Genomic DNA, 115,343 nt, shown 5'->3' on the forward strand with positions numbered 1-115,343 from the left:
CGGTCGAGCCCAAAGCTGTTTTTGTACATTTTGCCATTCTCAATAATACAGGATGGTTTACCATCAGTGATCATAAAAATTTGTTTATTGGCAAACTTTCGCCGGTGCAGGGTATGACGAGCCAGTTCCAACGCTTGCTGGGTGTTTGTATGATAGGGCCCCACTTTAAGATAGGGAAGATCTTCGATGTCAACCTTCCAGGCTTCATTACCAAAAGCAACGATATCCAACGAATCTTTTGCGTAGTTATTTAGGATAAGTTCTGAGAGTGCCATCGCTACTTTTTTAGCGGGAGTGATACGATCTTCGCCATATAGCACCATAGAGTGGCTTAAATCTATCAGCAATACCGTAGCTACCGATGTGTAGTGATCGGTGTCATGCACACGGATATCGTCTTCATGCAGCTTCATCTGGTCGATGTTGCTGTGGCGAAGCATATTCATCATCGTACCCACACTGTCGATATTGGCAATATCATCTCCCTGCTGCCACTTGCGGGTTTCGGGCTGACGTTCCAAGCCTTTGCCGGTATGATCGGTCTGATGATTTCCTGCAGCTCCCTTTTTAAGATTATTGAAAATTTCTTCCAGGGATCGTTGGCGCAAACTTCGCTCGGTTTTGCGTGTCATTACATATATTTGTTGTTTGTTATCTTGCTCTATGTAACCGCGTTCTTTCAGTTCATCGACAAAATCACCGATATTATAATCATCAAACCGATCGGTTAGGTCATAATCATTATCAAGTTCCGTAAGCCAGCGCAGGGCTTGTTGAACGTCCCCGCTGGAAATAGTCAGGAGCTCTTGAAAGGTATCCCATAGGGTATCAAAAGGGGATTGTCCCTTAGATTTGGCGAATCGTTCATCCCATCGCTGATACTTGAAATGCATAGTAAAAAGATTGACTTTAGCCTGAGTAATCTTAACGCTTTAAAAAAGCTTTTAATTCATTGTAATGAATAATTCGAGTAATTTAAATAACGCGGAGTCCACAGACCGTATCATGTTCGAACGTCAACTTTGGGGAGAAGAATATGAACGAGTAATGGGATTAGATGAAGTGGGACGTGGTTGTCTATCGGGACCGGTGGTAGCGGCGGGCGTTATTTTTGAGCCGGGGACTTTTGTAGAAGCAATTCGTGACAGTAAAAAGCTTACCCTTGCTGAGCGCAAGAAACTAACAAAACAGATTAAAAAAGAGGCATTGTATTGGACTATTCAATGGTGTAACCCTTCCGAGATTGATGAGCTGAATATCTTGCATGCCTCTATTAAAGCAATGACAAAATGCGCCGAAGCTGAAGATGCCAATCCGGATTACTTGTTGGTTGATGGGAATCGATTTAGCTCGGGATTATGCCCGCACAAATGTATTGTTGGGGGAGATGATCGATCAATGAGCATTGCTGCGGCCTCGATAATTGCAAAGGTATATCGTGATGAGTGGATGATTAAGCTTCATGAAGAATATCCCCATTACGGTTGGGATACAAATGTAGGATATCCAACAGCGAAGCATTTTAAAGGCTTAAAAAAGCACGGGGCTACAAAATTTCATCGGCAGAGTTTTAATTTGCGTACCGATAAGCAGTTCGAAAAGTAACAGTTACCGGTAGATGCTGAACTGTCGTTTATAGAAATCGAGATTTAAACAGATCCCCAACATCAGGGTATTGGTGATGAGAGCGGAACCTCCATAGCTGATAAAAGGCAGGGGAATGCCAATTACGGGTAATAAGCCAGTGGCTGATCCTACATTGATGAAGAAATGAGTGAAGAAAACAGTTAACACACCTACTATGACAAGCCGCGCAAAAGGGTGTTTGTGGACAGCAGCCATTCGCAGTAGTCGTAATGTAAGCGCAAGCAGTAATAGAACTGTAAATCCGGCTCCAACAAATCCGAACTCTTCTCCAATTACGCAGAAAATAAAGTCGGTCCATTGCTCGGGTAAAAAGCGCAGTTGTGTTTGTGTTCCCTCAAGAAAACCTTTGCCGTAAATTCCTCCCGAGCCTATTGCTGTTTTGGCTTGGATAACGTTCCAGCCTGCTCCTTGAGGATCAAATGAAGGATTGGTAAAAGCTTCTATCCGGGCACGTTGATGAGGTTGTAATACTTGATTGAGAGCAACCTGAATGCCAATAACAAGTAAAACTCCAGTAACAAATGAGGTAAATGTTAACCATGTTCTCCGCTGAAGCATAAAAATTGCGAGTGTAATAATTATTGCGGCAATAAGTCCCCAGTACCATGAGATAATAGTGAGGTAGCCGATGATGGCAGGAGAAATTATAAAGAGGGAGATACCGTAAGGCAGTCCCGACCAAAACAGCACCACCGGTATTAATGCAAAAAAGATAATAGCCGTCCCCATATCATTTTGCAGAATAATTAAGACAGCTGGTAGGACTATAAGGGAAACCGCAATAATTGCTGATTTTAGATTCTCTGCTGATATATTACGTCCGCTGGTTAAATAATTAGCTACAGCAAGGATGGTAGCAATTTTCATCAGTTCACTTACTTGCAGGTTGAAAGGTCCCAATACAAGCCAGCTTCTCGCACCGTTAACTTCTTTCCCGATTAAAAGCGTGAGAATCATTAACAGGATTCCAAGCCCGTAAAATATGTAAGAGCCCTCTTGAAAGGTCCGGGGATTGATAAATTGAAGTCCTATTAAAAGAAGTATAGCAATGCCAAAAGAGATCAATTGTTTATAGAAATTAAATTGAATATAGCTGGGTAAAAATTCAGCTACCGGGCCCTGCGTGGCACTGTATATAGCCACCAAACCCACGGCAATAAGGCTTGCCCAAATTGTAACGAGCGACCAGCTAAGTTCCTTGAGATTGATCATCTAGGTTTTCTTCCTCATCTTCATCGGTTATTTGTTTTCTGGGTTCAAAAGTCTTCACATAGTTATATACATACGATCGATCTATTTCTCCTGTTAAATACTGTTCAATAAGAAGTGAGGCGATCGGGGCAGCTGAGATAGATCCGTAGCCTCCATTTTCAACAAGAACGGCAAGAGCGATTTTAGGGTCATCTACCGGAGCAAAACTAATAAACCAACCGTGATCCTGGCCATGTGGATTTTGGGCGGTTCCCGTTTTTCCGGCAACTTTAACGCTATCCAAGTTGGCATAGTAGCGGCCGCTGCCATCGGTAACAACTCTGCGCATACCGTCTTTTACGACTGCTATATCTTGGGGATCAACCCAGTCAATTTTTTCCTTTTCGGGATTGGTCAACATTGTTGTACCATCATTTTGGCGAATTGTGCTAACAAAATGGGGTTGGACTTTATAGCCGCTGTTTCCAATTTGAGCTGCTACCAGTGCCATTTGTAAGGGAGATACGGCTACAAATCCCTGGCCAACGCCCAGGCTAAGCTGATCGCCAATTCCCCATTTGCCTTCGCCCAGTACACGATTAAAAAATGTACTGTCCGGAATGGTTCCTGTCACCTCGTTGGGTATATCGATATTGTTTAGCTGTCCCAATCCAAACGAAGTAGCTAATTCGTGCCATTTATCGAGTCCTTGTTGAGTGGCAATTTTATCCATCAACCAAAAGAAGAAGGTATTGCTGGACTCCTGAAGAGCTTTTCCGACATCATATTTTCCGGGGTCGGCCAAGTCGTTGTATCGGCGTCCACGGGAGTAGTAACCCGGATTGTCAATTTCGGTTTGGGGAGTAATAATTCCGAGTTCCAATCCCATCAGGGCCATAAGTGGTTTAAATGTAGAGCCGGGGGGTTGTTTCCCGGATATTGCACGATTATATAGTGGATTGGTCGTGTCCGCATTGATGCTATCCCAATATGTTCTGTCAAGACGCCCTGATAGCTTTCTGATATTATATTCAGGAGCACTTACCATGCTAAGTACTGCGCCGTTATCTGGATTTATTGCTACCACCGCCCCTTCTTTGCCTTGCATAAGATCTTCGGCCAAGAGCTGCAGTTCGGTATCGATTGTAGTATATAAATCAGATCCTTTTTTAGGGCTTTCATCTATGGCTCCATCTTGATACGATCCCATATTTTGTCCCATGGCATTAACTTTAATATAGTTGGTACCGATAGTGCCCCGCAAGTGTTCTTCGTAGGCCATTTCGAGACCACTTTTGCCCGTTCTATCACCGAGATGGTAACTTTGTGTTCTCAGATATTCTTCCTTGGATACTTCACGCAAATATCCCAAAATGTGTGATGCTTTTAGACTATCTACAGGATAATCGCGTTTGCTTTCAATTTGGTGACCTACGCCCGGGAGCTGCCAAATACTTTCTTGAATGATAGAAAAGGTTTCAAAATCGACCTCGGTAAAAATACGGGATGAACGATAATAAGAGTAGTCACGGGCCTCCTGTACTCTTTTTTTGACCTCTTCTACTGGCACATCCATAAGTTCAGCCAAGATAGGAGTGTTCTTGGGATCGTAACTGGCCGGTGTTACAGTTATGGTGTAAATTGGTTGGTTATCTACAATCAGGTTACCATTACGATCATAGATTAACCCCCGGGCAGGGTTGACAACTTCTTGGCGAAGCGAGTTTTCACGACTCAGAGGATTATAGGTATCATAGTTAAGTATCTGTAACTGGAATAATCTTCCCAAAATGATAAGTCCCAAAACAATAATACATACTTGTATTACCCGGAGGGAGGTTTGGGTACGTATTTTATTTCGGGAGTGCATTGGATTAATTTGTTCTAAATAATTGAATAAAACTTGCTAAAAAAGCAGTATACAGGCTACTGCCGATAAGGTGTCGCCAGAAATACTGTTCTCCGGTATAGCTTTCAATAGCGAAATTGAGACCAAGGAATATGAGATTATGAATTACTGCTGCAATGGCAATAGTCAAAAACACCTGTCCAATGAGCAATTGTTTTTTTGAGCCTCTTGGGATAAAGTTGTAGGTCATGAATACTAATAACGTTTTTGAGAACATATTTAGTCCCCATAAATCGAGCATAGCATCTTGTAAAAAACCCAATCCTGCAGCCATAAGTAAAGCGGCCGTCCGGTCTTTTCGAGCCATATACCATACCAAAAAAATAAGTAACAGATCGGGCTGGATTTGCATGATTTTAAGATGCCGGAAAAGCATGAATTGAATCAAAAGAAAGCCAAACCCGATGCCAAAATTTTTAAAACGTTCAGGATTCATTGTAAAAGATTTTCATAATCTTCATTCAGTTTTTGAAAGGTAGTATCTGGCTTAAATTTTACAATAAAGCCTTCGGCTATCTCAAACAGGTTCACAAAGGGTTCAATATATACGCGTTGGGTTTCTTTCCCCGCCTGTGGTTCGGTTCTTAATACTTTTCCGATGGGAATATCAGGCGGAAACTGGTTGCTGTATCCCGAGGTGACCACAACTTCCCCGGTATCAACCTCGGTAGTTTGAGGAACATAATTGAGTTGTAGTTCATTGATGTTTTCCCCATCCCAAGAAACTATGCCGTAGGCGTTGGATTGCTGAAGTTTTGCACTTACTCGAAATAGGGTGTTGAAATAGGGCATAATCTGAGAATATCCGTTTGCTGTTAAGATCACTTTACCCACGAGCCCTTCAGATGAAACCATAGGCATACCATTGGTAATCCCTTCTTCCTGTCCGGCATCTACAGTAAGAGAATTGGTAATTTGGTTAAGCTCTTTGCCCACTATCTGAACCGGATATAAGCTTAAATTGCTCTCACTACTGAATTGTAGCAGTTCTCGAAGCTTTTCATTGCGTTTTTCGGCTGCTCTGAGACGGCTTAGCTCATCTAAAAGCAAAACATTTTGTTTCCTCAGATAGGTATTCGTATTTATGGCTTGTCGGTATACCCGAACATTTGAGAGCGGCTCTTCGAGATAGCTGAATACTGTAATCGATGCTTTGCGAAGATTATTGAGTCCACCCTGATATCGTCCAATCATCAGCGCTACCGCAATAATCAGAATAAGCGCTGTTATTATATGATCTTTCGCATCAGCTATGCTGGGAAGTTTGAATCGCATTCACCTTCTCTGGGTTTAGGAAATAACCGTTCTATAATATTCAATGTCTTCAAGAATTGCTCCCGTTCCGCGTACCACAGCCGTCAGTGGATCTTCGGCAATATGAACAGGAAGATCCGTTGTTTCAATAATCAACCTATCAAGATTCTTGAGCTTTGCACCGCCACCGGTTAGCATGATACCGCGATCAAGGATATCAGCCGAAAGCTCGGGAGGCGTTTGCTCAAGTGATTTCGTTATAGATTCTACAATAGTGTTAACGGATTCGGAGATTGCTTCTCGAACGTCTTTCGATGAAACGTGACGAATTCGGGGGACACCGTTGACTAAATCACGACCTTTGGTTTCCATATCCAGCTCTTCATCCAGTGGAGCTGCAGAACCTATTTCACACTTTATTTTTTCAGCGGTACGCTCACCAATTAACAGGTTGTGATTGCGCCGAAAATAATTGATGATATCATCATTAAGTTCATCACCGCCCAAGCGTACTGACTGTGCATAAACGATACCCGAAAGTGCAATAACAGCAATTTCGGTGGTGCCACCGCCGATGTCCACAATCATATTTCCGATAGGTTCATGAACATTCAGCCCAATGCCGATAGCAGCTGCCATCGGTTCGTCTACCAAATGTACTTCTTTAGCTCCGGCATGTTCGGCACTGTCACGAACGGCACGACGCTCTACTTCGGTAATGCCGCTGGGTACACATACCACCATCTGACGAGTGCTTGAGTACCATTTCATTTTAACTTTATCAATCATGCCGCGAATCATCTGCTCAGCTACTTCAAAATCAGCAATGACGCCATCACGGAGCGGGCGCACGGTACGAATGTTCTTGTGTGTTTTTTCGTGCATCAGTCGGGCTTCGTGACCCGTTGCTACCGGCTCATTTTGAGAGTTCAGCGCTACGATAGAAGGTTCATTAAGTACGATGCCTTCGCCACGCGAGTAGATGAGCGTATTAGCGGTTCCGAGGTCAATAGCTATGTCGGTATATAACCAATCAAACCAGCCAGCATTTTGCTGGTCTTTCTTCTTTTTAGATGCGTGTTTATTCATGATTATGTTATGTAGATGAGCTAATTGTAATCAAGTTGATCGCCTGAATAAATTTCAGAGAAAGAAAATACAATTTTGTACGTCTATTTGCGAATTAATCAGGATTAAAAGTAAAAACCAAATTGTTGATTATTTTAGTGCCTAAAATGTCTGTTGCCGGTAAAGACCATAGCCAACCCCAATTTGTCAGCAGCTTCAATAACTTCTTCATCACGAATACTGCCACCGGGCTGGATTACACAGGCTGCTCCTGCTTGGGCTGCGGCTTCTACTCCATCGGCAAAGGGGAAAAAGGCATCTGAGGCGATAACAGTGTCCTCCAGTGAGAGTCCTTCTTGTTTTGCTTTGGCAATGGCAATTTCTGATGCTTCAACTCGACTCGTCTGCCCCGTACCGATGCCAATTGTCTGCCCATCCCTTGCATATACAATCGCATTTGACTTAACATGTTTCACAACTTTCCAGGAAAACAGCAGATCTTCGATCTCCTGTTCTGTAGGTTCTCTTTCGGTTACTGTTTTCAACTCTTCGCTACTGATGGTTTTACCATCTGCTTCCTGACTTAAAGCCCCTCCGAAAATTGATCTGAATTGAAGGTCTTGTACAGTATTTGGAAGCTTTTTGATGCGGATAAGTCTCCTGTTTTTCTTCTGCTGAAGAAGTTCTAACGCCTCTTTGCTGTAAGATGGAGCAATGATAATTTCCGTAAATATTTCATCAATCTTTTGGGCGGTATCAATATCCAGTTCTTTATTGACCACCACGATACCTCCAAAAGGGGACATGGTATCAGTGGCAAAAGCTTTGTCCCAAGCTTTATCCAGCTTGTCAGAAAATGCTACGCCACACGGAACGGTGTGTTTAAAGATAGCACATGTAGGTTTATCATTTTGAAAATCAGCAATGAGATTCAGGGCTGCATCTACATCAGTGAAGTTGTTATAGCTAAGTTGCTTGCCGTGGAAACAGTCAATAAACTCTTTTTGATTGCCGTATACTGCGGCTTTTTGATGAGGATTTTCGCCGTATCGAAGCGGTTGTGATTTTGGCAGTGAAATATTCAGCTGTTGTGGTAATTCTTCGTCACTTTTATGCAGATCATTAAAATAGTTGGCAATGGCAGCATCATAATGAGCGGTATGGTTAAAAGCTGTTTTGGCCCACTTTTGACGATTTTTAAATGAAATTTCGTTCTTTTCTTCGAGTTGCTGAGTAAATGCCTGGTATTGATTTGGGGATGTCAGTACACAAACATGAGCAAAATTTTTCGCTGCGGCACGAATCATTGTTGGACCGCCAATATCAATATTCTCGGTCGCAAGGGCAGGAGTGCAATCGGGGTCTGCTATTGTTTCTTCAAAAGGATATAAGTTGACGACCACGAGCTCAATGGGTTTGATATCAAGTTTATCCATCTCATCTACATCGGGTTGATGGCTGGTACGCCCGAGTATGCCGCCGTGGATAATGGGATGAAGCGTCTTTACGCGCCCGTCGAGGCACTCTTTAAATCCGGTAACGTCGCTGACATCGGTCGCGGGAATACCGGCTTCACGTATTTTCTGAGCTGTTCCACCGGTGGAGATAATTTCTACATCTGATTGATGCAGCTGCTGTGCAAGCTCTACAATGCCTGTTTTGTCCGAGACGGAGAGAAGTGCTCTTTTAATCTTTAACGGGTTCTTGGGGAGAGAGTCGAGTGGTTGTAATGACACGATGGAAAATGTAATTAAGTATTAGATTTCTCGTTAAGTTGATCAGCTAATTTCGCTATGACTTCGGGAAAAAGTTTATGCTCCTCTTTTAAAATTCGTTGTGCCAGCGATTCGGGATCGTCTGATTTTCTAACCGGCACTTTTCGCTGTCCCAATATGGGTCCCTGATCGTATTCTTCAGTCACTAAATGAACTGTACAACCCGATTCCGGCTCGTCATTGCTGATGACGGCCTGATGCACATTCATCCCATAAAATCCTTTTCCTCCATATTTAGGCAACAGGGAAGGATGGATGTTCACAATACGATTCTCATACTTGTCAATTATTTCTGATGGAACCTTGATCATGTAGCCTGCCAGGGCAATAAGCTGTGTATCCCATTCTTCAAGTTGCCTGAGCAAGGCTTTAACATAATCGGGATAAGAAGAAAAATCGGAGGGAGTTAAATACTTGTGATTAATATTGTGTTTTTGAGCGCGATCAATGGCTTGGATGTCTTTTTTATTGGTGACAAGACCAACAATACGTCCATTGATCTGGCCGCTTTCGATTGCATCAATAATGGCTTGAAAATTCGTACCCGATCCCGAGGCAAATACTACAATATTAATCAAGATAATGGAGCGAAATAGTTATCGTTTTGCTCGCAAAGATAAATAAAAAAGCAGACAGATTAAGTGTCAATTTGTGATGAGTTATTCTGCTTCGGGAGAATTGCCCGCTCGAAAAACGTAGTAATTATTAAAGCTCCAGCTAATCTGGTTAAATGTAATTTTAATGATTGTTGCTATGGGTACTGCGACTAACATTCCAAGAATACCGGCAGTTTCGGCACCAATCATAATAATAAACAGGATGGCTACCGGATGAATATCTGCAGAACGAGAGAAGATAAGTGGTTGTAGAATAACGTTATCAAGAATTTGAACGGCAAGTATGGCAAGAATACAAGGCAGAACAAGAGAAAAATCCCCAATTTCAATAATGGAAACGATAATTGATAAAATATATCCGATGATAGGTCCGAAGTAGGGAATGGTATTGGCAATTCCCACCACAATACCAACCGATAAAGAGTTATTAAGGCCAACGATAGAGAGACCTACCCAAGATGTAAAAGCAATGATCAGACTTTGCAACATCACCCCTCGAAAATAGAGTCCCAGCCGGCTTTCAATTTTGTCAATTAAACTGAGGGTCGTCTCAAAATATTTGTTGGGAACAACCTTGAGGAGATCGCGCCGAATTTTTGTACCATCCTTCAGAAAGAAAAAGGTGGCCAGTGGGATTATTAAAGTGGCATAAAAAATGTTGGTAAAAATACCAATGATATTACTCAGTGCCGAAGGAATTTCTCCAACATCAAATAGCTCTTGCAATACTGAAGCTATATTCGAGCTCAAAAATTCTTCGGGGATGAAGGTAAACTTTTGACTAAGCTGATGGTCAATTTTTTGTGTGATGCTTTGAATATTCTCCATATTTAGCTGGCTGGCCAGTTCTACCATTTGGTTTGCCACAATGGGAATAACATTGGTTGAAATCCAAACGAGAATAAGGGCCAGTGAGCTTAAGGTTAGCGTAATAGAAAAGGTTCGATTCATGCCGGCCGATTGCATCCGATTTACCAGCGGATCAAGAATATAACTAAATATCATGGCAACAATTGCATAACCCACCAAGGTACCATATCTAAATAGCAGGTAGCTAATAACAGCAATACCTGCAAGACCCAGCATCGATTTTATGACACGTTCAAGAGTAATGTTTTTCATTGCTCAATGGCTTTCATTAACTCATCGATGTGTTTATAGATACTTGAAGATCGATATCCTTTTCGGGCCAGATGATCAACGACCTTTTTCTTTCTTTTATAGAGGTCTTCTTCTCTCAAAAAGCGTCTTTTTCCCTTTAAAACCAAATGTAACAAAACCTCTTTGATATTTTTATTCTCAAATACTTTTTGGATACTCCGCTCGGCTACAGTGCCCGATATTCCCTTTTTATAGAGGTGTGCCTTTATTTTATTAGGTCCCCATTTGTTCAGATGACTTTTATCTTGAGCAAACTTTACAGCAAAGCTTTCATCATTTAGGTAGCCCTTTTCTTCTAATTCATCGAGTACCTTCTCAATAATATTTTTGGGATACTCCTTGCGAATAGCTTTTGTAAACAGCTCTTTCCGGGAATGGTCGCGACTGCCCAACCGCTTCATCATGTAAGATTTTACTGCAAATCGTCCCTCTTCGCGCTCAATTTTTCTGAGTATTGCATGCGTGATGGTATCGCCATTGGCTAAGTTGAATTTGAGGAGCGTCTGCTCGGAAACACCGATCAGAAACTCCTCGTCAACAAAGATAGAGTAGCGTTCCTTGTTCTTTTTTTGAACACTGATGGAGCTTATTACGCCGGGTAATTGTTGGTCTGATTCATCTCCCATCACTAATCGTCGCTGTCAGAATTTTCTTCCTCATTTTTTTTCTGGCCGTTTTCTTCTGCTTTTTCACTCTCCTCAGAAGGATTCATTTGTTCTCGAACCTGCTTTTCAATTTTTTCAGCAAGCTCTGGATCAGACTCGAGGAATTCGATGGCGTTATCGGTGCCCTGACCAATAGGTTCTCCATCATAGCGATACCAGCTGCCGCGTTTTTCGATGATGTCAAATTCTACCGCCATATCGAGAACTTCGGCCAGGCGCGAAATTCCCTTGCCATAAATAATATTGAACTCAACTTCTTTAAAAGGAGGAGCCACCTTGTTTTTGACCACTTTCACTTTGGTACGGTTCCCAACCATATCGTCGCCTTTTTTGAGCGAGCCGATACGTCGTATATCCAGTCGGACGGAGGAATAGAATTTAAGCGCACGACCGCCGGAAGTTGTTTCAGGGTTGCCGAACATAACCCCAATCTTCTCACGAATTTGGTTAATAAAAATCACCGATGTTCGTGTTTTATTGATAATACCGGTAATTTTACGCATCGCCTGAGACATCAACCGCGCTTGCAGACCCATGTGAGAATCTCCCATCTCTCCTTCGAGCTCAGCCCGTGGAACAAGTGCAGCTACAGAGTCAATTACGATTACATCCAAGGCAGCGGAACGGATGAGAGTTTCGGTAATTTCAAGCGCCTGTTCACCGCTGTCGGGTTGTGAGACGAGCAGTTCGTCGGTATTAATCCCCAGATTTTTAGCATACCGAGGATCAAAAGCATGTTCGGCATCGACGAAAGCGGCATAACCGCCAGCTTTTTGTGCTTCAGCAATAACATGAAGTGCAAGTGTTGTTTTACCACTGGCTTCAGGACCGTAGATCTCGGTAACACGTCCGCGGGGAACGCCGCCCACACCCAGTGCATAATCTACCATAATTGATCCGGTAGAAATACTGGGAACATCCTGGGTGGCTTCATCCCCAAGTCGCATGATGGTGCCTTTGCCGTGCTGTTTTTCGATTTGGCCGATGGCCATTTCCAGTGCCTTTTCGCGATCTTTATTGTCAGACATAAATGAAAGAGTAATTAGATTTTTGTGTTTTCACCGGTCAATATATTAAATAATAATGACAACGTATTGTCAGTCTATGTTCATAAAATATTTCAGAAAACCATTAAGTCACTAAGTCCGTTAAGATATGGATACAAAACACTCCTGTGTTCTTAGTGTCTTTATGGTAGCCTATTTAGTAAGATCGCTGAGATCGGGAATCCTTACATTAAGGATTTATTTTGGATACTACATTTTCCAGCTCATCCATTGCTTTACTTATCTGTTGAGCCGTAATATAAGGCGCTACGCCAAAGCGAAGAATGTCGCCGCGAGCATCGGTAAACACTCCCTGTTCCATTAGCTTTGCTCTGATTGTTCGTGCAAAGGGAGATTGTAAAGCTAAGAATCCGCCAATATTTTCTACAGGCTGTTGGTGGGCAAGTTGAATAACTTCAGTATCAAAGTTACGATCTAAAAAAGTATCTCGCAGCAACTTTATTTGTGCTTGGTATTGCTTATAGAGCACCTGCGGTGTCAATCCCATATTCTCAAAAAACTGAACGACTTTAGCCGCTCTGAATTGTGAGGTAGAATCGAATGTACCGCTGGCAAAACGTTGGTTAGGATCGGCGTAGGATACTTTTTCTTTCTCTTTTGATTCGTCAAGTTTGCTGAATGAGGCAAACCAGCCTGTAATAGCTGGACGCAAATCACAATTTTCGGGATAACGCAAAAAGCAGTTTCCTTCGCCCCACTGGAGATACTTATAACCACCGATTAGAACGAAACAATCCTCGAGGTTTTCATCAGAAATAGAAAGTGGTACAACGTTGGTTCCGTGATAGTCATCAATCATCAGTGGGATGTCATTAGAACGACTAAGTTGAGCAATTTCCGAGATATGCTGATTTATAATCCCACTGTTAAAATAAACGCGCGACAGCATTACGGCTGATACCCGATCATCAATTTGGTTCTCAATTTGTTTAACGATATCATCGGCATGACCATCAACAGTAACGATTTCAAGTCCTTCCTCTTTCAGTCGTTTTAACTGGCGGGACATCGAGTGGAATTCGCTGTCGGTAGTAATGATTTTAGGCTTATTTTGTAGATCAAAACTTGAAAGCCAAGACACTAACAGCTGATGTGTATTTTGTCCCAGGCAATACATCCCATCCGGATCATCGTAAAAGTTGCGCAGATAATTGCGAAGCATTTCAACTTCTTCAAACGCTGTTTCCCATTTGTTGTCCACATCCGAAGCAGCAACATCGAAGGACTCCTGCAGACCTTCTTTGGCAACATCGGGCCACGCTTGATGGGAGTGACCTGTAAAAAGCAGTCGGTTGCTTACATCAAAATGGGAATAATGCGGGGCCAGTTTATTAGCAAGTTGATCTATATCGTGTGACATTGATGTAAATTTTTGTGCTGTGATTTTAAATTTCTGATCGAATTTCCCACAGATCGGGAAAGATGCGTTGGTGCAAAGTTTTGCGCAAATATTCCACACCGCTTGACCCGCCGGTGCCCGTCTTATTACCGATGGTACGTTCCACCATTTTTACATGGCGATAGCGCCATTCCTGCATTCCCTCATCAAAATCCACAAACAACTCGCAGAGCATAGCCGTTTCCTGATCGTTTTGCATGATATCAAGTAAAATTTCTTGGTTTTTCTCTGAAGGATCGTAGAGCAGTCCATTCTTATGTTTACGCTTTGGCATTTCGGCGTCGTATCCTTTGTTCTGAAGATACTCACAAAAACATTCCCAGAGGGTAGGTTCTGCCATACGCTCTTTCATTCGATCCACGTATTGGGGCTGGTGTTCGTGGACTTTGAGTATATGCTCGGATCGATGTCCGCATATAATTTCCACCTCGCGAAACTGCACCGATTGGAATCCGCTGGCCTCATCCAAAAAACCACGGAAGCTCTCAAATTCCAGCGGAGTCATCGTTTCCAAGATGTCAATTTGGGCAACCATCGTTTTTAAAACGGTTAGAATACGTTTCATCGTTTTAATGGCCGCCCAGGTTTTGCCTGTTTTTAGATCATCACGAAGCTTCTCCATCTCGTGCAGAATCTGTTTAAACCACAGTTCGTAGGTTTGATGAATGATGATAAATAGCATTTCATCATGTTCTTCCGGATCAGACTGCAGCTGTTGCAATTCCAGGAGTTCGTCGATTTTGAGATAGTTGCTATAGGTAAGTTTCATCCCGAATAAGTATTTTTATACATTTACACAGCAGCTAATAATAGGTAGAATTTGTGATAGTCTCTATCTTGAATCACAGTTGTTTTATGGAGTTAAAATTGCTTAGATTTGGCGCGGAATTAATAAAAGAAAGGTATTCATGAGTATTTTAATTGCTGATAGTGGCGCTACAAAAACAGAATGGTGTTTAGTTGCTGAAAATGAAACTCAGACCCATTTTACAGAGGGACTTAATCCCTATTATCACACTACCGATAGTATTACAAAAGTTATACGTCAAGATCTATTGCCAGAAATTGAAGAACAAATTGACGAGGTATTCTTTTATGGGGCAGGGTGCGACAGCGATGAAAAAGATCAAGAGGTAAGAGAAGCGCTCGATGCCTGTTTTACGGATTCGGATAATTATGTGTATCACGATTTGTTAGGGGCCGCTCGCGCATGCTTTTGGAATGAATCCGGTATTGCCTGTATCCTTGGGACCGGTTCCAACTCTTGTCTTTATGACGGTGAGAAAATTGTTGAACACATTCCCTCTTTGGCCTTTATTTTGGGTGATGAGGGGAGTGCCGGTTATTTCGGTAAGAAGCTGATTAATAAATATTTTCGTTTTGAAATCCCCGATGACCTAAAGAAAGATCTCGAAGAAAATTATAATATGTCGCTCGATCATATTACAAAAGGATTGTATGACGGTGATCAAAAAAGTCGCTTCGTTGCTTCTTATGGTTCATTTTTAGGTAATCACAGTGATCATCCGTTTGTTCAAAAAATGTTACGAGAGGGTTTTGAAAGTTTTATTACGCGCATTGTTATGAATTACAGCAACGCTCAAGATTACGAAGTGCGTTTTATTGGATCGGTTGCTTTTGCGTACCAAGATTTAATTACAGGGATACTGCAGGAGCATAATTTAAAACCAGGTATCTTTGTTAAGAATCCGATGGAACGACTTGTAACCTTTCATACAGACTCAGCCTTGCAAAAATCGTGATTGATACTCATTGTCACCTGTATCTCGACCAATTTAACGATGATCTTGAAGCCGTTTTAGATCGGGCAGCCGAAACAGGAGTTTCGCATATTTTTCTGCCGGCCATCGATCTGGACTCCCTTCCTAAAATGGATCAGTTTTCCCATCCGGAGATCAGCTTCCATAAGATGGCGGGCATTCATCCAACCAGTATCAATGAAGGCAAAGGGACGGATGAAGAGACGTTGATGGAGCTTTGCAGCCGGGATGATTTTGTGGCGGTGGGCGAAACCGGACTTGATTACTACTGGAGCACCGATTACAAACAAGAACAGGAAGAGAGCTTGCGGATACATTGCAAGGTGGCTAAAGCTGTACAGAAACCGATTGTGCTTCATAATCGTGACAGTACCGCTGATCTCCTTGATATAATTGAAGATGAGCAGGATGGCAGTTTAAATGGTATATGGCATTCGTTTACCGGTAACGTTGAGGAAGGAAAGCGGGCACTGGATTTGGGCTTGGAACTCGGTATCGGCGGCATCTTTACCTTCCGCAATGCCAATGTTGATCAGGCGGTAGCCCGGCTCCCCATCGAGCACATGATGATTGAAACCGACGCCCCCTATTTGGCACCGCATCCCAAGCGCGGTAAACGCAACGAACCGGCTTTCGTGAAACATACCGCCGAGCGGTTGGCTGCAGTGATGGATATATCACTCGAAGAAGTGGAATCTGTTACCGATGAAAATGCGCTACAGTTTTTTGGGGTCAATTAATTGCTGGAAATCCCAAAGGGTTAAGTACCGAAAAGCGTTTAAAATAAGCGGCAGGAAGGTTGATATGTGTAAACTGTTGCCGTAGCGGAAACTCTGCGCGTAGTTTGTTAAAAAGCTCTCCGCGGTTTTCCGGGTTCTCCCTAATAATTGTTTCTAACTGGTTTTCATATTTATTGATGGGATGCAGTGCTGCCAATAGGGATGAAAGTGAATCAAATTGGGAAAGGTCTTTAGCAAAAGTGACTTTTTCATTTTCATGGGTATTGACAGGAAGATCTAATTCAAAGAAATTGATCAGCTTATCTGCAACAAATTTAGAGGCATTTTCTTTGGCCTGTACCGAGTACCCGGCAATATGCGGTGTTTTTAGGAAAGCAGCTCCGGCACTATCGAGATGGATTTCCGGCTCATTCTCCCAGGTGTCAATAATAGCATCTCTAACTGTTCCCTTTTTCATGGCGGCAAGCAAGGCTTTTTCCTCCACTACCCCTCCGCGTGCTGAATTTATAACCAAATGAAAAGTATTGCCTGATAGCTTTTGGTCATCCAACCAGTGAAAGGTCGGAAATTTGCTGTTGCGATTGAGCGGAGTATGAAAGGTCAAAATATCGCAATCCAATACGTTTTCCAGCGAAGACGAGGTAAAATCGGACTCACGTTCTTCTCGCGGAGGATCGTATGCTACCGTTTCCAATCCTAATTTGTTCAGAATTGCTACAACTTTTTTGCCTACATGTCCTACCCCTACAACACCCGCCGTAAGATCAGATAATTGCTTTGATCTTGTTTCCGACCAAAGTAGCAGTGCTGTTGCAATGTATTCAGCTACCGAACGGGCATTGCAGCCGGCAGCGTTGGCAAGCCGGACATTGTGTTTGCCAAGATAATCAGTATCAAGGTGGTCGGTGCCTGAGGAGCCCGTTCCAATAAATTGCAGCTGCGATGGAATATTCGGCAGGGTCTGTTTGTTTATGGGGATAACGGTGCGAATGAGCATAGCTTGTGCCTGGTCAACCTCGGCCGGTAACCCACGGGCGGGATCAAAAAGTTGTAAATTTATGCTTTCCGGTAGATAAGCCTCTATATTATACAGATATTTGTCGGCTAAAACGTTGATCATCAAATTAACAGCAAAAGATTTTTGTAAAAGTAGCAGTTTAGAAATTTAATTAAATAAAGGCATCATTTTATGACATCCAAAGGGTATAATACAGTTTCACTGATTAGAAAAAAGCGAGACGGCAAAGAACTCAATAGAGATGAGATTGCATATCTGATTGATGAGTACACTAAGGATGAGGTGCCGGATTACCAGATGAGTGCATTTTTGATGGCGTCGTATTTAAATGGACTCAATGAGGATGAGGCGGCTTCGCTCACTCATTCCATGCTGCATTCGGGTCGCGTGCTTGATCTCAGTGATATCCCCGGTAAAAAAGTAGATAAGCATTCCACGGGCGGGGTGGGAGATAAGCTCTCCCTGATATTGGCGCCTATTGTTGCCAGTTATGATGTGCCGGTACCGATGATTTCCGGTCGCGGATTGGGACACACAGGCGGTACGCTCGATAAGATGGAGTCCATACCCGGTTTCAACGTGGATATGACGCTGGATCGGTATCAAGATATTTTAGCGAAGTGTCGGATGGTGATGGCGGGACAGACCGAGGAAGTGGCTCCGGCTGATAAGCGTTTGTATGCTCTGCGCGATGTTACGGCGACGGTAGAATCCATTCCGCTGATTGCTGGAAGTATTATGAGTAAAAAACTGGCCGAGGGTATTGATGCCTTGGTATTGGATGTGAAGTTTGGATCAGGTGCCTTTATGAAAACGCGAGAAGACGCGCAGAAATTGGCAGAAACGCTGGTCGCAATTGGCGAAGATTTTGGAAAAGAAACCGTGGCTTATCTGACAAATATGAATCAGCCGCTGGGATACAAAGTGGGGAACTGGCTTGAAATTGAGGAATCGATGGAGGGCTTGCAAGGAGACGGTCCCGATGACGTGATGGAGGTTACGCATATGCTGGCCGGAACCATGATTATGCTGGGCGGAAAGGCCGATTCTGTCGGAGAAGGTATTGCAATGAGTCACAAAGCCGTGGAAAACGGTCAGGCGTTTGAAAAATGGCTGGAACTCACCGAAGAGCAGGGCGGAGATACAAGTGTCTTAAAAGATTTTTCTGCTTATGATCATGCGGAGTACTCTTTTGCTTTTAAGGCGCCCCGATCAGGTTATATAACTGAAATAGATGCCTACAGCATTGGGATGGCATCATTGGAGCTGGGGGCCGGACGTAAGAGAAAAGATGATATTATTGATCCGGCGGCGGGAATTGAGCTACATCATAAAATTGGATCGAAAGTAGAAAAAGGTCAATCCTTGGTTACAGGCTACATGAATAATGAGAACTTTGTTGAGGCCTCGAAGAATTATTTGAAAGATGCTTTTACAATCAAGGATGCAGAACCTGAAAGTACTGATATGATTACACATCGCGTAGATCGTGAGGGCATTCATCCCATCGGAGATTAATGTGGTTAGCCTCCGGGCGTAGCACCACCTCTCATCAGGTAAATACCCAGCGCTACCAATACCAGTGCTAAGGCAACTTTTAGTCTTTTTACTTGAATGCGCTGGGCAATATACCAGCCCGCTGCTGTTCAAACTAATAGTGGAACTACTAAAATTCCGGCTAACGTCCAGTCTACGGCTCCCTGCAGGGCATAACCCACGGTAGCCATTCCGGAAATGAAAATGGATTGTACTGGAGCTAAGGCAACCAAGAGTAGCATGGGCGCTCCTAAAACGATTAGCAACGGAACAGCTAATACAGGCCCCAGTAATCCGCCGGGTAACCCTGACCAACTTATAGGTAAGCCAGATGTAACTATTTTATAACTATACTATCTTATAAAAAAATATACGAGGAGAGTGGGGTGAACTGGATTTTTAAAATTTTTATAACATTTCTCTATCCTTTACGTAAGTTTACTCTGATACATTATTAGATAATATCAGGTATATTATAATATTGATATAATAGTAGGGCAGGGCAAAGTCTAACAAAAACCAATAATACTATGTTTAAAAGATTCGTTCGTGCAATTAAGTCGCTATTCGGTGGATTCGTGAGTTCAATGGAAGATCCAAAACTTATTTTGGAACAGAATATCCGGGATCTCAATGATCAGATTCCCCAGATGAATGAAAATATCGCTACGGTAAAGGCGAATAAGATTATGCTCCAGAAAGAGGTGAATAAGCTGGAGAAAAAGATTGATGATCTTACGGCGAAAATAAAATCAGCCATTCAGGCTGATCGTGATGATATCGCCGAAGGATATGCTATGCAGCTTGAGAAGGCCAAAGAGAATTTAGAGACTTCAAAAGAGCAGCTGAAATTTGCTGAACAGGCTTATGAAAAGGCATTGAAAGTGAAGAAGGCCTTTATGCGTGAGAAGGACCGCAAGATCCAAGAGGCCAAAGAGGCCATGCGTGCCAGTGAAAGAGCAGAATGGCAGGGCAGAATTGCCGATGCGTTGGAACAGTTTGAAACAGGGGGAATGGATCAAACCCATGATGAGATGGTTAACCGACTCAATGAACAGACTGCTAAGAACGAAGCTCGCATGGAGCTGGCGTTAGACAGTATCGATACTGAAACGATGGAAATTGAAGCCAATGCGGAGAAGCTACGTGCTCATGAGTTGGTAGAGCAATTTAAGTCTGAAATGGGCAAAACAACATCATCAGAAAAAGAAAAGAGTGTAGGCTCATCTGACGGTGAAGAAGAAATTGAAATTGATGAGCAGACATCTGAGAAACAACAGGATAAAACGATTGGCAATAAGGAACGATCTCAATCCTAATAAATGGTTTTGAGCCATGGATGACGACAGCAGAAGTGAGCGGGAACGTCTCAAAGAAGAATACAAGGCGCACTATCGTAAGGTGCGCGAAATAAAAGAACGCGTATCACGAGCCAAACGTACACAAAATATTGCCAGTGCGCTCAAAAGCATGGATAAAACCGAGATGCTGAACTCTTTTGATGACTTTCTTTATTCGGTGAAGCATAAGCTGGCCTCGGTCGAAGCCCGGCTTGACTTGGCCATGGATAGCCTTGCAGAGGAACATGAGGATAATGTCAGTGAACAAGAGCTGGATGAGGAGATGAGGAAATCCAAAGCGAAAGACACCTTGCGGCAAGTGAAGTTGGAAATGGGGCTCCTGTATAACGAGATCGAAGAACAGGCAAATAATATCAAGGTAAATAAAACAATTGGCAGGGATTCAACAGCACTATCTGACAGGTCTGACAATGAACTTAAAGAGGAGTAAGTGATTATGAGTGATGATAACTCCATAAATTTTACACGCGAAGCATTTTTGCATCCCATTAATTTAGGGGTGCTGTTGGTTGCAGCTATTTCTGCTTTTGCAATGAGTGGCATGGGGCTGATATCAAGCCTGATTCTTACCATGACATTCGCTGTTGAACTTATGTACCTGGGGATTGTCCCGCGACTGCCCCGATTCCGGAAAGATGTAAAGTTAAAAAAGGTACGGGAACAAAATCCTGCCGCAAAGGAGAAATCAACATTCCAGGAGCTGGATAAAAAAAGTCAGAAACGATTTTTAGTGTTAAAGCACCTTGCCAAACTAATAAAGGAGAATTTTGATAAGCTGCCGTACAGTTCTCAGGGATTGTTGGAAAATATCCGTGATAAGATTAAAGAACTTCTGTCCAATTACCTTACCTTGTTGGATCTCCATAAGCGTTATCGTTTATATATGGATACCTCGGTGGAAGAAAGTTTAAAGCGAGAGGTTCAAAAAGAAGAACGTGAGATACAAAATATGGAATCGGAGCAGTTGAAGAGAACAACAGCACGGCGCGTCGGGATTTTGAAAAAACGTCTCAAAAAATTTGAGGTGGCCAAAGAAAAGTACTTGATCTGTGAGACGCATCTTGAAACCATAGAGGATGCTATCCGATATATTTATGAGCAATCTATGACGATGAGTAATCCCGAAGAAATTGGATTCCAGCTCGATAATCTACTTGAAGAGGTTGAGGAAACATCACAGCTTATTGATGATTTAGATAAGGATATTTTACCTTATAGTTCGGATCTTGACGATATTGATTTGGATTCTGATTTTTTAGAAAATGAAGATGAACTAAAACAGAAAAAAGAACTCGATCCTAAAGTTGACACTTCAAATCGAGTTAAAGAATAAAGAGTTTATGAGTGAATCGTTCAGTACAATTACGTTGGAAATCGATGATAGCGGCATAGCCATTGTAACTATCAATCGCCCCAAAAAGCTAAATGCTTTAAATGATGAGGTATTAAATGAGCTTGCTGATGTCTTTAAGGATATTCAAATAGATGAAGAAATAAATGCTGTGATTGTAAAAGGAGCCGGGGATAAAGCATTTGTTGCTGGAGCTGATATCAAAGAGCTTCGTGAGCTGGATAACCGATCCGGACGAATGGCTTCTCAAAAAGGACAACAGATTTTTCAACTGATCGAGGACACCCGCAAGCCGGTCATTGCTGCTGTAAACGGATATGCATTAGGCGGTGGTGCGGAGCTGGCCATGGCGTGTCACTTGCGTATAGCTGGTGAAAATGCGGTATTTGGCTTGCCGGAAGTTGGATTAGGCTTAATCCCAGGATACGGCGGAACACAGCGCTTACCCGCGTTGATCGGAAAAGCTCGAGCTTTGGAAATGATTTTAACCGGCAAACAAGTAAAAGCCGAAGAAGCCCAACGGCTTGGGTTAGTTAACAAGGTAAGTGCAGATCCCGTAGAAGCATCAAAAGAACTGTTAAATGATATTTTAAAAAATGGTCCTATTGCTGTTAGGGATGCTATCAAGGCTGTTTATCATTCTGATAATCGTTCTGGCTACCAAGTAGAAGCGGATCTGTTTGGCGAACTTTGTGAAACAGAAGATTGTATGGAAGGAACGTCAGCATTTCTTGAAAAGCGAAAGCCCGAGTTTAAAGGGAAATAAGACTTCGTGAAACTTTGATCTTCTAAGAGCTGCTTTTGGTATAATTGTTACACGAAGTTGTCCTAAGAAATTAAACTATTATAAGTGACTGAATTACTCCTCATTATATTAACTATTCTTCTCAGCGGTTTCTTTTCGGGATCAGAGATTGCTTTTGTCAGTTCTAATAGACTAAAGCTGGAGATAGAGTCCCGAAAGGGTTCATGGACGGGACGTATCGTAAATGATTTTATTCATAATCCGGAGACTTTTTTAACCACTACATTAGTCGGTAATAATGTTGTCAATGTAGTGTATGCTACCCTGATGACGATATTTTTGGTGGGGCCTATCACCGAAATTTATCAAAGCTGGATGGGGACCATGCCTTCCGAAGCGTTGGTTTTGGTAATCCAAACGGTGATTGCTTCTGTTGTAATTATGCTTTTTGGTGAAATCATCCCCAAGGCCCTATTCCGTATAAATGCTGATTGGTGGATGAAGATCATTGCGATTCCTCAAAAAGTATGCAATCAGCTATTTAAGCCACTTATCTTTATAGCTGATAAATCCTCGGATTTAATTATTAAGCTCATTAACCCAGAGGTGGATCGCTCGGGCACCGTATTTCGACGAGAAGATGTAGAGCTGATATTTCAAGAATTGCGTGATACGGGGGGGCATGATCTGGATAAAGATGATTCTGAAATTCTTCACAACGTACTTGAGCTTTCGAACAAACGCGTGAAGGAATCGATGATACCACGGACTGATATAGTGGCTGTTGAAAAAAATACCAGTATCGACGAGACGTTAAAGCTTTTTATCTCTTCGGGCTTTTCAAAGCTCCCCGTTTACCAGGAATCTATTGACGATATTATCGGGGTTATTTTTGCTTACGATCTGTTTAGTAATCCCGAAAATCTTTCTGAAATAATACGTCCTATTAAGTTGGTGCCTGCTTCACAGAAATCGAAAGATCTCTTATCGGAATTCCGCAGCTCAAATATTTCGGTAGCTATTGTTATCGATGAATATGGAGGTACGGCCGGGATGATTACCATTGAAGATCTTTTAGAGGAAGTTGTTGGTGATATTCAGGATGAATACGATACCGAAGATCGAATCCTGAAAAAGTTATCCGGCAACAGTTATATTTTAAGTGGCGGAGTCGAGATCGAAGATCTGCTTCAAAAATTTCCCGAGATTGGTCTGCCAGAAGAATCTACTGAATATGAAACAATAGCTGGTTATATCATCAATGAACTGGGCCGTATTCCCAAAGTGAATGAAGAGCTTTTGATCGATGGCAAAAAAGTCATCATTAGTAAAGCAACACCAAGTCGCATCGAAACTGTTAAAGTGATTGTAATGGAGTAAGGTAGTCACAGTGTGGTAGAAGCAGCAAAAAAGAAATATAGGTTAGTAAATTTCCACGTGACTGGTATCCCAAAACTGCATCTTCTGATAACTAATAACTGAAAATTGTATGTTTGATCATTATCCCGGTTGGGCACAGGAATTTGCACAGAAATATCTCAGTCGTACCATCAATCAATTTATCCTGCATGGGAATGTGCATGATTTAGTTCCGCTTCAGCGAAAAGAGCAGTCGGATTTCGTACGGCTGAAGTCGTTCTTGTCAGAAGAGTTTTTCGGCGCGCGTGATTATGTCATTTTCTATGATCGGTCGTCAGGTATTTATTTCAGGGATGGGGAGTCAAAAAAAGATTTCAATAGAGCTCTTTCGGGACGTGATTCCTTGCTGGGAACCGATTGCGCTAATAAAATGCCCAAAGATCCGGTGCGCGTTTTTTCGCTGCTGGAACAGTATTTTCGCGTACGCATCGATGATAAAAAGAGCATTGCCCTGATTATTGATTATGCGAATACCATCGTGCCGATGAACGAAGCCGGTGCCAGTGGATCAGAAGATCGTACGTCGATGGTGTATCTTTCGCGATGGGCGCATGACCCCATGTTTTTAGCGGCGGATTTTACCACGGTGTTGCTTACCGAAAATCTGGCAGATCTGAATAAAACGCTGGTACAAAATCCCTATACAACGGATATCAAAATTAATATTCCTGATGAACAGCAGCGCCGGCAGTTTATTGATTTTGAGTCTTCAGGTGAAGAATTTCAGGCGTTTTCTGAGGTTAGTGAGAAAGTAGTAGTCCAGCAAACGGCGGGACTCAATTTTATCAATCTCCGTAGTATTCTTTCCAATGCTCGGGAGAATAAAGAGAAAATAACCCACGATCGGCTATCTGAAGCAAAAAAGGAATTGATCGAAGCCGAGGCATACGGACTGCTTGAATTTGTAGAGACAGAATATACGCTTGATGATGTTGCAGGACATACGAAAGTAAAAGAGCATCTTCGTCATGCCGTGCAGGCACTTAAAAGTGGCCGGCAGGATGTACTCCCCATGGGGTATTTGGTTTGTGGACCAGTGGGAACAGGTAAAACGTTTTTGGTGACTTGTTTTGCAAGTGAGGTAGGTATCCCAATGGTGAAATTGAAAAATTTTCGCAGTCAATGGCAGGGCGTGACCGAAGGAAACTTGGAAAAAATTCTTGGGATTCTCAAAGCGATGTCCCCCGTGGCAGTGATGATTGATGAAGCCGATGCCTATCTTGGCGATCGCGATGCCAGCGGAGACAGTGGTGTTTCCAGCCGCGTTTTTTCGCAGATTGCCACCTTTATGAGCGACACCCGAAATCGCGGTGAAATCATCTGGTTTTTAATGACTGCGCGTCCCGATTTGATGCCGGTGGATCTCAAACGCCAGGGCCGAGCCGAAGAGCACCTGGCGTTGTTCCCACCTCATACCAAAGAAGAACGGGTAGAACTTTTTAATGCGATGAAAAAGAAAACAGGTCTGCAGCTTACCGAAGAATACACACCACAGGTTATTGAGCAGGGGTTAAAAACCTTCTCGGGTGCAGATATGGAAGCAGCTCTTACTCGAGCAAAATTCCGAGCAGCTGCACAGGATCTCGACGAAGTAACGCCTGAAATTTTGGATTTGGCACTCAACGATTTTCTTCCACCCACCTATCCGGAGGAAATCGAGCTCCAAACGCTCAGTGCCGTTATTGAATGTACCTCCAAAGAATTGCTACCCGAGCGATACCAAGAAATGGATCGTGGGGAAATTCTTAGCAAGATCGAAGAATTAAAGTATCGGATCGGTTAAGCAGTACCTGTTCATCGGATCGTTAAACTTGTGATCCGATGAATAAACGTATTACGATTTCCGGCTAAACCTGATAGAATTTAGAACGCCGGCAGTTTTTTTTATTACCCTTTCTAAAGTTGTAAATCCTCCGTGTCATACTGGAACCCGATGCATCGGGATAGACTTTGTTTCAGCTTTTAATTTTAAGCTCCAATAAAATGAATAAACTAATTAATTCAACCATTTAGTTGAATTAATTAGTTGAAATCTGTAGGTTACAAATGAACTTGAAACAAATTGAATTATGTCAGAAGAATTACAGACCCAAGAACAGATATTAGAAGCGGCAAAACAGGTTTTTCAGGAACGCGGTTTTTCCGGGGCACGCATGCAGGAAATTGCCGATGAGGCAGAGATCAACAAGTCGATGCTGCACTATTATTTCCGTAGCAAGGACAAACTTTTTCAGAAGGTATTTCAGGATAGTATTCGGCAGTTTTTTCCGGAAATACTAAAAGTGCTGAATGCAGATTTGGCGCTCGTTCCCAAGATCGAAAAGCTGGTAGAAACCTATTACGAGATGTTTAAAAAGCATCCGCACTTGCCGCGCTTTGTGATTCACGAGATGAATCAACATCCCGACCGTTTCAGAGGGTTTGTTAGAAAAGAAGGTTTTGAAATTCCAGAACGATTTGTAGAACAAATTAAGACTGAAATTGCATCTGGCACTATGCGCAAGATTGACCCCCGTGAATTTATCATCAACACCATTGGACTCTGCGTGTTTCCGCTTATTGCCCGTCCTATGGTAGAGACCGTTTTTGATATGAGTGAAGATCAGTACCGGCAATTTTTAGAGCAGCGGAAGAAAGAGCTGCCGAAGTTTATTCTAAACGCTGTAAAAAGGTAAGTCAAAATGCTAACCGCACTACTGTTTTCTATCATAACATTGGTAGGCGTTCAGCCGACACCCACAGATACGCTTTCACTTGAGGATATCCAGACGCAAATTGAGGAGAACTATCCGCTGGCCCAAAAGATCGATTTACAGAACCAGATTACCGAACTCAACAAAAAGATTGCCAGTACGGCGGCTTATCCGCAGCTCAATTTTGGGGCTATCGCAACTTACCAATCCGAAGTAACTGAATTTCCGTTTCCATCCGGCGGATCGTTTACCGCAGCCCAGCTCAGTAAAGATCAGTATAAAGCCACGGTAGAGGCATCACAGACTATTTATAACAGCGGTGCAGTAGGCATCAGAGAAGAGCTTGAGGAAGCCCGTGGGCAGAGACAAAATAAAGCCACGGAAGTAGAGTTGCATCAATTTAAAGAGCAGGTGAATCAGGTTTTTTTTGGGATATTGTTAGCTCAGGAGCAGCTTCACGTTATTAGCAAGCTGATGAAAAACCTCAGAGCCCAAATTAAAGAGGTATCCTCTAAAGTAGAGCATGGGGTGCTCCTTCCGAGTCAGAAATATACGCTGGAAGCAGAGCTTATTAACGCCCGACAGGATTCCGCTGAAATTCGATCTAATATCTCCTCCGGGTATCAAATGTTAAGTAATCTTATTGGAGAGGAGATTAATCCCCATACAAAACTTCAAATGCCGGAAGTAAATTTACCTTCGGACGAGAAAATGCCAAGGCAGCGTTCCGAATTTGAGCTTTTTGAAAGTAATCGTGAAGTGTTGAGTTACCAAAAAAAATTGGCGCAGACCGAGAAATGGCCCACGCTATCAGCATTTGGCAGTGCTGCTTATGGGCGTCCGGGTTATAATGTGTTTGAGGATGAGTTTCATGCCTTTTATATGGTGGGTTTACGACTGCAATGGAACTTTTGGAATGCACAGAATGCAGTAAAAAAGAAGCAGACTTATAAGTTGCAACAGAAAACAATCACTGAAGAAGAACGGGCATTTGAGCGTCAGCTAAAAGCAAGTTTAAGTAAGATCAGGGAGCAGGTAGAATTATTTGAGGAGAAGGTAAAGCAGGATGAGCAGATTATCGAACTGCGAGAAAAAGTGGTGGATGAAAAAGCAAGTCAGATGAAAAACGGCAGTGTCACGGCAACGGAATATATCACGGAGTTGAACAAGGTTACACAGGCCTGGCTGTCGAAGATGATTCATCGAACAAAACTGGCACAGACGAAAATCGATTATCAAACAGCATTAGGTATAACTGAATATAGATAAAGACGAGATGATGAGATCTAAGAGAAATAGTTTGTATGGGATTTTTTTAGGTGTTCTCTTTTTTGTGATGATGAGTGGGTGCGCTAATAACGAAAGGTCGGATGCCTACGGACAATTTGAAGCGGTAGAAACGACCGTATCGGCGAAGGCCTCCGGGGAACTGTTGTCCTTTACCATTTCGGAGGGAGAGGCTGTTTCGGCGGGGAAACAAGTGGCAGTAATTGATACGGTACAGTCGAGTTTGAAAAGAGAGGAGCTTGCATCTCAGCGAGAAGCCGCGGAATCACAAATAGATAATATTGATGCAGAAATTGCAGTACAGCAACAAAAACTGGAAACGGCACAGAAAAATCTGGAAAGAATCCGCGCAATGAGAGAGGATGAGGCAGCTACTGTACAGCAGCTGGATGACGCAGAGGGAAAGGTACAGACAATTCAAAAACAGATTGAGGCTTTGGAAAGCCAGAAAAAATCGGCGCGTGCAGAAATTAAAACGATAGGTGCACGATTAAATCAGGTTAAACAACAGCTAAACGATACTCATGTAATGAATCCCGTAAATGGGACGGTGCTTACGACTTTTGTTGAACAGCACGAGCTTGTTGGTCAGGGACAGCCCCTTTACCAGATTGCTAATCTGGATACCCTGGATTTAAGAGTGTATATCAGTGGAGCACAATTGCCTTCAGTAAAGTTGGGACAGCAGGTAGAAGTGTTGGTTGATAAAAATGCGGATGAAAATCAGTCAATGTCCGGACATATAAGCTGGATCGCATCGGATGCTGAGTTTACGCCGAAAATGATACAGACGAAAGAAGAGCGCGTAACCCAGGTGTATGCTGTTAAGGTAAAGGTGCCCAATCCCGATGGGATTTTAAAAATTGGAATGCCCGGAGAAGTGAATTTTTAGGCAATAGCCATAATGTCATCCTGAACCCCCGATGTATCGGGACAAGCTTTGTTTCAGGATCTTAAACATCATTTATAATTGTAGATGCTGAAATAAATTCGGCATGACAAGCTTTTATTATGAAACCAATAAGTGTACATCATGCGCACAAAAGTTATGGGGCTAAAGAAGCCGTTAAGGGAATATCCTTTGAAGTGGATGAAGGATTGCTCTTTGGATTGATAGGTCCGGATGGGGCGGGAAAAACAACCATCTTTCGAATATTAACAACCTTGCTGAAGCCCGACAAAGGAGAGGCCTTAGTATTAGGATTGGATGTAGTAGATGATTATCGACAGATCCGTAAACATGTGGGATATATGCCCGGCCGCTTTTCGCTTTACCAGGATCTTTCGGTGGAAGAGAATGTAGCGTTTTTTGCCTCAGTATTTGGAACAACTATTGATGCTAATTACGATCTTATTGAGCCTATTTACAGTCAGCTGGAACCCTTCAAGGATCGATTAGCCGGGGCCTTGTCCGGGGGGATGAAACAGAAGCTGGCCTTAAGCTGTGCTCTCATCCATAAGCCGGAAGTATTGTTTTTGGATGAGCCTACCACAGGGGTAGATGCGGTATCACGCAAAGAGTTTTGGCAGATGCTACATCGTCTAAAAGAAGAAAATATTACCATTTTGGTATCAACACCTTATATGGATGAGGCCGAGCAATGCGATCGCGTTGCCCTCATGCAAGATGGGCAAATTCTTTCCATAGATACTCCTGAGCGTATCACAAAAACATTTCATAACCAGCTTTGGGCCATAAAGACAGAGAACAAATATCAGCTTATTCAACTACTTCGTTCTTATGAATATGCAGAATCGGTGCAGCCCTTTGGTGAATATGTGCATTACACCGATAAGCGCGAAGAGGTACAGGCCGAGCATATAATGGAATATTTGAAATCAAAGGGTGTGATCAATCCAACGGTTGTGGCCATTGCCCCAGATATTGAGGATACCTTTATGCGGCTAATGGAACAGGAGGAGACTTATGAATAATCCAATGATAAAGGCAGAAAAGTTAACACGAAAATTCGGTGACTTTACCGCGGTAGACCATATTTCATTTGAAGTGGGGGCGGGGGAGATCTTTGGATTCCTGGGCGCTAATGGAGCCGGTAAGACGACAGCCATGCGTATGCTCACCGGGTTGCTGGTGCCCACTGAGGGGGAGGCAACGGTTGCCGGCTATGACGTGTATGAGCAGCCTGAGCAGATTAAGAAACGTATCGGTTATATGAGTCAGAAGTTTTCGCTGTACGAGGATCTAACAGTACGTGAAAATATTCGGTTGTATGGCGGTATTTATGATTTGGGAGACCAACAGATTAAGCAGAAATCAGATGAACTTGTGAATATGCTTGGAATGAAAGAGCTTCAAAATAAAATGATCGGTTCATTACCCTTGGGGTGGAAGCAGAAGCTGGCTTTTTCGGTAGCCCTGCTTCATGAGCCGGATATCGTATTTCTTGATGAGCCCACCGGCGGTGTTGATCCTATTACGCGGCGACAGTTTTGGGAGCAGATCTACAAAGTGGCTGAAGAAGGAACCACCGTTTTTGTGACTACCCACTATATGGATGAAGCCGAGTATTGCGATCGGGTTTCAATTATGGTAGATGGCAATATTGATGCTTTAGATACCCCGGCCGGACTCAAAGAGCAATTTGATGCCGATGATATTGAAGAAGTATTTATAAGGCTGGCCCGGGGTGCCGAACGAGGTGAATAATCGAATACAAAATAAAATTGCGGCCTTTGTCGGTTTTGTGGTCAAAGAATTTAAACAGATTTACCGCGACAAGCGTACCTTGGTAGTACTTTTTGGGATGCCGATTATTCAGATGCTATTGTTTGGGTTTGCCATCCGTAATGAGGTGGAAAATGCCAATATAATGGTACTGGATGCCTCCCAAGATCAGGTTACGCAGGAACTCATTAATAAAATCGATGCCTCCAACTATTTTACAGTGGTGGGAGAGATACAGCGGTACGATAAGATTGACGACCTTTTTCAGAAAGGAAATATTGATGAAGTATTGGTCTTTGAAGCTGATTTCGCCCGGAAGCTACAGCGTGGTGAACGCCCCTCGGTTAATGTGATTACGGATGCTTCAAATCCTAATTTAGCTCAGCTTATCCAGCAGTATTCTACCTCTATTATTGTGGATTGGCAACAGCGCAGAAGCGGACTACCCAATGAGCAAAACAGTGGAGTAGTCGCAAATGCGAACATGCTGTTTAATCCACAGCTCAAAAGTGTAAATCTATTTGTACCGGGACTTATCGCTGTAATATTGATGCTCATCTCAGCATTGATGACCTCTATTTCTATCACTCGCGAAAAAGAGATGGGTAATATGGAGATTTTGCTCGTTTCGCCACTGCGTCCGGCGCAGATAATCATCGGCAAGGTATTGCCATATTTGGTATTGGCTTTTGTAAATGTCCTAACGGTTTTAGCACTGGCTGAATGGGTGTTCGCGGTTCCGTTTCGTGGTTCATACGGACTTTTTATGGTGGAATCTCTGCTGTTCATTTTTACCGCGTTGGCGCTCGGTGTATTTATCTCAACCAAAGCCAACGACCAGCAGACAGCCATGATGGTGGCACTGGCGGGACTGTTGCTGCCAACCGTACTTTTATCAGGATTTATCTTTCCCATCTCCAGCATGCCTTGGCCGCTGCAGTGGATCAGTAATCTGATTCCGGCCCGTTGGTTTTTAGTAATTGTTCGCAGCATCATGCTCAAAGATTCAAGCTTGCTATTGTTGTGGAAAGAAACGCTGATATTACTTGTGATGACGCTCGGATTTATTGTATTGAGCGTGAAGAATTTTAAGGTGAGGTTAGAATAGCTATCAGTAAGTAAAGTTTTAACAGCTTGCTGATAACTGATTACCAAAGTAATAGTGTTATAAAATTGTTGAATTATTAAGTAGCTATATAAATGAGAACGATTCGATTCTTACTCCAAAAAGAGTTTCTGCAGATTTTCCGGAATAAGGGAATGTTGCCTATTATCTTCCTGATGCCCGTCGTACAGTTGGTTCTGCTGTCCTTTGCAGCGACCTACGAAATACGAGAAGTAAATTTCCATTTGATTGATTTTGATCAGTCCGAGGCTTCTCAACAGTTAGTTCAAAAATTTCAGGCGACTGGGTATTTTAACCTGCAAAGCAGTTCGTTTAATGTTGATGACGGAATTGAAAAAATGCGTAGTAACGATGTCCGTTTAGCTTTAGTGATTCCGCAGGATTTTGAACAGCGTTTAAAATTGGGACAATTTGCTTCGGTGCAGTTGAATATTGATGCCGTGGACGGTACAACGGCGGGACTCATCCAGGGGTACGGGCGATCTATTATACAAGATTTTAGCAGCAGGATTCGACCAAATGTTGAGAACATCAAACTTACTAATCAGCAAGGGATTGAAGTTATTCCTGCCAGCTGGTACAATCCCAACCTTGATTATATCCAGTACATGGTGCCGGGCATTTTAGTGGTTCTTATTTCGATGATCGGGATGTTTTTATCAGGGATGAATATAGTGCGCGAACGTGAAATCGGCACTATCGAGCAGCTAAACGTTACGCCTATCAAGCGATACCAGTTTATTATCGGCAAGCTACTTCCATTTTGGATTATAGCTCTTTTTGAGCTGGGTATTGGATTACTCATCGCTTACTACGGTTTTGGCGTCCCTTTTGTGGGGAGCGCATGGTTGCTTTTTGGGATTGCCGGAATCTTTTTGCTGGTGGTGCAGGGACTTGGATTGTTTATATCCACAATTACAGATACCCAACAGCAGGCGATGTTCATTGCATGGTTTCTCATGGTAGTATTTATCCTGATGGGCGGATTGTTTACGCCCATTCAAAGCATGCCGGTTTGGGCACAGGAGCTGACGATCTTCAATCCCATTGCGCATTTTATTGAGATTATGCGGAGTGTAATGCTTAAAGGGGCGGGTTGGTTCGAAGTTCAGCACTTAGTTGGATTACTCACGGTGATGGCTGTATTAATTCTGCCCGCCTCCATTTTCAGGTACCGTAAATCGACATCTTGATAATTATTTACTCATATTCCGATGTTCTGCGTCGGAATATTGAGGACATATTTGTCGCCACACAGAGCGTTACGACAAGATTACTTTATAGATGCAATTTTCTCTTTCATTAAAGGCGGGAATATAATATTCTAAGAATTCTCACTCAGTATAATAGTACCCAACTTTGATGTCTGATAAGCTCAACTCTATTCGAAGACTGCTCGATGAAACCGATAAGACCATTATCAAGGCTTTGGCCAAGCGGCAGGACTTAGTGCGCGAAATTTCGGAGCTGAAAATTGATGATGAATCCGATATAAGAGATACTGAAAGAGAAGAAGAGCTACTGTCAAAAATAACAAAACTGGCTCGCGAAGCCGGACTTGATCGTTACTTTGCTGAGCAGTTGTTCAAGGATATTATTCATCACTCCGTACGCTTTCAGACCCATTCGCTGGTTGATTATCAGAATGAACAAAAGGGTGCCGAAACGGTTCAAGTTGCCTATCAGGGGACGGATGGGGCCTTTAGCCATCAGGCTGCATTCCGACATTTTGAAGAGCGCTACAGTCAGGTTGATTGTTTTGGTTATGACACTTTTCGTCAGGCTGCCGAGGCAGTAAAAGAGTGCAAGGTAGATTATGCGATTCTGCCTATCGAGAATACGACAGCCGGATCTATTCGGGAAACGTATGATTTACTGGCAGATGATGAACTCCACATTGTGGGTGAGGAGGCTATTCGGATCATTCACTGTCTATTGGCATTGGAAGACATCCCTGTCGATCGCATTCGTCGCATCATGTCGCATCCACAAGCTATAGCGCAGTGCAGTAATTTTCTGGCAAAGCTCCATGATTGTCGGGTGGAATCCTATATCGATACGGCGATGTCAGCCAAGAAAGTATTGGAAGATGGAGATCTTTCCCAGGCTGCTATTGCCGGAAGTTATGCTGCTGAGATTTATGGACTAAATATTTTAAAGCGTGATTTGGCGAATCAATCCGAAAACTTTACTCGTTTCGTGGTAGTCGGACCTCAACCGGTGGAAGTTGATCCGCAGATTCCATGTAAAACTTCTTTGCTTATGGTAACCACTCATGAACAGGGCGCACTGGTTGGCTGTCTGAATATTATTGCTGATCATGGTATTGATATGACCAAGCTCGAGTCACGTCCCAAGCCCAACGAACCATGGAAATACCAGTTCTATCTGGATATTGAGGGTAATATTGCCAATTCGGAGATACGAGTAGCCCTTCAGGAATTAGAGCAAGAAGCCAGTTCGCTAAAAGTGCTCGGGTGCTATCCTGCTCAAGTTGGGAATGGAGAGGAATAGAAGAAGTCCAAATTGCTAAAACTGTAAGTTTTTCTCCCTTTGAAGGTCGCCGACGCTTCATAGCACGGCCCTACGTAGCACTTTGGCGTAGTGGGCCTTTAGCGACGCAGCGGAGTGCCGCCGTAGGCGGGAGGGATGTTTCCTTTAGTTTCTTTATCCTATAGCTTAGTTGCGCAATGGATGGGAGAGAAAATAGATGTAGTGTCCCTTTTACCTTGATGCAAAAGGGACGAAAAGATCAAGACTTTGGATTCTGAACCCACTACGCTCGGCGGATTGGATAATTCTGATGGTCCATGACGTTTTGCGATATATTTCTGGTATAATACGGGTACAGAATTATCCTTTTCATCCGCTTTTTCTTCATTCAGAACCCAAGGTCGATTATAAAATCCTGAAACCTAGATGTGTTGGAATACAGCAAGTTTAAGCAGACATATAAAGCTATTGGGTTCTCCAATCCTGGTAAAATCGTATAAGATTTGATACGGAATAGATCAGTAAAAAGGAAGCGATCAGATAAGCAATTGATCCGGGATACATTACGATAAGCAATGCAATAATAAGTGTGATTACCCCAAATATGGCAAACTGAAATCCCAAAAGAAGAATAAGCCCGAACACTCCTAAAAAGGCTGCAAAAGTAACGGGTATAAGTTCGGGAAAAATAAAGATTACGATCCCCGCGACGATGGGAATAGCGGATAAGGTCGGGGATATACGGAATGTCATAAACAGTATGCCCAGGGCTACGAGGTATCCGCCTGCAATCAGGTAAAGAAAATTCGGATAAATGAGCGTGAGGCATCCCGTGGCCAGTGCCAACAGGGCATTGAGAATTTGCCGCTCACGGGTTTTATAATTGATTTGTATGCGGTATTGTTCAAGCATATTGGTAGAAAATTTAATACTGGATGAAAGATATTCGAATCTACTTGTTCATTATACAAGATTATTTTATTCCCTGCATGAAATCTGTTTTTAGTTGGTGGAAGTACTCTGTCCTTTTTATGTCAGCAAAAAATAGAAAAAAAACATGTCAGTTACGAGAGGGTTGTACCCTCGAATAGCTCTTACTTAGGCTTACCTCGGGGGTTGAACTCCCTTGAAACCATGTATTGACATGACTAAGCCCGAATCGTGTCCCATGCCAACAAACCCTGGGAATACCAGTTTTATCTGGATATTGAGGGTAATATTGCCAATTCAGAGACCGAGGCCAACCAAATACGCACGAATGAGCCCAAGACGCTTACCCCTGCGTATTCCGGATAGCTTAACAGCTGGCACATACCGTGTTGAAGTCCGCAACACGCGCTACAACAGGGATACCCTGCGGACGGGTTTGTTTATGACGTATCTTAATAAGCCATTCCGGCGTTATTTAACCCTATAACCCTCAATTAGACCACTTCACTATAGTGGAATAGGCTGCTTCGCTACCCTGAAGTACCCTGTTTCAGGTTAGTGGGGTGGTCTTTTTAGTATGTTTCCGCCTTTTAAGTCCAATCTAAAGGAGGATTGGGTAATATTTTTAGTTGTTAAATCAAAACGGTTTCAGCGTTTTAAATACACCATCAGGAGAATAAAACTTTAGAACTCCATTTTCTTTAACGACTATATATTCCCCATGGGTATTGGTCTCACTGTCATCATATCGAGTGCCTTGAGAAGTTTGTGATGCGATTTTTTGCTTTTCTGATTTATCCCCATTGGGATATATTCTTTCCAGGAATATATCACCATTCTTCTGATACAGCACTAAGCCACAACTTAAAAATGGAGTTTCATCGATCCATTTTCCGATGAAATTCCTTGTTTCATTTTGTAACTCATTAATAATTCTTTCTTCCTGTGTAATAGTTAAGCCTTTAATGGATATGTCAAAATAATCAGACTTATAATGAGTAGTTGCCCAAGCGCCTTCTCCATATTTCATATGAGGTAAATAGTAGGTCATAAAGACTCTACTTGCTCGTTGAAATACTTTTTCTTTGATGTCATGTGCAATTTGCGAGAGTTGATTCTCGGTGATTTTCTTTGGCAATTGGACTGTGATCATTCCTTTGTCTGCATATTGTTTATAAGTTTTTTCTACTATTTCATATTCAGATGATTGTTGATTTTTTTCAGTTGGTATTTCAAAAAGATATGCTGTAGCATCATCGTAAATATCGCAAACTGGCTCTCTTTCATATTTATATGAGTCGTCTTTGAGGTTGATCTGATAATAGTTGATCCCACGACCCTTCATCCGGTCCATTATAACTTTCTTCTTTTGTTCAGGCATTCTGAGTCCAAAATAGATACTCTCAACTGCTGAATAGTCATAATCTTGTCTTCCTGCTTCATCACTAACTATTCGTATTTCCTCTTCATAAGCCCAAGATTTTGATTTAGTACCTGCAAGTTTTCTAATTAATTGATTTGCCTCTCCATTCTTTAAATCGTTCATCCTAATAATAGGAGGACTCTTTGCATAATCTACTGAAAAATGAAAGAAATCTTGGTATATATTATCTTTCACAAGGGTTTCTAAATCATATTCAATACAAAACCCTGTATGCTCGCTTGCATAATGGGCCCATAATAATTCGTGTTTATATGTCCTTGATAGTGAATATATTCCAGCTTTAAATCTGCGAGATATTAAATCCTCAAAAGATTCATTGAGGTCTTCTATAGAATTGTGACTTAGATTGAATAATTTTTTAGGGAGTTAGTTTGATTTTTAAATGTATCCGCAATGATAAGAGTTTCGCAGGGATCATTAAGTTCAGAATATGTAGGTGCCCAGAAATAATTATTTTCAAGGGCATCAAGATCTCGTTCGAATGTGTGTTCAGTTCCACCCCGATACTTGTAAACTTCCATGTGCAAATGTCTTAATTCGATTAGGTTAGCTATCTTTCATAATATTGTAGATCATACACATTTTTTGCAACTGGGTTAAAACATATCACCCAATATTCGGATCAATATGGATATTTACCTTTGAACAAGAACTTATAATGAAGCAAGAATATGAAAATAGATGTGATGCATCTTTGGGTTTCAGCCAAAAGATACTAAAAGATCAAGACGTTGGATTCTGAACCCACGGCGCTCAGCGGATGGGATAATTCTGATGGTCGGTCACTTTTTGTGATAAGTCTGTGATATGTCACTGGTACAAATTATCCTTTTCATCCGTTTTCCCTTCACTCAGAATCTAAGGCCGATTTCAAAACCGTGAAGTAAGCAAGCTAAATCCCCTTTGGAGAAAGGGGATTTAGCTTGCTTAACGAAGCCCTGGCGTAGTTTAGGGGAATTGATTAACCCAAACTTTTTAATCCTTCTGACTTTCCCGCCTACGCCGAAATATTTTCAACTATAGCAGTCTTTTAAAATGGCTTAGTGCAGGCAGGCTTTTCAAAGGAGGAACTCGTTGTTTTGGTTGAGGAGTCCAAAAGTTGCCTCTTAGAAAATAGGGATTTAGAGAGAGATTGATCGCGACAAATAGTGAATTATTCTCATCCTGTTGCTCTGCTATGGGATAGAATACGTTTCGCACCAGAGGTACGAAACAAGTCTATTTCTCAAGGGTTTGCTTCCCATCTTTCCATTCGATGGTTGTTTCCTTATCAGCATCAAACTCGTCGACAGAACGAATCCATTCCTCGTTTTGCCAGATGCGTGAATATCCCTGTTCAAGGGCAGAATTGGGGTTTTTGAGCTCTAATCGATGACGCAATTCTTTGAGTTTATCATGTTTTTTCATGAAATGAACTTCACGTCGATGATGAATGCGATCTACAAGGTTGGTCACTTTCTCGTGATTGTTTGCTACCTTTTGCTGCACTACTTGCAGGGCATGAGATTGTACCAACTGTTGGATGCGTTCTTTTTGTTCTGTTGTTCGCTCCTGTATAATATCATGCAGACGCGTGGATAGGTCATCGGCAAACATGCGTACTTCGTTGATGTCAGGAGTTGCAAGAATTGCAGCTTGGGTAGGTGTGGCAGCACGGGCATCGGCTACGAAATCAGAGATGCTGAAATCTACTTCATGTCCCACAGCGCTTACGGTTGGAATGCTGCAATTGAATAGCGCACGAGCTACCGCTTCCTCGTTGAACGGCCATAGGTCCTCCAGCGAACCGCCGCCACGACCAATGATAAGCAAATCTATATTTTGTTCCTGTGAAAACCAGTTGATCGCCTTTACCAGCTGGGGCGCGGCATTAACGCCCTGCACACTTGCGTGATGCAATAATACTTCGGCTACCGGCCAGCGGCGTTGTAACGTATCGCGAATGTCGTGAAAAGCGGCTCCCGTTGCGGAGGTGATTACGCCAATTTTAAACGGAAACTTCGGGAGTGCTTTTTTGTGCTCGTCATCAAAAAGTCCTTCTTCTTTGAGTTCTTTCTTGAGCTTTTCAAAGGCTTCTTGCAGCTTTCCCTTCCCGGCCTGCTCCACCGATCGCACAATCAGCTGGTACTTTCCGTGCGGCGGATACACTTGGATATCGCCGCCGGCAATAATTTGCTGACCGTCTTCCAGTTCTATTCCTAAACGCTGATTAACCCCACGCCAGATCACCGCCGAGAGTTGTGCGTCTTCATCTTTGATGGTAAAATAGGTGTGCCCCGCCCGACTGGTAGAGGCGTTACTGACTTCCCCCTCAACTTTAATGTCAAGGAAATTGCCTTCAAGCAGGGTTTTTATTTCGTCGGTTAAATCAGAAACCGAGAGTATTTGTGGAGTGAAAAGATCCGATTGATCCATTGTAAAAATCTTTGAGTGGTAAGTATTCAGCGGTTATCTTTGTTTTTTAATGACTTATGGCTGACAGCTATTTGCAGGTTATTGAATTCTGTTGAAAACATGTATATTTGCTCACAAAAATAACGGAAAGTTTTTATGAGTTACACGCCTAATTTATTGTTACGGAACGTCAGGCCGGTCGGTGGTGATTTTGACGGTTCGCAAACGGTTGATATCCGTATAACGGATGGGACTATTGCTGAGATTGGTACTGAATTAAATCCCCAAAAAGAGAATGAGACAATCCATGATGCCGGCGGGGCGTATGTTTCTGGCGGATGGATGGATATGCATGTTCACCTGCGGGAGCCTGGTTACGAGCATAAGGAAACAATAGAAACCGGTTGTGCTGCAGCGGCTTTTGGAGGATTTACAGAAGTGGCCTGCATGCCCAATACAAATCCACCTATTCACACGCGGGATGTCGTGGAGTTCATTAAGAAAAAGTCTGAGCAATTACCTGTTGAAGTGCATCCCATCGGTTGTGTTTCCAAAGAGCGAGAAGGTGATTCTATCGCTGAGATGAGCGACATGAAAGAGGGCGGTGCAGTGGCGTTTAGTGATGACGGTGATCCGGTCTATAATTCGCAGCTGATGCGCGTGGCGCTGGAGTATTCGTCCATGCTGGAGATGCCTATTATTAATCACGAAGAGGATTTAAAACTTTCTCGACCGGGCCACATGCACGAAGGAAAAGTATCGGCACGGTTGGGAATCGACGGTACGCCCGGCATAGCTGAAGAAACCATGATTGCCCGCGATATTCTTCTGGCCCAATTTACCGGTGGACATATTCATGTGGCGCATATCAGCACGGCTAAGGCAGTGGACTTGGTGCGACAGGCGAAGGCCGATGGTATCAATATTACGACCGAAGTTTGTCCCCACCATTTTGATTTAACGGACGAAGAAATTGAACGACGTGATTTCGATACCAATGTAAAAATGCATCCCCCGCTACGAACGCAGGAAGATGTGAATGCGATGATTGAGGGACTGGCTGACGGTACCATTGATGCCATTTGTACCGATCATGCGCCTCATGCGATTGAAGAGAAAGAAGTGGAATTTATCTATGCGCCCAATGGAATTATCGGCTTGGAAACGGCATGGAGCATTAGTGTAAAACGATTGTTGGACTCAGATGTGCTTGATCTGCAAACATTACTGACCAAATTTGTAGAAAAGCCGCGGGAGATTTTGAACTTAGATATTCCCAAAATAGAGGAGGGGACAAAGGCTAACTTAACCCTTTTCAATGTGGATGAGGAGTGGACATTTTCAGAGTCAGCAGTACGATCTAAATCCAAGAATTCACCTTATTTGGGTGAAGAGTTAAAGGGACGAGCAGAAGCTATTTACAATAACGGTCGATTTGTGATTAATGAAATTTAATTACAGAATGAATCGGCTGGCAATACGTTATTGAGTTCTAAATTTGAATTGATGGCATTTCTTTTGGATCGATTTTTTATCACAACTGCATGTATTGTACTGCTTGGCATTAGTGGGGTCACGGCACAAAATATGCCGGATGCAGAATTTGGCAGTATCCCTGACTCGCTTTTTCAGATGCAAGCCCCGGAAGATGATATCCCCTACCGGATTACCAATAAAGAGCTTAATGTGTCTTTTCAGGAGGCCGATGAGTCAATATTAGCGGTGTTAGAGCATCACATCCGGATTAAAGTCTTTGACGATTCAGTTCAAGAAGCATCAGTTGTTGCAATACCATATTATTTTGAAAATGATATGGAGCGCGTAACTTCTCTTGAGGCTTATACCTATTTGCCTTCCGGTGGACGTGTAGCTTTATCAGAGGAGGATATTCGTACCATCAACATTAATTCGCGTTATAATGTCAAAGAGTTTGTTATGCCCGCTGTCGAGGATGGTGCCGTTATTGAATATCGCTATACGATTGAACGTCGTTATATCGAGGAGCTACCCGACTTTTATCTTTCTCACAAAGTGCCGACAGATAACGCTAAACTCACGATTACCTATCCCAAATATTTGCGATATCAGTCATATACCGAAAATTTTGATGGAAGAATAACACATGATGTGGTGTATACCGATACCAGCTCGGTTCCCAAAGTCTTTACCATACCACAGCCCCAACCCGTTGTTACTGAGCGATGGATGGCCAGGGATATCCCGCCCGTTAAAGAAGAGGCTTATATAACTACGCTGGATGATTACCGCGGAAAGATTAAATTTTTACTGAGTGAGTTTGGGGTTCCACGTCAACAGCTCGAAAATAATTGGGAAGTTGTTGTAGCTCGAATTCGGGATAAAACGGATCCCTGGGAATCTATTAATGAGAACAACGAGGCGGAAGCAGTGGGAGACTCAATTGCAGGCTCCTTGGATGGAGTTCCAGAAAGTCAGGTTCAGGACAGTATCTATCACTACCTGAATGAGCGCGTTAATTTTTCGGGCCAGCATACGGCTTTTAGTCAAACTTCGGGGGAAGAAGTTCTTACCGGTGAACCTTCCAACCAGGCAGCCATTAATCAGACGCTTGTTGCTATGCTTAAGGGGGCTGGTATAGAAGCGAATCCTGTTTTGATTTCAACTCGACAATCGGGAAAAATAAATATGGATTTTCCCTCTTTCTATCAGTTTAATGGGTTGATGGTCCGGTCAGAAATTGACGGACAATCATACCTGATGGATGCCGGCTTTTCATATAGTCAGCCGGGGTTAATTCCAGTTGATACTTATGGCAGTCGCGGCTTGGTGCTCGGAGAAGATGAGTACGAATGGATCGACATTAATCCCGATAAAAGTCTTTTTGATATACAGATTCAAATTGACGGCCAGCTTGACCGAAATGGCACACTTCGGGGCACAGTGGAAGCTGTGCAGCAGGGGTATCCGGCCCAGATAATACGCCAACAAAAGGCGGATGGAAACAGTGACAGTGAGATTTTTCGCCAAACGCTATTTGATGGATATCCTCAAATGAGTGCTAAAGACGTGGTAGTAAAAAATGCGGAGAAATATGGAGAACCGATAGAATTTACCGGTGAGTTTGAGATCGAGAACTATGCTACGAGTTTTACTGATGGACTCAAATTTAGCCCTATGGTTGTGGGTTATAGAAATGAAAATCCCTTTTCCGGTCCCGATCGCAATCTGCCGATCACGCTTGATGCACCCGAAAAGTTAGACCTGTCGTATTCAATAAAACTGCCGCAGGGCTACCGTGTAGCTGTTAATGCCGGCCGTACAATCAGATTTTCCGGGGCTGAGTTTATAGAACGGTACGACAATACAACCGGCCAGCTTGACTATCGATATCAAATTAATATTGATCAGCGAAATTTTTCTGCCGACTATTTTCCATCGTTGTATAAGTTATACAACCGGTGGGTTGAGCTGAGTAACAGCTCATGGCTTATCGAAGAATAACAGTTATCATAGAAGTCGTTATTGTTATAACAGAAATCTCAATGAAAGAAATTTAATGATGCTGCTTGCTTTGGAAACGGCAACAAATGTGTGCTCAGTCGCTTTTTGTGATGAAAACGGGACGATCTATGAGCAGAGAACCGACAAGCGTGGCACGCATTCCGAGCAGCTTTTCCTTTTTATTGAACAGTTGCAGGAAGAGCACGGCTTTCAAGTGGAAGATCTTGATGCTGTTTTGGTAAGTGAGGGGCCGGGTTCGTATACGGGATTACGTATTAGCGCCAGTGCAGTTAAAGGATTGCTTTTTCAAACGGGGGTACCCTTGGTTGGTATAAATACACTGGCTTCGTTTGCTATGGGAGTAAATCAGAGATATTCCGAAGCCAACCATATTCACAGTATTATTGATGCCCGACGTGTACACGTATATCATCAAAAATTTGTATTCGATGATGACCAATTAACGACTGATGATGAGGTTGAAGTTATACCGATAAAGGCATTTGAAAAAATGTTGCGAAAGGGAGATATCATTATTGGGACGGGATTAGGTAGAATTGACCAGCAGGTACTGGATAAGACAGAAACATTTGGTATCGAATCAATAACGGCTAAATCACTTATATCGCTATATCAAGCCGGCTTTTCTGATTTTTATCAGGAGGAAGATCCGGAAATGTTTGAGCCGAAATACTACACTTCCAATCAAGTTAGTTAGTGGGAATGGCGCAGGAGAGGTTTCTGCTATTTTGGGATTGATCTCCGGCATCGAACAGCTTGTTTCGTCATTTCGGTGCAGTGCGTATGAATACAGAATTCGGTCAGTTCTCAAAAAATGTAAATCAACTTGATATAGGTTTGCACATGGGTGACATTAGAGCAAGTTTGTGTAAACGATTTGGCAGATTATTTTTGTAGTTTCTTACAATTAATTTGAGCAAAACGGATCAGAAAAATACAAAGGGATATTAGCATGAATGTAGGTATAACAAATTTAGGAAGGGTTATTGTAATTGCGTTGATTGCCGTGGGCATTGGGCTGCCATCGGGAGTAATGGCACAGAATAATTATTACTTTCCGGAAGCAAATGAAACGGAATTTGACGAGCAGATTCCATCGCCTGCACAGTTTTTGGATTATGATATTGGTACACATTACACAAGGCATGATCGCATTGTAGCGTACTTAAAGGAATTGGCCCGTATATCGGATAAAGCAAGTTTTCAGGTTATTGGAGAAAGCTATGAAAAACGTCCGCAGGTAGTGTTGACGATTTCCTCACCGGAGAACCATTCAGATATTGAAAATATCCGCAAAGAACATCTTACGCTTCTTGATCCGGAAGCACCTGTATTAGATCCCGAAGAGGGAAAGGCTATTGTTGCCCTTAATTACAGCGTACACGGAGATGAAACTTCCAGCGGTGAGGCAGCCATGCTGACGGCTTATTATTTAATAGCAAATCAGAGCCAAGAAACGCAGAATTTTTTAGATGAGTCGGTCATACACATCGATCCGGCTCAAAATCCCGATGGACGCGATCGTGCGGCACATTATCACAACAGTTTTAAATCCTTCCCACCGGTTGCCGATCCGGCCGATGCTGAACACAATCAGCCTTGGCCGAGCGGAAGAACAAACCATTTTCTGCACGACTTAAACCGTGATTGGTTTGCGGTAACACAGAAGGAAAGCGAAAATCGTGTCGATTTTTATCACAAATGGTATCCTAATGTGCAGATCGATTTTCACGAAATGGGAACCAACAGTACGTATTACCTTGAGCCGACGAAGCCGGTTCGGACCTGGAATCCCATCATCCCGGAATACCACTACGAGGTAATGAATCCATTGCTGGCCGAATATCATACTGAAGCGCTTGATGGGCTTGGCGCACTGTACTGGACGAAAGAAGTTTTTGACAATATTTCGCCTATTTACGGATCGACCTATCCTGATATTCAGGGTGGTGTGGGAGTTACATTTGAAGTTGGTAGTTCCCGGGGATTGGTACAGGAAAGTGATGCAGGTGAAGTGACTTTCCGATCAACCATTCTTAAACATCTGCATACCGGTATAGCCACAGTGCGTGCCGCCGTTAATGAAAAACAGAAACTGTTCGAATATCAGAAAGATTTCTTCCAGTCAGCCCTTGAGGAAGCAGAATCACAGCCAACAAAGGCTTATGTTTTTGGGGATGAAGAGGATCCTTCGCTAACACACAAATTTTTGGATTTAATGCTCAAGCATCGTCTTGATGTGTATGAGGTGGAGTCGGATCTTGAACAAGATGGAAAGGAATTTAAGGCCGGAAACAGTTATATGGTTCCTACGGATCAAATCCATTACCGGGTGATCCATGATATTTTTGAAGCCAATACCTCTTTCCCTGACAGCGTATTTTATGATATTACCGGTTGGTCACTGGTGCATGGCTATGGCATACAGTATGAGGAGTTGGAGTCCGATAATGTCCGGGATTTTCAAGGGGATCAGGTTACCGAGCTTCCCGAACGCAATGGCACGGTAAAAGGTGGGACATCAGAATATGCTTACCTACTGAAATGGTCAGATTATAATGCGTATCCAGCCTTGTATGATATGTTGGATTCGGATTTGACGGTGCGTGCGGCACATAAACCATTTACAGCAAATATAACTTCAAATAATGAAAAGGAGTTTGGGTATGGTACGGTTGTGATATCTGTTCGGGAGCAAGATCAGAAACCAGGCGATTTATATCGCAAGTTGCGTTCTGTAGCTAAAGCTCATAATGTCACATTTTACTCTGTAGATACTGGGATGACGCCATCGGGAATCGATCTGGGAAGTACAAATATCCTTCCTATAGATAAACCTGAAGTAGCGATGGTTGTGGGAGAAGGAACCAGCAGTTATGAAGTTGGTGAAGCTTGGTTTTTGTTAAATATGCATGTTGGCATGGACGTGACTAAAATTCGAAGTCGACAGTTTCCCCGAACCAATCTACAGCGATATAATACCATTGTGCTTGTCGATGGTGATTATAGTGACTGGAATGAGGATACTGTGGATAAATTGCAACATTGGGTAGAGGCCGGTGGCGTACTTATTACCAATGAGGATGCTTCCCGGTGGACAATCGAGAAGGAGCTGGTTAGTGAGGACTTAATAAAGACGTTCCCTGAGGATACGACTGAGTCCAAAGAGCGCTATGATTATGAAGAACAGGCCGACCGGTGGCGAGCAAGTACTATCCCGGGTACGATTCTGGAAGCGGATATCGATCCGTCGAATCCCATTGCATTCGGGGTGCCGGATCGACGACAGTTGTTTATAAAAAATAGCAGTCTGTTTCTTAAGCAGAGTGAAAATCCCTATGGAACAGTAGCTCAATATACAGAACAGCCATTTGTAGGAGGGCATATTAATGACGAGAATTTACAAAAAGTTAGCGGAACTTCGGCGATCGTAGCTCGAAGTGAAGGGCAAGGTAAAGTTATCTTGTTTGCTGATGATCCCAATTTCCGAAGCTATTGGCATACAACCAGTCGATTATTCTTGAACGCCATTTTCTTTGGTCAGAACCTGAGTCTGTAGTTGATTATGAACTTAGCTAAGTTGTTTGGTTTATTAGAAACACAGTTTCCGTGTCGGCCACATCTATCATAGTTCGGTATGATATAGCTGGGATTAAAAATTATTCTTGTAATAATTCTTATCTCAAATTTCGGTTAGTTAAATGGCTAGCTTTGCAGGTAAGAAGACTATACAAATAAAAGATTTTAGCTTCGACCGATAATCATTATTTTTGGAAATCATTTAAAAATGAAACAGGACATACATGACTTGGTTTAAACGCAAGGACAAAAATATACAAACCGATCAGCGTAAGGAAATGCCGGAAGGTGTTTGGGTTAAAGTGCCCAAAACCGGTGAAACGGTACACCGCCGGGAACTTGAGGATAATCTTTGGGTAGATCCCCTGAGCGGTTATCACTTTCGCATCGGGAGCGACGAGTATTTTTCTTTCTTATTTGATAAAGGCGAATTTGAAGAGATTGGTCAGGATATTGTACCCACCGATCCGCTGGAATTTGAAGATCGCAAGAAATACAGCGATCGACTCGATGAATATCAGGAAAAAACAGGTAAAACGGATGCTGTGCGCGTAGGTATCGGCAAGATGAACGATTTGGATGTCGTTATTACCTGCATGGATTTTAATTTTATTGGTGGCAGTATGGGTTCGGTCGTAGGGGAGCGAATCGGTATGGCCATTGACCATGCCCGAAAAAATGAGAAGCCCCTTATTATCATTTCGCAATCGGGCGGTGCACGCATGATGGAGAGTGTATTGAGCCTGATGCAGATGGCCAAAACATCAGCCAAGCTGGCACAGCTCGAAGAATCCGGAGTACCCTATATTTCGCTGATGACGAACCCAACGACGGGTGGTGTGACGGCAAGTTTTGCAATGCTCGGTGATTTCAATATTGCCGAACCGGAAGCGCTCATTGGTTTTGCCGGACCGCGGGTCATTCGTCAGACTATTGGTCGCGATTTGCCTGAGGGGTTTCAGCGGTCGGAATACTTACTTGATCATGGCTTTTTGGACTTTATAACACCACGTCCCCAAATAAAAGGTAAGCTTACCAAGCTGATCAAAATTCTGCTCCACAAGTACGAGGAGTAAATACAATTAAGCATAATCAATAGCGCGATTTCCTATCGCTCAATGTTTGTTCGAATGGCACTCCGAAGTTTCGGGGCGCCATTCGTTGTATTAAAATTGTCTGTTATGAAAAAACTGTTTCTATTTATTTTTGTAATAGGTTGGCTGATTCAGCCGGCCTTGGCTCAGGAAAAGAAAGCAATAACATTTGAGCATGTTGTTGATCAAACCTTTTCTCCTGAAGAAATACGCAATGTAAACTGGATGCAGGATGGGCAGTTTTATACTGCGCTGGAGCAAACCCAAAATGATATTGAACTTCGAAAATACAACATCCTTGAAGGAGATTACGAGGTGCTGGTATCTGCTACCGATTTGCAGGTTGAGGATAGAGATAAGCCCATTCCCATTCAGGGATACCAATTTTCATCCGATGAAAGAAAGATCTTAATTAAATCGGATGTTGAGCGGATTTGGCGACGCAGTACGCGAGAAAACTATTTTGTGTATGATCTCGAAACTGGAAAAACACAAAAGCTGACCCGGTCGGATCAAAAGCAGCAGTACGCTCAGCTATCACCCTCGGGAGATAAAGCCGCTTTTGTGCAGGAAAATGATCTCTACCTGGTGGATTTGGAAACCGGTGAAGAGAAAGCAATTACTGAGGATGGAAAATTCAATCATATTATAAACGGGGCTACCGATTGGGTTTATGAAGAGGAATTCGGTATCGCGAAAGCGTGGTATTGGGCGCCCAATGGAAATAAAATCGCTTTCTATCGCTTTGATGAGTCTCATGTGAAAGAGTTTTTTATGACGGACTGGGGGGAGTTGTATCCCGGTCTGACACGTTTCAAATATCCCAAAGCCGGTGAAGAGAATGCAATTGTAAAAATTGGCGTATACGATCTGGAATCCGAAGAAACCACGTGGATGGATGTGGGATCGGAGAATGACCAGTACATTCCCCGTATTAACTGGACGAAAGATTCCGAGGTTCTGGCGATTCGACGTATGAATCGGCTACAGAATAAACAGGATCTGATGCTGGCTGATGTAAATACCGGTGATACGGAAATCATCAAAACAGAAACTTCAGATGCCTGGGTGGATGTTAACGATGATCTTAAGTTTTTGGAGAATCAAGAGCAGTTTATTTATGTAAGCGAAGAATCGGGTTATAATCATATTTATCTGTATGATATTTCCGGTGAGCAGATTCATCAGATTACGAAAGGCGATTGGGAAGTAACCAATTATTTGGGATATGATGAGAACTCAGATAACATTTACTATGTGAGTACAGAAGAATCTCCGCTGCAGCGTCATCTGTACAGTATCAATATTGATGGAAGCGGCAAGAAAAAGCTGAGTAATGGTGAGGGTTGGAACGGCATCAATATGAGTCGGGACTATGAGTATTACATTAAGACGACTTCGTCGCCCGGAAATCCACCCACCTATACCTTGCATAAAGGGGATGGCACGCAGGTCCGGATACTTGAAGAAAATGAAGTGTTGGAAAAAAGACTTTCGGAATATGCGATGCCATCAAAAGAGTATATTGAGATACCCTTAGAGCAGGCCACGCTGAATGGTTACATTATGAAGCCGCATAATTTTGATCCAAAAAAAGAGTATCCCACGCTGTTTTATGTATACGGGGGACCGGGCAGCCAAACGGTTACAAAGAGTTTTAGCTCGGGCCAGCGGGCTATGTGGCATAAATATATTGCCGAGCAGGGATATATTGTGGTGAGTGTTGATAATCGTGGGACAGGGGCCCGTGGACGAGATTTTGAGAAACAAACCTACAAAAAGCTGGGTCAGTACGAAGTTGAGGACCAAATTGATGCTGCAAAGTATTTGACTGAAACCTACAACTTTATTGATGAAGGTCGATTGGGTATCTGGGGATGGAGCTACGGAGGATATATGTCGAGCCTGGTACTTGCACAGGCCAACGATCTTTTTGATACCGCCATTGCTGTAGCACCGGTAACAAACTGGAAGTATTACGATACGATTTACACCGAACGTTTTATGCAGACACCACAGCAGAACCCGGAAGGATACAGGAAGGGTTCTCCTATTACGTATGCCGATCAGATTGAAGGAAATTATTTATTGGTGCACGGAACCGGTGATGACAACGTTCATTTCCAGAATTCTGTTGAGTTAGTAGATAAGCTGGTGGCAGAAGGCGTCCAATTTCAGTCGATGTATTATCCGAATAGAAGTCATGCTATTTATGGAGGCAATGCACGCAAGCACCTCTATGAGATGATGAGTAATTTTATTTTAGAAAATCTATAATATGGGTCGAGTTCAATTTGCCGATTACGCAAAAATTTATGTTACCGGTGGCAACGGCGGAGCAGGATCAGTACACTTTCGCCGTGAGAAATATGTGCCTAAAGGCGGTCCCGACGGTGGGGACGGCGGGGATGGCGGTGATGTGATCCTCAAAGGTAATGAACAGCTTAATACGCTTCTTGACCTCCGGTATCGAAAATACGTGAATGCCAAAGACGGAGAGCGTGGTGGTCCCAGTAAAAAGAAAGGGAAAAGTGGAAAGGACGAGATCCTTGAAGCACCGCTGGGTTGTGTAATTTATGATGCTGATACCAAAGAGCGTTTGGGAGAGATCACTGAACACGATCAGGAGATAGTGGTTGCCCAGGGCGGCAAAGGTGGACTGGGAAATTGGCACTTCCGAAGTGCTACAAATCAGACGCCGCAACATGCTCAGGATGGTGAAGAAGGAGATGAGCGTGCCATTGAAATTGAGCTCAAACTCATTGCCGATGTCGGTCTCGTTGGATTTCCCAACGCCGGGAAAAGCACATTGCTTTCGGCTATATCCGGGGCTAAGCCTAAAATTGACTCTTATCCGTTTACTACCCTACAGCCTAATTTGGGGGTGATTACCATGCCTGATTACCGAACATTTGTAATGGCGGATATTCCCGGTATCATTGAAGAGGCGCACGACGGGCGGGGGCTTGGGATACAGTTTCTACGTCATATTGAGCGCAATAACGTACTTTTATTCATGGTGAGCTCGCAGCAAGATATTGAGTATGAATACAATGCGTTGCTCGAGGAATTAGAGCAGTATCGGGCTGATTTGCTGGATAAGCCGCGTATTTTGGCGATTACAAAAATGGACCTTGAGGAGAATTATGAGCTTGATGAAGAGAAAAAAGTTGATTTTGATATCCCGGTAGTTGAAATTTCGTCTGCAACCAACTACCATATAGATGAACTGAAAGAAATCATCTGGGAGAAATTACAAGAAGTTGAATCAACAAGAGAAGACGTATAAACCGCCGATAAGAGAATTTATAGCCTTACATTTGCTGGATAATCTGGGTGCACAGCGCATCCGGTTATTGCTGCAAGCCGTGGAGCATCCACAGCTTATCTTTCGTCTTGAGCGTCATGAGTTGGAGTCCATACGTGGAATTGGCCCTAAGACAGCCGAGGAAGTGCTGGGGTTTAACGAGTGGGATGAGGTTGATCAAATCCTTGAAAAGACCGAACACACCGGCGCACAAATCATGACGTATTGGGATGACGATTATCCCAATTTGCTGCGCGAAATTTACGACCCACCGCTCATGCTGTGGATCAAAGGGGATCGTTCGGTACTTGATACTGATGCTATTTCTATTGTTGGCACACGCCGAGTGGGGAACTATGGTAAAGAAATGGCCCGGAAATTTGCAAAAGAGCTGGTTGACCATGACTTAACGATTGTTAGCGGATTGGCTTATGGAACAGATGGGGCTGCCCATCAGGCTGCGGTAGATGCCGGTGGAAAAACGGTGGCCGTTCTTGGGTCGGGTATTGATTGGATTTATCCCAGTGACCACAAAGGATTAGCCAAAGAAATCGTAGCGACCGGCGGGGCAGTGATTTCTGAATTTCCACTTGGAACGGCGCCGGAAATGGGCAATTTTCCTGTTCGCAATCGTATTGTTAGTGGAATGAGTCTGGGAACATTGATAGCGGCATCGGGCTTGGAGGGCGGAAGCATGATTACGGCAAAGTCGGCATTGGATCAAAACCGGGAGGTATTTGTGATTCCACATCCGGTCGGGCACCCCAATGCCATTGGCTGTAACAGTCTCATTAAGAGGGGGATGGGAAAGCTTGTTCAGAATGTTGAGGATATCCTAACCGAAATTCACGTTCATATCAAGGAGAAGAAAAATGAATCAGATTCTGCAGGTATATCCAAACCTTCTCAGAATAAATGGAAATCTATGGAGTTGGATAACCTGTCAACAAGTATTTGTGAAGTGCTGGCAGAGGAATCGTTGCATATTGATCAGTTGGCAGAACGGTTGGAAATTGAAACGCATAAATTGATGCCAAAGCTCTTGGAGCTCGAAATGCAGGACGCTATCCGTCAGACAGCAGGTAAAAACTTCGAGTTGTTATAATCTGATCTTGTCTCTATTCTATTTTTAAATTAGCCGTCAGAAAAGGTATTTTATTTCCAAATGTTTAGAGTTCAAGACACTATATTATCTGACGATATTGCAACGGCCCGCTTTGCCTGCGACTTGCCGAAGTGCAAAGGAGCGTGCTGTGTGGTCGGTGATGCAGGTGCGCCTGTTGCGGATGATGAGCTTCCTGAGTTAGAACAAGCATTTGAACTCTTGGAGGATGAGTTACACCCTGAAGCTCGTAAAACGGTTAAAAAACAGGGCATTGTACAACAATCGAAGCATGGATTAGAACTATCGTGCCGCGAAAATGAAGAGTGTATTTTTGTTATCTATGATGATGGAGTAGCCTATTGTGCTATTCAAAAGGCGTTTCTGGAAGGTCGCATAGAATGGGAAAAACCGATAAGTTGTCATTTATATCCCATCCGGCTAAAAAAAGTGGAAGAAACAGAATATGCTAATTTTGAATACGTCAATAAATTATGCTCGGCGGCTTGTATAAAAGGAAAAAAAGAGGATATTTACTTATCCGAATTTTTAAAAGATCCGCTTGTCCGTCGTTACGGTAAAGATTGGTATGATGAATTTGAAGAAAGATGTAAGGAAATGAGAATATCGAATAGTGAGGCCGCTGTACTATGATTAAAACTGGTCAGCAAATGAATCAAAAGCAGTCGCAACAACAGCGACTGTCTCCTCAGCAGATACAGTATATCAAGTTGTTGCAGCTGCCGACGGTGGCGTTGGAGCAGCGTATCAAAGATGAGCTGGAGGAGAATCCGGTATTGGAAGAGGGAGAATCTGAAGATTCTTTTGATGAGTTAGAGGAGACGGAATGGGAAGAACAGAAAGAGGAGGAGCTGGAACCCGTTGATCAGAATGAGGAGATTGACTGGGATGAGTATATGCAAAATACAGAGTACGACGGTGAAAACTATAGCGGTGGATCGAGCTATTCCGGAGGGGGCGGTGACGAGAGCTGGCGTGATTTGCCGAATCCCTATCACGAATCGTTACTGGAAGAGCTCGAACACCAGGTCAGTCTGCTTGATTTTAATGAAGAGCAAAAGTTGATTGCAGATCAGATTCTGGGTTCGCTCGATCATGACGGATATTTTCGTCGTGAGATTGAGGCCGTTGTCGACAATATTGCGTTTAATCACGGGACGCTAACCAATGAGGAGGAAGTCGAGAAGGTAAGGAAAGAGATTCAACAGTTAGATCCACCGGGCATTGCCTCGCGCGATTTGCGTGATTGCCTGCTTGTGCAACTCGAACTGATGAATGATGAAAAAGGCCGCGATGATGCTATTAAAATGCTGCGCGACCACTGGGATCTTTTTGAGAAAAAACACTTCAAGAAGCTTAAAAAGAAGCTGGATATTAATGATGAAGAACTCCAAACGGCTTTTGATTGTGTTACGGGGTTGGATCCCAAGCCGGGAGCCGTAGGAACGGCTGTTGATGCTACTTCTAATTATATCGAGCCTGATTTTGAGGTTTACTATCAGCCGGCCGAGAAGGGGGAAGTTGAGGGAGAAGAGGAAGGTGATTTTGTGATTTCACTCAATAATGGAAATGTGCCGCCACTACGTATCTCACCACGATATAAAGAGATGTGGGACGATCTTAAAAAGAAGAAAAAGTCCAACAAACAGACAAAAGAGACCAAGAACTTTATTAAGAATAAGATAGAGTCGGCCCAGTGGTTTATTGATTCCATTCGTCAGCGACAAAATACGCTGATGAATACAATGAAAACGATTGTGGCTCTGCAGGAAGATTTTTTTAAGTACGGGGAGGGATTAAAGCCAATGATCCTGAAAGATATTGCCGAGCGGGTAAACCTGGATATCTCAACTATATCTAGGGTAGTAAACGGAAAGTACGTACAGACACATTTTGGCGTCTTTGAATTGAAATACTTTTTCAGTGAAGGTATTGAAACCGAAGACGGTGAAGAGGTTTCAAGTACAGAGGTGAAAAATGCTGTGCAGGAGATTGTGGATAATGAAGATAAACAGAGTCCGCTTAGCGATCAGGCGATCGTTAAAAAACTGAAAAAGCGAGGGTATAAAGTAGCACGCCGTACGGTCAGTAAATATCGTAAGAAGCTGAATATTCCTGTGGCTCGTCTGCGAAAGCAGATTATGTAAGGTTTAGCGCCAAGGTTAACACGTCCATCCATTGCTCATTTGTAGAAAACCATATCAGAATACCTGCAATTATTATTGTGTAGGGAATGGCAGTTTTAAACAAATGCTTGATTTTAGATCTTGCAAAGCGAATAATATCAAGTGCAGAAAAGTTGTAGCTAAGTAAGAATAGCAGCAGTGCAAAAGCGGTAAAAAGTGCTGCACTTTTGGATTCCGATGTTGAAAAGAAAGTGATTGCAGCAGTACAAAATAGAAAGTTAAGCTGCAACGGCCATGCATATACGGTTGCTATCTGTGTGAAGGATTTTATCTTCTTGTGGCTAAAATAGAGCCAGATAATACTTGAAAGAGAAATCAATAGAACCAGCAGAAAAGTCCATATAAATATTGATAGTGGGCTATTTCCAGCTATTGAAAGCTCCGGGAAATGATGAAAAAAGGCTTCTTGCCCTATTGGAGTTAAGAATATAGAAAATACTACATACGTGGCTGTGGATAACAGTAGTGCATTTTGTAAAATGATGATGACGGCAGGCATCGGGGACCGAATGAGGCGCTTAAAAATATCATCAATAAAAAACTTGTGAGCAGTAAAGTATCGGAATAATGATTTACGATATAAGGGGCTGGTATTGTAATGCAGTGCCAGGCTTCCCCAAATTAACAAAAGCAGAACCATAGGAAGAACGGTGTTGTCCGGTGTAGGAATAGTTTCATTTGGAAGAGGAAAAATGAGTTCTGATTGGGAAGAAAGGGTTTGTAAGATTTCTGTAAATTGCGGATGTGTTTTGACCATCATAAGAAGCCATCCCGAATCTACAAAAATCGTATTGTTTTTAGATTGATCTACTGCTGATACAAAGTTTTTGAAGGGCTTTAAAAACGGCTTCAGTTCATCCGAAGGAGTATAGTAGAGATAGTTGTTCGTGTTTGCAGCTGAAAGTGATAGGGAATAAACATTTTTGGGCGTTACAGGGATATTAATAATCGAAAATGAAACTACAGAACTATCTGTCACGAGTGCAGACCTGCTCTTGTGATATAAATCTATCCCTTTTGTCTGCTTAATTTTTTCGGCAAACGAAGTAACTGATTCCCAAAAGGCGGGGTCGTATACACTGCCGTAATTAAATAAGCCTATTGCCTTTACCGAGGGTTGTGACAGGTAGCTTGTAGCGTTATTCTCAATGTGGGTAATAAGGCTCGAATCAGGGTTGGAAAAGGTATGGGTAACGGGGAAATTTATATCCAAATTACCATATACATTAAATCCCAACCTGTCGATTTGATTCCATACCTCACGAGTAGGCGGAGTATCGATTTCCAGGATCGAAACTCCAAGCTCGTGAAATTGTTGCAGCTGTACATTGGCTGAGTCGGTATTACTGGGGATATCCCAAACTACCCCCAGCTGTGACTGGCCGTATAGTTCTTCGGTTTGGGAAACCCCGAGCAGTAAAAGGGCAGCGAAAAAATAATAAAATCGAAAGTTTGTCAATGTACGGGAAAAAGAGATTTATTTGGGATCGATCGTCTTTTCAATAGGCAGTTCATTTGTTTCTTTAAAACTGCTGAGAACAACATTTGATCGGCTTTTGCTAACTCCATCCCACGATTGAATTTTAGAAAGCAATTGTTCAAACGATGATGTGTTTTCTGTTCGAATTTTTAGGATATGTGACCCGTCCCCGGTTATTGAATGACATTCCAGAATTTCCGGTTCTGCTACCGCATTTTCAATAAAGATGGGATAATTATCCGAGCCGTCCACTTCTACAAATACGAATGCTGTAATATCAAATTTGAACTTTTTAGAATCGAGAAGTGCAGTGTATCCTTTTATTAAATCCTTTTCTTCCAGTTTGCGCATCCTTTCTGATACTGAAGGAACTGACAGGTGAACAATTTCTGCCAGTTTGTTGCGCTGCGACCGTCCATCTTTTTGGAGATGGTTTAATATTTTAATATCAATTTCGTCTAATCCTTGAGCCATAATCTGTAAAATGTCCTTAATTTTCTATTATTATTTTAAAATAGCCTAAAATAATTAGGAATTCAAGCTCTATGGACGGCTTTGCCGGAATTTTTTTAGTGATTATAGAAAGAAGTCATTACAAGGATTTTGGGTTCAAACCTTTCGTTTAACTCCCTTATCTTTAGCCAAACTATCAACGAAATTTCAAACACATTACCCGATGTTAGACGTCACTTTTATCAGAAATAATCCCGATTTAGTTAAGCAAGCGATGAAAAATAAGGGAGAGGAGAATCCCCAGATTGTTGATGAAATTATCAGTATTGATGAACAGTGGCGTTCACTTGTGGAGGAGACGGATAACCTGCGGAATGAAAGCAATACCAAGGCCAAGAAAATTGGTGAGCTAATGGGGCAGGGTAAAAATGAGGAAGCCCAGGAGATTATTTCTTATACCACCGAACTAAAGGAACAAATACAGGAAAAGGAAGATAAGCTTAGATCACTGAAGACGGCGCGCGAAGATCTCTTGCATAAAATTCCTAATGTGCCGCACGAGTCGGTACCTGTAGGACAAACGGAAGAGGACAACGAGGTTATTAAAACGTGGGGAGATCCCAATAAAGAAGACTGGCGCAAGCCCCACTGGGAGCTGGTCGAGGAGCAGGGTTGGATTGATTTTGATCGGGGTGCTAAAGTAACGGGAGCGGGGTTTCCATTTTATGTAGGTCCGCTGGCCCAGCTACAGCGCGCGCTGATTAACTACTTTTTGAATAGAGCTGCCAAGGCAGGTTATACCGAGTTGCAAGTGCCCTATTTTGTGAATGAAGATTCCGCGCGCGGTACGGGACAAATCCCCGACAAGGAAGATATGATGTATGAGATTCCGAGGGATGAGTTTTTTATGATCCCTACGGCTGAGGTCCCGGTAACAAATTTTCATCGCGACGAGATTTTAGAAGATGAGCAGCTGCCGCTTTATTATACGTCTTATACGCCTTGCTGGCGGCGTGAGGCAGGCTCGTACGGAAAAGATGTACGAGGATTAAATCGGCTGCACCAATTTGACAAGGTTGAGTTGGTAAAAATAGTTCATCCTGAAACAGCTTATGATGAGCTGGAAACCCTGCGCGAACATGCCGAGTCACTGCTGCAAGAATTGAATATCCCGTATCGTACTTTGTTAATGTGTACCGGAGATATGGGCTTTACGCAATCAAAAAAGTACGATCTTGAAGTATGGAGTCCGGGTCAACAGCAATGGCTGGAGGTGAGTTCCTGTTCTAACTTTGGGAGCTTCCAGGCGCGACGTATGATGATTCGTCGGCGTAAAGAAAATGGAGACACCGAAACTGTGCATACGCTTAATGGATCCGGCTTGGCATTACCCCGGGTTGTAGCAGCTATTTTGGAGATCTATCAGCAGAAAGATGGCAGCATTAAAATTCCTGAAGTCTTGCAACCGTTCATGGGAACAGAAATGATTTCTGAATGAGCTTTCCTTTTAATTTTTAGATAACAAGAGCTACATTTTATGGGAGAATCTCAAAGTATTTGGGGCGATAGAACCTTAGAATCAGATAAAATGGAGTCTGTCTCCATCGGGAATCTTCATCTGTGGATCCTTTTTAAAGACTCCGACCTTTGGATCGGTTATATACATGATGAAACCGAAGAGAGAGAAATATCGGAACCACCCAGAGATTTGGATTGGATTCGGTGGGCGATGGAAGGGGAGGTGCAAAATATTCGTCTTGTGCCCGTATTCCCCGATTTACCACTGGTAGTTAAATCGGAGTACACCTTGAAGATAAGGTCGAATTCGAAGATTCAGGTTTTTGCAAGAATGCCAATTTGGGTTCGGGTTGTAATTCCCCGAAGTAATTTTCAGCTAATAGAGGTGCCAATTATTCCGCTTTCCCGAACCTGGTTCGGGATTCCGACCGAAGGAGAGCTTTGTTATCATGCTACTACTAAAGCCCGGAGAGATTTATCAAAAATTGATCCCAAACCACATTTGGTAAATTGTCCTATACTAATATCGAATAAATCGGAAGAAGATCTCATATTTGAGAACTTTTGTTATCGCGTTGAGCGCTTGGGTATTTACCAACACAAAAATGAATTGTGGGCTGACGAGACCCAAATTATTTATCAAGGCGAAAGCTTGAATAGTGAAGTTGTCATGACGGGGAAATTACCTAAGGGAATTACTAAAAAGCAATTATTAACGGAACCCCGAAAGAAAATACAGAAAAGCCTGGCAACGCGTACTTTTAAGCGTCTTTTTGACTAATTTCAAAACTTTAGGAATCAGATCATGGATTTTCCACAGGATCTTTTATCAACTATTACTGATTATATTTCTACAGAGACATTTCAGCTGCTTGTTAAGGTAATACTGATCATTGTTATTACCCTGCCGTTATTACTTATCCTGCGAGGATGGGCTAAGCGCTTTTTTACAAAAAAGTATGCTCCACACTACGGTATGCTTGCCGGCAAAATTGTGTTTTATTCCGGATTGATACTTATGCTCATAACCATAATGGGACAGTTGGGTATTAGCCTGGCTCCTTTGTTAGCGGGGGCCGGTATAGTTGGTATAGCACTTGGTTTTGCCTCTCAGACAAGTGTGTCAAATATAATAAGTGGTCTTTTTCTAATTGCCGAGCAACCGTTTAAGGTTGATGATATTATTAGTGTGGGAAATACAATAGGCTTTGTGATGTCAATTGATGTGCTTTCGGTTAAGCTTAGAACCTTTGATAATATGTTTGTACGTATTCCCAACGAAACTATTATCAAAACGGAAGTAACTAACCTGACACGCTTTCCGATTCGGCGTTTTAGTGCCAAGGTGTCCGTAGCGTATAAAGAGAATATTAATCAGGTACGCGAAATTTTGATGGATGTAGCAGAGAAGAACCAATATTCACTTAGTGAGCCTGAGCCATCTATTATTTTCGATGCCTTTGGTACCTCTTCCATAGATCTAAGTTTTAGAGTGTGGGCTCCTGTCGATGAATGGATTTTGCTTAAAAATACGATTCAGGAAGAAATTAAAGAGCGGTTTGATGAGGAGGGAATAGAAATACCTTTTCCCCATGTCTCACTGTATTCCGGATCAGCCAGTAAAGCTATACCCTTTGAACTGGTCTCTGGGGCAGAAAATTTACAACAAGATGCCGATCAGGAATAATATGTTGAGTTATAGTAGCTCTGTTTGAACGCTTTGTAGATGAAGTATATACCTAATGCCAAAAGGGCAATGATGATTACAGTGCCCCAAAAAATATAGGCCAGACAGGGGAGTATAATAATACAGAGAATACCAATGATGAACCGATATGGATTAGAATAAAAGCTGTAGGCATTGAGTCCGGTAACGAGTAAACGCAGAATTCGATTAACCATTGGGTCAGTTTTTCTTTTGGATATCTTGCAAATAGGCTTACGATTTACAGAGGCAATTGATTCAGTAATAATCCAGTGTAACAGGTATTATGTCTGATTTATTTATTGGCACCAGCGGTTGGTCATATAAAGGGTGGGGCAATTTTTACCCAAAGGATATCCCCCAAAAGGATTACCTTAAATATTATATCAGGCATTTTAATTCTGTGGAGGTTAATGCAACGTATTACAATCTGCCTACTGAAAAGGCAGTAAGAAATTGGAAAGAAACAGCTGACGATAAATTCCATTTTTCTGTAAAAGGTCATCGTCGTATTACTCACTACAACAAAATGAAAGATATTGATGACCCTTTAAATCAATACTTAAGTCGTATACGGAGACTGGGCGAGTCTCTTAAGACAATCTTTTGGCAGTTTCCGCCCAACTTTAAAAAGAATGCCGAGCGGTTAGACTCTTTTTTAGAAAAGTTGCCCGAGGATCAGCAATTCGCTTTTGAGTTCAGGCATACTTCGTGGTTAGATGAGGAAGTGTATAATTTACTTTCAGATAAAAATGCCGCAATTGTTTGGCATAGCTCAGGCAAATTTCCGAATGATTGTACCCCTACAGCAGACTTTATCTATATCAGATTTCACGGACTTACGGGGTACCGGTATAACTACAAAAAATCGGATTTAGAGCCCTGGGCAGAAATTATACAAAAACAGTTGGAGGAAGGGCAGGATGCACAAATCTATTTTAATAATCCGGGAGGCAACGCTATTGAAAGCGCCCAAATGATGCGAAATTTACTCAGTTAATCCAGTCTATTTTCGGGAAATAAGCTATGATGCCACTGCCAACATCTCCTGCTCTTTAAAGTTCATGAGCAAGTCAATAATAGGATCCATTTCTGACTCCTTCATGATCTCGGCACGCAGTTGACGACTGTTACGGATTCCTTTCAGATACTGCCCATAATGTTTTTTCATGATGATAACACCATATCGTTCCCCGTGGTGATCAACCGACCGTCGCAGCTGTTCTGCACACAGATCAACGCGATCCTCAATCGTGGGTTCAGGTAATAATTCGCCGGTGTCGATATAGTGGCGCGTACGGTCAAAAATCCAGGGATTACCGATCGCACCGCGGCCAATCATAACACCGTCAACGCCGGTTTCGTCGAACATACACTTGGCGTCTTCAGGCGAAGTAACATCCCCATTACCAATAATAGGAATTTCCAGACCGGGGGTGTCTTTAACATATTTCAGATAATCCCAGCGAGCATCGCCCTTATATTTTTGGTTGCGGGTACGGGCATGTATGGCAAGAGCCTTAATACCGACAGACTGCAGACGCAGGGCTACTTCGCGAATTTTAATTGTTTTATTATCCCAGCCCAAGCGGGTCTTGGCTGTAACAGGGACATCGCCAACAGCATCAACAACACTGGCAGCCATCCGCTCCATCATATCGAGATCACGGAGACATCCTGCACCGGCCCCCTTTTTGGCAATTTTATAAACCGGACATCCAAAATTGATGTCAATGATATCGGGATTTTCTTTTTCGGCCGTTTGGGCTGCATCTTCCATTGCTTCTTCACGTCCGCCAAAAATCTGTACGCCGAACGGACGCTGTTCCTCAGTAAAATCCATCTTGTGCAGTGCCTGGTCGTTGTCGCGCACAATTGCTTCCGAACTAATAAATTCGGTATATACTACAGCGGCTCCTTTACGACGGCAGATGGTCCGGAATGGGGAATCCGTTACATCCTCCATAGGAGCGAGTAGAATGGGGTTATTCCCGAGATCGATGTCACCTATTTTCACAGTGGAATAAGTATTGGGTTAAATTTGAATTAATTAATATAAGAAGTTTGACAGTAAACGTCGATAAGTTCCTATAATTGATATATTTTGAACTCAAATGAATGTGAGCTAAAAAAATATGATATGGAAACCACGCATAAAGTCTTATTTGGCAATGCCAAAACAATGAAAGTTGATGACAATTCAGTTGATTTGGTAGTAACGTCTCCTCCATATCCAATGATTGAAATGTGGGATGAGCAATTTTCAAATATGAATCCCCAAATAGAGAAAGCTTTATATAATTCAGATGGAAGTCTTGCTTTTGAATTAATGCATCAACAATTGGATGTTATTTGGAAAGAACTGTATCGGGTACTAAAGGAAGGAGGCATTGCTTGTATTAATATCGGAGATGCCACACGTAAAGTAGGAGATGATTTTCAGTTATACTCCAATCATGCACGTGTTGTAAAGGCATTTATTGATATTGGATTTAGTAACATGCCAAATATTTTATGGAGGAAGCAGACCAATGCTCCCAACAAGTTTATGGGGTCAGGGATGATGCCGCCAAGTGCTTATATAACATTGGAGCATGAATATGTGCTTGTTTTTCGTAAAGGTGGAAAGAGAAGTTTTTCATCAGATGAGAAATCGTTGCGAAGAGAAAGCGCTTATTTTTGGGAAGAAAGAAATAAATGGTTTTCTGATCTTTGGGAATTTAAAGGGATTCTACAAGATTTGGCTGATAAAAGCACAAGAGAAAGGAGTGGAGCATTTCCTTTTGAGCTTCCATACCGGTTTATCAATATGTTTTCTATAAAAAAAGATACTGTGCTTGATCCCTTTTTAGGGACAGGGACTACTTCTCTTGCTGCTCTTTGCACGGGTAGAAACAGTATTGGATATGAAATTGAAGAAGGTTTTAGAGATACAATTTTTTCTTTGTTGAACAATGATAGTATCAACATGCTAAATGACCGTATTCGGAAACGTATTTTAGATCATAAGGAGTTTGTAAAATCCCGATTAGCTGAAAAAGGTGATAATGCTTTTAAATATGAAAATGATCATTATGATTTTCCTGTGATTACAAAGCAAGAGAAACCCCTATTATTGAATTATTTAAAGACAATTGATCGGGAATCTAAAGATACGGTACAGTGTAAATATTTTGAAGAGGCCATGTTTGACTATCCTAAAGAGGGAACCCTTTTTGCAGAAGTGGAGCATGGATAGCAAAGGTTATTAAAAGTCATATTTGAATTTGATGCAGGTTTTTAGCTTTTCATAATAAACGATATCTACATCGATTTGCTCAGTTAATCCCTTTTTAACTCGATAGGATGTTGGTTTAATACTAATGGGTTTATCACCAATATAGCCGTCAATACCTTTTGACTCATCTTGAGGAGTAGCAGGAGAGAAAGGTTTATTTTTCGATTCTGCAATTTTCTTTAAAATTGCTTCCTGAAAATTGAGCCCAGAGTAAGTATTGGCAATAATTAATTCCTCAACCCATGCTCGTATCATCTCTTCATCTATTTGTTGCATGGCTTCAGATAATTTGTCAATCATCTCAGCAATTTTTTGAGTTGCCTTATCAATAGCATCGGGATGTTTTTGATTATACCATTTTCTCCATTCTTCCAAACTATTTCCATCAAATTCTTTTATAAGCTCAGTCATTTGGCCAACATACTTTGGCCGTGTAGCTTGTGAGTTTTGGTTAGCAAGGTTCATTAACTGAGTTGTATATTTAGGAAAATTTGGAGCATCAGTTACAATTGCTTTTTTAAGTTCGCTGTTTTTAATTTTGCCTTCTTTCATAATATTGATATTTGATTTAGTGATGCTTTAGAAATTTAAAGGCTTGTATGATATTGATTAGGAGGGCGAATATAAAAGTTTAATATTGCGACACTAATATTAGCAATATTTAATTGCTGATATCAACGTCGAAAATTGTTATAATAATCTTGACTTATATTTACCTTTTAAAACAAAATAATTTTAGTTAAACCCGGGAGCTACGCTATGGCTTTAGCAAAAAAAAGTATTGAAGAGTTACTTGGTGATGAAGCAGAAGATCTGCTAACACACGAGTGCGAGACTATTTCAAAAGACAAGTTGCATTTACCGAGCCCAACATATGTTGATGATATGCTTGGTGGATCTGATCGAAACCCACGTGTGTTGCGAAGCTTACAGACTTTGTTAGATAACGGTCGATTAGGTGGAACAGGATACCTGTCCATTTTGCCTGTTGATCAAGGTGTTGAGCACTCGGGCGGAGCTTCATTTGCGCCTAATCCTGATTATTTTGATCCGGAGAAAATTGTGAAACTTGCTATTGAGGGAGGATGCAACGGAGTGGCATCCACATTTGGCGTGTTGGGATCTGTTGCTCGTAAATATGCTCACAAAATTCCTTTTATTGTCAAAATCAATCACAACGAGCTGATGACCTACCCCAATGAGTACAATCAGATTATGTTTGGCTCGGTTGAGCGTGCTTTTGATATGGGAGCTGTTGCCGTAGGAGCGACAATTTATTTTGGATCCAAAGAATCGAGCCGGCAAATTCAGGAAGTGTCCAAGGCCTTTGAACGGGCACATGAGCTGGGAATGGCTACTATACTTTGGTGCTACACACGAAACTCAGCCTTTAAAGTAGATGGTGAAGATTATCATGCAGCCGCTGACCTTACCGGTCAGGCGAATCATTTAGGTGTTACCATGCAGGCGGATATCATCAAACAAAAACAGCCAACAACCAATGGAGGGTATAAGGCACTTAATATGGGTGATTCTTCATACGGTAAGTTGGATGAAGATATTTATGATAAGCTTTCCAGCGATCATCCCATCGATTTAACACGCTACCAGGTGGCCAATGACTATATGGGGCGCGCGGGGCTGATTAACTCGGGTGGTTCTTCTGGGAAAAATGATTTTGCCCAGGCTGTACGTACAGCTGTGATCAACAAGCGTGCCGGTGGAATGGGACTTATAAGTGGTCGAAAGGCATTTCAGCGTCCCATGGAAGAAGGCATTCAATTGTTGAATTTTATTCAGGATGTTTACCTCGATGACGATATTACGGTAGCATAACTATTCTACCTGTTTTTAGGCCTTATGGAGGTTTTCCATAAGGCCTTTTTTATGAAATGAAAACAATCTAAATTCGTTTTGTGGAGTAGATCACGTGTTTTCGTTGATTTATAGCACGTCCCCAGAGATAGAAATAGATACTTAATTCTACTGTAGAACTACTTTTTTTGTCTAATAAAGAAGAGCACATACAAGAGGATCCAAACCGGTATTTTTCTAAAAAATATCTCTTTATTTCTATTGGGCTTAGTGTAGCAACCATGGCATTTGTCATTTGGCTCACTTATACGCCCGGAGTGTTAACTCACCTTAAGGCAAAGAGGCTGCCCGGACTTATTATTGCAATTGTTGTCTCTTTCATGCGATTGGGGTTTTCAGCTGCAAAGATCAGGTATCTATCGGAAAAAGTGCTTGACTGGATGGGATCGTTCAGAGTAATGCTGAGTTGGGATTTTACGTCTTCGATTACACCGTCGGTTGTAGGTGGAGCGCCCATGGCCACTTATGCAATGACAAAAGAGGGATTCAATTTCGGACAATCTACGGCTATCATGCTTTTTAGCCTGCTCCTTGATCAGCTTTGGTTCGCTTTGGCTGTGCCTATTTTATTGATTTCGGGAATTTTCTTCGAGGTAGTTCCCAGTAATACCGGATTTATTGGCCATGCTTCAATGATGTTGCTATATATTGGTTTATTAAGTTATGCCGGTTTGATGGCCTACGGCGTGCTCAAAAATCCCAATGCAATTCGCAAGGTTGTACACTGGTTATTAAAGCTTCCATTTTTACGTCGTTGGAAAGATACTGTTGCCGGTGAGATTGATAACCTTGTTGAGTACGCCCACGAACTCCGTAAGAAACCCAAAAGCTTTCTGCTCAAGGCATTCTTTCTCTCCACCATGTCGTGGTTGTGCAGGATTGCCCTGCCGACTATTGTAGTGCTGAGTTTATTGCCTGCTGATGTTATCTTATCGGTTCTGCGTAGCCTGGCAATGAATCTTGCCTTCCTTATTATGCCGACTCCGGGAGGCAGTGGTGGTGTTGAGGGATTGTTCGCCATTTTCCAAGGACCGCTTATGGATCGTAAGGCCTTTATTGGATTAGCCGTTTTTGCCTGGCGGGTTATCAGTTATTATATCAGTATCGGTTTGGGAATGATGGCGACAACTTGGTACATCAACCGTTCCATGGTAGATACGCTGAGTGATGAGGCGGCCAAAGAAAAGATTGAAAGCGATTTACCATCCTAAAATAAAGCATTATTTATGCCTAAAGATCGGATACAATATGTTTGTGGGGACTGTGGACACACTTCGACTAAGTGGTTGGGGAACTGTCCCAACTGCGGCGCGTGGCATACGTTTAAGGAATTTACGGTGGAGCGAAAGACGAAGTCCGAAAAAGAGCATAAAGGCAAAGTTGATGGAATTGAGGATTCTCAGCCGCCGCAAAAGCTCGACGATATTGATATGGATTCCCAAGAGCGGTTTTTGAGCAATATCCAAGAGTTTGATCGCGTGTTGGGCGGTGGGTTTGTCTCCGGATCTTTTGTGCTGATTGGTGGTGATCCCGGCATTGGGAAAAGCACGCTCACGCTACAGATTGGAAAAGCACGACCCGATTTAGAGATACTCTACTGTGCAGGAGAGGAGTCGGCGGGACAAATAAAACAGCGCGCAAAGCGATTGGGCGTCAGTTCAGATAATTTCTATATCTATACTGAAACCGATATCAATAAAGTGCTTAAAGAAGCACAAAAACTGGATCCGGACCTATTAGTTGTTGATTCTATTCAGACAGTTTATCGTACCGAGCTGACGAGTATGGCAGGCAGTATACAACAGGTCAAGGAGTGTGCTGCGCTGTTGCAGCAGCTGGCTAAAAAGCAGGATATCACCACGCTGGTGATTGGTCATGTAACGAAGGAGGGAACTATTGCTGGTCCGCGCGTGCTGGAGCACATGGTTGATACCGTGCTTCAGTTCGAAGGTGACAGCAATTATAACTACCGGATGTTGCGTAGTATTAAAAACCGATTCGGTCCGGCGCAGGAGGTGGGAGTCTTTGAAATGAAGGAATCGGGCTTGGAAGATGTACTAAATCCATCCCAGCTGTTTCTTTCGGAGTATAACAGCAAGGTGAGTGGTAATGCTGTTATTTGCTCGATTGAGGGTTCTCGTCCGCTTTTGGTGGAAGTACAGGCATTGGTAACGCCCAGTAACTATGGAACGCCGCAGCGCACGGCTACGGGTTTTGACTATCGTCGCTTGTCGTTATTGCTTGCGGTGTTAGAAAAGCGGGGCGGCTATCAGTTTTCAGGGCAGGATGTGTATCTGAATATAGCGGGTGGACTGAAAGTGAATGATCCGGCCGCTGATTTAGGAGTGACCATGGCACTGGTATCCAGCTTTTTGGATAAACCGATTTCTAATAAAGTCGCATTTTTAGGTGAGGTGGGATTGGGAGGAGAAGTGCGTACGGTAAATAAAATTGATCATCGGCTGACAGAGATCAATAAATTGGGGTTTGGTCATGCAATTATTCCCCAATCGAATGTCGTAGAGAGTAATAATGATCTGAAAACCAGTGGGGTTACCAATATTTCATCAGCGATAAAAAAAGCTCTTTAGCATAAGCTAAAGAGCTTTTCAAGATCGCAATATATTTTTAGTACTGGTTGCGCTCTCGTCGGCGTTGTTCACGGATACTTTTCTTCAAAGCCTCGCGACGTTCTTTCGAAGGCTTGGTATACTGTTGATTCTCTTTGTATTCGTTGAGAATACGTGAACGTGCAACCAGTTTTTTGAACCGGTTAACGGCTCGATCAATGCTCTCGTTATCTTTTACTTTAACTCCAACCATATAATATAAATTGTTTTGCTTTCAATTCTCGGACGCGAAATATAAGGATTCTTTTGTAAATGTACATACCTATAACAAAGAAAAATTATAGATCATTTCTACCACTTTGTAGTAGTTTTAGTAAACAGTAATATTTATACCAACTGAGAACTCAAAGCCTGCACCATAAAAGTGATTTTTCCCTTTGGCATGATATGACCGTACTGATCCATTCTCCCACCGATCCGTAATTTCAGTAACGGTTCTTGTATGACTTGAGATAAATCGGTACCCGGCTTTAGAAATAAGAGAAATATAATTGGAGATTTGCCAATCCCATTCCAGATAAGGTTGTAATGCCTCTTGATATTCCTCTTCCAGTGTTGCTCCCAAAACAACATCATTTTGATACCTGCCCAATTTAAAACGCCCTAATTCTACGCCGGTTTTAAACCAGTGAGATTTTCCTTTGTACATAAAATAGGCGGGGCTAATGCCATAAGAGTAATCTATGGTGCTGTTTCGCCCCGTTGTGATAAACATTCCCAGCTCAACAGGTGCAATATCGGGCTCATGAATGAGGAGTTTAAATGCAGTTGAAGTGGTATTCGAAAATGAATTGTTATTAATTTCAAATGTAGGCTGATACGATTGCGCGAGACCTATTTTAAAATATCTTTCGTTTTGGTCTTGTTCTTGTGCATAAGTAAAGATTGGAATGATTATTAGAAAAAGTAATAAGGTAAAGGCATGCAAGTTCTTCATTATAAATTAATCCTTATTATTTAGGACCGTTGTTCATCCCTAAAAGTTAAATAATACATTGAAAGTGAGCGTACCTGTTGAATGCTCGTGGGTAAAATTATACCGCAGTCGATATTGAGGCTTGGCTGTAATAGAAAACGATTCGCCGATATTAAATTTCGTATCTAATCCCAACTGCGGACCGGCGACAAAGCCATCAAATCCCTGCCGTAAATTTGCTGATGAATATACTGGAGGTCGATAACTTCCAATTCCTATCAGTGCGCCAATATTTGGGAAGAAGGTGATAGCTTTTGATATGCTTAGTGGTTTATACAGTGATGATACTCCTAAAGCGGATGTCAGAGAAGGATCTTGCGGTGCTTCATATCCTTCTAAATTGAGATTAATGGCCTGATACATAGATATTTCATTGCGTAATAGCACTCCGTTTTTCCAATAACTGGTTTGTCCCGCTGTGAGGCCAAGGTTGAGAATAGAAAGTTGTATTGTGGACGCATCCATTAGAATATTTGATTCAGTGTTTAATAATTCGGAATGCAGGCTCAGATCATATCTGTTGTTAAATCGATACCCAATGGCCGGACCAATAAGTTGCGTATCTTCAAAAATACCGCCCCGCAGATACAAAGATTCTACCACCGGAGTAAAAAAGCCCGAATCATCTTCATAGGTAGTTTGACCTTGTGTAACAGTTGCGGTAGTTAACAGGACAAAAAATAGGAGGGTCGTAACAGTGATTTTCGCACATCTCATGTTGATGATATTTTGGGATAAATAAGTAGCGTCTGTTTAATAATTAATGGTTTTTAAATATTAATAAATTCGAGAGGGAGGAGAAAGTTTAATCCAGCACTATCGGATTCTTGATAAACTTTTCAGGGATTTCATCTTGGTTTATCCCCAATCCAAACAACGCATAATCGTATTTGGCAGGATCTTGGGGATCTAACAGTCGAAGTGCTTCGGTAAGTTCTTGCACTGCCCACCAGTCGTTATATGTTCTGGAGAGTAATCCCAGCGCTCGGGCCTGGCGTGCTACGTGCACATCAAGTGGAATCATGAGTTCCGATTGCGGCATAAAATTCATTAGCCCTAAATCAACAGGACTGTTATTGCGCAATGCCCACCGGAGAAAAAGATAAAGCCGCTTGCATGAGCTTTTTTTATCGGCATTTGATACATGTTTTCGCGTACGCTGTGGTGCTTCGGGATGTTGGGCAAAGAACTGTTCATGGAATACGGACATCAATGGACGCTCATTTTCGGAAGCGTTTTTATGGCATGACGCCCAAAAATCCTCAAAAGAGCCGTACTGCGATAGGATGGTTTGCAGAATTTTTACCAGCCACTTCATATCGATAGGCTTGAAGGTTCGGTGTTTGAATCCCTCGAAACGCTCAGCATCACGGTCAGAAAAGTTGACAATAAAGTCGGTGGGACGATTATCCATTCGATTCAGAAAGTCACGCACTTTTCGAATAACGATATCACGGCGTCCCCAGGCCATGGTTGCTGCAAAAAAACCGGCTAAAAGCTGGTCTTCCTTTTGATTAAAAGCATGCATAAATAGGATGGGATCATCATCGATATACTCGGTCCGTTCGATTTTTTCTACCCATGCATCCAGAAAGGGTTTTAGTTTTTTAATCTCGTCGGGTGATCGTTTTTGAAGCTCTGGTGGCATTTAACTTATTGAAGTTAGTGTCATGATGAACCCCGATGTAGCGGGACAGGCTTTGTTTCTGCATCTGGAACAATAAATGACAGATCTTGAAATGAATTCAAGATGACATGACAATTATATTTTCAGCTCCTGCTGACCTTTATCCAAATTCATCAGCTTTTCGGTAAGTTTACGGTTAGCTTTCGGAAATGGATAATCTTTGAGTTCGTCGATAGCAATCCAGCGGATTTCTTGGCTTGATTTCGGTTTGGGTGTTCCATCCACCAACTCACATAAATAAGCATGCAGTGTAATTTTAAAATGAGAATACGCATGGTCGAGCTTCATAAACGGTTTCGAAATTGAAACAGCAATATCTAACTCTTCCTTAAGCTCGCGTTTAACGGTGTTTTCCATCTCTTCGTCCTCTTCCTGCTTTCCGCCCGGGAATTCCCACATGCCGCCCAGCATCTCATCGTCAGGGCGTAGGGCAATGAGAACTTCTTCATCTTTATTCATCACAATGCCTACGCCAATATGATGGTGCGGACGTTTTTTGGCGGATGACTTATAAGGTATTTCTTCAGTTTTTGCAGTTTTGTAAGCTACACAATTCGCTTGTATGGGACACTCCTCACAGGTGGGGTTAGAGGGCGTACAAATTGTTGCACCCAGTTCCATTACTGCCTGATTAAAATCCCCGGGACGTTTTTCTGAAATAAGCTCATCCGCAGCATCCTGTATGGTGTTTTTTGTAGATGTACTTCGAACATTATCCTCAATTCCCAGATAGCGACTAAGTACCCGAATCACGTTGCCGTCAACAACAGCATGCTTTTTTTGATAAGCGATACTAAGCACGGCCGATGCAGTGTAGGGGCCCACGCCTTTAAGTTCAGTAATGTCATCCCAGTTATCGGGAACGTTGCCATCGAACTCATCAACTACGAGCTTTGCCGCAGCATGCAGGTGTCGAGCACGGCTGTAATAGCCGAGTCCCTCCCATACTTTTAGCACTTCCTGCTGATCGGCTTTAGCCAAATCTTGTACTGTGGGAAAGCGATTCATAAAACGATTGAAATAGGGAGTAGCCTGATCCACACGGGTCTGTTGTAGCATAATTTCAGAGACCCATATTTTGTAGGGATTACCACAGTCGCGCCAAGGCATCTCACGCTTGTTTTGATCGTACCAATCCAACAAGAGGTTTTGAAATGTACCCTTTTCCAATAGTTTGTTACTTCCTAAAAGTTAAAATGATCTGTACTAATTGTCGGCTTCTCCGCTGCGGGGATTCTCAACAACATTAATAGTAATGTCGATTGATTTTGCTGACCCATACTGATCAGTTGCAATTACCCGGAATTCATTTTTACCTATTTGGCGCGGAGTAGGCGACCATGTAAATTCGCCCGTTTTCTCGTCAATTGAAGCCCCCTCGGGTAAGTCTACGCCTAAGTACCGAATCAGCTCGCTGTCGCTTCCGTCCGGATCGGTTGCTTTAATGGGTAACGAAAATTCTTCATTGATTGGAATACTTATCGATCGTATAGGCGCAAAACGTGGCGGTGAATTAAATGATGTAACTTCAATATTAACACTGGTGCTGTCCGTTTTACCACTGTTTGTTGAGGCGATAATTTTAACGCGATGGTTCCCAACATCATCAGCCGTGGGTTGCCAGTAAAAACTCTGTCCACGTATTTCGCCATGTGTGATGTCATCAGATTGATAAGAAATCTGAACTGCATTGGCCGGAACATCCTGCTCAAATCTGATGGGAAACAAAAGTGGTTTTGTATGTGGAACTGCCTGGTTGGAAATATCTTTTAGTGAAAGCTCACCGGAATAGTTTTGAGTTAATTCGGAATTGCCGTCATTATCAGAACTACCGGGTGTCGACGTTATAATCCGGCTAAGCTTATTATACTCCGAAATCCATAGGTCATCCTTTGTTACCGTAAAGTAATTTCCGGCATCTTTGTCTTCTTTCCACAGATCGGGACTTCTATTTTGGTATGAGGTCCACACCCTGTTAGAGTTTCCCTGGATAATGAGCCAGTTTTTCCATGATTCTAACTTAACTATAGGTTCGTCAATGCTACCGAGTTTTGAGGTGTTGCCGGAGCTGTCGAGCTCGTATATATTACCATTGTTGTCCGAGCCGTAAACAGTATTATCAATCAAAAATATTTTACTTACATCTTCGGAGAGCTCCAGCTCTTTTGCCAGCGATAATTGCCCGTCTTCATAGTCAAAATGATAGAGCTTTTGTCTGGTTGCAAGAGCAAAAAGCTGATCGTTGGAGGCTTCGAGATCAACAATATTTTCTCGACTCAAGCGAGAACGCTCCACATAATCCATTGTAGAATCAACTGCGGCAGGCGTACGCAGCGAAAGCTTTCCCAAGCCCTTATCACCAAGAGCAACATATAAATTATTGTCAATCCGTTTAGCGTCCCGCGGATTGGCGGGCAATAGGGTAGAGGAATAAACGCCCAATACGGAAGTGGGTTCCAAAACTGTAAGTCGCCGGCTGTCGCCCCAAAGGTATGCGAATCGGATATCAGCCGTCATAGTATTACCCCGCTGTTCCATGCCGGTGGATGAGTAGAGCCACTGCAAGGTATCCTGCTGGGTACGAAATACAGCCATACCTTCGGTATCAGACAGAATATAAACATGGGCAGCGGAACTGCCGACCGTCATAGTTGATGGAACTTCTAAAACATATGAAAAATCTTTTTGCAAGGTCGGTTGTGCCTGTACATTTAGCGCAATGCAAAACAGTAAGCCGATAAAAAAAGTAAATAGTTTGTTCTTCATAAATTTATAGCCAGTGATGTTTTTGATACCAATGGATGGTACGTGAAATCCCTTCACCAAGCGAGTATTGCGGGGTATAACCGAGTTCGCGGTGTGCTTTTTCATGGGAGCACGTCCATTCTAATATTAATTCCTTTGCTTTTTCCCTGTTAAGAACGGGATACATTCCAAAAAATGATGCAGCTTTTTCCACTGTACCCGCAATGGTTTTGACAAGTTTGGGTTTTACGTAAATGGGTAACGCTTTTTTACCTAATACCTTAGAGGTAGTTCCGCGAATTTGATTCCAGGTGTAAATTTCCGGTCCTGATATGAAATACGTATGCACCCCTTTGGCGGTTTGATCCACCGCTTTTAAAATCCCATTAATGACATCTCCCACGTAGATCATCGAAATTCTGGGATGCTCACCGTCACCGATGATAGGACAAATTCGATTGTTGACCATCTTAAAGAAGCTATAGATTTGATCTTCGCGCGGGCCGTAAACTGCGGGCGGACGTAAAATAGTGATAGAGGTGTTTCCATTTGATACCTCGTGAATGACTTCCTCCATTTCTTTTTTGGACCTCCCATAGTTACTAATGGGATTCATGGGTTTGTCTTCGGTAACGGGTTCGTCTTCACTGGGACCGGCCGCAGCTAATGATGATAGTACCACTATTTTAGGAACGCCTTCTTTTTGGGCAATACGTAGGAGGTTTTCGGTTGCATCTACATTAGCACGTTTGAGCTCCTCATAGGTAGGTGCTTTTACGCGTCCGGCAATATGAAAAATAACATCTACATCTTTAACTGCTTTTTTAAGCACAGGCAGGTCATCCAGGTCTCCGTGCACGCGGGCAAAATCCTTGTCCTTAAGCCATTTTTCATTATTGCGAATGAGGCATAGTACCTCAGAATAGTCGTCAGAATTGATTAAAGTATCGGCCAGATGACTTCCAATAAAACCTGTGCCGCCGGTTACGAAGGCTTTCATCAAATTTTGTATATTTGGGGGCTAAATTAAACTGTGATTGTCAAAACATCTCAAGTTTAAACGATTGTAAAGATACAAATATCAAAGATGTATTGGAAAATTTATGAAAGAACTTAGAGTTGCCATTTTTACCGGGAATTACAACCATATTCAGGATGGTGTTTCGTTGACTCTGAATAGGCTGGTTGGATTTTTGGAAGAGAAAGGCATCCCGGTAATTGTATTTGGCCCTACCGTCGATGAGCCGGCTATTGATCATGAAGGAGAATTTGTGCCCGTTCCCTCTGTTCCGGTTCCCGGGCGATCAGAATATCGTATTACCGTTGGGTTTCCCGAAAGAGCTCAGCGACGGCTTCGAGAATTTGATCCTACACTCATTCATTTGGCTACGCCCGATGTATTGGGATTCCGTGCCATGCGGTGGGGCCAGGCCAACAATATACAGCTTGTAGCCTCGTATCATACTCATTTTACCAGTTATTTGAAGTATTATAATTTGGATATGCTGGAAATGTTGGGCTGGAAATATATCGGCTGGTTTTACAGCCAGTGCAAGCATATTTATGTGCCATCTCCTTCAATGGCTAATGAACTTAACGAAGAAGGTATTGATGAGGGTATTCGAATTTGGGCGCGTGGTGTAAATACTGATCAGTTTAATCCCGATTTTCGGGATATGGAATGGCGCCGATCAGCTGGGTTTGACGATGATGATAAAGTTGTAACTTTTGTCTCTCGATTGGTGTGGGAAAAAAATCTCCAGACTTTTGTTGATACGGTGAAGCGCTTACAGCAAGATCATTCGAATATTAGAGCGATGATCGTAGGTGACGGTCCCGCCAAGAAAGAGCTCGAGCACATGTTGTCCGAAGCACATTTCACCGGTTTTATTACGGGAGATGAATTGAGTCGGGCCTATGCCAGCAGCGATGTATTTCTATTCCCATCCGAGACGGAAACCTTTGGAAATGTAACGCTCGAAGCAATGTCAAGTGGACTTCCATGCGTTGTGGCCGATGCTACGGGGAGCCGGTCATTGGTAGAATCAGGGGTAAACGGATTTTTAGCTGCTCCCCGCGATACGCAGGGATTTGCGGAACGTGTGGCTGATCTTGCAACTGATGAAGAGCTTTGGGATCAGATGAGCAAAGCAGCACGCCAAAAAGCGTTAGCTTACTCTTGGGAAAATGTAAATAATAAGTTGTTGGAGAATTACCGGGAAGCGCTTAACGAACCTCGTCCCGCCCTCAAATTTTAGTTTAATCTTTTTTTAACGTGCGAATTTTATACGTCTCTCATACACATCCACCGGAAGGGGAAATCCTCGAAAATGTAGGTGGCATGCAGCGGGTAAGTCAGCAGTTGATAAATGAACTCAAGCGTAAAGATGATGTGGAAGTTATTCCCGAAACGATAAATGTTTCTGAGGAGGGTAAAATAGCTTTACAAACGGCCGGGTTTCTTTTTAGAAACCTGTTTGAGCTACCCCATAAAGTTCGTGAGCATGATGCTGATGTAGTCGTATTTTCATCGATGGTTACAGCAAGTTTGGCTTATTTTATACGGGATAAAGTTTCAGTACCGATGATTACGATTAATCACGGTCGTGATGTCACCCTGCCAGTTAAAATTTATCAGTGGTTTGTACCCAAGATTTTTGAAAACCTTGATGGAGTTATTTCTGTTTCGCGGGCAACGCGCGAAGAATGTATCAAGCGGGGAATGGATCCGGAAAAAGGCGTGGCATTGCCGAACGGATTTGATTTTAAAAAGCTAAATGATTTTCCAGATAAAAACGAATCCCGAAATCGATTGCAGCAGAACTTTCGTATACCGCTGGAAAATAAGTTTATGCTTCTTACGGTTGGACGGAAAGTTAAACGCAAGGGACATGAGTGGTTTATACGCGAAGTAATGCCCAAGTTGGGTGATAACATTGTTTATGTAACGGTAGGGGATGGCCCGGAGTTTGACAATATTGATGAGGCAGCTGACCAATCAGAATGTGAAGACCGTATCTTTCTATTGGGACGACAACCTGATGAAGTGTTGAGCCAGGCTTATGCAGCCGCAGACCTTTTTGTGATGCCCAACATTCCGGTAGAAGGCGATATGGAAGGGTTTGGCATTGTACTCCTCGAAGCTAATATGGCACGGACACCTGCGGTAGCTGCTGATCTCGAAGGGATTAAGGATGTAATTACCCAAGGTGAGAACGGATACCGGGTACCAACCCGTGATGCCGATCAGTTTGTGGAAACAGTAAATAGTATTCTTTCTAATAATTTGGAACAATTTTCGAAGCAAACGCGTAGTTATGTGCAAGAGCAATTCAGCTGGAAGCACGTAGCGCAGCAGTATATTAACTTTTTTCAAACTATAATCAACAGATATACTCCAAGGCAACCCAATTAATATTATCTTATTGATAATTTGATTGACGGTTAATATGGAAGTATATTTGCAACGATAAGCACTTTTTTAAAAGCCGAAAAATGGAACGAATGGCTGATTCTAAATCAGATGTAAAACCAAACGATATTTTTGCCAAGGCTTACGATTTTACCAAAGCCGAGGAAATAAAATCTGAGGGTCTTTATCCCTACTTTAAGCCCCTCCAAGCTACCGACGGTACAACGGTTCAGATTGACGGTCGCGAAGTTATTATGGCCGGCTCTAATAACTATCTGGGATTGACAAATGATCCCCGAGTTATTGAGGCTGCTACCGAAGTTTTAAAAGTTTACGGAACAGGTTGTACGGGTTCACGATATTTGAATGGTACGCTTGATTTGCACATCGAGCTTGAAGAGAAATTAGCAGAGTTTATGCGTAAGGATTCCTGTGTGTTGTTTAGCACAGGATATCAAACGAATGAAGGCGCAATACAGACAATTGCAGGTCGGAAGGATGTGATTTTTTCTGACAAAGATAATCATGCGTGTATTGTAACAGGCACACTTGTTTCGAATGCCAAAACGATGCGTTTCCAGCACAACGATATGGAGCAGCTGGAGATGTTGATGGACCGTGCTGATGAAGATGCCGGGAAAATTATTGTGAGCGACGGTGTTTTCTCGATGTCAGGAACCATTGCCAATGTTCCTGAACTTGTACGACTGAAGAAAAAACATGATGCTCGTTTGTATCTCGATGATGCTCACGCTATCGGTGTGATTGGTGAGGGCGGCCGTGGTTCTGCATCTACGTTTGATTTGATGGACGACGTTGATTTGATTAGCGGAACTTTTTCAAAATCATTTGCTTCGCTCGGTGGATTTCTGGTTGGTGACCATGAAGTGATTGAATATATCCGACACAATTCACCTGCACATATTTTTAGTGCATCAATGCCACCCGCCAACGTTGCAACCGTTCTAAAAGCACTTGAAATTTTAAAAGAAGAAACGTGGCGCCTGGAGCGACTGGATGAGATTTCCAATTATATGCGGGAATCACTTCGCGATATGGGCTTTAACGTATGGAGCAGTCAAACTCCGATTATTCCGGTAGTAATCGGTGAAATGATGGATTGCTTTAAGTTTTGGAAAGGCCTGTTCGAGGCTGGTGTTTATGTTAACGCTGTGGTTCCTCCCGGAGTACCACGCGGTCAGTCACTGGTTCGTACCAGTTATATGGCAACACATACTGATGATCATTTGGATCGAATTCTCGAAGCCTTCCGAAAAGTAGGTATTGAGCAAGGTATTATTGATCAGAATGGCCACTCACTTCTTGAAATGGGTTAAGTTGTGAAAACCACTCAGCGAATTAATGGTATTACGCTTGCAACAACCAAAAGTGAGCGTAAACAATTTATAGACTTTCCTTATCAGCATTATTCTGAAGATGAGAACTGGATTCCTCCACTGAAAATGGAGCAGAAGAAGCTTATCGATACAGAAAATAACCCGTTTTATGATAAGGGTGATATCGCCCTGTTTTTAGCCGAGCAGGATGGCAAACCCTGTGGTAGGATAGCTGCTATACAAGATTATCGCTATAACGAGCATCATAATAACAAGACTGGTTTTTTTGGATTTTTTGAGTGTATAAATGATCAGTCAGTAGCCAATCTTTTATTTAAAGTGGCAAGTGACTGGTTAAAGAAGCGGGGACATACGGATGTCTTAGGCCCGGCGAATCCAAGCATGATGGATGAGATTGGCATTTTGGTCGATGGATTTGAGTACGAACCCAGCTTTATGATGCCGTATCACAAATCTTACTATGATAATTTAATTACCAATGCCGGGCTCGAGAAAGAGATGGATATGTATGCTTTTCGGGTGACGCAGGCCAGCGTAACACTTGATCGAATTTACCGGGCTGAGGAGATTGTTCGCCGTCGTTTGCCCAAGCTCAAGATCCGTGAGATTGATACGAAGAATCTTGATGAAGAAGTAGAAATTGTTAGAAATATATTTAACCAGGCCTGGTCACAAAATTGGGGATTTATCCCGTTGTCAAAAGAAGAATTGGAAGAACTGGCCAAGGATTTGAAACTTATCCTCGACCCGAAAGTAGCTCATATCGCTGAAGTTGATGGGGAGCCGGTAGCTTTTTCGATTGGTCTCCCGGATTTAAACCAGGCTTTAAAGCACACTGACGGTACGTTATTTCCAACCGGAATTTTTAAACTGCTTTGGCACCGTCGAAATATAGACCAAATTCGCACGGCTTTGATGGGAGTTATTCCAAAATATCAGGGCAAAGGCATTGATGCTTTGCTTCACAAAGAGGCGATAATAAACGGCAGGGAAGTAGGTTATAATTCGTCTGAATTGAGTTGGGTTTTGGAATCTAATAAAAATATGATTCGGGTTGCTGAAAAAATTGGTGCGAGCATTGAAAAGACCTACCGAATGTATTGCAAGGACTTGTAGCATAGGTCTTTTTTGAGTTCTTATTTAAGACAGTGTGAGTTGTTAGATCGGAGTTGATTTTACTGCCTTCCGAGACTCCGAAATCTCCGAAAAATTTCCTACCTTTGAATGCCTGCGCAGAACGTACTTTCTGTGGCATTGAAAATAATTTCTGACTAAAAAATCGAGTATTATGAGTGATTATCGTATTGAAACGGATTCAATGGGAGAAGTGAAAGTACCGAAAAATGCTTATTACGGTGCACAAACCCAGCGTGCTGTTGATAATTTTCCGGTGAGTGGTATCAGGTTTAGCCGGGGATTTATTGAGGCAATTGGATTGGTTAAAAAAAATGCTGCGAGAGTAAATGCTGAATTGGGGGAACTTGAAGATGGGGTTGCCGAAGCTATTCAAGAAGCAGCATCGGAAGTTGCTGAAGGTAAGTTTGATGAAGATTTCCCCATCGATATTTTCCAGACGGGATCTGGGACATCAACCAACATGAATGCTAATGAAATCATTGCCAAACGAGCGAATGAGCTTAAGGGAGATAATGTTGATACCGAGATCCATCCCAACGATCATGTAAATTATGGTCAGAGTTCCAACGATGTTATTCCAACTTCAATCCGTATTGCAGCGATATTAGCTGTAGAGAACAATTTAATTCCTGCTCTTGATCACTTGCAAAAAGCATTTAAAGAGAAGGGTGAAGAGTTTGCTGATGTCGTCAAAACGGGGCGTACGCATCTTATGGATGCCATGCCGGTAACGATCAAACAGGAGTTCGACGGGTATGCACGTCAGCTCGAGCTTGGGGTTGAACGACTGGAATCAACATTGGAACGAGTTACGGAACTCCCACAGGGGGGTACGGCAGTGGGAACAGGATTAAATACCAATCCTAAGTTTGGTACGGAGATGGCCAAAGCGCTATCCGAAGAAGTGGATGCGGATTTAAGTGAAGCTCAAAATCATTTTGAAGCGCAGGCAACGGTAGATGCCCCTGTTGAATTAAGTAGTCAGCTAAAAACAATTGCTACGGGATTGATGAAGATTGGCAATGATCTTCGGTGGATGAATTCTGGTCCCAATAGTGGAATCGGGGAGATAGAGCTTGAAGCACTTCAGCCGGGTTCGTCAATTATGCCGGGTAAAATAAATCCCGTGATTGAAGAGTCTATTACCATGGTTTGTGCCCAGGTGATCGGAAATGATTCTGCCATCACAGTAGCAGGACAGTCGGGAAATTTTGAATTGAACGTTATGCTGCCAGTTGTTGCTCATAATTTGTTAGAATCAATCAATATTTTGGGTAATGCAGTTCGCAACTTGGCCGATCGGTCTGTTTCTCGATTGAGCGTAAATAAGGAGCGAGTCGCCGATATGGTTGGTCGGAACCCAGTATTAGTAACTGCCTTAAACCCGCTTATTGGATATGATAAAGCAGCAAAAATTGCGAAAAAGGCATTTGCTGAAAGTCGTCCGGTTAAAGAAGTGGCCCGTGAGATGACGGACTTAAGTGATGAAGAGTTGGATCAGGCTTTAGATCCTATTAAAATGACGAAAGGCGGTTTTATGGAGTAGGCTTTTAAAGGGCTATCTGAAAATAATTTATACTGCTGCAAAAGTTTTAACTGAAAACAGATATTATGGCATCTATAAAGACAAAAAAAGAGAAGAAATCGTCAGATATTTCTTACTCTCAAGAGCAGAAACAAGAGATTTTAGCCGATTATAAATTGGCTTTTAAAAGTCGAGAGGCTTCTTATCTGGGACGTAAAGAAACCCTCACTGGAAAGGCCAAGTTTGGAATTTTTGGTGACGGTAAAGAGATGCCGCAGATTGCAATGGCAAAATATTTCAAGGAAGGAGATTTCCGTGCTGGTTATTACCGGGATCAAACTTTTATGATGGCCATCAATCAAGTTACGTTGCAGCAGTTTTTCGCCCAGCTTTATGCGCATGCAAATGTTGAAGAGGAGCCTCATTCAGGTGGACGTCAGATGAATGCACATTTTAGTACGCGTAGTCTCAATGATGATGGCAGCTGGAAAGATCTGACGTCAATGAAAAATACGTCACCGGATATTTCGCCTACTGCGGGACAGATGTCGCGATTACTGGGGCTGGCGGAGGCGTCAAAAGTGTATCGTAATCATGATTCGCTTTTGGATCAGGAAGAATTCCAAAAGTTTTCAGATGGTGGAAATGAAGTTGCATGGGGTACTATTGGTGATTCCAGCACTTCTGAAGGCGTTTTCTGGGAGACAATTAATGCGGCCGGCGTGCTGCAAGTACCTATGGTGATGTCGGTTTGGGATGACGGCTACGGTATTTCGGTGCCGCGTAAATATCAGACGACAAAAGATAGTATTTCTGAAGTTCTAAAAGGTTTTCAACGGACGAAAGAGCAGGAGGGAATTGAAATACTGAAAGTTAAGGCCTGGGATTATCCTGCACTTTTGGAGACTTATGAAAAAGCTGCCCAAATAGCTCGCGAAGAACATGTACCTGTATTAGTACATGTCACTGAAGTAACACAGCCGCAGGGACACTCTACATCAGGATCACATGAGCGTTATAAGTCTGATGAGCGCCTTGAATGGGAAGAAGAGTATTGCTGCCTTAACAAAACGCGAAACTGGTTGATTGAAGAGGATATCGCTTCGGAAGAGGAGATTGAAGCAGTTGAAGAAGAGGCCCAGAAAGAAGCTAAAGAAGCACAGAAAGCAGCGTGGAAATCATTTAAATCAGAGTTGAAGGATGAGCGTGAAACGGTAACAGCGCTTATTGAAGATCTTACTGCTGAGAGCAGTAAATCAGAGGAGTTGAAAAAGTTCATAAAGGAGATGAAGACTCCTATCATACCGCTTCGAAAATACATTGTTTCTGCGGCACGTAAAGCACTGCGTTTGACACGAGATGAAAATATTTCTTCGCGCAAGAAACTGGTACAGTGGCTGGAAGAAAGTAATGAGGATAACAGTTACCGATACGATAGTTATTTATACAGTGAAGGCGAACAGTCTCCGCTGAATGTAGAAGAAAATCCAGCTGTGTATAGTGATGATCCCAAAAGTGTGGACGGTCGCGTGGTGCTGCGCGATAATTTTGACAAGCTGTTTGATAAATATCCCGAAACGCTTGTTTTCGGTGAAGATACCGGCAAGCTGGGCGATGTAAATAAGGGGCTCGAAAACATGCAGGATAAGTATGGGGAACTCCGCGTCAGTGATACCGGTATTCGTGAAGCAACTATTTTGGGACAAGGTATTGGAATGGCATTGCGAGGGTTACGCCCCATAGCCGAAATTCAGTACTTGGACTATCTGCTTTACTGTTTTCAGGGATTGAGTGATGACCTTGCCACTGTTCGCTACCGAAGTATGGGTGGACAAAAAGCCCCCCTAATTGTTCGAACGCGCGGTCATCGTTTGGAAGGAATCTGGCATACCGGATCGCCCATGGGCATGATTATCAATGGAATTAGAGGTGTGCACGTTTGTGTGCCGCGAAATCTGACTGAAGCCGCGGGAATGTATAATACGCTGCTACAGGGGGACGATCCGGCATTAGTTATAGAGCCGCTCAACGCCTATCGATTAAAAGAAGATCTGCCGGAAAACTTAGGAGAATTTACGGTACCGCTCGGCATTCCCAACGTGGTATCTGAAGGTACTGATATCACTATCGTTTCGTACGGGTCGACCTGTAATATTTGTGAGGATGTATTACCGGAGTTAGAAAATGTTGGCATTTCGGCAGAACTGATTGACGTGCGAACCCTGTTACCGTTCGATCGCAATCAAGATATTGTGGAATCCCTAAAGAAAACCAATCGCATTTTGTTTGTGGATGAAGATGTCCCCGGCGGTGCGTCGGCCTATATGATGAACAAGGTTATTCAGGATCAAAAAGGATATTACTACTTGGATTCAGAGCCGCAGTGTTTAACCGCCAAAGAGCACCGTGCGGCCTATGGTTCAGATGGAGACTACTTTTCTAAACCTAACGAAGAGGATATCTTTGAGGCGGTTTATGCGCTTATGAGCGAAGCGAATCCGGCAAAATATCCACCTATTTACGAATAACAGTTTTACATCCTTTTTTAAAGTGCAGGGAATATGGGGATATTATTTTAACTCTTAGTCCGTCGCCCTGCTCTGATGGTCAGTTTTCAGTATGTTTTTCTGTTTTGTAACAGAGTACCAGAAAGAAATCAAGAACTTGCATAATCCTGTATTACCATCGATCAAACGTCCCATTTTTGCGGTAGTTAGTGCTACTTTTCAGTTTGAATGAGATGCTTGTGCTATTGCATTTTTAAATAATATTGGGGAAAGTATTCAAAGACCCTATTAAATAAATCCTCGAGCTTTTAGCTCTAAGTATTTGTTGATAGTATTGATCGAGAGGTCTTGAGGCCGGCTGAGAATAGTTTGAATACCACGCTGGTTCAGCATCTTGACAATACTTTTCTTTTCATAATTGAATTTTTCTGCAACAGTTTTAATATAGATCTCTTCTTCGCTTTTGGGGGTACTCTGTAAAAGGTCGTCCAGTTCTGTATTGATAAAAAAGATGTTGACTAACAGATGCTTGGAAGCAAGTTGCTGAAGAACCGGCAGTTTTCGCTTCATACTCTCAATAGTTTGAAAGTTTGTATACAACAAAATAAGGCTTCGCTGAGAAATCCTATTGTGCATAAAGGTAAGCAAGCGGTTGAAGTCAGACTCCTTGAAATCAGTATCAACATTGTATAGTGCTTTTTGAATTTTCTGCAAATGTGCCCGTTTTTTTTGAGCAGGCACGATGTTACATCCCTTGTCACCAAAAGTAATCAGGCCAGCCTTATCGTGTTTGGTAAGGGCAATATTAGAAATAGCCAAGCTTGAATTAATGGCATAATCAAGCAGTTGCAGACCATCAAAAGGCATTTTCATGACACGGCCTGTATCGATAACACTGTATACCTGTTGGGACCGTTCATCCCTATACTGGTTCACCATAAGATCCCCAGCACGGGCCGTTGCCTTCCAGTTGATAGATCGAACATCGTCGCCCCGCACATATTCTCGTATCTGGTCAAATTCCATCGTATGACCAATACGCCGAATTTTTTTTATTCCTACGTCTTGTAGTCGGTCTGAGATGGCATATAATTCAAATTGTCGCATTTGAATGAAGGATGGATACACCGGTACTTCCTGTTCTTCATCAAAACGATATCGCCGCTCAATAAGCTCCAGTGGTGAGGTTATATAAATATTGAGCGCTCCAAAGGTATAGCTTCCTCGTTGTGTAGGAGTTAACTTGTAACTGATTTTAGTTTGTTTTTTGGGCGCCAGGCTATCATTAAAGTTATGATCTCGTTTTTGAAACTGGAAGGGTAGTTCATCAATAATAGTAAACCCAACTTCAAAGGGGTAGTAATGCTGTAGGTTGATAGAAATGGCATTGGGATCTCCATTTGATAACCGTTTGGGGAGATTTCTTGTGGCGTCTACGCCCGGTCCGGGATAAAACAGAAGCAGGGCATCTGTTACCAAACAGACCGAAAGGGCTAATAATAATATTTCAGCTATGGCTCCGATGACAGGATAGAAGTATCCCAACACAAAAAATACACAGACGGAAGCCAGGGAGATAAAAAAACGGTTGGTCAGATAGATATTTTTGATGAAATGTACTATCGGGGCACCTCTATCTGTTTTAGAATTTGTGTTACTACCTCATCAGTTTTTGTACCTTCCATCTCCTTTTCGGGCGTCAAAATAAGACGGTGACGCAATACCGGTCGAGCAATATCTTGTATATCGTCGGGAATTACGAAGTCGCGCCCATTGATGGCCGCCCAAGCCTGGGCTGCACGCATAATAAATACAGCAGCTCTTGGTGAGGCTCCAATGTGGATAGATGGATGATTTCGGCTATGTTGTGTAATGTCGGTAATATATTGCATTAAGGATCTTTCGACATGAATATCAGAAACCAATGATTGGTTTTGTATCAACCTGTTAGGTTCAACAACGGGATCGAGCTGAGAGGGATTGTTTTGGTTCTTACGCTTGTGGACCCCTTCTAAAATAGCCGTTTCCTGATCTTGGTCGGGATAGTCTACATTAATTTTAAAGAGAAAACGATCGAGCTGTGCTTCCGGCAATTTATAGGTCCCTTCATGCTCAATGGGGTTTTGGGTTGCTAGGATAATAAAAGGCTCTTCCATGGCATAAGTGGTGCCATCAACCGATATTTGTCGCTCTTGCATCACTTCAAAAAGTGCGGCCTGTGTTTTTGCAGGTGATCGATTAATTTCATCGATCAGAACCACGTTTGAGAAAACTGGTCCCTCTTTAAAGTTGAATTCCGTTGTTTTAGGATTAAATACCGAAGTACCGATGACATCCGCCGGCATTAAGTCGGGGGTAAACTGGATGCGAGAAAAGTCGGTCGACAAGGTACGCGCAAATAGTCTGGAGGTAAGGGTTTTAGCTACACCGGGGACGCCTTCAACGAGGACATGCCCATTTGCCAGCAGAGCTGTAATAAGCAGATCTACCATACGGTGCTGACCTACGATTATCTTACCAATTTCGCTGCGGATACTATCAGCCATGGCTTTAATGCCGGAAAGGTCAGTTCTATTTTGTACAGCTGGTGCAAAGGAGTTGGAGTTGTCAGATAGTTCTTCAGGTTGGTTATTCATCGCGATGATTGTTGATAAAAGGATTCAATATTTTTGTTCAAATACCAGAGTTCATCAGAAGAGATGTTCTCTTTATTTTGAATTTGATCAATAAAGTTAAAAAGCGTTCTTACGGTTTCATGATCTGCTCCCGAACGCTGGGAAAGATGTTCTAAAAAATTGTCATTGATATTTTGGGTATCCAGGTTCAAATTTTCCCGGATATGTTCTAACAAATATTTAATCTTTTTGGAAGCAATATCCTTATGATCTCCATTCTGATAGTAGAGGCGGCCGATAGTTTTCGTGAATTCTACGGTGGAATTTGTAGGCTTTTCAATAACAGGAATAACACGCTGCCGTCGTTTAGCACGGAAAACAAGAAATAGAGCTAATCCAATAAGCGCTGTAATCCAAGCCCACTTTAGGTGAGGATGGGAAACAATATAACGAAGGGGAGAGGTATTAACCATGCGGCCGTCTTTGTTATATTCATCCCAAACTGTTGGGGCTATTGGAAGATGGGAAAGCACACGCGAGGCATACTTTGTCTTTTGGTAATCACGCATAAAATAGTTTGTAAATACATAAGGTACAGTATGCACATAGAGTTTGCCATTCCCATGTTTAATCTTAATAAAATTTGTTTCACCGTTTTCATTACTACCCATGATGGTAGTTGCTGATGAGTCAAAATCTGTAAAATAGGGGCTTGCCAGCATTTTTGGAAAGTGCCATTGTCCCTCATAAGATTCCCTCTTGGAAGTAAAATTTAGTCCCAGTGAATCCCATTTTGAATCAAGAGCAGGGGCTGAAAATATAGGCGGATCGGTTACTTTCAATTGAAGGCTGTCGGACAGCGGTCCATCAAGAGTATGGGCAGAGATGAAAATGTTTTTCCCGTTGTGTGCCCGTTCCAATAATATTTCAGACTCATACTGATCAGGTGAAAAACTGCTGTTGATATAGATTTCATTTTGGAATGAAGTAGAGTCGCGGCTTTTAAAAATGGGTATGTTGCGGTAACGAATAGGATGATCGGGGAAAATATCATCCAGTACATTACGTGCAATAAAGCAACCATAGGGTTTTTTAGCCAGACCGGAATAACTGGGCGACCAGTCAACAGGTTTAGGTTGGGCCCATTGAACCAGTAGGTATCCTGCCACAGTAATAACTAAAATGGAAATATACAGGTGCTTCTTCTTCACGGTGAACGCCGAATAAGTGTTCGCATTTCTTTAAACTGATCGTGAATAGACCGAAAATCAGTACTGGTTATTGAAAAGTTTCCATATTCAATTAGTTCATAATAACGGGTTAATTCACGAAAATGAGTACGGAGTTTGGGGTCATCTATCTCATAGAGGTAAGTGCGGTTGGTTTTTTCTTTTTTCCAGTTAATATAACCGCCCTCTTGTAGCTGTTTAAGTTTTTGTTGATATAAATAGCGGACAGCTAAACTATAGTTATTATCAGCAATGGCATTGTTGATAAGCCCATCCAGGTCAAGATTGTCAAAATCTTGTTTGTTAAAGGTTACAGGTTGCTTTCGGATACCATTACTGCGAATAATATTGCTTATGTTCCCTTTCATAAACTGGTTAATGAGGAGGACAGTAAGCCCGATAAAAATCAGTATGAATAAAAGTTTAAGTATGCTATTTGCTGTGGGATTGTCCAGCAGTTTAGCTATTTGGTTTAATCCCCAGGCAAAAATTTTTTCTACCAGTGATTGGTCTTCTTTGGGAAGAGATTGATAGGTAAAATCGTCTTGTTGGGCATAGGAATTGATGGTTTGTTCGGACGGCTGCCTGGCATCCGGAACACAGGACTGCCGCTCCGTTTGTTGCCCGAAAGCAACAAACGGAAGAACAGTCATAAAAAGGAAAAGCAAGAAATAGCGGTAAGACTTCAACGAATAGAATGGTTAGGCGTTTGCAGAGTTTCCAATTTCATTAATACGCTGGCGTAGTCCTTCCCCTTCTTTACGTTCTACCAGATTATAAAAGTGAAAGCCGAGGGCCAAGTATAGTATGCTATAAAACACATAGTTTAAAGAGGTTACAAATCCATAGAAAATAGCTATTAACGTACCTGCTGTATTAGGATCTGCAAATCCAGAAAATCCACTAATAGCAGAGATTATTACAAAGGGCAGGCTTAGAGCTTGAGATAGAAGGGCAATAAGAATTGAAACTACAATAACCAGTCCCAGTGTAAACCACCAGTGATTTGTAACTAAATGCCATGACCTTGAAAATGCATCACTTATAGTGTGTTTGTCCTCTAACACATAGGCTGCGGTAACCAAAGTAAGTTTGACAGAGATAAAGAGACCCGGTATTATCAAAGCAATCATTCCAAACACTGTTGCAAAAAAGACTCCGATCGAGATCACCAAAATTGCTAAGAAGTTCGATTTAAGTCCTTTCCAAATATCATCTACTGTTATTTCAGTGTTAGAGACCGTTTGATCAGCTACCAGCTTCAGGTGAGTATATATTACTGCAGCAAGAGCGGTCATTGTTAGTACTCCAAAGAATGTTCCGGTTCCGGAAGTAGCCATGAAATTTGATAGGAATTCTCCTGACTCCATGGCATCCGGATTCATTCCCATCTCAAAAGAAGCTGAAAAGTACTGGGTCATTAGAATACTTGTTACAGCAATGAGGGGTACGACAAAATAGAGCAAACTTTTGCCAAGTACTTCATAATGCTGACGAATATATGTAAATGGTGCCGTAATGAGGTCACCAAAATCGCGAGGTTGTTTTATTTTAAAAGTATCAGGCATAATGATTAGTTATTTATTGTTGGAGATGACGAGGATATAAAATGAAATACCACAGTACAAAAAGTAGTGAACCTGCTATAATGAATAGACTCAACAGTAGTGGCATTTCGGTATATCGTGTGACAAAAGACTCTAAAAACCCGGCCAATATAAATATTGGTACTAACCCAAATGTCATTTTAAGTCCTTCGCGGGCACTTTGCTTAAATGAGGTCAAGCGTTTATAGCTGCCGGGAAACAGGATACCATTCCCCATTACAATACCGGCCGCCCCGGCAATTACTATCGCCGATAGCTCAAGGGTACCGTGAATAAAGACTACTAACAGTGATTCGGTAACTAAGCCGTATTTACTAAACATAGCCAAGAATGCCCCAATAAAAATCCCATTATACATGAGCAGTAAGCCGGTTCCTACCGAAGCAAGCACACCCGAAACGAATGCCATAAAAGAGACCCGAATATTATTGATGGTAATTCCCAGAAACATATCCATGGAATGATCTTGCTTATATACAGCCATGGGATCGTTCTGTTCGATATTATGGATCGTCATATTTACATATTGGTCGCCCAATATCATCCGGCTAAAATCGGGATCATTTAACTCTGATATGATACCTATGCCGAGAGCAATAACGAATACTGTGAATGCAATCGTAAGTTTAAGGTGATGCTTATAGTAGAGTTGTGGTAATTCTTGTTTCCAAAAATGGAGGATACGTCGTTTATCCTCTTTTTTGTTTTCATAAATCTGTTCATGTACCTTTGCAGTTAGCTCATTGAGATATGCAGTAGTCTCACTATTGGGATAATATGTTTGTGCCCATGCCAGATCATCAGTTAGACGAGTATATAAATCAGCGAGTTCATCTGCATCGGCTTTTTTGGGTTGTTTTAGCAGTTGCTCAAACTTTTTCCAGTGGGGAGCATTTTGTCGTAAAAATTTAACCTCTCGCATAATCTCTTATACTAATTGCACCCATATAATTAACGGTGGATAACTTGATGCTCGAAAAGCTTTTGATATTTTAACCTAATAAAACGGATTTTATTTAACTCATCAAAAAAATATAGCTGGCTACCACTATTCTTTATGAAACATTTAAATATAGAAACCTCTCAACATGTGCAGATAGCTTACACTCCAGCAGGCATTGGAGCACGTATTGGTGCCTACATTTTAGATTTAATCATAATGGGGATTTACCTGGCAGTTTCTCTTGCTATTATTTTTGAGTTTTCAGAGCCATCAACGTGGATTATCATGTTGGCAGTGGGGCTTCCACTTATGGCTTATCATCTTACTTTTGAGCTTTTTATGGAGGGACAGTCGCCGGGAAAAAAGGTGGTAGGTATCAAAGTTATGAAAACTGAAGGTACCCCGGCAACATTTGGCAATTATATAATGCGATGGATTTTTCGTCTTATTGATATTACTACTACATCTGGTACTGTAGCTTTTGTTACGATTTTGATTAATGGCAAAGGTCAGCGCTTGGGAGACTTAGCAGCGGGGACTGCAGTGGTAGAGAATAAAAAAAGAACCAGCCTGTCTGATACTTTGTATGCAGATGTAGAAGATGGGTATGAGCCCGTTTATCCCGAGGTATCGGTATTAAATGACAACGATATATCTATTGTTAAAGAAGTATTGAATGAAAGGAAAGAATATGATCGGCAAACGTATAAGATTATGGTTTTGAAAACGTGTAATGCTATACAGGAAAAGATGGGAATTGAAGAGGCCAGGGAAAAGGGCATGTTAAAATTCCTGCGTACGGTCGTAAAGGATTATAATGTGATTCATGGGTAAAGCAGACCTTGGCACTTTCAAAGTCAGTTAGTCTATTCTATGGCGTCAATCACACGTTTGACAAAACCGTCCATAGCGTCGTAATCAGAGATCCATCTCCCAACAATAACAAGATCATTTTTTTGATCGATATAAACCATGTTAATGCCAGCCCCGAGAAAAACATACGCATTTTTCGGCGCGCTGGGTAGACGCTCTTGGTCGTGATTTAAAAAGAAGTTCATATAACCATAGCCGTTATTGGCCTCAGTAGGGGTCCGAGCCATTCTAATCCAGTTGTCGGAAAGGATCTGATTTCCATCCCAGTTGCCCTCTCTTAGAAAGAGATATCCGAACTTTGCCTGATCATAAGCACTGAGCCACATGCCACCGCCCCAGTGCCCGCCACCACTGACCGACTGCATTTTTATGCCGTCAATGTTTACCCATGAGTTCTCATAGCCATACCAGCGCCAGGTGTTAGAAGCACCGATAGGATCCATAACATGATCTCTGAGAACGGCGGGTAGTGGTTCCCGCCAGACTTTCAATGCTGCCAATGCAAGTAGATTTACCCGCACATCGTTGTATTTCCATTCGCTGCCGGGCTCATTTCGCTCCCGATTTATAACCTCTTGGGTTAGTTCTTTCTCAGGACGATCAGCCCAGTCAGGTTTACCAAACAGTTTGCCTTCCCAGTCACTGGTCTGGCGCAACAGGTGATTCCAGGTGATTTTGGAATTGTGTTCAGAGTTGAAATGCTCAACAGGTGAATATTTTTGAACACGGTCATCTATACTATCAATCATACCTTTATCCCATGCTACTCCAACAACTGTAGAAAGAAAGCTTTTAGAGATACTGAAAGTCATATCTACACGGTGTGGTTCTCCCCATTCAGCAATCAGGTAGCCATCTTTTATAATCATACCCGTCATGTCTCCGCGTTCTTTTACAGGGCCGATAATATTATTATAGGGTTCATTGGTTCGTGTGTTTAAGTGGATATTGAGATCTCTGGGATTGGAGGATTCATTAGCTTTTACATATTTAATGGCTGCCTCAATATCAGAAGAATTCATCCCGACCTCTTCAGCTGTTTTTGTTTCCCAGTGAAAGCGAGAAGGAAAATAGGTATCAGAAGTTTGGGCAAGAACAGGAGTAGAAAACAGCAGAAAGACTAATAGTAGAGAAAGGCGTTTAAGCTGAGACATTGGAAGATGGTTTTTAGTTGATATCATTTTAAATGATAATACAGAAGATACTGTGGAAATGCGATTGCTTGAGGGGCTGGAATTTTGTTACTGTCAGTTTTGATTGGAACAAAAAATACGGTTTAATATGCTGTCAATATTTTGGATCCTAAGTGGCAGATATATTTTCTTTTACTGATCCCTTTGTAGCAAAAGCTGATCTTGTCCGTTGCGGGCTGCTACATAGATATCAGGCAGTTCATCCCCGTTAAAGTCGACTACTTCAAGATCCATAACGAGGGGAGTGAAATTTTCGGGCAGCCACTCGTCTGATTGGTCAGTAAAATAGCCTTCTCCATTATTGATTAGAATACGTAAGCCTCCATTGTAATTTCCAACGATTAGATCGAGATCACCGTCGTTATCTAAATCTTTGAATTCGGCATCATACGTATTGGTTGTAATATCGGGCAATCGGTCTGATGTTTGATCGGAGAAAAATCCCTGACCGTCATTAATCAGTAAGCGGTCTTGAGGATTTGCATTTTCCTGAAAGGCAGAGTTTCCAAAATAGATATCGAGATCACCATCGCGGTCAACATCAGCAAGGGCAACGTGCTGGCTTTCCTCAATGGCATTAATATAGGGGATTCGGTTCCCGGATTGGTTGGAGAAAAAACCGGAGCCGGTATTGATAAGTATAATATTCGGCCCTCCGTTAGCAGCTAATAGATCGGGCAGGTTGTTACCGGTGATATCACCAGCCGCGATGTCAAAAGTCACATCAAGGATTTGTGGAAGTCGCTGGGATGTTTGGTCATTGAAAAAAGCATTTCCGTTGTTTATGAGGATCTTGTTGCTTTGGCCTCCAACACCCAAGACCAGATCGAGATTACCATCATTATTAATATCTATGGCTTTAGCAGCATTAGTCTGGTGATTAAGTTCGCTGGGGAGGTTGGAAGAACTTACGTTTTTGAAATTGGGTGTTTCATCACCAGGATCAGTCCCTCCATTCCCATCATCCGGGGCGTTTAGGTTTCATCCACACGCAGTTACCAAGAATCCGGAAATAATAAGAAGTAATATCGGAGGTCTCATAATATGAAAGGTAATTACTTCTCCACCTTTTCGCTAAAAACTCTTTTTGAATTAGAAAAGAAATAATTAGAGGATGAGAATATCAACAATAACAAAAGCCCAGATGACGGGTAGGTATCCGAAAGAGGCAAACATTAGTTTTTTGGCGGAAGGTTTGTCCCGATCTTTGGCAAAGATAAGTCCATAGTATAGGAAAACGATACCACTTAAGAGTCCACCGATTAAATAGATCCAACTGTTCATTCCAATATGATACAGGCCGTATGAAACCGGCAGTAAGGCAACCAAACATCCAACAATTAATATTGTTGCTTTAATACCTGCGGGATCATTTTTTGGGAGCATCTGAAAGCCCGCATTGGTGTAATCATCTTTGCAGACCCAGGCGATAGCCATCACGTGGGGAATCTGCCAAAGAAATACAATGCCAAACAGCAGCCACATGCCTGTACTGCCCAGATGGCCTGTAGCAGCGGCCCAGCCACCTACGGGAGGAAGTGCACCCGGTATTGCGCCAATAAAGACGTTAGCGACCGAAATACGCTTCATAGGCGTATAGATTCCTAAATAGATAAGGGTTGTTAGGAGTGATACCAATCCGGCAATTGCATTTACCGCAAGCAGTAAATAAAGAAGACCGACGGTGATTAAAGTCAGAGAAAATAATACGCTTTTTTTGGGGGATATTTTACTTGCCGGTACAGGACGTTTTTTGGTACGTTTCATTTTCCCGTCGTACCGCCATTCCAAAAATTGATTATGGGCTGCCGTACCAGATGCTATTAGCCAGGTTCCGAGGATAGCATGAATGAGAGTGATGTAATCGATTTGTCCGGCTGATCCCAATACAAACCCGATGACCATACTTGCTAAAACCGTAAGGGTGATACCCGGTTTGGTAAGCTCATAGTATGCCGCTATTTGCTGAGTGTCAAAAAACTCTGAAAGGGAAAATTCTGTAGCTAACTTCATGTCAAACTCGTGGTTTTGTCAGGTGCAAATGTACTGATTTATATTGAAAAATGTTACCCTTCTGAGAGTGTCAATATTACATTGGTTGGATTGGTAATAAAAATATTGAACAGGATGAGGTATGGGATTTTAATACCTATCAAAAGGTAGCATTACCAATGGCGATAACTATGATTTTCAGGATAGATTTGACTAATTGGACGTCTAATTTCTCTCTATTTAAAAAAAGGCTCCGCAATTTTTATTTTACTCATTTTACCATTGAAGGTGGTTATTATTATAGATAACGATATTTAAAAATGAGAATAAAGGCCAATATAAAAAGCCGATCGGGGATGCCGATCGGCTTTTTATTACAAAGGTATGAAATCGTCTTGTTAGAAAGCTGGTATAACTTCGGTACGGAAAAGGGTATCCAAAAGTGTTAGTGCCACTAACAATCCAAAGAAAGCTAATCCTGCTACCAACAGCATGGAATTAAATCGCTCATCCCAATAAAGATTCATAAAGAATAGTGCAACTAATGTTGCCTTTAAGACAGCGATTCCCATTGCTGTGACAATATTCCAGGGAGCGGGAATTTGGATATAATATACTCCTACTGTAAGAATTGTTAGTACCAGCAATGCGGCTGCAACGCCAAGTAATGTTTTATCTGAGGATATATGATGTCCGCTCATGAGCTGTAAAATATTTAGAGTTATTATTCAATTAGGTAGAACAGGGGAAAGAGGAAAATCCAGATAATGTCAACGAGGTGCCAATAAAGGCCTGTGATTTCAATTGGAGTGTAGTACTCACTGTTGAAATGATTGTTAAGGGATCTCCAAAGTAGCCATCCCATCAGGCCCATACCTACTAAAACGTGGATGCCGTGTAAGCCGGTCATCAGGTAGTATAGACTAAAAAATACATTTGCCTTCTCATGTTCAATGCCCCCGAAATCATAAAACTGGCCGGGGAAAATGCCCAGCTCAAACTTATGGGTCCATTCAAAGTATTTAATAACCATAAACACGGCGGCAAGAGCCAGCGTAATTCCCAAGTTAATGGCTATGTTCTTTTTCTGATTCAACTGTGCCGATTTGATGGCCATTGCTACCGTTAAACTACTACCAATGAGTACCACGGTGTTAACCCCGCCCCAAAAAGTATTGAGTTCTGTAGAGGCTTGGGTAAACAGATCGGGATACCATAATCGGAATACGATATAAGCAGCAAATAGTCCGCCGAACATCAGAATTTCTGTTACCAAAAATATCCACATACCCAGTTTTGCAGTTGCAAACTGCTGGTCGGCATCCACAAAATGATGTTGAAAAAATCGTGAATGTGTTGTGGAAGATGAATGATCTGCCATAATCAGTTATTAATGATTTTCAGGTTAATACGTTGTTACTCAGCGTTAATTTCTTTGCCATCACTTGTTATTTCAAGATCACTTTCCTGCCCGTGTCCATCAGTAGACTCTGCTAAGCCTAACTGAAACTCTTCCATCGGTTTGTGATAATCATATGGACCGTTAATGATTACGGGGATATGATGGAAGTTGTGCAGTGGCGGAAGTGTATTTATCTGCCATTCGAGCGCACGACTCCCCCAAGGATTTGCTGTCGCTTTTTTTCCGGTAAATAGTGATTTAACCAAATAGTAGAACACCATCAGAAAGCCTAAACCGAGGATATACGATCCTATAGTTGAAACTTGGTGGAACGGTTGAAACTGTTCGATATAGTTGAAATAACGTCGAGGCATTCCTTGGGATCCCATTACAAACTGGGGAAGGAATGTGACATTAAATCCTACGAAAATAATACCACAGGCAATTTTCGCCATAATTTCATTGTACATGCGCCCGGTAATTTTAGGCCACCAGTAATGTACGCCGGCTAATAACGCCATCACCATACCACCCACCATTACAAAGTGGAAGTGTGCAACTACGTAATATGTGTCGTGTAGGTGAACATCGAGGGCGATAGAAGCAAGTACAATACCTGTCAAACCGCCTACTAAGAAGAGGAAGAAAAATCCAAAAATGTAAAGTAGCGGTGATTTTAGATCGATCGAACCTTTGTATAGGGTTGCTGTCCAGTTAAACATTTTAATGCCTGTGGGAATACCAACCAGAAAGGTCAGGAATGAAAAGACCATAGAGGCTAATGACGCCTGCCCGGAAACGAACATGTGATGTCCCCACACAAGGAAACTAATAAAGGCAATTGCCAATGATGAAAGCGCTATAGCCCAATATCCAAAGATGTGTTTGCGGCTGAAGGTAGTGATAACTTCCGAAACAACACCAAAGCCGGGAACAATCATAATGTATACCGCCGGATGGCTGTAGAACCAGAAAAAGTGTTGAAACAGAACAGGGTCGCCGCCCATCGCCGGATCAAAAATCCCAATTCCCAAAATGCGTTCCATACCAAGAAGTGCAAGTGTGATAGCAAGCACTGGGGTTGCTAAAATCTGGATAATGCTCGTAGCATATAGACTCCAGCTGAATAGCGACAGTTTATCCCAGGTGAGGCCGGGAGCGCGCATTTTGTGGATGGTAGTAATAAAGTTTACACCTGTTAGAATAGATGAAAATCCGATTATAAAAACACCGAAAACCATGGTCGTAACTGCACCGCCTGTTGTAGAAGAGTAGGGGGTGTAGAACGTCCATCCGGTATCAATACCACCATTTAGGATTGCAAAGACAGCAACAAAAGCTCCAGTCAAATAGAGATAAAAACTTAATAAGTTAAGCCTGGGAAAAGCTACATCTTTGGCGCCCAGTTGTAGCGGCAAGATAAAATTACCAAGGGCTGCCGGTACAGCAGGAACCAGAAAAAGGAAAACCATTATTGCACCGTGCAGCGTAAAAATCTGATTGTAAGTATTGGCTTCAATAAAGGTTTTAGCTGGTGTCCAGAGTTCAGTACGGACTAACAATGCCATTATACCACCAATGAAGAAGAAAAAGGTAACAGCACTAAGGAACATGATGCCGATCTTCTTATGATCGACCGTTGTTAACCAAGACCACAGTCCTGTTTCTTCATTTAGAAAGTGCTTATCAGGATTATCATCGGGTTTATACCGGTGAACCTGTATTTTTTTAGATGTAGAGCTTGATTCTGCTGTATCCATATTACTTCAATGTTTTGATGTATTCGATAATCGCATTAATCTGGTCGTCGTTAAGCTGCCCCTGGTAGGTATTCATAACATCCGGATATCCTTCAACGATTTTTGAACTTGGCTCCAGTATAGATTCACGGATGTAATTTTCATCTACGGTCACCGTGGAGCCGTCTTCAAGAGTTTGCTCACTGCCAAATTTTCCTTGCCAGGTTGGGCCGGTCATTTGGCTGCCATCTGTAGAGTGACAAGTAGTGCAAGCGTATTCTTGAGCCAGTTGTTCGCCCCACTCTTCGGGTGCAAGATCTTCTGGTTGCGATCCTCCTCCGGAATTTTCAGCCAACCAGTCTTCAAATTCTTCCTGCTCGTGAACGATGACGTTACCAAGCATATCGGAGTGACCGTCACCACAGTACTCTGTACAAAAAATAATAGATTCGCCGGGTTCGGGGGCATTAAACCACATCTCGGTATATCTGCCGGGAACCACATCCTGTTTCAGGCGATAGTCTGGTACAAAAAAGGAGTGGATGACATCATTCGATTGCATAATTAGCTTGATGGGACGATCGGCCGGTATATGAAGTTCGCCCGTTGATCGAGCACCATTTTCATACTGAAACTGCCAGATCCATTTTTGTGCAGTCACATTAACTTCATAGGCGTCATCAGGTACTACTGTTTGATTCATGAATACTTGATATCCCCATCCAAAAACGATAAGAACTAATACTAAGGGGATGACCGACCAAGTAACTTCCAAAGCACTGTTATGAGTGATGAGAGGAGTTACCTCGTCTTCAGACTTGCGACGATATTTGTAGACGAAATAAATTAAGACTGCAATGAGTCCAATAGTCAGAATAAGGCTGCTGCCGTGTACGAACCAGAAAAGGGTATCGTGTTGTTCGGCCAGCGTAGATTTTGCCGGGGGTAACAAGAAATCTCTAATCGCGTCCATTCGTTTCTTTTATTTGCTTTTCATTATTAGAATATCGATGCCGCAACCACATAAAACCGAGGAATATACCCAGAATTAACATGGTAGCAAAGCCGCCAACCTGCATGATTTTCCAGGCTACCGGTACATATGTGTTGGAATCCGCATCGTATTGATAACAATACAGTAACACTTGTTCTGCAGCACTTCCGATGTTACCATCAGCTGCATCGTATAACGCATTCCGCAAATTAAACTCGTCAAACTTAAGCCCGTATAGATAACGTGTTATCACGCCATCGGGACTGAGAAACATAATAGCAGCGCCGTGTGCATACTGTCCATCTTGCAAGCGCCTCTTATTAAACCCAACAGCTTCAGTGAGCTTATCAATATTTTCTTTGGTTCCGGTTAAAAAGTGCCATCCTTTTCCAGCACTTTTTCTTCCCAGCTTATTCAAAAATCGTTCTCTGTTTTCAGCAGCCAGAGCTGTTGTTTCGCTGGGATCAAAACTGAAAGTAACAATATTGTATTCTTTGCCCGGTGACCACTTTAAATCTTTAACACCTTTAAAAATGGCCTCTTTTATCATCGAGCACAGCTGCGGACACTCATAATAAACCGGATTTAACAACACCGGTTTGCCGTCAGTAAATAAATCTTTAAGCTTTATAGAATCGCCTTTAGCATTGGCGAATGTTAAATCGAGCGGAACCTGCTCGCCTAATCGCTCTTCAACACCTACATCTTCCAGTTGCTTTGGCTTTTGTTTATTCAATTGAGCCTTGGAAGCGTAGGGTAGTAAAAACAGGCTTATTACAGTTATTACAAGCCCTAAGTGTTTCATAAACGGTTATCTATTCTTCATCTGCAGCGATTTCATTAATTGCGCTGTCGATAGGTATTCTGTAAGTGCCATTTTCGAGATCAACAACACCAAAACTATCGAGTTGCTGTCGTGCTTCTTTTTTCATCTGATTAGCCTGATAGTATTCACTTTCAGATGATACGCGGTCTTGTGTTACTTCCGTGTTGTATTGATACATTTCATAAAGACCACGTACAAATATTACAACTAAAATTGTTCCAAAAACGCTCCAAAATATAAGGCGTTTATAATTCAGCTTATCTTGCATCACTCCGTGCTCAACAGAGTCAGCGAACTGCTTGTCGGAAATGTCAACATCAACATTTTCTGCCGGTTCCTCAGGGGATGATGTATCTTCGCTTTCTTTAGTCTCAAAAACATCTTCTCCACCTTTTTCCAGCTCGGTTGCCCACATTAGGATAACCGAAACAGGTACATCATACTTTTCTGATAGCCGGTCCAGGTTCTTCTTGGACTGATCTAATGCCTTTTGTGCAACTTCTTTTTTAAACTCGGCAGAATAATTTTGCTTCTCGTTAGCCATGAAAATAAAAGCTTTGTTGGCAGTAACAGTTCTACTGCGTTAATTGTTAGCTATAGGATTAATGTTTATTTAGTGAATCTCCTAATTTTGGATCGTTAATAGGCACCATTTTATTTTGCTTAAACTTATAGAAAAACAATCCTAAAAAGATACCTCCGAGACCAATAAAGCTTGTAATAGTCATCCAGTTAAGATGGAATCCATGGTGATTAAGTACCGGCATAACAAGCCAGTAAAGTTCAACCAGATGTGATACTAAAATCAAGACGGCAACACTACCTACAACTTTTGGTTTGGATTTTGGTCCCTTCGGGAGTAAAATTACAAATGGAATTACAAAACGCCCAAACAGGTAGAACCATGCAAGATATTCATATCCGCCGCTAAGCCGCTCTAAATACCAAACGGTTTCTTCGGGGATGTTAGCATAGTAAATCAACAAGAATTGACTAAAAGCGATGTAGGCGTAAAAAACAGTAAAGCCAAACATCTGCACGCCCAAGTCATATATATGGCTTTTCTGGATGGTATTTGTAAGTAAGTTATTATTCCACAAGAAAAATATGACAAGAATAAGGACGGCAAATAATCCCTGGAAACTCATTGCAAAATAATAAACGCCAAAAATGGTGGAATACCAGTGTGGATCAAGCGACATTATCCAATCGAAAGAAGCAAATGCAAGGGTAATAGCAAAGAAAAATAATCCCGGTCCGCTGGTTCTTCGCAGTAGCGTTTGTAGTCCCCAGTCGCCGGTTTCATCCATTTCAACCGATTTAGAATAGAGTCGATATCCGAGGAAGCTCCAGAGTGCAAAGTAGATAACTTGGCGGATGATAAAGAATGTGGTATTCAAATAAGGTTCTTTACCTTGTAGAACCGGATCAGCAGCAACAGCATCAGCGTGGGTCCAGTGATAAAGAGAGTGCATTCCAAACAAGAGGGGAATAATAAATAGTCCCCAGATCCAAAAATAAGATGAGAAAGTTTCAGGAATTCTTCTCAGCACAGCACTCCATTCCGATCGGGTTAAATGTTGAACCATTACAAAAAACAAACTTCCCAGGGCAATACTTGAGAAGAAGGAAAAACTTACAAGATAGGAGAAGAAAAACTGATCATGATCCAGAAAATATCCAACACCGGTAGCCAGTAGGCCAACAGTCCCCACACCAAATAATGACTTGGTTATATTCAAATCAGAAGGAAAATCCAGCGTATCAGTTATTTTAGGCTTGCTCATAGGTTAAACCAATCGTTTATATACGTTAAATACGTTTTAAAATGTTATTCAGCGTTTTCACTCAGTGATTTTATATACTCAACAAGTGAATTGATTTCGCTATCACTCAGAAAGTCATATGAAACCATAGAAGGAGGATATCCTTCTACGACTTTAGCAGATGGTTCTACAATAGATTCTTTCAAATACTCTTCATTTGCGGTTGCCGTTGATCCATCATCAAATGTTCGTTCGGATCCATATAAATTTTGCCATGTAGGACCAACCAATTTGCTACCATCGGTTGAGTGGCAAGTCATGCAACCATTATTTTGTGCAATTGTTTTACCTCGTTCAACAGAAACTTCTCCACCGTCGCCGCCTGCCTGGGCTTCTTCTTTGGCTTGTTGCGCAGCTAATTTTTCCTGATAGTCTTCTTCAAGAGCAGCAAGATCTACATCATATTCTTGAATTTCGTCTTCAGAAACATTTTGACTTTTCTGTAGTGCTCGTACATAGGCTACAATAGCCCATCGGTCTTTAACAGGAATTTGTGTGGCATAGGATGGCATATTTCTGATGCCATTGGCAATAGCAGAATAAAGATATCCATCACTCTGGTTTCTCAAACGCTCAAGATGAAAACTTGGAGCAGGCACATATCCATAGTTATTTGCCATAATGATGCCGTTTCCATCACCGGCTATCCCGTGGCAGGGTGTACAAAATACTTCGTATTGATCTTTGCCTCGGTAAATGAATGATTTCGTAACATCAACAGGGATTTGATCTACAAAGCTGCTGTCCTCGTTAATACCCTGGTACAAGGCTTTATCTTCTTTAAGATTGTCACGGGCAATAGTTCCCTCTACCGGTTTACGCATGGCACGGTTGTCGGAAAAGAACTCATTTTTTTCTTGTGCCTCAAAACGTTTTTGTTGATCCATATTCATGTTAGGATGGACAGGCTGAGATTGAAACTTCCCGCCTCTGCATCCAGCTAAAGCCAATGGGAGGACTAAAACAGCTAATAATAAGTACTTGGAAACTTTCATCGGATCGTTATGCGATCTAAAGATTTTTGTGGTCAATTATTCCGAATCGTATACGGTTTCAATGTGTGTTGCTCCGTTATCCTGGAACAGCTTTTTAACTTTTTCTTCAGCAAAGAGATCATCAGAAGCTTCAATGTGAACAAAAAAGCCATCGTCCGAGGCTTTTGAGAAGCGCTCTACGTTAAACAAAGGATTATGTAAGCGTGGTAATTTATTGAGCGCAAGCATGCCAAATGTAGTGGCAAAAGCTGCCAGAAGTACGGTTAACTCAAATGTTATAGGTATATAAACTGGAAAGTTGATGAATGGCTTACCACTAATATTCATCGGGTACTCATAACCCATTACCCATATCATTAATGCTAATGCACCTATCATACCAGTTAGGGCTCCACCCAACACAATCCAGCCGAGCGGAGATTTCTTTAACCCCATAGCTTTTTCCATCCCGTGAATGGGAAAGGGAGCGTAGGTATCGAAATCCTGGTATCCGGATTTTTTAACTGAAGAAGCGGCATCAACGAGTTCTTTTGGATTCCTGAACTCGGCTAACACACCGTAAATTTGTTTGTTTTCTGCGTCCATAAATATCAGTTACTAAACAGTTTGCTCTTGTTGAACAACAACAGGTTTGGTTTTCTCTATATCAAATTCGTTGGTTTCTTCATCATAGTTGTGCGGATCTGCCTGCGGCATAACACCTTTAACTTCTGCAATGGCAACCATTGGCATAAAGCGCAGGAAGAGCAGGAAGAAAGTGAAGAATAGTCCGAATGTTCCGATATAGGTGATGATATCCCAGAAGGTGGGAGAATAATAATCCCACGCAGAGGGCATAAAGTCTGTTGAGAGTGAAGCAACGGAAATCATAAAGCGTTCGAACCACATTCCGATGTTCACAATAATCGAAATAACAAAAGTGATAGCTACGTTACGTCGTATTTTCTTGAACCATAAGAATTGTGGGGTTACCACATTACAGAACATGAGGATCCAGAAGCCCCAGGCATAAGGCCCAACAACGTAGAGCCAGAAAATTCCTTGTTCATAAATATAACCACTGTACCAGGCGATAAAACCTTCCATCAGGTAAGCAAAAGCAACCAGGTTACCTGTTATCATCATTACAAGATTCATCTTTTCCATGATATCGATGTTCATAATGTCTTCAAGACCGTAAATTTTTCGAGCGATCAACATCAGTGTCAATACCATGGCAAAACCGGAATAAATAGCACCGGCAACAAAGTAGGGCGGGAAAATAGTACTGTGCCAGCCCGGAATAACAGAAACGGCAAAGTCAAAAGATACAATGGTGTGTACCGACAGTACCAAGGGAGTCGCAAGACCGGCCAGAATCATATAGGCCTTTTCGTAGTTCCACCAATTTCGGAAACTGCCTGTCCAGCCGAGAGAAGCAATGCCATACGTAATTTTGGCAACCTTGCTTTTTGTTTTATCGCGTAGAGTAGCAAAATCCGGGATTAATCCAACATACCAGAAAAGTAGTGAAACGGTAAAGTATGTACTTACGGCAAAAACATCCCAAAGCAGTGGACTTGAAAAATTCGGCCAAGCTGCCATCTGGTTGGGGATAGGGAATACCCAGTAGATAACCCAGATACGTCCCACGTGTATAGCAGGGAAGATACCTGCACACATTACGGCAAAAATAGTCATTGCCTCCGCAAAACGGTTAATAGCTGTTCGCCATCCCTGCCTAAAGAGGAAAAGGATAGCAGAAATAAGTGTTCCAGCGTGACCAATACCAACCCACCAAACAAAGTTGATAATAGCCCAACCCCATCCGGCCGGGTTGTTAAGTCCCCAAATACCGATACCATCCCAAATGAGGTATCCTATAGCTCCTAATAGTGTGATAAGAAGTATGTTGGCCAGGCCAAACGCTAAATACCATAATTTAGGAGTAGGAGATAAGGGAGTTTTGGCAATAAGGTCAGTTATACTCCCAAAGGAATGATCTCCTTTTACGAGTGCTGGCTCTGGTACGTATTGATAATCTGTGCTCATCGTAAAGTATGTTGAAAATTAAGCCAATTTGGGATTGGGATTACGAACTTTAGCAAGATACGACGTTCTGGGTCGCGTATTAAGTTCTTCAAGCAGTAAGTAGTTACGATTGTTCTTCTTCGTTTTCACTACTTCACTTTCGGGATCGGTGAGATCTCCAAAGTAGATAGCATCTGCGGGACAAGCTTGCTGACAAGCCGTCTCTACAGCTCCATCTTTAGGTTTCTTGGTTTCACCGTTTGTGTCTATGCTGCGATTGATCTTGGCGCGGTTTACACGCTGTACACAATAGGTGCATTTCTCCATCACACCGCGGAATCGCACGGTTACTTCCGGATTCATCGCCATTTGGACGATTTCCGGGTCATCTCCACCTGTTAAAAATTCTTTAGTATAATTGAAAAAGTTAAAGCGACGAACCTTGTAAGGACAGTTATTCGCACAATAACGGGTTCCAATACAGCGGTTGTAGGTCATCTGGTTCATACCGTCATCGCTGTGGGTGGTTGCCGCTACCGGGCAAACCTGTTCGCAAGGGGCCAGCTCACAGTGCATACAGGGCACAGGCTGGTGTAGGGCTTTGGGATCGTTGACATCACCATCAAAATAGCGATCATTTCTGATCCAGTGCATCTCACGCCCTCGACTTACCTCGCGCTTACCTACTACCGGGATATTATTTTCAGCCGTACATGCAATCGTACAGACCCCACATCCGGTACAGGTGTTCAGGTCAATAGACATACCCCATTGTGGTTCGTCTTCAGGGTATTCTTGTTCATCAATAGGATTAAAAATTGAAAGCGGATCATCCTCGCCATGCTCTTCAGCATACGCAACCCCCGGCATCTCCGCGTCATAAGCAGATTCATATGTCGAGAAGTTGGGATTCTCACGATACTCTTGAAGGGTAGCATGTCGCAGTAGCGATCGCCCTTCCATAGTATTATGATCCTGTGTAGAGGCGATCTCATATGTTTTGCCTGTCTTTTCAACTGAGACATTACTGGCAAAATGCATATTATCTGTTGTGCGAAGTGGATAGGTGTCAACACCTGTTTTATTAGCAACACGTCCAACGCCTTCTCGGCCATATCCTACCGTTATCGTGATACTGTCATCGGCATGTCCGGGTTGAACCCAGGCCGGTATCTCAAGAGTAGTGCCATCAACAGTGATAGAAATAACTTCAACTTCTGCTTTTCCAAGCCCGGCTTCTTTAACACCCAGCTCGTCGGCTGTCTTCTTGCTCATCAGAGCAACATTATCCCAAGTGATCTTCGTCATGGGCTTAGGTTGCTCTTGCAGCCAACCGTTGTTCGCAAAGCGTCCGTCAAAAACGGTTGAGTCAGGTCGGATAACCAGCTCCATACCCTCAGAAGGGTCTGCATTACTAATGAAGTCGCTGGCTTGTGAATTAAATGCACTTGAAATACTGACTGAAGCAACAGAAAATGTTTCTTCACCTGCTAATCCATCGTGCAGTGCTTTATTCCACTGACTCGTAAAATCATTCGTGTAATAATCTTGCCACGTATCCTGAACTATATCATAACCTTTTGTTTGTTCTCCATTCAGGATGATATTCAAAAATTCAATTTCACTGATTCCGGAATATAATGGTTCGATTTGTGGCTGGATAATAGAACGTGTTCCGGAATAGGAGTAACCGTCGCCCCATGCTTCAAGAAAATGAGCCCGGTTTAAATGCCAGTTGGCCAGTTTTGAAGTTTCATCATAATAGTTGGAGAGATGAATAACCTGTCTGGCATTGGAAAGAGCTTCTTCAAAATTCAAATCAGCCGGTGCCGTGAATGCAGGATTTGCTCCTACAAGTACCACCGTATCTACATTATCATTGTTAAGATCTTCAGCTAAACCGGCAAAAGCTTCACGGTTGTTTTGATTATCAGCATGTGGAACTTCAAGATAATCAACAGCTTGTCCATCGTTGCCAAGCGCAACGTTTATCGCTGCAACGGTTGCGTGAAGCTCTGGTTTGTGATCGCGTCCAACAGTTAGAATAGAATCTCCTCTGTTATCAAGTAGTTCTTCAGTGAGAACAGAGACCCATTCGTGATCAGAAAATTTGTTGCTGTAACCACTGAATGCAGATAATCCACTTACAGAATTAGAAAGTTCAGCAGCCAGTGCATATATAAAGAGTTCAATTTCACCTGACTTAATGCGCAGGCGATTGTCAGCGTTGGAACCGGTAATACTAAATGTGCTTTCAACAGCATAAAACCGGGACATGTCGTCATCTTCAGACATTACGCGACGTCTGTCGGTAAAACGCTTGGTATTTTCAACGCTGTTTTTGTCTGCGGCCGGATTTAGGAAATCATCGTCAAAACTTACGATGACATCGGCCTCGTCATACTTATTATATGTTCGCAATCGCTCCCCGAAAGCAATATTTGTGCCTTCAAGAGCATTGTCCTCCCCAAATGGCTCGTACGTAATCCATTGAGCATTGGAGAATTGATCCATCGCCTGATCCTTCAACCTATTATAAGTAGGAGAGGAGTTTGCCTCAGAGACAAAAGCGATATTTTGATCAGTATTTGAAAAATGATCGCTGCAAAATTTTGCAAAGGCACTAACCGAAGAACGCTCTCCGTTTTTACGGACGTAGCGCGATCGGTCAGGATCATACATGTTCAATATTTCTGCCTGACCAAAGATGCTGGTATTCCCACTACTTGCGGGATGCATCTCATTTCCTTCAATTTTAGTGGGTCGCCCTGAATTGTTTTCGACGACAATACCAGTCACTGCATCCTGGAATGGTGATGCAGAAGCATAATACTGGGGTACGCCTTCCACCAGATCTTCAGGTTGCTTGCTAAAGGGTACAATTTTTTGCACCGGTCGCCGACAGGCGGCAAATCCCGCAAGCGCAATGGATGCTCCCATCACACGCAAAAAGCTGCGTCGTGATACTTTGTCGTTAAGTTCAGTGGCGTTTTCGGGAAATTCGCGCTCAACGTACTTCTCATACTCTTCATTGCGAGCAAGTTCGCCAAGGCTTTTCCAGTAATTGGGATTTTTTACTTCTTCGCTCATTCCGTTACGGTTGCGTTAATTCAGATTCGTTCGGTTAAATATTCCTTCTTATTAATAATGGCAACTTTGACAATAGGTAGGGGGAGCAATATTGTGTTTTGCTACAAGCTCACGTCCCATTTCAATCTGATCTTTTTCCGGTTTATATCCCATTGTAGTGACTTCTTCAACCGGACGAACATTTTGCTCCGGATTTCGGTGACAGTCAAGACACCAGCTCATACTTAAGGGTTCAACTTGTCGAACAACCTCCATCCGATCTACCCGGCCATGGCAGCTTTCACAACCTACTCCTACGTTGACGTGCGCTGCGTGATTAAAGTAAGCATAGTCCGGAAGGTTATGGACGCGCACCCATTCAATAGACTCATCAGACTCCCAGCTGTCACGAATTTTTTGTACTTCTTTGGGTTTATTTTGTCCATCAATCTGGTTGTGGCAATTCATGCAGGTTTGCGTAGCCGGCACATTCGCATGCTTTGAGTCAAAAACGTTTGTGTGGCAATATTGACAATCAATATCGAGTTTACCGGCATGCAGTTTATGGCTGTATTCGATAGGCTGCTCGGGGGCATAGCCTACATCGGTATATTCTGGAGAAAAGTAATACCAAACTCCTGCTACTGTTGCTGTCGCGAAAATTATGAGCCCGAGCAAAATACGTTGGGGTACTTCATTTGCCCATCGGGGAAAAATCTGAGCCATGGGTTAAGTAATTTTTGTCGTTACTTTAAGCAATTGTCCTCTAAAAGTTTTCGGCATGAAAGTATGGAAAATCCAACTCTTTTAGAACCCATAAAAATGAGCTTTATCATATTTAAATCGAATCTAAATAGAATAGGGTCACTCTTTCATCCCGAAAATTAAGAGCGTTAAAATATAATCTATTTTTTAAAAATGTCTAATTGAATTCAGGAAATCCCGTAAATTGTATCTGTAATCTTGGCAGGTATTCAAACCGGAAATGAACCTGTAGAAAAAATGAATATTATGTATCTTCAGTCTACTTAAAATTGTGTGCGTTAATACCAGCTAGTTTATGAATTCTGAGAAACCGGTTACTATTGATCTCTTAAAAAATATTAGTCTCGCCAAAGCCCTTGGCGTAATATTATTAATAAGTAGTGTAGCATTTGGTTTTTTAATCTGGTTGATTTACTACAAAGGAGGGAGCGACTACAGTTCAAATCTGGTTACGAGTTTACCTGCACTGAATGCTTTATTAAATAGTGCGAGTGCTGTATTGTTGATATTTGGATATCGAGCAATACGACAGCGTGATTTTAGCAAGCATATGAGATTTAATCTCACTGCCTTTGTCACCTCAACCTTTTTTCTGATTAGTTATGTGATCTATCATAACTATCATGGCAGCACGCCTTTTACGGGAGAAGGATTTATCCGTCCGATATACTTTTTTATTCTCATATCTCATATCATTTTATCGGCAATTGTAATGCCAATGATACTTACCAGTTTTTACCTGGCTTTTTCCGGGAAGTTGAAATTACATCGAAAAGTGTCTAAAGTTACGTTGCCGGTGTGGCTGTATGTTTCGGTAACAGGAGTGGTGATCTTTTTTATGTTACGAGCGTATTCTTAAGAATATAGATTTGCAATCCAATCACGATCTATGGGGTAGACCATGAGACTTCCATCCCATCAGAAGTCATAGTAGCTGTTGCGGTAACTTCAACATCTTCGTTGGTGCCTGTTCCCGTAACGGTTAGGGTATTTCCCGATCCGGAAACTTCGTAACTGCCATTTTCGTTTTCAGGATCGATGGACAGAATATTTTTCTCAGAGATACCATCAAATGAACTGCCGCCACCGCCCAACATGTCCGGCTTCTTATAATAGATCTGGGCATCATTGATTACCATCAGTATATCTTGACGAACTGCCGATTCATTCGAGTTGTCTCTGGCTTCCTGCATCGTATCAATAGCAACGACGGCTGCTACGCCCACGAGAATAGTTACTAATATGACTAAAAGCAGTTGTTGTTGTCCCATAAATGAATATTAAATTAATAATTAGTAATAATTACGGAACATCTATCATGTGTAAAAAACAATTAGTGAATTTTAATTTACTTTCTATATTATTTTCACAGTTAATGAAGGCATATTTAAAGGTGCTACTGGTCATTCTCATAGAAAATTAAAGATCAGTATGTTAGTATTTTGTGCCGGACCCAACTAAGAATAATTAATAGTGCTGTTCTGCATATTATTGCGTATCTTTCCGCCAGCTGGTGTTACTTAAAATCCCACCTACTCGTTAAACAGGTTCTTACAATCCTTTCTTTGGTCTGTCGGCGCCTCTAATATATACGGTTTTTGGATAGCGGTTTAAAAGACCGGTACTATAAGTATGTTTTTGTGGCGTCAGGTATTCACTAATACTCAATTAATTTTATTTATGACAGATTTAGATTTTAACGAACTTAATATTGCTGATCCTATTCTCAAGGGAATTGAGCAGATGGGATTTGAGAAACCGACGCCCGTACAAGTACAATGTATTCCACCGCTTTTGGAAGAGAAGGATGTTGTTGGTCAGGCTCAAACAGGAACGGGAAAAACAGCCGCATTTGGTATTCCGGTAGTACAGAAAACTGATCTTGATATTGCAAATGTCCAGACCATTATTATGTGTCCCACTCGTGAACTGGCTATTCAGGTAACGGGAGAACTTATCAAGATAGGAAAACACCTTGATGGATTGAATGTTATTCCTATTTATGGAGGACAGTCTATATCGCGACAGATAAAAGCACTTAAGCGAGGTGCTCATATTGTAGTGGGTACGCCGGGACGAACAATTGATCACTTGCGCCGCGGAACGATGAAGCTAAATGACTTAAAGCGCGTAGTTTTTGACGAAGCTGACGAAATGCTCAACATGGGTTTTCGGGATGATATGGAACAGATTCTATCTTATTCTGACCAGCCGGTACAGACAATTATGTTTTCTGCGACGATGTCGAAAGGGATTCGTAAGATCATGAATCGCTATATGAATAATCCCCAGACCATTAGGATTGAACGCAAAAAAGTTACAGCTCCTAATATTGAGCAGTATGTAGTTGAAGTGCGAGATTCTGTACGCACCGAAGCGATCTGTCGATTTATGGATATCAATAATTTCAAGCTGGCGCTTGTCTTTTGTAATACCAAGCGCAAAACTGAACAGGTAACGCGAGAGCTTAAGTCGCGAGGATATTCTTCGGATTTTATTAACGGAGATTTAAATCAGAATCAGCGTGATCGTGTGATGGCAAAATTCCGGTCCGGTGCGATCGATATTTTGGTTGGTACGGACGTAGCTGCTCGCGGATTAGATATTGAGGATATCGAAGTCGTATTCAATTATGATATCCCACAAGATCCGGAGTATTATGTGCACCGTATTGGTAGAACCGGACGTGCCGGGCGATCAGGAATGGCTATTACGTTTACAACACGTAGTAAGAGAAAAGATCTGCACGCCATTGAGAAGCAGATCAAAAATCAGCTGAACCCACTTGAAATGCCTTCTACAGCCGATGTTCGGATATCAAAGCTGGCTGGACAAATGGAAGAGGTTGTTGAAGTTCTTGAGAAGGGTGATCTGCGTCCCTACATCGAACAGCTTGAAGGATTTACGGATGATCGGTTTACGACTATCGAAATTGCAGCTGCTCTGCTTAAAATGAACACAGCAGTAGAAGAATCTGCTGATGATAGTACTCAGGTCGGTCAGTATGACGATTCGGCAATGATCAAAGTTCACTTTAATGTGGGTAAAAAGAACAATGTATATCCCGGTGATTTAGTTGGGGCGATAGCTGGTGAATCGGGTATCCCCGGAAAAGTAATCGGTAATATTGATATTTTTCCTAAACACTCTTTTGTTGATGTTCCTGGTCAATATGTGAACCAGGTGCTCAACGGGATGAATAAAAACAGAGTGAAAGGCAAAAAGGTGCACGTTAAGGTAGCGTAGCAACCGCACTTACTTTGCAAAAAATATTATAGTGGATATCCAGTGATGGGTATCCACTTTTTTTATGGATGTTATTTTACTTCCTGCGGACGAGCGGCACCCAATCCGAAAATAAGTTTAGCGCCGACAATAATTAATAGAAACAGTAGCGGGATAAACCACGCGCCGGTGAAGTCGTGCATAGCTCCGAAGAGGGTGGGTCCGATGGCGGCAAGTAAATAACCTATGGATTGTGACATTCCTGATAATTCAGTAGCTGTTTCGCTATCGGTTGATCGAAGCACAATAAACAAGAGTGCCAACCCAAAGCTGCCACCAAGTGTTAATCCAATTATTGATGCCCAGAGGGCAACTAAAAACGGATCGGGGAACATTAATCCTATTAGGCTTATAGCCTCAGCAATCATGAGAGCCCAAACTATTTTTCGCTGATCGTTAATTTTTTCGGCCCAGACGGGAATAAATATCGTTCCCACGACTCCCATCGCCTGTGAGAGAGAAAGCATCCATCCGGCGTTGCCGGGGGAAAGGCCACGATCCTGGAGAATTTCCGGAAGCCAGGCTAAGATTACATAAAATGCGAGAGATTGCAGTCCCATAAATAATGCTACTTGCCAGGCTACAAGAGAACCTCCCAGCTCTTTCATGGAGGTCAAAAAGTTACGTTCCTGTTTGGGAACCGTCAGATCTTTTAGCTGGGGAAGCCAAATAATAAAAGCAAGGATAGAAAGTGCTGCCCAGGATCCGAGTGACCACCGCCAGCCCCAGCCTAAATCGTGAGCTAATGGTACGCTGACCCCGGCTGCTGCAGTAGCTCCAAGTCCCAGCATGCTGGAATAGACACTCGTCATAATCCCGGTATGGTTGGGAAAGTCGCGTTTTACAAGGCTGGGCAGAAGTACATTTCCAAAAGCAATTGCAATGCCTAATAATAGAGTTCCTGCAAAAAGGGCCCAGTTAGCAGGGACAACCCGAAGCAAGATACCTCCGGAAAGTAAGGCCATTGCTAAGGCAAGGGTACCTTCGATACCCATACGTTTTGTAAACAGGGGGGTTAATGTTGAGAGCACCCCGAATGCGAGCAGGGGAAGAGTGGTGAGCAGTCCCAGCATGGCATTGGAAAGTCCGGTAGCTTCTCGGATGGTGCTAATTAATGGTCCAACACCCGCCAGGGCCGGGCGTAAGTTTAGGGCTATAAGCACGATGCCCGAAATGAGTAAAATGTTTTTGAGACGAGAATTTTGTTCAAATGGGGAAGATGCAGCCATTCGTAAAGTTCAGAATTCTAAAAATTATATCGTTATAATAAGGCGAGCCAAAGATACAAAACTGAAGTGAGTATTCATGAGCAATATTGTTTCTGATAGTTGGCAGTAAATGAGCAATAAGATTTGTACAGAAAAACCTCAAAGAGAACAGCCGGATAAGAACCGAATATTTATGAGACAAATTGTAAACACATCGAATGGCGGATACGAAGTACTGAAAGTTCAGGAAGTCCCTGATCTTGAGCCCGAACCAAATGAAGTTATTATTAATGTAAAAGCGTCGGGGTTAAATTTTGCGGATATTTTGGCACGAAAAGGGCAGTATCCTGACGGTCCGTCGAAACCTTGTGTAATGGGATATGAAGTCTCGGGAGTGGTAGATTCTGTTGGGGATCAGGTTGATAATCAATGGCTGGATAAAGAAGTGATTGCTGCAACGCGTTTTAAAGGTCAGGCCGAGCAAGTTGCTATTCGCGAATCGCAATTATTTGAAAAACCGGAACGATTATCTTTTGAAGAAGCGGCTGTTTTGCCGGTTAATTATTTAACTGCTCACATTTTAATCGAGGTTATGGGATCGCTACAGTCCTACGAATCCATTCTTATCCATAATGTAGGCGGTGGCGTTGGTATTGCTGCGCTGGATATTGCCAAACATATTGGAGCAACAATCTATGGCACTGCAAGCAAGCGTAAACATCAATTTTTAGCTGATCGCGGATTAGATTATGCCATCGATTATCGCAACAAGAATTGGTACGAAGAGCTGATGGATCTAACTGATGAAAAAGGAGTCGAACTTATTATCGATCCATTGGGAGGAAAAGAATGGAAACGAAGTTACGAGGCCCTGCGGGCAACAGGGCGTTTAGGGATGTTCGGGATTTCATCTGCCAGCGAAGGCACAAGCAGTGGCATTGGAGCAATGTGGGGTATGCTTAAAACCGTTGTGCAAATGCCATTTTTTCATCCGCTGTCGCTGCTTAATAAAAATCGCGGAGTCTTTGGCGTAAATTTAGGACACTTGTGGCACGAGCCTGAGAAAGCAAAAGTTTGGATACAAGAAATACTACAAGGAGTAGAAGACGGTTGGATCAATCCCCATGTAGATACAACGTTTAGTTTCAGCAATATTTCAAAGGCACATCAATACATAGAGGAGCGAAAAAATATTGGCAAGGTCATATTGGTACCCTCATAAAAGTATATGTCATGCTGAACCCCGATGTATCGGGTCAGGCTTTGTTTTCAGCATCTAAAACGATGATTGAATTAAAGAGGAATTACGTATGGAAATTGTTTACGTAGATATGGACAGTGTGTTGGTGGATTTCGAGCACGGTATCGGTCAGCTTTCAGAAGAAACCTACGAGGAATACAAAGATGATCTTGACGAAGTACCGGGCTTTTTTCGGGATCTGCCGCCCATCGACGGGGCCATCGAGGCCTTTCATAAACTGAGTGAGCAGTACGATGTCTATATTCTGTCAACAGCACCGTGGCGAAATCCCTCTGCCTGGATTGATAAATTACTTTGGGTAAAAAAGCATCTGCCCCAGAAAGCACATAAGCGTCTTATTTTGAGCCATAATAAACATTTGAACAGGGGCGATTACCTTATTGATGATCGGAAGGCTAACGGAGCCGGAGATTTCGCGGGCGAACATATCCATTTTGGTAAAGATCCGTTTCCCGATTGGGACGCGGTATTAGAGTATCTGCTCAAATAGTTTTTTGATAGGATTACTTTCCGGGATAATTAAAAAGTACTGGAAGCAAGGTTGTCAGATTTTAAGAAGTTGATGGATATACGGTTAAAAACCTCGGGCTTTTCCACATTTACCACATGTCCGCATTTTTCTACTACTTCTAAAACGGATTTAGTATGCTCCTTCACTACGTTTTTTACCGGTGGCAAAAACAAGTGATCTTCGCTGCCCATAATATATAGCGTACGGATTTTCAGTTCTTTTTCCCGGAAGTACTTTAGTAGCGGATTCACCTCATGTGTCATATTAAACCATTTCAAGAACTCTTTTTTATAGAGCTTCTTGGCTTCCCGAATAAAAAGATTTCGCGATTCGGAGTGTCGTTGCCGTGGCATAATAATCCATGCAAAAAGCTTATATAGCCATATAAAGGGCACCACTTTCTTAAATAGATGTCCCAGCCAAACTAAAAATCGTGAGCGAATATTGAGTCGCATAATAGCTCCGCTCATTACCAGTGATTGCACACGATCGGGTTGCATTTCGCCAATCGTTCTGATAATGATAGTACCCAGCGAAACGCCCACAAAATGTGCTTTTTTGATCCCGATTTCGTCCAGTACATTAATTATATCTTGGCTCGCCATCTTAAAAGAATACTCTTCTTCATAATATTTTTGGAGCATTCCCTTTGACTTGCCGTGTCCCCGGAGATCTACCATCAGCACGTTAAACTCTTTTTTATAGGCGCGCAGCTGTTTAAACCAGATCGAAGAGCTTCCACCTGCACCGTGGACAAACACGACCCAGTCGGTATCTTCGTTTTTGAAGAATGTCTTGTAGTAAAGCATAGTTGCTAACTTGAATGGCCTAAAAGCTACAAAGAGCTAATTAGTTTTCAAATGATAAGTATGTAGGTTACGTAACGAGGCTATAATCTTTTATTGTTTTCTGCTTGCTGAGCCAGTTTTTCTATCATACGAGAAAATATAAGCGAATGAAATGGATATAGACCATACCAATAGAGCAGACCAAATAATCCCTTTGGGGCAAAGTAAGCTGTTTGTACTAATTTTGTTGTAGTCTTATCTTCCTTTTTAGCTTGAAACTCCAGCCATGCTCTACCCGGGACTTTCATTTCAGCACGTAGCCGCAGCAATTCGCCCGGTTTTATAGCTTCAACGCGCCAAAAGTCGAGGGCATCTCCTACGCGCAGTTCGGTGGGGTGACGGCGTCCACGGCGAAAACCTACCCCTCCAACAAGCCGATCCATGATACCGCGCAATTTCCAGGCCCACTGAAAAGCCGGCCATCCCTTTTGACCTCCCAAACTTGCAAAAGTTTCAAAAACGTGTTGGGGAGAAGCATTAACCGTTCGAATTCGCCGTTCGATGTTAAGTCCCTCCTTTGTTTTCAGGATAACAGGTTCTTCATCCCCTTTGCTGCTGATAAGGGCGTCATTCCAGGTTGTTTCTACATCATCGGTATCAATACGAGTTATGGCAAGTTCAACAGCACGTTTGTATGAAAGAGGTTTTATTTCAGGAAAGAGGTTTTGGGTCTTATCATCCTGTACTACAACATCGTTTTTGAGGCCTTCAATAAGTGGACGTGCCAGTGAGGCGGGAATGGGAGTCATCCAGTGTACCCAGTGTGATGAGAGGGTAGGGGAGAGTACCGGCACCGGAATTAAAATGCGTTTTAGCCCATTAACCTCTGCGTAAATTTTCATCATATCCGCATAGGTTATAACACTGCTGCCGCCAATTTCGATAATCTCATCTTCGGTGGCGGGATTTTCAATGGTGGAAACTAAATATTGTAGTACATTGCGAATGGCAATAGGTTGAACTTTGCTGTATACCCACGACGGACAAATCATAATAGGGACCCGTTCTGTAAGATAACGGACCATTTCGAATGATTTACTGCCTGAGCCTACGACAACGGCAGCGCGAAATTCTGTTACTGAAACTCCGGATTCTCTTAAAATAGAACCTGTCTTTTGTCGCGAAGCCAAATGTTCAGATAATTGGTCATCGGGATCACCGAGACCACCCAAGTATATAATTCGATCCACATTTTGCTGGCTGGCGATATTGCCAAAATTACGTGCAGCTTGTACATCCCGGTTATGAAATTCCGAGCTGCCTTTGCCACTCATGCTGTGAATCAGGTAATAGGCAACATCAATGTGTTCTAAAGCTGTTGGCAATGTTTCAGCTTCGAGCACATCGGCTTCCACTACTTCGACGTCGTTAATCCAGGGGCGTCCCTGCAGACGATCAGTATCACGAGAGAGTACGCGAACATGGTATCCTTTTTTGAGTAATTCAGGTACAAGACGTCCACCGATATAGCCGGTAACTCCGGTGACAAGACAGTGTAAATTTTCTTTCAAGATGTTTGTGGTTGATTAGGGTTAAAAATGTAACAGCAGGGAGGATGAAAAAAGTCCGATGGTGTGAAAATATTATTGATGTTTCTATTTTTAATAGATGTCCAACTTTTGTAGAATGGACAACTTGTTATCAGCTTTAGGAAATATTACTATCAATAATCGGCTATGAAAAAATCAGGTTGGCAAAATCCACCTCCAGGCAGAGGTTTATGCGTGGTATTCTTTTTGTTTCTATTTTTATCTCCAATAGAATACTGTTTTGGGCAGGTATCCAAAGACTCTCTTTGGTCATTCTCTAAAATAAGAACGGATACGAATGCTGATAATGAGCTCGATTATCTCGGGGAAGAAGTAACAATAACTGGAATTGCCAATATTAGTACCGGACTCTTCCACGAGCATTACTTGCAGGCATCTATTCAAAATGACTCGGCAGGGATGTCTATTTTTGCAATGGAGATTGATAATCCTTTTCAATCCGGTGATAGCTTAGTAGTAAAAGGGAAAATTCAGCGCTATAATGGCCTGTCAGAAGTTAGTGTGGATTCCTATCGGGTAGTTAACAATAACTCAAAAGAGCCGGCTCCCAAATCTCTAAACAAGGCTATGGCCAATCCATCAAAATATTTGGGCATGTTGGTCGAAGGGGAGGGGAGTATTATTGAAAAAGGAAGTACCTTCAATGGAAAATATCTGAGGATATCATCAGGAGAGTTAGCAAGTGGGACTATCATGGTGTACGTATCCAATTTTCATTATTTATTCGATCAATTCAATTTTGACGTCCTTAGTACAGGAGATAAAATATC

General features: G+C 42.3%; 103 protein-coding genes (2 of these 103 cut by a window edge). 50 read left to right on the forward strand and 53 right to left on the reverse strand.

The features are described from left to right. Positions 1-893, reverse strand: partial view of a vWA domain-containing protein gene (locus CK503_RS11670; protein WP_095607002.1) — the 5' portion only. Its footprint begins 217 nt before the window's first position; the window shows 893 of its 1,110 coding nt (coding positions 1-893); it begins with the start codon at positions 891-893; its stop codon lies off the left edge, out of view. A gap of 112 nt (positions 894-1,005) precedes the next feature. On the opposite strand from CK503_RS11670, the gene rnhB reads away from it, so the two are divergent. Then, positions 1,006-1,605, forward strand: a complete 600-nt coding sequence (gene rnhB / locus CK503_RS11675; protein WP_095607003.1) for a ribonuclease HII — start codon at positions 1,006-1,008, stop codon at positions 1,603-1,605. A gap of 3 nt (positions 1,606-1,608) precedes the next feature. On the opposite strand, the gene rodA is transcribed toward rnhB, so the two are convergent. The 12 genes from rodA to CK503_RS11735 all read right to left on the reverse strand — a co-directional run bounded on the left by rodA (position 1,609) and on the right by CK503_RS11735 (position 14,522). Beyond that, a complete protein-coding gene (rodA, locus tag CK503_RS11680) occupies positions 1,609-2,859 on the reverse strand; it encodes a rod shape-determining protein RodA (RefSeq protein WP_095607004.1) in 1,251 nt (416 codons plus the stop codon). Next, positions 2,837-4,708, reverse strand: a complete 1,872-nt coding sequence (mrdA, locus tag CK503_RS11685; RefSeq protein ID WP_095607005.1) for a penicillin-binding protein 2 — start codon at positions 4,706-4,708, stop codon at positions 2,837-2,839. Before mrdA ends, rodA begins: the two co-directional genes overlap by 23 nt. Before the next feature lie 4 nt (positions 4,709-4,712). Beyond that, on the reverse strand, positions 4,713-5,183 hold the full coding sequence (mreD, locus tag CK503_RS11690; RefSeq protein WP_095607006.1) for a rod shape-determining protein MreD: 471 nt from the start codon (positions 5,181-5,183) through the stop codon (positions 4,713-4,715). Continuing rightward, complete coding sequence (gene mreC / locus CK503_RS11695; protein ID WP_255233404.1) at positions 5,180-6,022, reverse strand: rod shape-determining protein MreC; 843 nt, start codon at positions 6,020-6,022, stop codon at positions 5,180-5,182. Before mreC ends, mreD begins: the two co-directional genes overlap by 4 nt. A gap of 15 nt (positions 6,023-6,037) precedes the next feature. Next, positions 6,038-7,090: a rod shape-determining protein gene (locus CK503_RS11700; RefSeq protein WP_255233405.1), complete on the reverse strand. Its 1,053-nt coding sequence runs from the start codon at positions 7,088-7,090 to the stop codon at positions 6,038-6,040. A gap of 134 nt (positions 7,091-7,224) precedes the next feature. Further along, on the reverse strand, positions 7,225-8,805 hold the full coding sequence (gene purH, locus CK503_RS11705) for a bifunctional phosphoribosylaminoimidazolecarboxamide formyltransferase/IMP cyclohydrolase (protein WP_095607007.1): 1,581 nt from the start codon (positions 8,803-8,805) through the stop codon (positions 7,225-7,227). Positions 8,806-8,819: 14 nt separating this feature from the next. After that, positions 8,820-9,422: a phosphoribosylglycinamide formyltransferase gene (purN, locus tag CK503_RS11710; RefSeq protein ID WP_095607008.1), complete on the reverse strand. Its 603-nt coding sequence runs from the start codon at positions 9,420-9,422 to the stop codon at positions 8,820-8,822. An 81-nt stretch (positions 9,423-9,503) separates the two neighbouring features. Next, positions 9,504-10,583, reverse strand: coding sequence for an AI-2E family transporter (locus CK503_RS11715; protein WP_095607009.1), 1,080 nt, complete (start codon positions 10,581-10,583; stop codon positions 9,504-9,506). After that, complete coding sequence (locus CK503_RS11720; RefSeq protein ID WP_095607010.1) at positions 10,580-11,248, reverse strand: regulatory protein RecX; 669 nt, start codon at positions 11,246-11,248, stop codon at positions 10,580-10,582. Before CK503_RS11720 ends, CK503_RS11715 begins: the two co-directional genes overlap by 4 nt. Before the next feature lie 2 nt (positions 11,249-11,250). Continuing rightward, positions 11,251-12,315: a recombinase RecA gene (recA, locus tag CK503_RS11725; protein ID WP_095607011.1), complete on the reverse strand. Its 1,065-nt coding sequence runs from the start codon at positions 12,313-12,315 to the stop codon at positions 11,251-11,253. 208 nt (positions 12,316-12,523) lie between these two features. Next, positions 12,524-13,714, reverse strand: coding sequence for an aminotransferase class V-fold PLP-dependent enzyme (locus CK503_RS11730; RefSeq protein WP_095607012.1), 1,191 nt, complete (start codon positions 13,712-13,714; stop codon positions 12,524-12,526). A 25-nt stretch (positions 13,715-13,739) separates the two neighbouring features. After that, positions 13,740-14,522: a tryptophan 2,3-dioxygenase gene (locus CK503_RS11735; protein WP_095607013.1), complete on the reverse strand. Its 783-nt coding sequence runs from the start codon at positions 14,520-14,522 to the stop codon at positions 13,740-13,742. Between the two features lie 139 nt (positions 14,523-14,661). Here CK503_RS11735 and CK503_RS11740 point away from each other — a divergent pair, with 139 nt between their 5' ends. After that, the gene (locus tag CK503_RS11740; RefSeq protein WP_095607014.1) at positions 14,662-15,516 is read left to right on the forward strand and encodes a hypothetical protein; all 855 of its coding nucleotides are present in this window, start codon (positions 14,662-14,664) and stop codon (positions 15,514-15,516) included. Next, positions 15,513-16,274, forward strand: a complete 762-nt coding sequence (locus CK503_RS11745) for a TatD family hydrolase (protein WP_095607015.1) — start codon at positions 15,513-15,515, stop codon at positions 16,272-16,274. Before CK503_RS11740 ends, CK503_RS11745 begins: the two co-directional genes overlap by 4 nt. On the opposite strand, the gene CK503_RS11750 is transcribed toward CK503_RS11745, so the two are convergent. Continuing rightward, complete coding sequence (locus CK503_RS11750; RefSeq protein ID WP_095607016.1) at positions 16,267-17,394, reverse strand: NAD(P)-dependent oxidoreductase; 1,128 nt, start codon at positions 17,392-17,394, stop codon at positions 16,267-16,269. The genes CK503_RS11745 and CK503_RS11750 overlap by 8 nt on opposite strands. A gap of 69 nt (positions 17,395-17,463) precedes the next feature. Between CK503_RS11750 and CK503_RS11755 the strand changes: the two genes are divergently transcribed. From CK503_RS11755 to pheA, 16 genes are all read left to right on the forward strand, one after another. Further along, complete coding sequence (locus tag CK503_RS11755) at positions 17,464-18,810, forward strand: thymidine phosphorylase (protein ID WP_095607017.1); 1,347 nt, start codon at positions 17,464-17,466, stop codon at positions 18,808-18,810. A 222-nt stretch (positions 18,811-19,032) separates the two neighbouring features. After that, the gene (locus tag CK503_RS16150; protein ID WP_176466303.1) at positions 19,033-19,176 is read left to right on the forward strand and encodes a hypothetical protein; all 144 of its coding nucleotides are present in this window, start codon (positions 19,033-19,035) and stop codon (positions 19,174-19,176) included. Positions 19,177-19,358: 182 nt separating this feature from the next. Beyond that, positions 19,359-20,147 carry a PspA/IM30 family protein gene (locus tag CK503_RS11760; protein WP_095607018.1) on the forward strand — a complete coding sequence of 263 codons (789 nt, stop codon included), beginning with the start codon at positions 19,359-19,361 and terminating at the stop codon, positions 20,145-20,147. Between the two features lie 16 nt (positions 20,148-20,163). Next, entirely contained in the window at positions 20,164-20,619 is a 456-nt protein-coding gene (locus tag CK503_RS11765) for a hypothetical protein (protein ID WP_095607019.1), read from the forward strand. Positions 20,620-20,625: 6 nt separating this feature from the next. Beyond that, positions 20,626-21,522, forward strand: coding sequence for a hypothetical protein (locus CK503_RS11770; RefSeq protein ID WP_176466304.1), 897 nt, complete (start codon positions 20,626-20,628; stop codon positions 21,520-21,522). A 7-nt stretch (positions 21,523-21,529) separates the two neighbouring features. Beyond that, positions 21,530-22,306 carry an enoyl-CoA hydratase/isomerase family protein gene (locus tag CK503_RS11775; protein ID WP_095607020.1) on the forward strand — a complete coding sequence of 259 codons (777 nt, stop codon included), beginning with the start codon at positions 21,530-21,532 and terminating at the stop codon, positions 22,304-22,306. Positions 22,307-22,390: 84 nt separating this feature from the next. Then, positions 22,391-23,665, forward strand: a complete 1,275-nt coding sequence (locus CK503_RS11780) for a hemolysin family protein (protein WP_095607021.1) — start codon at positions 22,391-22,393, stop codon at positions 23,663-23,665. A 109-nt stretch (positions 23,666-23,774) separates the two neighbouring features. Further along, the gene (locus tag CK503_RS11785; protein ID WP_095607022.1) at positions 23,775-25,487 is read left to right on the forward strand and encodes an ATP-binding protein; all 1,713 of its coding nucleotides are present in this window, start codon (positions 23,775-23,777) and stop codon (positions 25,485-25,487) included. A gap of 286 nt (positions 25,488-25,773) precedes the next feature. After that, positions 25,774-26,379 (forward strand): TetR/AcrR family transcriptional regulator, encoded by a 606-nt coding sequence (locus tag CK503_RS11790; protein ID WP_095607023.1) that lies wholly within the window; start codon positions 25,774-25,776, stop codon positions 26,377-26,379. A 6-nt stretch (positions 26,380-26,385) separates the two neighbouring features. Further along, a complete protein-coding gene (locus CK503_RS11795) occupies positions 26,386-27,666 on the forward strand; it encodes a TolC family protein (RefSeq protein ID WP_095607024.1) in 1,281 nt (426 codons plus the stop codon). Between the two features lie 7 nt (positions 27,667-27,673). After that, the gene (locus tag CK503_RS11800) at positions 27,674-28,576 is read left to right on the forward strand and encodes an HlyD family secretion protein (protein ID WP_095607025.1); all 903 of its coding nucleotides are present in this window, start codon (positions 27,674-27,676) and stop codon (positions 28,574-28,576) included. 119 nt (positions 28,577-28,695) lie between these two features. Beyond that, on the forward strand, positions 28,696-29,619 hold the full coding sequence (locus CK503_RS11805; protein ID WP_095607026.1) for an ABC transporter ATP-binding protein: 924 nt from the start codon (positions 28,696-28,698) through the stop codon (positions 29,617-29,619). Next, entirely contained in the window at positions 29,612-30,352 is a 741-nt protein-coding gene (locus CK503_RS11810; RefSeq protein ID WP_095607027.1) for an ABC transporter ATP-binding protein, read from the forward strand. Before CK503_RS11805 ends, CK503_RS11810 begins: the two co-directional genes overlap by 8 nt. After that, positions 30,345-31,478: an ABC transporter permease gene (locus CK503_RS11815; protein WP_255233406.1), complete on the forward strand. Its 1,134-nt coding sequence runs from the start codon at positions 30,345-30,347 to the stop codon at positions 31,476-31,478. The genes CK503_RS11810 and CK503_RS11815 overlap by 8 nt, the downstream gene beginning before the upstream one ends. A 92-nt stretch (positions 31,479-31,570) precedes the next feature. After that, entirely contained in the window at positions 31,571-32,689 is a 1,119-nt protein-coding gene (locus CK503_RS11820; protein ID WP_095607028.1) for an ABC transporter permease, read from the forward strand. Positions 32,690-32,858: 169 nt separating this feature from the next. Continuing rightward, positions 32,859-34,010 carry a prephenate dehydratase gene (gene pheA / locus CK503_RS11825; protein ID WP_095607029.1) on the forward strand — a complete coding sequence of 384 codons (1,152 nt, stop codon included), beginning with the start codon at positions 32,859-32,861 and terminating at the stop codon, positions 34,008-34,010. Between the two features lie 444 nt (positions 34,011-34,454). Here the strand turns inward: pheA and CK503_RS11830 are convergent, their stop codons facing one another. After that, positions 34,455-34,901 (reverse strand): hypothetical protein, encoded by a 447-nt coding sequence (locus tag CK503_RS11830; RefSeq protein WP_095607030.1) that lies wholly within the window; start codon positions 34,899-34,901, stop codon positions 34,455-34,457. A 249-nt stretch (positions 34,902-35,150) separates the two neighbouring features. On the opposite strand from CK503_RS11830, the gene CK503_RS16345 reads away from it, so the two are divergent. Further along, positions 35,151-35,285 (forward strand): hypothetical protein, encoded by a 135-nt coding sequence (locus CK503_RS16345; RefSeq protein ID WP_255233407.1) that lies wholly within the window; start codon positions 35,151-35,153, stop codon positions 35,283-35,285. A 271-nt stretch (positions 35,286-35,556) separates the two neighbouring features. On the opposite strand, the gene CK503_RS11835 is transcribed toward CK503_RS16345, so the two are convergent. After that, positions 35,557-36,693 carry a DUF2971 domain-containing protein gene (locus CK503_RS11835; RefSeq protein WP_095607031.1) on the reverse strand — a complete coding sequence of 379 codons (1,137 nt, stop codon included), beginning with the start codon at positions 36,691-36,693 and terminating at the stop codon, positions 35,557-35,559. 888 nt (positions 36,694-37,581) lie between these two features. Further along, the gene (gene xseA / locus CK503_RS11845; protein WP_095607033.1) at positions 37,582-38,778 is read right to left on the reverse strand and encodes an exodeoxyribonuclease VII large subunit; all 1,197 of its coding nucleotides are present in this window, start codon (positions 38,776-38,778) and stop codon (positions 37,582-37,584) included. Positions 38,779-38,913: 135 nt separating this feature from the next. Here xseA and CK503_RS11850 point away from each other — a divergent pair, with 135 nt between their 5' ends. The 10 genes from CK503_RS11850 (at position 38,914) to rpoN (ending at position 53,508) form a co-directional block, all read left to right on the forward strand. Continuing rightward, positions 38,914-40,212, forward strand: a complete 1,299-nt coding sequence (locus CK503_RS11850; RefSeq protein ID WP_095607034.1) for a dihydroorotase — start codon at positions 38,914-38,916, stop codon at positions 40,210-40,212. 30 nt (positions 40,213-40,242) lie between these two features. After that, complete coding sequence (locus CK503_RS11855) at positions 40,243-42,237, forward strand: DUF3857 domain-containing protein (protein ID WP_141239926.1); 1,995 nt, start codon at positions 40,243-40,245, stop codon at positions 42,235-42,237. Positions 42,238-42,292: 55 nt separating this feature from the next. Next, on the forward strand, positions 42,293-42,955 hold the full coding sequence (gene tsaB / locus CK503_RS11860) for a tRNA (adenosine(37)-N6)-threonylcarbamoyltransferase complex dimerization subunit type 1 TsaB (protein WP_095607036.1): 663 nt from the start codon (positions 42,293-42,295) through the stop codon (positions 42,953-42,955). A 255-nt stretch (positions 42,956-43,210) separates the two neighbouring features. Beyond that, positions 43,211-45,817 (forward strand): M14 family zinc carboxypeptidase, encoded by a 2,607-nt coding sequence (locus CK503_RS11865; RefSeq protein ID WP_095607037.1) that lies wholly within the window; start codon positions 43,211-43,213, stop codon positions 45,815-45,817. A gap of 244 nt (positions 45,818-46,061) precedes the next feature. Next, on the forward strand, positions 46,062-46,913 hold the full coding sequence (gene accD / locus CK503_RS11870) for an acetyl-CoA carboxylase, carboxyltransferase subunit beta (protein WP_095607038.1): 852 nt from the start codon (positions 46,062-46,064) through the stop codon (positions 46,911-46,913). Positions 46,914-47,018: 105 nt separating this feature from the next. Continuing rightward, positions 47,019-49,208 (forward strand): S9 family peptidase, encoded by a 2,190-nt coding sequence (locus tag CK503_RS11875; protein ID WP_095607039.1) that lies wholly within the window; start codon positions 47,019-47,021, stop codon positions 49,206-49,208. A 1-nt stretch (position 49,209) separates the two neighbouring features. Next, a complete protein-coding gene (gene obgE / locus CK503_RS11880; protein ID WP_095607040.1) occupies positions 49,210-50,220 on the forward strand; it encodes a GTPase ObgE in 1,011 nt (336 codons plus the stop codon). After that, positions 50,195-51,343: a DNA-processing protein DprA gene (gene dprA / locus CK503_RS11885; protein ID WP_095607041.1), complete on the forward strand. Its 1,149-nt coding sequence runs from the start codon at positions 50,195-50,197 to the stop codon at positions 51,341-51,343. The genes obgE and dprA overlap by 26 nt, the downstream gene beginning before the upstream one ends. 60 nt (positions 51,344-51,403) lie before the next feature. Further along, positions 51,404-51,994 carry a DUF3109 family protein gene (locus CK503_RS11890; protein ID WP_095607042.1) on the forward strand — a complete coding sequence of 197 codons (591 nt, stop codon included), beginning with the start codon at positions 51,404-51,406 and terminating at the stop codon, positions 51,992-51,994. Then, positions 51,991-53,508, forward strand: coding sequence for an RNA polymerase factor sigma-54 (gene rpoN, locus CK503_RS11895; protein WP_095607043.1), 1,518 nt, complete (start codon positions 51,991-51,993; stop codon positions 53,506-53,508). Before CK503_RS11890 ends, rpoN begins: the two co-directional genes overlap by 4 nt. Here rpoN and CK503_RS11900 read toward each other — a convergent pair. Both CK503_RS11900 and CK503_RS11905 read right to left on the reverse strand, forming a co-directional pair. Continuing rightward, complete coding sequence (locus tag CK503_RS11900) at positions 53,501-55,006, reverse strand: hypothetical protein (RefSeq protein WP_095607044.1); 1,506 nt, start codon at positions 55,004-55,006, stop codon at positions 53,501-53,503. The two genes, rpoN and CK503_RS11900, sit on opposite strands and share 8 nt — an antisense overlap. Before the next feature lie 18 nt (positions 55,007-55,024). After that, entirely contained in the window at positions 55,025-55,501 is a 477-nt protein-coding gene (locus CK503_RS11905; RefSeq protein WP_095607045.1) for an Lrp/AsnC family transcriptional regulator, read from the reverse strand. Positions 55,502-55,703: 202 nt separating this feature from the next. On the opposite strand from CK503_RS11905, the gene serS reads away from it, so the two are divergent. The 4 genes from serS (at position 55,704) to CK503_RS11930 (ending at position 59,703) form a co-directional block, all read left to right on the forward strand. After that, positions 55,704-56,978, forward strand: coding sequence for a serine--tRNA ligase (gene serS, locus CK503_RS11910; RefSeq protein ID WP_095607046.1), 1,275 nt, complete (start codon positions 55,704-55,706; stop codon positions 56,976-56,978). A gap of 39 nt (positions 56,979-57,017) precedes the next feature. Next, positions 57,018-57,779: a DUF432 domain-containing protein gene (locus CK503_RS11915; protein WP_095607047.1), complete on the forward strand. Its 762-nt coding sequence runs from the start codon at positions 57,018-57,020 to the stop codon at positions 57,777-57,779. 24 nt (positions 57,780-57,803) lie between these two features. Further along, positions 57,804-58,685 (forward strand): mechanosensitive ion channel family protein, encoded by an 882-nt coding sequence (locus CK503_RS11920; RefSeq protein ID WP_095607048.1) that lies wholly within the window; start codon positions 57,804-57,806, stop codon positions 58,683-58,685. Positions 58,686-58,989: 304 nt separating this feature from the next. Beyond that, entirely contained in the window at positions 58,990-59,703 is a 714-nt protein-coding gene (locus tag CK503_RS11930; protein WP_095607050.1) for a DUF72 domain-containing protein, read from the forward strand. Between the two features lie 24 nt (positions 59,704-59,727). Here CK503_RS11930 and dusB read toward each other — a convergent pair whose 3' ends face one another. Continuing rightward, entirely contained in the window at positions 59,728-60,720 is a 993-nt protein-coding gene (dusB, locus tag CK503_RS11935) for a tRNA dihydrouridine synthase DusB (protein ID WP_095607051.1), read from the reverse strand. Between the two features lie 123 nt (positions 60,721-60,843). Between dusB and CK503_RS11940 the strand changes: the two genes are divergently transcribed. After that, a complete protein-coding gene (locus tag CK503_RS11940; protein ID WP_095607052.1) occupies positions 60,844-61,941 on the forward strand; it encodes a DNA-methyltransferase in 1,098 nt (365 codons plus the stop codon). Positions 61,942-61,950: 9 nt separating this feature from the next. Here CK503_RS11940 and CK503_RS11945 read toward each other — a convergent pair whose 3' ends face one another. Continuing rightward, a complete protein-coding gene (locus CK503_RS11945) occupies positions 61,951-62,532 on the reverse strand; it encodes an MjaI family restriction endonuclease (protein ID WP_095607053.1) in 582 nt (193 codons plus the stop codon). A gap of 207 nt (positions 62,533-62,739) precedes the next feature. Here CK503_RS11945 and CK503_RS11950 point away from each other — a divergent pair, with 207 nt between their 5' ends. The 3 genes from CK503_RS11950 (at position 62,740) to radA (ending at position 66,446) form a co-directional block, all read left to right on the forward strand. Continuing rightward, positions 62,740-63,816, forward strand: coding sequence for a class I fructose-bisphosphate aldolase (locus CK503_RS11950; protein WP_095607054.1), 1,077 nt, complete (start codon positions 62,740-62,742; stop codon positions 63,814-63,816). 167 nt (positions 63,817-63,983) lie between these two features. Next, a complete protein-coding gene (locus CK503_RS11955; RefSeq protein WP_255233409.1) occupies positions 63,984-65,066 on the forward strand; it encodes a lysylphosphatidylglycerol synthase transmembrane domain-containing protein in 1,083 nt (360 codons plus the stop codon). A 15-nt stretch (positions 65,067-65,081) separates the two neighbouring features. After that, positions 65,082-66,446 carry a DNA repair protein RadA gene (radA, locus tag CK503_RS11960; RefSeq protein ID WP_095607055.1) on the forward strand — a complete coding sequence of 455 codons (1,365 nt, stop codon included), beginning with the start codon at positions 65,082-65,084 and terminating at the stop codon, positions 66,444-66,446. A 37-nt stretch (positions 66,447-66,483) separates the two neighbouring features. Here the strand turns inward: radA and rpsU are convergent, their stop codons facing one another. The 7 genes from rpsU to CK503_RS11995 all read right to left on the reverse strand — a co-directional run bounded on the left by rpsU (position 66,484) and on the right by CK503_RS11995 (position 72,893). Beyond that, on the reverse strand, positions 66,484-66,678 hold the full coding sequence (gene rpsU / locus CK503_RS11965; RefSeq protein ID WP_095607056.1) for a 30S ribosomal protein S21: 195 nt from the start codon (positions 66,676-66,678) through the stop codon (positions 66,484-66,486). Between the two features lie 117 nt (positions 66,679-66,795). Continuing rightward, positions 66,796-67,422, reverse strand: a complete 627-nt coding sequence (locus CK503_RS11970) for a hypothetical protein (protein WP_095607057.1) — start codon at positions 67,420-67,422, stop codon at positions 66,796-66,798. A 39-nt stretch (positions 67,423-67,461) separates the two neighbouring features. After that, complete coding sequence (locus tag CK503_RS11975) at positions 67,462-68,178, reverse strand: hypothetical protein (RefSeq protein WP_095607058.1); 717 nt, start codon at positions 68,176-68,178, stop codon at positions 67,462-67,464. An 88-nt stretch (positions 68,179-68,266) separates the two neighbouring features. Then, positions 68,267-69,109, reverse strand: coding sequence for a TIGR02757 family protein (locus tag CK503_RS11980; RefSeq protein ID WP_095607059.1), 843 nt, complete (start codon positions 69,107-69,109; stop codon positions 68,267-68,269). Positions 69,110-69,223: 114 nt separating this feature from the next. Beyond that, the gene (mutY, locus tag CK503_RS11985; RefSeq protein ID WP_255233410.1) at positions 69,224-70,318 is read right to left on the reverse strand and encodes an A/G-specific adenine glycosylase; all 1,095 of its coding nucleotides are present in this window, start codon (positions 70,316-70,318) and stop codon (positions 69,224-69,226) included. Between the two features lie 36 nt (positions 70,319-70,354). Then, positions 70,355-71,914, reverse strand: coding sequence for an Ig domain-containing protein (locus CK503_RS11990; RefSeq protein ID WP_176466306.1), 1,560 nt, complete (start codon positions 71,912-71,914; stop codon positions 70,355-70,357). 4 nt (positions 71,915-71,918) lie between these two features. Next, complete coding sequence (locus CK503_RS11995) at positions 71,919-72,893, reverse strand: NAD-dependent epimerase/dehydratase family protein (RefSeq protein ID WP_095607061.1); 975 nt, start codon at positions 72,891-72,893, stop codon at positions 71,919-71,921. Between the two features lie 103 nt (positions 72,894-72,996). Here CK503_RS11995 and CK503_RS12000 point away from each other — a divergent pair, with 103 nt between their 5' ends. The 6 genes from CK503_RS12000 (at position 72,997) to CK503_RS12025 (ending at position 81,853) form a co-directional block, all read left to right on the forward strand. Continuing rightward, a complete protein-coding gene (locus tag CK503_RS12000; protein WP_095607062.1) occupies positions 72,997-74,151 on the forward strand; it encodes a glycosyltransferase family 4 protein in 1,155 nt (384 codons plus the stop codon). 17 nt (positions 74,152-74,168) lie between these two features. Continuing rightward, on the forward strand, positions 74,169-75,308 hold the full coding sequence (locus CK503_RS12005; protein ID WP_255233411.1) for a glycosyltransferase family 4 protein: 1,140 nt from the start codon (positions 74,169-74,171) through the stop codon (positions 75,306-75,308). Positions 75,309-75,397: 89 nt separating this feature from the next. After that, positions 75,398-76,642: an aminotransferase class I/II-fold pyridoxal phosphate-dependent enzyme gene (locus CK503_RS12010; protein ID WP_095607129.1), complete on the forward strand. Its 1,245-nt coding sequence runs from the start codon at positions 75,398-75,400 to the stop codon at positions 76,640-76,642. Positions 76,643-76,645: 3 nt separating this feature from the next. Next, positions 76,646-77,779 (forward strand): GNAT family N-acetyltransferase, encoded by a 1,134-nt coding sequence (locus tag CK503_RS12015; protein ID WP_255233412.1) that lies wholly within the window; start codon positions 76,646-76,648, stop codon positions 77,777-77,779. Between the two features lie 172 nt (positions 77,780-77,951). Then, positions 77,952-79,346 (forward strand): class II fumarate hydratase, encoded by a 1,395-nt coding sequence (locus CK503_RS12020; RefSeq protein ID WP_095607064.1) that lies wholly within the window; start codon positions 77,952-77,954, stop codon positions 79,344-79,346. Between the two features lie 65 nt (positions 79,347-79,411). Continuing rightward, positions 79,412-81,853: an alpha-ketoacid dehydrogenase subunit alpha/beta gene (locus tag CK503_RS12025; protein WP_095607065.1), complete on the forward strand. Its 2,442-nt coding sequence runs from the start codon at positions 79,412-79,414 to the stop codon at positions 81,851-81,853. A 267-nt stretch (positions 81,854-82,120) separates the two neighbouring features. Here CK503_RS12025 and CK503_RS12030 read toward each other — a convergent pair whose 3' ends face one another. From CK503_RS12030 to CK503_RS12055, 6 genes are all read right to left on the reverse strand, one after another. Continuing rightward, complete coding sequence (locus CK503_RS12030; RefSeq protein WP_255233413.1) at positions 82,121-83,380, reverse strand: DUF58 domain-containing protein; 1,260 nt, start codon at positions 83,378-83,380, stop codon at positions 82,121-82,123. Between the two features lie 71 nt (positions 83,381-83,451). After that, complete coding sequence (locus tag CK503_RS12035; RefSeq protein ID WP_176466307.1) at positions 83,452-84,468, reverse strand: AAA family ATPase; 1,017 nt, start codon at positions 84,466-84,468, stop codon at positions 83,452-83,454. Further along, positions 84,465-85,658 carry a DUF4350 domain-containing protein gene (locus tag CK503_RS12040; protein ID WP_095607068.1) on the reverse strand — a complete coding sequence of 398 codons (1,194 nt, stop codon included), beginning with the start codon at positions 85,656-85,658 and terminating at the stop codon, positions 84,465-84,467. Before CK503_RS12040 ends, CK503_RS12035 begins: the two co-directional genes overlap by 4 nt. Beyond that, on the reverse strand, positions 85,655-86,329 hold the full coding sequence (locus CK503_RS12045; RefSeq protein ID WP_095607069.1) for a DUF4129 domain-containing protein: 675 nt from the start codon (positions 86,327-86,329) through the stop codon (positions 85,655-85,657). The genes CK503_RS12040 and CK503_RS12045 overlap by 4 nt, the downstream gene beginning before the upstream one ends. Before the next feature lie 48 nt (positions 86,330-86,377). After that, positions 86,378-87,244: a hypothetical protein gene (locus CK503_RS12050; protein ID WP_095607070.1), complete on the reverse strand. Its 867-nt coding sequence runs from the start codon at positions 87,242-87,244 to the stop codon at positions 86,378-86,380. A gap of 13 nt (positions 87,245-87,257) precedes the next feature. Continuing rightward, positions 87,258-88,205: a stage II sporulation protein M gene (locus CK503_RS12055; protein ID WP_095607071.1), complete on the reverse strand. Its 948-nt coding sequence runs from the start codon at positions 88,203-88,205 to the stop codon at positions 87,258-87,260. A 135-nt stretch (positions 88,206-88,340) separates the two neighbouring features. Between CK503_RS12055 and CK503_RS12060 the strand changes: the two genes are divergently transcribed. Beyond that, the gene (locus CK503_RS12060) at positions 88,341-89,060 is read left to right on the forward strand and encodes an RDD family protein (protein WP_095607072.1); all 720 of its coding nucleotides are present in this window, start codon (positions 88,341-88,343) and stop codon (positions 89,058-89,060) included. Between the two features lie 32 nt (positions 89,061-89,092). Here the strand turns inward: CK503_RS12060 and CK503_RS12065 are convergent, their stop codons facing one another. From CK503_RS12065 to CK503_RS12135, 15 genes are all read right to left on the reverse strand, one after another. Next, positions 89,093-90,253: a serine hydrolase domain-containing protein gene (locus CK503_RS12065; protein ID WP_095607073.1), complete on the reverse strand. Its 1,161-nt coding sequence runs from the start codon at positions 90,251-90,253 to the stop codon at positions 89,093-89,095. Positions 90,254-90,424: 171 nt separating this feature from the next. Then, positions 90,425-91,147, reverse strand: coding sequence for an FG-GAP repeat domain-containing protein (locus tag CK503_RS12070; RefSeq protein ID WP_350354269.1), 723 nt, complete (start codon positions 91,145-91,147; stop codon positions 90,425-90,427). A 252-nt stretch (positions 91,148-91,399) separates the two neighbouring features. Continuing rightward, entirely contained in the window at positions 91,400-92,305 is a 906-nt protein-coding gene (gene cyoE / locus CK503_RS12075) for a heme o synthase (protein WP_095607075.1), read from the reverse strand. Positions 92,306-92,682: 377 nt separating this feature from the next. After that, positions 92,683-92,985 (reverse strand): cytochrome C oxidase subunit IV family protein, encoded by a 303-nt coding sequence (locus CK503_RS12080; protein ID WP_095607076.1) that lies wholly within the window; start codon positions 92,983-92,985, stop codon positions 92,683-92,685. A gap of 23 nt (positions 92,986-93,008) precedes the next feature. Next, positions 93,009-93,665, reverse strand: coding sequence for a cytochrome c oxidase subunit 3 family protein (locus CK503_RS12085; RefSeq protein ID WP_095607077.1), 657 nt, complete (start codon positions 93,663-93,665; stop codon positions 93,009-93,011). A 35-nt stretch (positions 93,666-93,700) separates the two neighbouring features. After that, a complete protein-coding gene (gene ctaD, locus CK503_RS12090) occupies positions 93,701-95,446 on the reverse strand; it encodes a cytochrome c oxidase subunit I (protein ID WP_095607078.1) in 1,746 nt (581 codons plus the stop codon). Position 95,447: 1 nt separating this feature from the next. Further along, the gene (coxB, locus tag CK503_RS12095; RefSeq protein WP_095607079.1) at positions 95,448-96,398 is read right to left on the reverse strand and encodes a cytochrome c oxidase subunit II; all 951 of its coding nucleotides are present in this window, start codon (positions 96,396-96,398) and stop codon (positions 95,448-95,450) included. Next, on the reverse strand, positions 96,385-97,224 hold the full coding sequence (locus tag CK503_RS12100) for an SCO family protein (protein WP_095607080.1): 840 nt from the start codon (positions 97,222-97,224) through the stop codon (positions 96,385-96,387). The genes coxB and CK503_RS12100 overlap by 14 nt, the downstream gene beginning before the upstream one ends. A gap of 10 nt (positions 97,225-97,234) precedes the next feature. Then, the gene (locus CK503_RS12105) at positions 97,235-97,789 is read right to left on the reverse strand and encodes a hypothetical protein (RefSeq protein WP_095607081.1); all 555 of its coding nucleotides are present in this window, start codon (positions 97,787-97,789) and stop codon (positions 97,235-97,237) included. A 58-nt stretch (positions 97,790-97,847) separates the two neighbouring features. After that, complete coding sequence (locus CK503_RS12110) at positions 97,848-99,032, reverse strand: hypothetical protein (protein ID WP_095607082.1); 1,185 nt, start codon at positions 99,030-99,032, stop codon at positions 97,848-97,850. 44 nt (positions 99,033-99,076) lie between these two features. Further along, positions 99,077-99,958: a c-type cytochrome gene (locus CK503_RS12115; RefSeq protein WP_217988411.1), complete on the reverse strand. Its 882-nt coding sequence runs from the start codon at positions 99,956-99,958 to the stop codon at positions 99,077-99,079. A gap of 144 nt (positions 99,959-100,102) precedes the next feature. Continuing rightward, positions 100,103-100,651: a DUF3341 domain-containing protein gene (locus CK503_RS12120; protein WP_095607084.1), complete on the reverse strand. Its 549-nt coding sequence runs from the start codon at positions 100,649-100,651 to the stop codon at positions 100,103-100,105. Between the two features lie 12 nt (positions 100,652-100,663). After that, positions 100,664-102,097 carry an NrfD/PsrC family molybdoenzyme membrane anchor subunit gene (nrfD, locus tag CK503_RS12125; RefSeq protein WP_095607085.1) on the reverse strand — a complete coding sequence of 478 codons (1,434 nt, stop codon included), beginning with the start codon at positions 102,095-102,097 and terminating at the stop codon, positions 100,664-100,666. A gap of 18 nt (positions 102,098-102,115) precedes the next feature. Continuing rightward, the gene (locus tag CK503_RS12130; RefSeq protein WP_095607086.1) at positions 102,116-105,166 is read right to left on the reverse strand and encodes a TAT-variant-translocated molybdopterin oxidoreductase; all 3,051 of its coding nucleotides are present in this window, start codon (positions 105,164-105,166) and stop codon (positions 102,116-102,118) included. A gap of 51 nt (positions 105,167-105,217) precedes the next feature. Further along, entirely contained in the window at positions 105,218-105,871 is a 654-nt protein-coding gene (locus CK503_RS12135) for a cytochrome c3 family protein (RefSeq protein WP_095607087.1), read from the reverse strand. Positions 105,872-106,205: 334 nt separating this feature from the next. Here CK503_RS12135 and CK503_RS12140 point away from each other — a divergent pair, with 334 nt between their 5' ends. Continuing rightward, positions 106,206-106,769 carry a DUF420 domain-containing protein gene (locus CK503_RS12140; RefSeq protein ID WP_095607088.1) on the forward strand — a complete coding sequence of 188 codons (564 nt, stop codon included), beginning with the start codon at positions 106,206-106,208 and terminating at the stop codon, positions 106,767-106,769. 28 nt (positions 106,770-106,797) lie between these two features. Here CK503_RS12140 and CK503_RS12145 read toward each other — a convergent pair whose 3' ends face one another. Continuing rightward, positions 106,798-107,181 (reverse strand): hypothetical protein, encoded by a 384-nt coding sequence (locus CK503_RS12145; RefSeq protein WP_095607089.1) that lies wholly within the window; start codon positions 107,179-107,181, stop codon positions 106,798-106,800. A 409-nt stretch (positions 107,182-107,590) separates the two neighbouring features. Between CK503_RS12145 and CK503_RS12150 the strand changes: the two genes are divergently transcribed. Then, entirely contained in the window at positions 107,591-109,156 is a 1,566-nt protein-coding gene (locus CK503_RS12150) for a DEAD/DEAH box helicase (protein ID WP_095607090.1), read from the forward strand. Positions 109,157-109,227: 71 nt separating this feature from the next. Here the strand turns inward: CK503_RS12150 and CK503_RS12155 are convergent, their stop codons facing one another. Then, positions 109,228-110,424, reverse strand: coding sequence for a CynX/NimT family MFS transporter (locus tag CK503_RS12155; RefSeq protein WP_095607091.1), 1,197 nt, complete (start codon positions 110,422-110,424; stop codon positions 109,228-109,230). Positions 110,425-110,596: 172 nt separating this feature from the next. Between CK503_RS12155 and CK503_RS12160 the strand changes: the two genes are divergently transcribed. After that, positions 110,597-111,625 carry a zinc-binding dehydrogenase gene (locus CK503_RS12160; RefSeq protein ID WP_095607092.1) on the forward strand — a complete coding sequence of 343 codons (1,029 nt, stop codon included), beginning with the start codon at positions 110,597-110,599 and terminating at the stop codon, positions 111,623-111,625. A gap of 88 nt (positions 111,626-111,713) precedes the next feature. Continuing rightward, a complete protein-coding gene (locus CK503_RS12165; RefSeq protein WP_095607093.1) occupies positions 111,714-112,154 on the forward strand; it encodes a 5' nucleotidase, NT5C type in 441 nt (146 codons plus the stop codon). Positions 112,155-112,183: 29 nt separating this feature from the next. Here CK503_RS12165 and CK503_RS12170 read toward each other — a convergent pair whose 3' ends face one another. Together CK503_RS12170 and CK503_RS12175 are read right to left on the reverse strand one after the other, a co-directional pair. Continuing rightward, positions 112,184-112,984 (reverse strand): alpha/beta fold hydrolase, encoded by an 801-nt coding sequence (locus CK503_RS12170; protein ID WP_095607094.1) that lies wholly within the window; start codon positions 112,982-112,984, stop codon positions 112,184-112,186. Positions 112,985-113,064: 80 nt separating this feature from the next. Next, complete coding sequence (locus CK503_RS12175; RefSeq protein ID WP_095607095.1) at positions 113,065-114,534, reverse strand: SDR family oxidoreductase; 1,470 nt, start codon at positions 114,532-114,534, stop codon at positions 113,065-113,067. Between the two features lie 165 nt (positions 114,535-114,699). Here CK503_RS12175 and CK503_RS12180 point away from each other — a divergent pair, with 165 nt between their 5' ends. Further along, positions 114,700-115,343 carry the beginning of a histidine kinase dimerization/phosphoacceptor domain -containing protein gene (locus CK503_RS12180; RefSeq protein ID WP_095607096.1) on the forward strand. It continues 832 nt past the right edge of the window, so 644 of the gene's 1,476 nt are visible here — the first part of the coding sequence; its start codon is at positions 114,700-114,702; the stop codon falls past the right edge of the window.

The sequence above is a fragment of the Fodinibius salipaludis genome, from assembly GCF_002287075.1.
In the GTDB taxonomy this organism is placed as follows: Bacteria; Bacteroidota; Rhodothermia; order Balneolales; family Balneolaceae; genus Fodinibius; species Fodinibius salipaludis.

What these genes read in the sequence shown, in the direction of transcription:
- obgE (WP_095607040.1), top strand. Translation starts at nt 49,210, where the DNA reads ATGGGTCGAGTTCAATTTGCCGATTACGCAAAAATTTATGTTACCGGT.
- mrdA (WP_095607005.1), bottom strand. Translation starts at nt 4,708, where the DNA reads ATGCACTCCCGAAATAAAATACGTACCCAAACCTCCCTCCGGGTAATA.
- CK503_RS12110 (WP_095607082.1), bottom strand. Translation starts at nt 99,032, where the DNA reads ATGAGCAAGCCTAAAATAACTGATACGCTGGATTTTCCTTCTGATTTG.
- nrfD (WP_095607085.1), bottom strand. Translation starts at nt 102,097, where the DNA reads ATGAGCACAGATTATCAATACGTACCAGAGCCAGCACTCGTAAAAGGA.
- CK503_RS11795 (WP_095607024.1), top strand. Translation starts at nt 26,386, where the DNA reads ATGCTAACCGCACTACTGTTTTCTATCATAACATTGGTAGGCGTTCAG.
- CK503_RS11890 (WP_095607042.1), top strand. Translation starts at nt 51,404, where the DNA reads ATGTTTAGAGTTCAAGACACTATATTATCTGACGATATTGCAACGGCC.
- cyoE (WP_095607075.1), bottom strand. Translation starts at nt 92,305, where the DNA reads ATGAAGTTAGCTACAGAATTTTCCCTTTCAGAGTTTTTTGACACTCAG.
- CK503_RS11980 (WP_095607059.1), bottom strand. Translation starts at nt 69,109, where the DNA reads ATGCCACCAGAGCTTCAAAAACGATCACCCGACGAGATTAAAAAACTA.
- CK503_RS11810 (WP_095607027.1), top strand. Translation starts at nt 29,612, where the DNA reads ATGAATAATCCAATGATAAAGGCAGAAAAGTTAACACGAAAATTCGGT.
- CK503_RS11930 (WP_095607050.1), top strand. Translation starts at nt 58,990, where the DNA reads ATGTCTGATTTATTTATTGGCACCAGCGGTTGGTCATATAAAGGGTGG.
- CK503_RS11790 (WP_095607023.1), top strand. Translation starts at nt 25,774, where the DNA reads ATGTCAGAAGAATTACAGACCCAAGAACAGATATTAGAAGCGGCAAAA.
- CK503_RS11920 (WP_095607048.1), top strand. Translation starts at nt 57,804, where the DNA reads ATGGATTTTCCACAGGATCTTTTATCAACTATTACTGATTATATTTCT.
- CK503_RS12080 (WP_095607076.1), bottom strand. Translation starts at nt 92,985, where the DNA reads ATGAGCGGACATCATATATCCTCAGATAAAACATTACTTGGCGTTGCA.
- CK503_RS12130 (WP_095607086.1), bottom strand. Translation starts at nt 105,166, where the DNA reads ATGAGCGAAGAAGTAAAAAATCCCAATTACTGGAAAAGCCTTGGCGAA.
- CK503_RS12120 (WP_095607084.1), bottom strand. Translation starts at nt 100,651, where the DNA reads ATGGACGCAGAAAACAAACAAATTTACGGTGTGTTAGCCGAGTTCAGG.
- CK503_RS12105 (WP_095607081.1), bottom strand. Translation starts at nt 97,789, where the DNA reads ATGGCTAACGAGAAGCAAAATTATTCTGCCGAGTTTAAAAAAGAAGTT.
- CK503_RS11800 (WP_095607025.1), top strand. Translation starts at nt 27,674, where the DNA reads ATGATGAGATCTAAGAGAAATAGTTTGTATGGGATTTTTTTAGGTGTT.
- CK503_RS12165 (WP_095607093.1), top strand. Translation starts at nt 111,714, where the DNA reads ATGGAAATTGTTTACGTAGATATGGACAGTGTGTTGGTGGATTTCGAG.
- CK503_RS12060 (WP_095607072.1), top strand. Translation starts at nt 88,341, where the DNA reads ATGAAACATTTAAATATAGAAACCTCTCAACATGTGCAGATAGCTTAC.
- CK503_RS11975 (WP_095607058.1), bottom strand. Translation starts at nt 68,178, where the DNA reads ATGAGATGTGCGAAAATCACTGTTACGACCCTCCTATTTTTTGTCCTG.
- CK503_RS11970 (WP_095607057.1), bottom strand. Translation starts at nt 67,422, where the DNA reads ATGAAGAACTTGCATGCCTTTACCTTATTACTTTTTCTAATAATCATT.
- CK503_RS11735 (WP_095607013.1), bottom strand. Translation starts at nt 14,522, where the DNA reads ATGAAACTTACCTATAGCAACTATCTCAAAATCGACGAACTCCTGGAA.
- radA (WP_095607055.1), top strand. Translation starts at nt 65,082, where the DNA reads ATGCCTAAAGATCGGATACAATATGTTTGTGGGGACTGTGGACACACT.
- CK503_RS12045 (WP_095607069.1), bottom strand. Translation starts at nt 86,329, where the DNA reads ATGACTGTTCTTCCGTTTGTTGCTTTCGGGCAACAAACGGAGCGGCAG.
- CK503_RS12145 (WP_095607089.1), bottom strand. Translation starts at nt 107,181, where the DNA reads ATGGGACAACAACAACTGCTTTTAGTCATATTAGTAACTATTCTCGTG.
- CK503_RS12140 (WP_095607088.1), top strand. Translation starts at nt 106,206, where the DNA reads ATGAATTCTGAGAAACCGGTTACTATTGATCTCTTAAAAAATATTAGT.
- pheA (WP_095607029.1), top strand. Translation starts at nt 32,859, where the DNA reads ATGTCTGATAAGCTCAACTCTATTCGAAGACTGCTCGATGAAACCGAT.
- CK503_RS11715 (WP_095607009.1), bottom strand. Translation starts at nt 10,583, where the DNA reads ATGAAAAACATTACTCTTGAACGTGTCATAAAATCGATGCTGGGTCTT.
- tsaB (WP_095607036.1), top strand. Translation starts at nt 42,293, where the DNA reads ATGATGCTGCTTGCTTTGGAAACGGCAACAAATGTGTGCTCAGTCGCT.
- CK503_RS12170 (WP_095607094.1), bottom strand. Translation starts at nt 112,984, where the DNA reads ATGCTTTACTACAAGACATTCTTCAAAAACGAAGATACCGACTGGGTC.
- CK503_RS11805 (WP_095607026.1), top strand. Translation starts at nt 28,696, where the DNA reads ATGAAACCAATAAGTGTACATCATGCGCACAAAAGTTATGGGGCTAAA.
- mreD (WP_095607006.1), bottom strand. Translation starts at nt 5,183, where the DNA reads ATGAATCCTGAACGTTTTAAAAATTTTGGCATCGGGTTTGGCTTTCTT.
- rodA (WP_095607004.1), bottom strand. Translation starts at nt 2,859, where the DNA reads ATGATCAATCTCAAGGAACTTAGCTGGTCGCTCGTTACAATTTGGGCA.
- CK503_RS11750 (WP_095607016.1), bottom strand. Translation starts at nt 17,394, where the DNA reads ATGATCAACGTTTTAGCCGACAAATATCTGTATAATATAGAGGCTTAT.
- CK503_RS12085 (WP_095607077.1), bottom strand. Translation starts at nt 93,665, where the DNA reads ATGGCAGATCATTCATCTTCCACAACACATTCACGATTTTTTCAACAT.
- CK503_RS11720 (WP_095607010.1), bottom strand. Translation starts at nt 11,248, where the DNA reads ATGGGAGATGAATCAGACCAACAATTACCCGGCGTAATAAGCTCCATC.
- CK503_RS12155 (WP_095607091.1), bottom strand. Translation starts at nt 110,424, where the DNA reads ATGGCTGCATCTTCCCCATTTGAACAAAATTCTCGTCTCAAAAACATT.
- coxB (WP_095607079.1), bottom strand. Translation starts at nt 96,398, where the DNA reads ATGGACGCGATTAGAGATTTCTTGTTACCCCCGGCAAAATCTACGCTG.
- CK503_RS11770 (WP_176466304.1), top strand. Translation starts at nt 20,626, where the DNA reads ATGAGTGATGATAACTCCATAAATTTTACACGCGAAGCATTTTTGCAT.
- CK503_RS11945 (WP_095607053.1), bottom strand. Translation starts at nt 62,532, where the DNA reads ATGAAAGAAGGCAAAATTAAAAACAGCGAACTTAAAAAAGCAATTGTA.
- CK503_RS12100 (WP_095607080.1), bottom strand. Translation starts at nt 97,224, where the DNA reads ATGAAACACTTAGGGCTTGTAATAACTGTAATAAGCCTGTTTTTACTA.
- CK503_RS11875 (WP_095607039.1), top strand. Translation starts at nt 47,019, where the DNA reads ATGAAAAAACTGTTTCTATTTATTTTTGTAATAGGTTGGCTGATTCAG.
- CK503_RS11940 (WP_095607052.1), top strand. Translation starts at nt 60,844, where the DNA reads ATGGAAACCACGCATAAAGTCTTATTTGGCAATGCCAAAACAATGAAA.
- serS (WP_095607046.1), top strand. Translation starts at nt 55,704, where the DNA reads ATGTTAGACGTCACTTTTATCAGAAATAATCCCGATTTAGTTAAGCAA.
- CK503_RS12010 (WP_095607129.1), top strand. Translation starts at nt 75,398, where the DNA reads ATGGCTGATTCTAAATCAGATGTAAAACCAAACGATATTTTTGCCAAG.
- CK503_RS11740 (WP_095607014.1), top strand. Translation starts at nt 14,662, where the DNA reads ATGAGTATTTTAATTGCTGATAGTGGCGCTACAAAAACAGAATGGTGT.
- CK503_RS11850 (WP_095607034.1), top strand. Translation starts at nt 38,914, where the DNA reads ATGAGTTACACGCCTAATTTATTGTTACGGAACGTCAGGCCGGTCGGT.
- ctaD (WP_095607078.1), bottom strand. Translation starts at nt 95,446, where the DNA reads ATGGATACAGCAGAATCAAGCTCTACATCTAAAAAAATACAGGTTCAC.
- CK503_RS11700 (WP_255233405.1), bottom strand. Translation starts at nt 7,090, where the DNA reads ATGAATAAACACGCATCTAAAAAGAAGAAAGACCAGCAAAATGCTGGC.
- xseA (WP_095607033.1), bottom strand. Translation starts at nt 38,778, where the DNA reads ATGGATCAATCGGATCTTTTCACTCCACAAATACTCTCGGTTTCTGAT.
- CK503_RS12035 (WP_176466307.1), bottom strand. Translation starts at nt 84,468, where the DNA reads ATGAATAACCAACCTGAAGAACTATCTGACAACTCCAACTCCTTTGCA.
- CK503_RS12055 (WP_095607071.1), bottom strand. Translation starts at nt 88,205, where the DNA reads ATGCGAGAGGTTAAATTTTTACGACAAAATGCTCCCCACTGGAAAAAG.
- CK503_RS11865 (WP_095607037.1), top strand. Translation starts at nt 43,211, where the DNA reads ATGAATGTAGGTATAACAAATTTAGGAAGGGTTATTGTAATTGCGTTG.
- CK503_RS11765 (WP_095607019.1), top strand. Translation starts at nt 20,164, where the DNA reads ATGGATGACGACAGCAGAAGTGAGCGGGAACGTCTCAAAGAAGAATAC.
- CK503_RS11785 (WP_095607022.1), top strand. Translation starts at nt 23,775, where the DNA reads ATGTTTGATCATTATCCCGGTTGGGCACAGGAATTTGCACAGAAATAT.
- CK503_RS12020 (WP_095607064.1), top strand. Translation starts at nt 77,952, where the DNA reads ATGAGTGATTATCGTATTGAAACGGATTCAATGGGAGAAGTGAAAGTA.
- CK503_RS11915 (WP_095607047.1), top strand. Translation starts at nt 57,018, where the DNA reads ATGGGAGAATCTCAAAGTATTTGGGGCGATAGAACCTTAGAATCAGAT.
- CK503_RS11730 (WP_095607012.1), bottom strand. Translation starts at nt 13,714, where the DNA reads ATGTCACACGATATAGATCAACTTGCTAATAAACTGGCCCCGCATTAT.
- mreC (WP_255233404.1), bottom strand. Translation starts at nt 6,022, where the DNA reads ATGCGATTCAAACTTCCCAGCATAGCTGATGCGAAAGATCATATAATA.
- CK503_RS12065 (WP_095607073.1), bottom strand. Translation starts at nt 90,253, where the DNA reads ATGTCTCAGCTTAAACGCCTTTCTCTACTATTAGTCTTTCTGCTGTTT.
- CK503_RS11820 (WP_095607028.1), top strand. Translation starts at nt 31,571, where the DNA reads ATGAGAACGATTCGATTCTTACTCCAAAAAGAGTTTCTGCAGATTTTC.
- CK503_RS11830 (WP_095607030.1), bottom strand. Translation starts at nt 34,901, where the DNA reads ATGCTTGAACAATACCGCATACAAATCAATTATAAAACCCGTGAGCGG.
- CK503_RS11760 (WP_095607018.1), top strand. Translation starts at nt 19,359, where the DNA reads ATGTTTAAAAGATTCGTTCGTGCAATTAAGTCGCTATTCGGTGGATTC.
- rpsU (WP_095607056.1), bottom strand. Translation starts at nt 66,678, where the DNA reads ATGGTTGGAGTTAAAGTAAAAGATAACGAGAGCATTGATCGAGCCGTT.
- CK503_RS16150 (WP_176466303.1), top strand. Translation starts at nt 19,033, where the DNA reads ATGGATTGTACTGGAGCTAAGGCAACCAAGAGTAGCATGGGCGCTCCT.
- CK503_RS12150 (WP_095607090.1), top strand. Translation starts at nt 107,591, where the DNA reads ATGACAGATTTAGATTTTAACGAACTTAATATTGCTGATCCTATTCTC.
- recA (WP_095607011.1), bottom strand. Translation starts at nt 12,315, where the DNA reads ATGTCTGACAATAAAGATCGCGAAAAGGCACTGGAAATGGCCATCGGC.
- accD (WP_095607038.1), top strand. Translation starts at nt 46,062, where the DNA reads ATGACTTGGTTTAAACGCAAGGACAAAAATATACAAACCGATCAGCGT.
- CK503_RS11905 (WP_095607045.1), bottom strand. Translation starts at nt 55,501, where the DNA reads ATGGCTCAAGGATTAGACGAAATTGATATTAAAATATTAAACCATCTC.
- rpoN (WP_095607043.1), top strand. Translation starts at nt 51,991, where the DNA reads ATGATTAAAACTGGTCAGCAAATGAATCAAAAGCAGTCGCAACAACAG.
- CK503_RS11950 (WP_095607054.1), top strand. Translation starts at nt 62,740, where the DNA reads ATGGCTTTAGCAAAAAAAAGTATTGAAGAGTTACTTGGTGATGAAGCA.
- CK503_RS12050 (WP_095607070.1), bottom strand. Translation starts at nt 87,244, where the DNA reads ATGCCTGATACTTTTAAAATAAAACAACCTCGCGATTTTGGTGACCTC.
- CK503_RS12115 (WP_217988411.1), bottom strand. Translation starts at nt 99,958, where the DNA reads ATGGATCAACAAAAACGTTTTGAGGCACAAGAAAAAAATGAGTTCTTT.
- CK503_RS12025 (WP_095607065.1), top strand. Translation starts at nt 79,412, where the DNA reads ATGGCATCTATAAAGACAAAAAAAGAGAAGAAATCGTCAGATATTTCT.
- CK503_RS11755 (WP_095607017.1), top strand. Translation starts at nt 17,464, where the DNA reads ATGACATCCAAAGGGTATAATACAGTTTCACTGATTAGAAAAAAGCGA.
- CK503_RS11995 (WP_095607061.1), bottom strand. Translation starts at nt 72,893, where the DNA reads ATGAAAGCCTTCGTAACCGGCGGCACAGGTTTTATTGGAAGTCATCTG.
- rnhB (WP_095607003.1), top strand. Translation starts at nt 1,006, where the DNA reads ATGTTCGAACGTCAACTTTGGGGAGAAGAATATGAACGAGTAATGGGA.
- CK503_RS11990 (WP_176466306.1), bottom strand. Translation starts at nt 71,914, where the DNA reads ATGAAGAACAAACTATTTACTTTTTTTATCGGCTTACTGTTTTGCATT.
- CK503_RS12160 (WP_095607092.1), top strand. Translation starts at nt 110,597, where the DNA reads ATGAGACAAATTGTAAACACATCGAATGGCGGATACGAAGTACTGAAA.
- CK503_RS12135 (WP_095607087.1), bottom strand. Translation starts at nt 105,871, where the DNA reads ATGGCTCAGATTTTTCCCCGATGGGCAAATGAAGTACCCCAACGTATT.
- CK503_RS12000 (WP_095607062.1), top strand. Translation starts at nt 72,997, where the DNA reads ATGAAAGAACTTAGAGTTGCCATTTTTACCGGGAATTACAACCATATT.
- CK503_RS11775 (WP_095607020.1), top strand. Translation starts at nt 21,530, where the DNA reads ATGAGTGAATCGTTCAGTACAATTACGTTGGAAATCGATGATAGCGGC.